The sequence below is a fragment of the Bacillus sp. TL12 genome (assembly GCF_022625245.1).
Lineage (GTDB): Bacteria > Bacillota > Bacilli > Bacillales > Bacillaceae_G > Bacillus_A.
Genome location: NZ_JAJJBY010000018.1, coordinates 1 through 98,632 on the forward strand (window position 1 = coordinate 1; position 98,632 = coordinate 98,632).

Annotated in this window: 87 protein-coding genes, 3 pseudogenes and 1 other annotated feature; of the genes and pseudogenes, 35 read left to right on the forward strand and 55 right to left on the reverse strand. The window is 36.9% G+C overall.

Going from position 1 to position 98,632, the window contains the following annotated elements:
* The first annotated feature begins 209 nt into the window (after positions 1-209).
* Positions 210-608 carry a globin domain-containing protein gene (locus tag LOK41_RS16840; RefSeq protein ID WP_241817516.1) on the forward strand — a complete coding sequence of 133 codons (399 nt, stop codon included), beginning with the start codon at positions 210-212 and terminating at the stop codon, positions 606-608.
* Positions 608-1,501, forward strand: a complete 894-nt coding sequence (locus LOK41_RS16845; RefSeq protein WP_241817517.1) for a ClpXP adapter SpxH family protein — start codon at positions 608-610, stop codon at positions 1,499-1,501. Before LOK41_RS16840 ends, LOK41_RS16845 begins: the two co-directional genes overlap by 1 nt.
* A 611-nt stretch (positions 1,502-2,112) precedes the next feature.
* Here the strand turns inward: LOK41_RS16845 and pepF are convergent.
* The 4 genes from pepF to mecA form a co-directional block, all read right to left on the reverse strand.
* A complete protein-coding gene (gene pepF, locus LOK41_RS16850) occupies positions 2,113-3,939 on the reverse strand; it encodes an oligoendopeptidase F (protein WP_241817518.1) in 1,827 nt (608 codons plus the stop codon).
* Positions 3,940-3,986: 47 nt separating this feature from the next.
* A complete protein-coding gene (locus tag LOK41_RS16855) occupies positions 3,987-5,228 on the reverse strand; it encodes a competence protein CoiA (protein ID WP_241817519.1) in 1,242 nt (413 codons plus the stop codon).
* Between the two features lie 94 nt (positions 5,229-5,322).
* Complete coding sequence (gene cls / locus LOK41_RS16860) at positions 5,323-6,867, reverse strand: cardiolipin synthase (protein WP_241817520.1); 1,545 nt, start codon at positions 6,865-6,867, stop codon at positions 5,323-5,325.
* 168 nt (positions 6,868-7,035) lie between these two features.
* Positions 7,036-7,719, reverse strand: coding sequence for an adaptor protein MecA (mecA, locus tag LOK41_RS16865; RefSeq protein WP_241817521.1), 684 nt, complete (start codon positions 7,717-7,719; stop codon positions 7,036-7,038).
* A 494-nt stretch (positions 7,720-8,213) separates the two neighbouring features.
* On the opposite strand from mecA, the gene LOK41_RS16870 reads away from it, so the two are divergent.
* Positions 8,214-8,885 (forward strand): TerC family protein, encoded by a 672-nt coding sequence (locus LOK41_RS16870; protein ID WP_241817522.1) that lies wholly within the window; start codon positions 8,214-8,216, stop codon positions 8,883-8,885.
* A gap of 116 nt (positions 8,886-9,001) precedes the next feature.
* Here LOK41_RS16870 and spx read toward each other — a convergent pair whose 3' ends face one another.
* The gene (gene spx, locus LOK41_RS16875) at positions 9,002-9,397 is read right to left on the reverse strand and encodes a transcriptional regulator Spx (protein ID WP_000258267.1); all 396 of its coding nucleotides are present in this window, start codon (positions 9,395-9,397) and stop codon (positions 9,002-9,004) included.
* A 605-nt stretch (positions 9,398-10,002) separates the two neighbouring features.
* Here spx and LOK41_RS16880 point away from each other — a divergent pair.
* Positions 10,003-10,206: a hypothetical protein gene (locus LOK41_RS16880; RefSeq protein ID WP_241817523.1), complete on the forward strand. Its 204-nt coding sequence runs from the start codon at positions 10,003-10,005 to the stop codon at positions 10,204-10,206.
* A gap of 37 nt (positions 10,207-10,243) precedes the next feature.
* Here the strand turns inward: LOK41_RS16880 and LOK41_RS16885 are convergent, their stop codons facing one another.
* A complete protein-coding gene (locus tag LOK41_RS16885; protein WP_241817524.1) occupies positions 10,244-11,881 on the reverse strand; it encodes a peptide ABC transporter substrate-binding protein in 1,638 nt (545 codons plus the stop codon).
* A 560-nt stretch (positions 11,882-12,441) separates the two neighbouring features.
* Here LOK41_RS16885 and LOK41_RS16890 point away from each other — a divergent pair.
* Complete coding sequence (locus LOK41_RS16890) at positions 12,442-13,821, forward strand: MATE family efflux transporter (RefSeq protein ID WP_241817525.1); 1,380 nt, start codon at positions 12,442-12,444, stop codon at positions 13,819-13,821.
* A 358-nt stretch (positions 13,822-14,179) separates the two neighbouring features.
* On the opposite strand, the gene LOK41_RS16895 is transcribed toward LOK41_RS16890, so the two are convergent.
* The 5 genes from LOK41_RS16895 to LOK41_RS16915 form a co-directional block, all read right to left on the reverse strand.
* Complete coding sequence (locus tag LOK41_RS16895) at positions 14,180-15,115, reverse strand: ABC transporter ATP-binding protein (protein WP_241817526.1); 936 nt, start codon at positions 15,113-15,115, stop codon at positions 14,180-14,182.
* Positions 15,108-16,151, reverse strand: a complete 1,044-nt coding sequence (locus LOK41_RS16900) for an ABC transporter ATP-binding protein (RefSeq protein ID WP_174099326.1) — start codon at positions 16,149-16,151, stop codon at positions 15,108-15,110. The genes LOK41_RS16895 and LOK41_RS16900 overlap by 8 nt, the downstream gene beginning before the upstream one ends.
* Before the next feature lie 20 nt (positions 16,152-16,171).
* Positions 16,172-17,188, reverse strand: coding sequence for an oligopeptide ABC transporter permease (gene opp3C / locus LOK41_RS16905; protein WP_174099325.1), 1,017 nt, complete (start codon positions 17,186-17,188; stop codon positions 16,172-16,174).
* Complete coding sequence (gene opp3b, locus LOK41_RS16910; RefSeq protein ID WP_174099324.1) at positions 17,185-18,114, reverse strand: oligopeptide ABC transporter permease; 930 nt, start codon at positions 18,112-18,114, stop codon at positions 17,185-17,187. The genes opp3C and opp3b overlap by 4 nt, the downstream gene beginning before the upstream one ends.
* Before the next feature lie 126 nt (positions 18,115-18,240).
* Complete coding sequence (locus tag LOK41_RS16915) at positions 18,241-19,875, reverse strand: peptide ABC transporter substrate-binding protein (protein ID WP_241817527.1); 1,635 nt, start codon at positions 19,873-19,875, stop codon at positions 18,241-18,243.
* Positions 19,876-20,239: 364 nt separating this feature from the next.
* Between LOK41_RS16915 and LOK41_RS16920 the strand changes: the two genes are divergently transcribed.
* The 3 genes from LOK41_RS16920 (at position 20,240) to LOK41_RS16930 (ending at position 22,517) form a co-directional block, all read left to right on the forward strand.
* Entirely contained in the window at positions 20,240-20,575 is a 336-nt protein-coding gene (locus LOK41_RS16920) for a DUF3899 domain-containing protein (protein ID WP_481748821.1), read from the forward strand.
* A 226-nt stretch (positions 20,576-20,801) separates the two neighbouring features.
* Positions 20,802-21,019 (forward strand) — a binding site (T-box leader).
* A gap of 232 nt (positions 21,020-21,251) precedes the next feature.
* On the forward strand, positions 21,252-22,241 hold the full coding sequence (trpS, locus tag LOK41_RS16925; RefSeq protein ID WP_241817576.1) for a tryptophan--tRNA ligase: 990 nt from the start codon (positions 21,252-21,254) through the stop codon (positions 22,239-22,241).
* Positions 22,242-22,316: 75 nt separating this feature from the next.
* Positions 22,317-22,517, forward strand: coding sequence for a hypothetical protein (locus tag LOK41_RS16930; RefSeq protein WP_241817529.1), 201 nt, complete (start codon positions 22,317-22,319; stop codon positions 22,515-22,517).
* A 70-nt stretch (positions 22,518-22,587) separates the two neighbouring features.
* On the opposite strand, the gene LOK41_RS16935 is transcribed toward LOK41_RS16930, so the two are convergent.
* The 7 genes from LOK41_RS16935 to LOK41_RS16965 form a co-directional block, all read right to left on the reverse strand.
* A complete protein-coding gene (locus tag LOK41_RS16935; RefSeq protein WP_174104076.1) occupies positions 22,588-23,334 on the reverse strand; it encodes a YjbA family protein in 747 nt (248 codons plus the stop codon).
* 343 nt (positions 23,335-23,677) lie between these two features.
* Complete coding sequence (locus LOK41_RS16940; protein WP_241817530.1) at positions 23,678-24,466, reverse strand: DUF2268 domain-containing putative Zn-dependent protease; 789 nt, start codon at positions 24,464-24,466, stop codon at positions 23,678-23,680.
* A 424-nt stretch (positions 24,467-24,890) separates the two neighbouring features.
* Positions 24,891-26,129 carry a beta-ketoacyl-ACP synthase II gene (fabF, locus tag LOK41_RS16945; RefSeq protein WP_174103613.1) on the reverse strand — a complete coding sequence of 413 codons (1,239 nt, stop codon included), beginning with the start codon at positions 26,127-26,129 and terminating at the stop codon, positions 24,891-24,893.
* A 30-nt stretch (positions 26,130-26,159) separates the two neighbouring features.
* Positions 26,160-27,092 (reverse strand): beta-ketoacyl-ACP synthase III, encoded by a 933-nt coding sequence (gene fabH, locus LOK41_RS16950; protein WP_174103612.1) that lies wholly within the window; start codon positions 27,090-27,092, stop codon positions 26,160-26,162.
* A 144-nt stretch (positions 27,093-27,236) separates the two neighbouring features.
* Positions 27,237-27,410, reverse strand: coding sequence for a ComZ family protein (locus tag LOK41_RS16955; protein ID WP_003195910.1), 174 nt, complete (start codon positions 27,408-27,410; stop codon positions 27,237-27,239).
* Positions 27,411-27,602: 192 nt separating this feature from the next.
* Positions 27,603-28,463 carry an NAD-dependent epimerase/dehydratase family protein gene (locus LOK41_RS16960; RefSeq protein WP_174103611.1) on the reverse strand — a complete coding sequence of 287 codons (861 nt, stop codon included), beginning with the start codon at positions 28,461-28,463 and terminating at the stop codon, positions 27,603-27,605.
* A 57-nt stretch (positions 28,464-28,520) separates the two neighbouring features.
* The gene (locus LOK41_RS16965) at positions 28,521-29,255 is read right to left on the reverse strand and encodes a lipase family protein (RefSeq protein WP_174103610.1); all 735 of its coding nucleotides are present in this window, start codon (positions 29,253-29,255) and stop codon (positions 28,521-28,523) included.
* Between the two features lie 157 nt (positions 29,256-29,412).
* On the opposite strand from LOK41_RS16965, the gene LOK41_RS16970 reads away from it, so the two are divergent.
* Positions 29,413-29,595 carry a YjzD family protein gene (locus LOK41_RS16970; RefSeq protein ID WP_001263983.1) on the forward strand — a complete coding sequence of 61 codons (183 nt, stop codon included), beginning with the start codon at positions 29,413-29,415 and terminating at the stop codon, positions 29,593-29,595.
* A 31-nt stretch (positions 29,596-29,626) separates the two neighbouring features.
* Here the strand turns inward: LOK41_RS16970 and clpB are convergent, their stop codons facing one another.
* Complete coding sequence (clpB, locus tag LOK41_RS16975; protein WP_241817531.1) at positions 29,627-32,227, reverse strand: ATP-dependent chaperone ClpB; 2,601 nt, start codon at positions 32,225-32,227, stop codon at positions 29,627-29,629.
* Positions 32,228-32,414: 187 nt separating this feature from the next.
* The gene (locus LOK41_RS16980; RefSeq protein WP_174103608.1) at positions 32,415-32,594 is read right to left on the reverse strand and encodes a YjzC family protein; all 180 of its coding nucleotides are present in this window, start codon (positions 32,592-32,594) and stop codon (positions 32,415-32,417) included.
* A gap of 494 nt (positions 32,595-33,088) precedes the next feature.
* On the opposite strand from LOK41_RS16980, the gene LOK41_RS16985 reads away from it, so the two are divergent.
* The 3 genes from LOK41_RS16985 (at position 33,089) to LOK41_RS16995 (ending at position 34,337) form a co-directional block, all read left to right on the forward strand.
* Positions 33,089-33,898 (forward strand): Cof-type HAD-IIB family hydrolase, encoded by an 810-nt coding sequence (locus tag LOK41_RS16985; protein ID WP_241817532.1) that lies wholly within the window; start codon positions 33,089-33,091, stop codon positions 33,896-33,898.
* 100 nt (positions 33,899-33,998) lie between these two features.
* On the forward strand, positions 33,999-34,139 hold the full coding sequence (locus LOK41_RS16990; RefSeq protein ID WP_174103606.1) for a competence protein: 141 nt from the start codon (positions 33,999-34,001) through the stop codon (positions 34,137-34,139).
* The gene (locus LOK41_RS16995) at positions 34,140-34,337 is read left to right on the forward strand and encodes a DUF3813 domain-containing protein (protein ID WP_174103605.1); all 198 of its coding nucleotides are present in this window, start codon (positions 34,140-34,142) and stop codon (positions 34,335-34,337) included.
* A 27-nt stretch (positions 34,338-34,364) separates the two neighbouring features.
* On the opposite strand, the gene LOK41_RS17000 is transcribed toward LOK41_RS16995, so the two are convergent.
* The gene (locus LOK41_RS17000; RefSeq protein WP_241817533.1) at positions 34,365-35,222 is read right to left on the reverse strand and encodes a YitT family protein; all 858 of its coding nucleotides are present in this window, start codon (positions 35,220-35,222) and stop codon (positions 34,365-34,367) included.
* Positions 35,223-35,329: 107 nt separating this feature from the next.
* On the opposite strand from LOK41_RS17000, the gene LOK41_RS17005 reads away from it, so the two are divergent.
* Together LOK41_RS17005 and prsA are read left to right on the forward strand one after the other, a co-directional pair.
* Entirely contained in the window at positions 35,330-35,461 is a 132-nt protein-coding gene (locus LOK41_RS17005; RefSeq protein ID WP_174103603.1) for a DUF3941 domain-containing protein, read from the forward strand.
* A gap of 507 nt (positions 35,462-35,968) precedes the next feature.
* Positions 35,969-36,820: a peptidylprolyl isomerase PrsA gene (gene prsA / locus LOK41_RS17010; RefSeq protein WP_241817534.1), complete on the forward strand. Its 852-nt coding sequence runs from the start codon at positions 35,969-35,971 to the stop codon at positions 36,818-36,820.
* Positions 36,821-36,982: 162 nt separating this feature from the next.
* On the opposite strand, the gene LOK41_RS17015 is transcribed toward prsA, so the two are convergent.
* Positions 36,983-37,849 carry a CvfB family protein gene (locus LOK41_RS17015; protein ID WP_241817535.1) on the reverse strand — a complete coding sequence of 289 codons (867 nt, stop codon included), beginning with the start codon at positions 37,847-37,849 and terminating at the stop codon, positions 36,983-36,985.
* A 269-nt stretch (positions 37,850-38,118) separates the two neighbouring features.
* On the opposite strand from LOK41_RS17015, the gene LOK41_RS17020 reads away from it, so the two are divergent.
* Positions 38,119-38,610 (forward strand): YajQ family cyclic di-GMP-binding protein, encoded by a 492-nt coding sequence (locus LOK41_RS17020; protein ID WP_001040142.1) that lies wholly within the window; start codon positions 38,119-38,121, stop codon positions 38,608-38,610.
* Between the two features lie 290 nt (positions 38,611-38,900).
* Here LOK41_RS17020 and LOK41_RS17025 read toward each other — a convergent pair whose 3' ends face one another.
* Positions 38,901-40,172, reverse strand: coding sequence for an alpha-amylase family glycosyl hydrolase (locus LOK41_RS17025; protein WP_241817577.1), 1,272 nt, complete (start codon positions 40,170-40,172; stop codon positions 38,901-38,903).
* 247 nt (positions 40,173-40,419) lie between these two features.
* Here LOK41_RS17025 and LOK41_RS17030 point away from each other — a divergent pair, with 247 nt between their 5' ends.
* Entirely contained in the window at positions 40,420-41,682 is a 1,263-nt protein-coding gene (locus tag LOK41_RS17030) for an ammonium transporter (protein ID WP_241817536.1), read from the forward strand.
* Between the two features lie 331 nt (positions 41,683-42,013).
* Positions 42,014-43,312, forward strand: a complete 1,299-nt coding sequence (locus tag LOK41_RS17035) for a cation:proton antiporter (RefSeq protein ID WP_241817537.1) — start codon at positions 42,014-42,016, stop codon at positions 43,310-43,312.
* Positions 43,313-43,916: 604 nt separating this feature from the next.
* Here LOK41_RS17035 and LOK41_RS17040 read toward each other — a convergent pair.
* From LOK41_RS17040 to LOK41_RS17060, 5 genes are all read right to left on the reverse strand, one after another.
* On the reverse strand, positions 43,917-44,309 hold the full coding sequence (locus LOK41_RS17040; protein ID WP_241817538.1) for a nucleoside hydrolase: 393 nt from the start codon (positions 44,307-44,309) through the stop codon (positions 43,917-43,919).
* Between the two features lie 75 nt (positions 44,310-44,384).
* Positions 44,385-45,845: a flavin monoamine oxidase family protein gene (locus tag LOK41_RS17045; protein ID WP_241817539.1), complete on the reverse strand. Its 1,461-nt coding sequence runs from the start codon at positions 45,843-45,845 to the stop codon at positions 44,385-44,387.
* A 390-nt stretch (positions 45,846-46,235) separates the two neighbouring features.
* Complete coding sequence (gene katB / locus LOK41_RS17050; RefSeq protein ID WP_241817540.1) at positions 46,236-47,702, reverse strand: catalase KatB; 1,467 nt, start codon at positions 47,700-47,702, stop codon at positions 46,236-46,238.
* A gap of 57 nt (positions 47,703-47,759) precedes the next feature.
* Positions 47,760-48,719 (reverse strand): ferrochelatase, encoded by a 960-nt coding sequence (hemH, locus tag LOK41_RS17055; RefSeq protein WP_241817541.1) that lies wholly within the window; start codon positions 48,717-48,719, stop codon positions 47,760-47,762.
* A gap of 323 nt (positions 48,720-49,042) precedes the next feature.
* Complete coding sequence (locus LOK41_RS17060; RefSeq protein WP_241817542.1) at positions 49,043-49,336, reverse strand: RNA polymerase alpha subunit C-terminal domain-containing protein; 294 nt, start codon at positions 49,334-49,336, stop codon at positions 49,043-49,045.
* A gap of 717 nt (positions 49,337-50,053) precedes the next feature.
* On the opposite strand from LOK41_RS17060, the gene LOK41_RS17065 reads away from it, so the two are divergent.
* Positions 50,054-50,851 carry a LysM peptidoglycan-binding domain-containing protein gene (locus LOK41_RS17065; protein WP_241817543.1) on the forward strand — a complete coding sequence of 266 codons (798 nt, stop codon included), beginning with the start codon at positions 50,054-50,056 and terminating at the stop codon, positions 50,849-50,851.
* Positions 50,852-50,987: 136 nt separating this feature from the next.
* Here the strand turns inward: LOK41_RS17065 and LOK41_RS17070 are convergent, their stop codons facing one another.
* Positions 50,988-51,998, reverse strand: a complete 1,011-nt coding sequence (locus LOK41_RS17070; protein ID WP_241817544.1) for a glucan-binding protein — start codon at positions 51,996-51,998, stop codon at positions 50,988-50,990.
* A gap of 574 nt (positions 51,999-52,572) precedes the next feature.
* Between LOK41_RS17070 and LOK41_RS17075 the strand changes: the two genes are divergently transcribed.
* Complete coding sequence (locus LOK41_RS17075; RefSeq protein WP_241817545.1) at positions 52,573-55,134, forward strand: Ig-like domain-containing protein; 2,562 nt, start codon at positions 52,573-52,575, stop codon at positions 55,132-55,134.
* Positions 55,135-55,304: 170 nt separating this feature from the next.
* Here the strand turns inward: LOK41_RS17075 and asnB are convergent, their stop codons facing one another.
* Positions 55,305-57,158, reverse strand: coding sequence for an asparagine synthase (glutamine-hydrolyzing) (gene asnB, locus LOK41_RS17080; RefSeq protein ID WP_241817546.1), 1,854 nt, complete (start codon positions 57,156-57,158; stop codon positions 55,305-55,307).
* A gap of 272 nt (positions 57,159-57,430) precedes the next feature.
* Here asnB and LOK41_RS17085 point away from each other — a divergent pair, with 272 nt between their 5' ends.
* Positions 57,431-57,985 carry a DUF2777 domain-containing protein gene (locus tag LOK41_RS17085; protein WP_241817547.1) on the forward strand — a complete coding sequence of 185 codons (555 nt, stop codon included), beginning with the start codon at positions 57,431-57,433 and terminating at the stop codon, positions 57,983-57,985.
* Between the two features lie 270 nt (positions 57,986-58,255).
* On the opposite strand, the gene LOK41_RS17090 is transcribed toward LOK41_RS17085, so the two are convergent.
* Positions 58,256-58,621, reverse strand: coding sequence for a YisL family protein (locus tag LOK41_RS17090; protein ID WP_174102852.1), 366 nt, complete (start codon positions 58,619-58,621; stop codon positions 58,256-58,258).
* A 149-nt stretch (positions 58,622-58,770) separates the two neighbouring features.
* Here LOK41_RS17090 and rocD point away from each other — a divergent pair, with 149 nt between their 5' ends.
* Entirely contained in the window at positions 58,771-59,961 is a 1,191-nt protein-coding gene (rocD, locus tag LOK41_RS17095) for an ornithine aminotransferase (RefSeq protein WP_241817548.1), read from the forward strand.
* A gap of 36 nt (positions 59,962-59,997) precedes the next feature.
* Here the strand turns inward: rocD and LOK41_RS17100 are convergent, their stop codons facing one another.
* Together LOK41_RS17100 and LOK41_RS17105 are read right to left on the reverse strand one after the other, a co-directional pair.
* Positions 59,998-60,501 carry an HXXEE domain-containing protein gene (locus LOK41_RS17100; protein WP_277818659.1) on the reverse strand — a complete coding sequence of 168 codons (504 nt, stop codon included), beginning with the start codon at positions 60,499-60,501 and terminating at the stop codon, positions 59,998-60,000.
* Positions 60,473-61,372: a fumarylacetoacetate hydrolase family protein gene (locus LOK41_RS17105; protein ID WP_241817550.1), complete on the reverse strand. Its 900-nt coding sequence runs from the start codon at positions 61,370-61,372 to the stop codon at positions 60,473-60,475. The genes LOK41_RS17100 and LOK41_RS17105 overlap by 29 nt, the downstream gene beginning before the upstream one ends.
* A 241-nt stretch (positions 61,373-61,613) precedes the next feature.
* Here LOK41_RS17105 and LOK41_RS17110 point away from each other — a divergent pair, with 241 nt between their 5' ends.
* The 7 genes from LOK41_RS17110 to gerPF all read left to right on the forward strand — a co-directional run bounded on the left by LOK41_RS17110 (position 61,614) and on the right by gerPF (position 63,900).
* Entirely contained in the window at positions 61,614-61,793 is a 180-nt protein-coding gene (locus LOK41_RS17110) for an aspartyl-phosphate phosphatase Spo0E family protein (protein ID WP_174102855.1), read from the forward strand.
* A gap of 121 nt (positions 61,794-61,914) precedes the next feature.
* The gene (locus tag LOK41_RS17115) at positions 61,915-62,136 is read left to right on the forward strand and encodes a spore germination protein (RefSeq protein ID WP_207996342.1); all 222 of its coding nucleotides are present in this window, start codon (positions 61,915-61,917) and stop codon (positions 62,134-62,136) included.
* 16 nt (positions 62,137-62,152) lie between these two features.
* Positions 62,153-62,344 (forward strand): spore germination protein GerPB, encoded by a 192-nt coding sequence (locus tag LOK41_RS17120; RefSeq protein ID WP_241817551.1) that lies wholly within the window; start codon positions 62,153-62,155, stop codon positions 62,342-62,344.
* An 80-nt stretch (positions 62,345-62,424) separates the two neighbouring features.
* Entirely contained in the window at positions 62,425-63,039 is a 615-nt protein-coding gene (gerPC, locus tag LOK41_RS17125; protein WP_241817552.1) for a spore germination protein GerPC, read from the forward strand.
* A 6-nt stretch (positions 63,040-63,045) separates the two neighbouring features.
* Positions 63,046-63,240, forward strand: a complete 195-nt coding sequence (locus tag LOK41_RS17130) for a spore gernimation protein GerPD (protein ID WP_174102859.1) — start codon at positions 63,046-63,048, stop codon at positions 63,238-63,240.
* Positions 63,241-63,252: 12 nt separating this feature from the next.
* Positions 63,253-63,639 (forward strand): spore germination protein GerPE, encoded by a 387-nt coding sequence (locus LOK41_RS17135; RefSeq protein WP_241817553.1) that lies wholly within the window; start codon positions 63,253-63,255, stop codon positions 63,637-63,639.
* A 45-nt stretch (positions 63,640-63,684) separates the two neighbouring features.
* A complete protein-coding gene (gene gerPF, locus LOK41_RS17140) occupies positions 63,685-63,900 on the forward strand; it encodes a spore germination protein GerPF (RefSeq protein ID WP_241817554.1) in 216 nt (71 codons plus the stop codon).
* Positions 63,901-63,963: 63 nt separating this feature from the next.
* On the opposite strand, the gene addA is transcribed toward gerPF, so the two are convergent.
* The 5 genes from addA to LOK41_RS17165 form a co-directional block, all read right to left on the reverse strand.
* On the reverse strand, positions 63,964-67,698 hold the full coding sequence (gene addA, locus LOK41_RS17145) for a helicase-exonuclease AddAB subunit AddA (RefSeq protein ID WP_241817555.1): 3,735 nt from the start codon (positions 67,696-67,698) through the stop codon (positions 63,964-63,966).
* Positions 67,695-71,207, reverse strand: coding sequence for a helicase-exonuclease AddAB subunit AddB (gene addB, locus LOK41_RS17150; protein ID WP_241817556.1), 3,513 nt, complete (start codon positions 71,205-71,207; stop codon positions 67,695-67,697). The genes addA and addB overlap by 4 nt, the downstream gene beginning before the upstream one ends.
* A 147-nt stretch (positions 71,208-71,354) precedes the next feature.
* A complete protein-coding gene (gene lepB / locus LOK41_RS17155) occupies positions 71,355-71,927 on the reverse strand; it encodes a signal peptidase I (protein ID WP_241817557.1) in 573 nt (190 codons plus the stop codon).
* Between the two features lie 57 nt (positions 71,928-71,984).
* The gene (locus tag LOK41_RS17160; RefSeq protein ID WP_241817558.1) at positions 71,985-72,578 is read right to left on the reverse strand and encodes a TVP38/TMEM64 family protein; all 594 of its coding nucleotides are present in this window, start codon (positions 72,576-72,578) and stop codon (positions 71,985-71,987) included.
* Between the two features lie 377 nt (positions 72,579-72,955).
* Positions 72,956-73,543: a competence protein ComK gene (locus LOK41_RS17165; protein WP_241817559.1), complete on the reverse strand. Its 588-nt coding sequence runs from the start codon at positions 73,541-73,543 to the stop codon at positions 72,956-72,958.
* A gap of 503 nt (positions 73,544-74,046) precedes the next feature.
* Between LOK41_RS17165 and LOK41_RS17170 the strand changes: the two genes are divergently transcribed.
* Together LOK41_RS17170 and LOK41_RS17175 are read left to right on the forward strand one after the other, a co-directional pair.
* Positions 74,047-75,180 carry an RNA-guided endonuclease InsQ/TnpB family protein gene (locus LOK41_RS17170; RefSeq protein ID WP_241817560.1) on the forward strand — a complete coding sequence of 378 codons (1,134 nt, stop codon included), beginning with the start codon at positions 74,047-74,049 and terminating at the stop codon, positions 75,178-75,180.
* A 226-nt stretch (positions 75,181-75,406) separates the two neighbouring features.
* A complete protein-coding gene (locus tag LOK41_RS17175) occupies positions 75,407-75,589 on the forward strand; it encodes a hypothetical protein (RefSeq protein ID WP_174102867.1) in 183 nt (60 codons plus the stop codon).
* 81 nt (positions 75,590-75,670) lie between these two features.
* On the opposite strand, the gene cspA is transcribed toward LOK41_RS17175, so the two are convergent.
* The 7 genes from cspA to LOK41_RS17210 all read right to left on the reverse strand — a co-directional run bounded on the left by cspA (position 75,671) and on the right by LOK41_RS17210 (position 83,896).
* The gene (gene cspA, locus LOK41_RS17180; protein ID WP_033673878.1) at positions 75,671-75,874 is read right to left on the reverse strand and encodes an RNA chaperone/antiterminator CspA; all 204 of its coding nucleotides are present in this window, start codon (positions 75,872-75,874) and stop codon (positions 75,671-75,673) included.
* A 297-nt stretch (positions 75,875-76,171) separates the two neighbouring features.
* Positions 76,172-77,449 (reverse strand): isocitrate lyase, encoded by a 1,278-nt coding sequence (gene aceA, locus LOK41_RS17185; RefSeq protein ID WP_174102868.1) that lies wholly within the window; start codon positions 77,447-77,449, stop codon positions 76,172-76,174.
* Between the two features lie 21 nt (positions 77,450-77,470).
* Positions 77,471-79,060 carry a malate synthase A gene (aceB, locus tag LOK41_RS17190; protein WP_241817561.1) on the reverse strand — a complete coding sequence of 530 codons (1,590 nt, stop codon included), beginning with the start codon at positions 79,058-79,060 and terminating at the stop codon, positions 77,471-77,473.
* A gap of 209 nt (positions 79,061-79,269) precedes the next feature.
* Positions 79,270-79,929, reverse strand: coding sequence for an S-layer homology domain-containing protein (locus LOK41_RS17195; protein WP_241817562.1), 660 nt, complete (start codon positions 79,927-79,929; stop codon positions 79,270-79,272).
* Between the two features lie 317 nt (positions 79,930-80,246).
* Positions 80,247-80,909, reverse strand: a complete 663-nt coding sequence (locus LOK41_RS17200; protein ID WP_241817563.1) for an S-layer homology domain-containing protein — start codon at positions 80,907-80,909, stop codon at positions 80,247-80,249.
* A gap of 206 nt (positions 80,910-81,115) precedes the next feature.
* Entirely contained in the window at positions 81,116-82,042 is a 927-nt protein-coding gene (locus tag LOK41_RS17205; protein ID WP_481748820.1) for a DMT family transporter, read from the reverse strand.
* 591 nt (positions 82,043-82,633) lie between these two features.
* The gene (locus LOK41_RS17210) at positions 82,634-83,896 is read right to left on the reverse strand and encodes a M48 family metallopeptidase (RefSeq protein WP_241817564.1); all 1,263 of its coding nucleotides are present in this window, start codon (positions 83,894-83,896) and stop codon (positions 82,634-82,636) included.
* Between the two features lie 155 nt (positions 83,897-84,051).
* Between LOK41_RS17210 and LOK41_RS17215 the strand changes: the two genes are divergently transcribed.
* Positions 84,052-84,636, forward strand: a complete 585-nt coding sequence (locus tag LOK41_RS17215) for an SCO family protein (protein ID WP_241817565.1) — start codon at positions 84,052-84,054, stop codon at positions 84,634-84,636.
* Between the two features lie 176 nt (positions 84,637-84,812).
* Here LOK41_RS17215 and LOK41_RS17220 read toward each other — a convergent pair whose 3' ends face one another.
* The 3 genes from LOK41_RS17220 to LOK41_RS17230 form a co-directional block, all read right to left on the reverse strand.
* Positions 84,813-84,998, reverse strand: coding sequence for a hypothetical protein (locus tag LOK41_RS17220; RefSeq protein WP_241817566.1), 186 nt, complete (start codon positions 84,996-84,998; stop codon positions 84,813-84,815).
* 13 nt (positions 84,999-85,011) lie between these two features.
* A complete protein-coding gene (locus LOK41_RS17225; RefSeq protein ID WP_174102875.1) occupies positions 85,012-85,311 on the reverse strand; it encodes a hypothetical protein in 300 nt (99 codons plus the stop codon).
* Between the two features lie 212 nt (positions 85,312-85,523).
* A complete protein-coding gene (locus tag LOK41_RS17230) occupies positions 85,524-86,351 on the reverse strand; it encodes a CPBP family intramembrane glutamic endopeptidase (RefSeq protein ID WP_241817567.1) in 828 nt (275 codons plus the stop codon).
* 141 nt (positions 86,352-86,492) lie between these two features.
* Here LOK41_RS17230 and LOK41_RS17235 point away from each other — a divergent pair, with 141 nt between their 5' ends.
* A complete protein-coding gene (locus LOK41_RS17235; RefSeq protein WP_241817568.1) occupies positions 86,493-87,194 on the forward strand; it encodes a response regulator transcription factor in 702 nt (233 codons plus the stop codon).
* A gap of 9 nt (positions 87,195-87,203) precedes the next feature.
* Positions 87,204-88,982, forward strand: coding sequence for a sensor histidine kinase (locus tag LOK41_RS17240; protein WP_241817569.1), 1,779 nt, complete (start codon positions 87,204-87,206; stop codon positions 88,980-88,982).
* A 71-nt stretch (positions 88,983-89,053) separates the two neighbouring features.
* On the opposite strand, the gene LOK41_RS17245 is transcribed toward LOK41_RS17240, so the two are convergent.
* The 5 genes and pseudogenes from LOK41_RS17245 to LOK41_RS17265 all read right to left on the reverse strand — a co-directional run bounded on the left by LOK41_RS17245 (position 89,054) and on the right by LOK41_RS17265 (position 94,708).
* Positions 89,054-90,154 (reverse strand): acyltransferase family protein, encoded by a 1,101-nt coding sequence (locus LOK41_RS17245; protein ID WP_241817570.1) that lies wholly within the window; start codon positions 90,152-90,154, stop codon positions 89,054-89,056.
* A 391-nt stretch (positions 90,155-90,545) separates the two neighbouring features.
* Positions 90,546-90,824: pseudogene (locus tag LOK41_RS17250) on the reverse strand (asparaginase); the annotation flags it as partial.
* 290 nt (positions 90,825-91,114) lie between these two features.
* On the reverse strand, positions 91,115-92,785 hold the full coding sequence (locus LOK41_RS17255; RefSeq protein ID WP_241817571.1) for an IS200/IS605 family accessory protein TnpB-related protein: 1,671 nt from the start codon (positions 92,783-92,785) through the stop codon (positions 91,115-91,117).
* A 98-nt stretch (positions 92,786-92,883) separates the two neighbouring features.
* Entirely contained in the window at positions 92,884-93,660 is a 777-nt protein-coding gene (locus LOK41_RS17260; protein WP_241817572.1) for an asparaginase, read from the reverse strand.
* Between the two features lie 139 nt (positions 93,661-93,799).
* Positions 93,800-94,708, reverse strand: a complete 909-nt coding sequence (locus LOK41_RS17265; RefSeq protein WP_241817573.1) for an AraC family transcriptional regulator — start codon at positions 94,706-94,708, stop codon at positions 93,800-93,802.
* Between the two features lie 278 nt (positions 94,709-94,986).
* On the opposite strand from LOK41_RS17265, the pseudogene LOK41_RS17270 reads away from it, so the two are divergent.
* Both LOK41_RS17270 and LOK41_RS17275 read left to right on the forward strand, forming a co-directional pair.
* Positions 94,987-95,298 (forward strand): annotated as a pseudogene (locus tag LOK41_RS17270) (RNA polymerase sigma factor); the annotation flags it as partial.
* Positions 95,288-95,383 (forward strand): annotated as a pseudogene (locus tag LOK41_RS17275) (anti sigma factor C-terminal domain-containing protein); the annotation flags it as partial. The pseudogenes LOK41_RS17270 and LOK41_RS17275, both read left to right, overlap by 11 nt.
* A 44-nt stretch (positions 95,384-95,427) precedes the next feature.
* Here the strand turns inward: LOK41_RS17275 and LOK41_RS17280 are convergent.
* Together LOK41_RS17280 and LOK41_RS17285 are read right to left on the reverse strand one after the other, a co-directional pair.
* Positions 95,428-96,534, reverse strand: coding sequence for a metallophosphoesterase (locus LOK41_RS17280; RefSeq protein ID WP_241817574.1), 1,107 nt, complete (start codon positions 96,532-96,534; stop codon positions 95,428-95,430).
* Positions 96,535-96,991: 457 nt separating this feature from the next.
* Entirely contained in the window at positions 96,992-98,323 is a 1,332-nt protein-coding gene (locus LOK41_RS17285; protein ID WP_241817575.1) for an erythromycin esterase family protein, read from the reverse strand.
* Positions 98,324-98,632 lie beyond the last annotated feature (309 nt).

A 98,632-nucleotide genomic window follows, 5' to 3' on the forward strand; every position in this document is an offset into this window, starting at 1 on the left:
AAACCAATCGGGCTCTTACAATCAGTACTTCCTTACTTCTCTGTTTTTCTTCTTTGAAAAGAAGGTTACTGATTGTTAGAGCGGGGTAAAGTGAAACTTCCGCTTTATTTTAACGAGCAAAAGGTTGTCCAAGAGCTGTTTAGTTGCTCTTCGTGACAATCCATTGCTACAATAGATATACATTTGATGGAAAAAGGAGTCTATACAGGATGAACAAGCAACCAATGACACCATTTGAAGCAATTGGCGGTGAACAAGTCATTGCAACATTAGTCGATACGTTTTATTCCTATGTCAGTGAACACCCTGACTTATCTCCCATCTTCCCAGACGATTTGACAGAAACAGCCAGGAAACAAAAGCAATTTCTTACGCAATATTTAGGTGGACCAAGTTTGTACACAGAAGAACACGGTCATCCGATGCTAAGAGCACGTCATCTCCCTTTTGAGATTACGCCAAAGCGAGCAAAAGCCTGGTTAGCATGTATGAAGCAAGCGATGGAAGATACGGGGGTACACGGACAGATTCGAGAATTTGTTTTTGAACGTTTAAGATTAACTGCACAGCATATGGTCAACACTCCAAACGAAACAGGTGAAGAGTAATGGATAAACAGGAAGCAAAGCATATGCGCATTCCTTCTCTTTCCAAGTGCGAACATAAGTCTGTAGAAGCCTATTTGTTTATTGATCCACTTTGCATGGATTGCTGGGAAATCGAACCCGTTATGATTAAATTATGGCTCGAATATGGAAAATATTTTTCGATTCGGCACATATTAACCGGCAAAGTGGAAGGGGCCATCGCCTCCCCACACAAATGGAATAAACCTGCTAATATTCGATTTGTGTGGGAAAAAACAACAAGTTTGCACGGTTTTTCATGCGATGGAAAAGTGCATATGCAAGATGCCTCATCTACACCGTATTTAGTTTCTATTGCAATTAAAGCAGCTGAGTTACAAGGCCGAAAAGCAGGTTCAAAATTTTTGCGGAAACTCCAAGAATACATTTTTCTTGAAAATGTATCAAAACCAGATTTGGAATTACTACTTGCGTGCGCAGAGCAAAGCGGTATTGATGTAGAAGAATTTAAAGAAGATTTGCATTCGACTAGTGCAAAAAAAGCATTCCAATGCGATTTAAAGTTCACAAATGAAATGCACATTACCGAAATTCCTTCCCTCGTATTCTTTCATGCCAATTCTGATGAGGAAGGTATTAAGATTGCGGGCATTTATTCGTATGATGTATACGTGCAACTCTTAAAAGAAATTGTAAAATGTGATATTGAGCCAGCACCTTTACCACCGCTAGAAGTATTACTAGAAACGATGCAATTTATGTCTTCTAAAGAAATTGCATTTATCTATGACTGCCCGCAGCAAGAAATAGAACGAGAACTTAAAAAATTATCATTAAAAAGAAAAGTACGAATGATTGAAGTAAAATGTGAGCGTTTTTGGAAATGGATTGCAAAGGAAAAAGACCTGGTATAAATACCAGGTCTTTTTCTTTACGGCTTATAAAAATATTAAAGGGGATGGGAGAAATTTTCACGTTCAAACAAAGGGGTATATGTTTGTATGTGAATTCGTTCACGCCTATTATATTACATGGTCCGACATCAGATGACAACCCTTTTTGTCGAATTTCACATTTTTGTCACATTCTAAACGTTTTCATTCATGAATAAGCTTTAAAAAGAAGCTTTTTAGGAGGGATTTTATGAAAAAAACGCATATCTTCTTTCTACTTTTTTGTATTTGTATTTCTTTTTTCCTGTACATTCTTTCCCTATTACAAGCATTTCCAAAGATTATTGCGTTTCCGCTTTTATTCGCAATCATTGTTATTAGCCTCTCTTATTTTAATCATAGAAAGCGATTCAAAGGTTTTTAGGGAACATTATAAAACAGGCTAGTAAGAGAAGAAAAAACAGATATTTTCGTAATAGAGGTTGTTTCTATAAAATGGTAAATGAAATTTTATCGGCGCAAATTCAAATATAGCGACCGTTTCTCAATATATATCGGCGATTCGACAAGAGATATCGATTTCACGACAAATAACAACAAAAAACAGGAGCTTGCTGGCTCCTGTTTCACTATTACTTACCCTCAAATAATAGCGCCTCTAATTCATTTAACTTCTCTTCAAATACTTGTAATGCCTCTTTAACAGGCTCCGGAGATGCCATATCTACTCCTGCCTTTTTCAGCACTTCAATTGGATAATCAGAACTTCCAGCTTTTAAGAATTCGTTAATGTAACGCTCTACTGCTGGTTGTCCTTCTTCTAAGATCTGTTTTGATAACGCTGTTGCCGCACTAAATCCTGTTGCGTATTGATATACATAATAGTTGTAATAGAAGTGCGGGATACGAGACCATTCTAAACCAATCTCTTTATCGATGACTAAAGCATCACCAAAGTATTTTTTATTTAAATCATAGTAGAGTTCAGTTAACATATCTGGCGTAACTGCATGGCCTTCTTGTACTTTTTTATGAATAATATGTTCAAATTCAGCGAACATCGTTTGACGGAATACAGTCCCGCGGAATCCTTCTAAATAATGATTTAATAAGTATAAACGTTCTTTCTTATCTTCTGTCGTTTTTAATAAATAATCATTTAAAATTGCTTCATTACAAGTTGATGCAACTTCCGCAACAAAGATCGAATAGTCACCATACACATGTGGTTGTGTTTTTCTTGTATAGTAGCTATGCACAGAATGCCCAAACTCATGTGCAAGGGTAAATAAATTATTTACATTATCATGCCAGTTCATTAAAATATACGGATTTGTTCCATATGCACCAGATGAATATGCTCCACTTCGTTTCCCTTTGTTTTCATACACGTCTACCCAGCGATTTTCATATGCTTCTTTCAAAATTTCAACATATTGATCACCAAGAACGTTTAATGATTTTAATAAAATTTCTTGAGCTTCTTCATATTTCACATTCATTTTCACTTCTGGTACAAGCGGTGTGTATAAGTCATACATATGCAGTTCATCAAGACCTAATGCACGCTTACGAATATCAATGTAACGATGCAATAAATGTAAATTATCATTTACTGTCTCAACAAGTTGATCATATACTGTTTCAGGAATGTTATTATTGCTTAACGCAGCTTGACGTGCAGAATCATATTTACGAACACGAGCGTTGAAATTATTACGTTTCACCGCACCACTAAGTGTGCTTGCAAATGTATTTTTATATTTCCCATACGTTTCATAAACCGCACGGAATGCATCCTCGCGCACACGACGATCATCACTTTCTAAAAATTGGATATAACGGCCATGTGTGACTTCTACTTCTTCCCCATTCTCATCTTTAATAGATGGGAATTTTAAGTCCGCATTATTCAGCATACCAAATGTATTACTTGATGCACTCAAGACCTCAGACGCTTCAGCTAACAATGCTTCTTCAGCTTCTGATAGTACGTGTGGACGCTGACGTGTAATTTCTTCTAATGCATGTTCATATACGCTTAATTCTTTATTTTCTTGTAAGAATGATTGTAATGTTTCTTCTGAAATTGTTAAAATTTCAGGAACGATATACGCCATGCCGCTAGAGGCTTGCGAATATAAGTTTGTTGCTCGATCATTTAGCGCTTGATAAACAGAATTTGTTGTATCCTGATCGTAACGCATATGAGCATATGTATATAATTTTCCCAGTCTCATTGAGACTTCATCTTCATATTGTAAAGCTTCTAATAATGAATCAGCAGAATCACCAAGTTTTCCTTTAAATTCAGCTAACTTCGGTAGTAACTCTTTCACTGCTTGAAATTCTTTTTCCCATTCTTCATCTGTTTGGAAAATGTCTTCTAATCTCCATGTGTTCATTTCTTCAATCTCACTGCGGTCTGGCAATGTTTTTGCTGTTTTTTGGTCAGCCATACTATAAAACCTCCTTCAAATTTCTATTTATTACAATTCGATTCTTCTTATTTAAATCCTTCCATGTACTCTTTTATTATATCCGCTTTTCCTTTTCCCATGTTGTACTTTGTTTCAAACAAAGATAGTGCATGCGACAAACAAATCGCATCATACTCTTTTATTTCTCCTTCTGTTTTCGGCATCGTAAATTGCCTCGTTTTTCGGTACTTATACATGTCTACTTTCTCAACCATCCCTACTTTACATAAAAATGTTACATATTCTACGATTGCAAATTGCCATACATATTGCGGAAAATACGGTAACGTACGCCGCTGAATACTCCGCCTGTTATTTACATATGAAAAAACAGCATGTAATGAAAAGTATTCTCCAGTTTTAAATTTCCCAATGAAATCTATACAAAGAAGAGCTTGCCATATAAAAGGATGTGTTTGAAATGCAAATGCAGACGGGAGAGGGACACCAATTTCAGATGGAAAACAAGAAGGTGAAAGATGATATCGGTATAAGAGGTGTAAAAGTGATTTATGACTATAATTCCAGATTGGAAGGACATTCGTTCGAAAGTAGGTCTTTTTATTTTGCCATTCCCGCTCTAATCGTTCTTTCGTAATTGGTGTTTGGCAAAAGAGTTCCTCAAAAGTAACAGTACGCAGCGGGAGATACATGCTATGAGAAAAATAAACATTTGTAGAGAACGGAGTAAGAAGTTCGCATTTTATAAATGACTTTTCATTTGGACAGAAAAAGAGAAGCGAAGGCTGAGGATAAGATTGTATGCAGAGAAAATGAAACGAGGATAATGAAATCCAATGAGCAGAGTGCCTTTTCAGTTGATTTCCACCTAATATCCAGATGACTTGTATCCCTTTCTTCCAATATGAAGAAGTTCGTTTTAATAATTGCTGGGTAGATAAAGAAGCACATTGATATTCAATTGCCATCTGTCTCCCATTCCTTTCAATAAAGAGATCAGGTCTTTGCCGAATCACCGGAAGATAATGTTCAATTTCTACATGGAACCCCTGTGATCTAAGCCATCTATATAATTGTTCCTTCCCGCGCATATGGTAAGCAGATTCTGGCTCAGATGAAATGAAGCACTCATTTACTTGTTTATGAGCAAAATGCCATTTCTTTTGCTTTCCTAACTTGAGTTGTACCTCTCGCTTGCAAACTGGACAAAAAAAGCGTTCCCTCTTTCGCATAGTTTGCAGCTTCTTTTCATCTTGGTTATGAAGAAGATGAACCTTTTCACCGTTCTCTCTCCTTGCGACAAACATCATACCACATCCTTTCTATACAGCTTTTTATTCTACAATTTGTTACAAATTCCTTTCTAAGCAAAAAGAAGATGCCCTCGTAAGAACATCTTCTTTATAGTAATGGTGATAATAAACGATATGCCGATTCCACAATTCGCTTATGAAGACGGCGCTTATGAAAGCGATCCACATGGATTTCACTTGATACTTGTAAATCCTCTTCAAAATCCTTAACAAGCTTTCGAATACTGTTTGTATCATATAAAAAGGCGTTCACTTCAAAATTCAAATGAAAACTTCTCATATCCATATTAGCTGTCCCAATTGAAGCTAAATCAGAATCAACAATGACAATCTTACTGTGCAAAAAACCTTTTTCATATTCGTATATCTTTGCCCCTGCATCTAATAACTCCGGAAAATAAGACCTTGATGCATAAAACACAGTTCGTTTATCCGGTTTACTCGGCATTAATAAACGGACATCAATACCAGCAAGAGCTGCCACTTTTAATGCAGATAAAATATCATCGTCTGGAATAAAATAAGGTGTAGCAATCCAAATGGACTTCCTTGCCGAAGCAATCATCGCAAAATAAAGATGCTTAATCGTCTCCCATTTATTATCTGGCCCACCTGCGATAAGTTGTACACCGCCCCAATGATCCCCATCTACTGCTTCCGCTTGTAAATACTCAGGTGCTAATACCGCTTCCCCTGTCATATAAAACCAATCTTGCAGGAATATGAGCTGCAGGCTTTGAACCGCCTCACCTCGTAAATATAAATGCGTATCTCTCCAAAACCCAAAATATTTATTTTTTCCTAAATACTCATCACCAATATTAAGTCCGCCTACAAATCCTTCATTCCCATCAATGACAACAATTTTTCGGTGATTTCGATAATTAATTTTATCGTTCAAAATTGGAAACCTTACTGGAAAGAACGGAATCATCTCGACGCCTGCATCGTTTAATTCATCAATATAAGCATTTGATAGCTTAAAGCTTCCAACCGCATCATATAAAAAACGGACAGTAACCCCTTCCCTAGCCTTCTCAATTAAAATCTCTTTAATTTGTATGCCAAGCTTATCATCACGTACAATGTAATATTCCATATGAATATGATGCTTCGCCTTTTGTAAACCTTGTAAAATGGCTTGGAACGTTTCATCACCATTCGTTAACACTTTCGTTTCTGTCTGAAATGAAATGTTTAAGGCGCCCAACCTATCTGCGAGACGAAATAGTAGTTCTTGATGTTTATGATTCTGTAAAATGCGTTCTTGGTAATCTTCATGCCCTTTGTACTGTAAGAAAGCTTGTTCATCCAAAAGAGCCTTCTTTTGAAACATTCGTTTTCTACGGAAATTTTGTCCAAACAATAAGTACGCAAAGAAGCCAAATACAGGAAAGATACCGAGTACGATTAACCATGTCAACGTTTTAGATGGATGCCTGTTTTCCAAGAAAATAACACAACCAATTAAAAAAGCAGAAACAGTAAATACAATACTTATAATTCCTAAAAATGAAATATCTTTTATGCCTATAACATCCGAATAAAATGCTACATCAATAAACATTCGTAACGAAACAAACACTGCGAATAGACCTAGAAAAAAGAAAAGTAACTTTAGCGTGTTTTTCATTCCTACCCCCCTCACTTACAAAGCTTTTCTACTATTAGAGGATGCTCAAAAAGTCCGATACTCATGTAGTTTCATCTACATCCCCCTACTTTCTTGATTCCCTTTATCTTTAGCACTATTAGCATACCCCATCATATAAAAAGCCGATTTCATAATATTGAAATCGGCCTACGTCTTAGAAGGAAAATGACTGCGAATCGTCTCAAGTGCATGTTCTTTAACAACTTGTTTGCCGTATTCACTCACGCGGTGAACCGTTAAAGTAGATTCTTCTCCATATTCTAAAATAATACTTAAAATACGGTCAATTTCTTCTTCATCGTGTAGCACTTCGTCAAATTCAACATATACATAATAGCGGTCTTCAAACGAATATAGTTCATCTTTTATATCTTCAAATACAAGACGATGACTTAACGAAATAACGTCTTCAAAATCGTCAAATTTAATTAAAAAGCCAAACGTTCCGTCTTCGTTAAAAGGTGTTCCCGCTTCTACCTCTTCCTCTAACTCTAACTCTTGTTGAAATAGCGATTCAATTCGCTCATCTAAAGGGATATCGATAATTTTATCTAGACCTATTGGTAATTCTAATTTTTGTCCATCTTTTGAAAGCTGCGCTTTCGTTACAAGCACTTCAATTCCTTTATCCATCGCTTGTACTTGAATCCATAATGGCCCATCAATAAAGAAATCATCGTAATCACGAGCTTCATCCATCATTTCCCAAAACAATTGTTCACTTCGTTCACGATTGTACCAAATTTCTTCTCGATTAAACCCTCTATCTTCTATATCAACGTACGTAATAAAAAATTTCATCGTATGATCGTTAATTCTTTCAATGTCCAAAATCCAACTCTCCCTTCCTATTTGGAATTGTTATGAAGGGATTCCCCACTCATATGACAAATCAATAGATTCTTGTACTTTCATTTTATGATAAGATTCTCCAGAATGGAAATAAAATTGTTTTATTTTACAAAAACAGTCATTCACCTAGATTATCCTGCACTAATCATTATAATTCCTTACCCTTATATATTCCATTATATACACTCATGATATAAAGTGAAACTTTAATCAGTGGGGGTTTTCTCCATCCCCCACTGATTATTAGTTGAACCAATCGGGCTTTTACGGGCAGTTTATCTCCCACCTAACTTCTTTGCTTTCGCCGAATTTTGAGGTGGGAGTATTATATCTTGCAAATAGCGGAATAAAAAATTGGACATACAATTACACCTAGCACCGTACAATTGTAATAGAGCTGGTCAAGCTTTTTCGTTTCATACATATATCCAAACTGTACTCTTTATTAAAACAGAATAAATGGAGGCAAAATGATGGAGTTAGATTTTTTGACATCTATACTAATGATTGTCGGTATCGATGTTGTATTAGGCGGTGATAATGCAATTGTAATCGCGCTTGCAAGCCGAAACTTACCTGAATCTAAACGGAATAAAGCTATTTTAATTGGTACGGTCCTAGCAATCGTACTGCGAATTCTCCTTACAATACTGGCCGTGTACTTACTAGACATTCCTTTCTTACAACTTATTGGCGGCATCTTACTTACACTAATTGCCGTAAATTTACTTACTGATAATAGCAATAATCTTTCTTCTATACAAGGAAAGACGACATTATTTCAAGCAATTCGTACAATTGTATTTGCCGATCTCGTTATGGGTTTTGATAATGTCCTTGCGATCGCTGGAGCGGCTCATGGAAATTTCACACTCGTCATCATCGGATTATTAATTTCCATTCCCATTATCATTTGGGGAAGCAAACTCATCTTACTATTTATGGAGCGGTTTCCTTTTCTTATTTATTGCGGGGGAGCAATTCTTGCTTACACAGCCGGAAGAATGGTCACCCATGAAGTGAGGCTTGCAAACTTCTTCCAACACAACCCGACCTTTGCAACAAGCATGCCCTTCCTCTTTATTTTCACAGTATTAGCTATTGGGTTTATTGTTCAGCATATCAAATTAGGGAATGTAAATTGACCACTCCCACGGCTGAAGCGCGTCGGCTTTCCTGCTCACAAACCCTGTAATGAATATATATATGCGAAAACCTTCTACTGTAAGGTAGAAGGTTTTCATATACATAACTTGTATTGTTAATTTACTAGACGCTGTGCTTCACGTAATTGAAAGGTTCTTACTGTACGTGGTAAGAAGCGACGAATTTCATCTTCGTTATAACCTACTTGCAGGCGTTTTTCGTCAATCATAATCGGGCGACGTAAAATGCCTGGGTAGTCACGAATCATCTTATATAAATCTTGAAGTGGTAAAGATTCTAAGTTAACATTCAACTCTTGGAAAACTTTTGAACGAGTTGAAATAATCTCATCCGTTCCGCTTTCTGTCATGCGTAAAATTTCTTTAATTTCCTCAATCGTTAATGGATCGGAGAAAATATTACGTTCTGTATAAGGAATATGATTTTCCTCTAGCCATAATTTCGCCTTTCTACAAGACGTACAACTTGGAGAACTATATAGTGTTACCATACAAGACTCACTCTCCTTAAAGAGTACAAATTCTGTACTAATTACAGTTTAAATTTCTATTTTCCAGCAATTCTTCACTATGACTTGTCTTACAGCAAAATGAAAAATCGCCTTACATGTAAACAACAACTTTTAAGCAAGTAACTCTTATTAAACAACAATTACTTTAAATAAGTAACTTCTATAATCATTATACAATAGATTCTGAAAGAAATATACAGTAAATTTCCTTTCCAATAGGAAAACTCATCTTTCATTAAGCTGAAATTTTCATGGACTTTCCATGGAACAAATCCTTCTGTTTTATTAACATATATACCTTTCCTGCTACTTCTTAACATGTTCATAGAAGCTGTCCATCCAATCAACCAGTTGCTAAAGATAACGTTTTCTTACCCTTTTCATCACAAAACCGCAGTAAAATGTAAGACATATCCATTGATACATTACCTCAAAAAAGAACGTTTGTTCTCATTTCATTTTATCAAATCTCCCAGTTACTGTCTATACCATTTTCAAGTAAAATATTTATTTTCTAACTTTTCTTTCTTTTTAACTTTTTTTCTCATACAATAAAAATATAGACAGGCAAAGGGGGATTCCATATGGTTGCTTTTTTTATTGATTTTGCCATTGTCGCTACCCTCGTCATTGGAATCACAGCATTGATTGGCGTCATTACAAATGGTGTTGGTGAAAAATTATTTGGCCGGAAAGAAAAAATGAAATTTGTTAATAAAAGTGCAGAAGTGCAATCTGGTTGGAAGCAAGTTGGCGGAAAAGGGATTTATAAAAAACGTACGTATTAAAAAGAAGCAGGAACATACCTGCTTCTTTTTTTGATAATTATTCAACTGATGCCCATTTGAAGCTTAAGTCTCCGCCGTAATTATGCTTATAAATATCTTTAACCGTTCCTCTTTGTAAGTAAGCCACACTACGTTGGTATATAGGCGCAATTGCCGCATCATCCATCAGCAGTTTTTCTGCTTCCAGTAAACTATTCCAGCGCGCTTTTACATCGCTACCATCTGTCTTCGCCTTCATAATAATTTCATCGTATTTCGGATTAGAATATTTCATTTTATTTTGCGCACCATCTGTGACAAACATATCAAGGTACGTTACTGGATCTGGGAAATCTGGGCTCCATCCAGCAAATGTCATGTCATAGTCTCCGTTTTCCTCAAGTTTAAGCTTTTGTGCAAATGGCTGTTGCTTAATTTTCAGCGTGAAACCTGGTAAGTTCTTTTCTAGTTCTCCTTTTAAATATTCTCCTGTTTTCTTAGATAAATCTACATCTTCATTTAATAACTCAATTTCAATTTTGTCTTTCCCTAATTCTTTTTTACCTGCTTCCCAATATTTCTTGGCTTCTTTTGCATTTGCTTTTACTAACTCGCCATTTTCAGCTCGGAAGTCCTTTTTATTTGGTCCTGTAATAAATTTACTTGGAATTAATCCTGTCGCTTCAGTAGAGCCGTTATTTAAAATCGTTTCAACAAGCGGTTTACGATCAAAAGCAAGAGAGATTGCTTTACGTATGTTTTTATTTGCTAAAGCTTCGTTTTTCTGATTGAAACGAAGGAAGAATACAGAAGCTTCCTGTGCAGTTTTAAAATCTTTGTCCCCTTTATATTTATCAACAAACTCAGATCTCAAAGTAACACGATCGATTGCTTTTGTGTCATATAGATTGATCGCTGTTGCTAAGTCTTTAACAATATTAAAATTCACTTCTTCTACCTTCACTGTTTTATTGTCCCAATATGAAGGGTTTTTCTTAATTTGGAAACTTGTCTCATGCTTCCACTCACTTAATACGAACGGTCCATTATATAATGTTGTATTTGCTTCTAAACCAAACTTGTCTCCCTGTTCTTTCGCATACTTTTCATTTACAGGATAAAACAGAGGATAAATCATTAAGTTTTCAAAATAAGGAACTGGATGCTCAAGTTCTACTTCTAATGTATAATCATCAATGGCTTTTATACCTAGTTGATCTGGCGTCATTTCTTTTTTATTAATTTTTTGCGCGTTCTTTACATCAAACATAATATATGCTGATACCGCTGCTTTATCAGGATTAATCGCTCGTTGCCATCCATATACAAAGTCTTTCGCTGTTAAAGGGTCTCCGTTAGACCACTTCGCATCTTCGCGTAATTTAAACGTATACTTTTTACCATCTGCTGATTTTTCGCTTGATTTCGCTACACCTGGAATGAGCTTATCTCCTTTTTCAAGACGGTATAGCCCTTCCATTGTATTATTCATCACGCGTGATGATACCGCATCAGCTGATAACGCTGGATCCATCGTTGGAATTTCTTGTGTTTCCGTCATATTGATGACTTGTTTTCCTGTATTTTTCTCCCCTTTTGCTTTCGCCCCTGGCTCATCTTTTTGATAACTACATGCCCCTAACATCATGCTCATTGCCAATGTCGATGCTACAAAAACTGGTACTTTTTTCTTCATTCTGCTACCCCTCCCAAAAATGTTAGCCCTTTCATTTTCAAACAAAAAGAAATATATGTATGTTCTAATAATTCATATTATACATATAAATATATTCTTTGTATATTTATATTTCTATCTTATTAAAATTTTCTGTTAACATTTCATTTTCTGTAAACGTTTTATATTGCGTATTTTAGTGCTTAAAATACTAAATTTATAATTTTTCGTAATTATCAAAATTATAAAAGTATAATTAATTTTATATCACATAATATCTTTTGTATAATTATTCTCTTTTAAAATAAAATCAATCTGTAGCGACTCTATCGTTTTCTCCTTTTGTTTTCATACTGCATGGTTCTAAAAAAGGATCTAACCGCTTCTATGTTTGGATGGATCCTCTCTCCCACCTAAAAGAAAGAGGGTCTCTGTCAAGGTTTTAATTCATACTTATATATTTAAAAAATACAACTCTAATAAATAGTTGTTAACCGCGTTACAAAATAAATGCAAGTGTTGCTAAAGTGTGTTAAGATACATTTTGTTTCAAAATGGATATCGGAAAAGTGAGGGATGATATGACAGAGATCACGTCCAAAAAAGAACAAGAACAAAAGTTAAATTTATTCTTCTTAACATGGCCCATTTTTTTAGAAGTTTTTCTTTTTATGTTAATGGGGATTGCTGATACTTTTATGCTAAGTGCATTATCAGATGACGCAGTATCAGGTGTTGGAGCTGCGAATCAATACCTTCATATCGCAATATTAGTACTAGAAGTAATCGGAAACGGTGCCGCGATTGTTGTTTCTCAATATCTTGGTTCCAAACGATATATGGAAGCTTCAAAAATATCAGTACTAGCAGTGACCTTAAATTTAGGAGTCGGGCTTATCATAAGTGCCATTTTTCTATTATTCTCAAAAAATATGATGATGGCGATGAATTTACAAGGTGACGTATTAACTTACGCACAAAATTACTTATCAATTGTTGGGGGAGCAATCTTTCTTCAAGCGATTATCAATTCACTCGCTGCTATTATTCGCGTTCACGGATTTACAAAACAAGCAATGTTTATTTCACTTGGAATGAATATTATTCATATCGCTGGTAACTATGTCCTTATTTTCGGTAAGTTCGGCATGCCTGAATTAGGTGTTGAAGGAGCAGCAATTTCCTCTGCTTTCAGTCGACTTATCGCACTTGTTGTCTTCTTCTGGCTACTATACCGCGTCATGGAATACCGTGTTAAATTGAACTACTATATTACATTATCAAAAGAATATATTAGCAAGATCTTAAAAATTGGTATCCCATCAGCTTTTGAACAAGTTATGTACCAAGCATGTCAAATTGTCTTCCTATATTACGCAACATACTTAGGAGCAGAATCATTAGCTGCAAGACAATACGCAACAAACATTTCCATGTTTACTTTCCTATTCGCTATCGCGATTGGAATGGGGACTGCGATCATTGTCGGTCGTTTAGTTGGCGGCAATGAGAAGGACGAAGCATATGTACGCGTGTGGAAAAGTGTAAAGTGGGCCATCAGTGTTACGTTATGTATGGTTATTCTTGTCATGACATTCCGCACCCAGTTAATGGGGTTATTTACAGATAATCCTCACGTTATCACTTTAGGATCAACTGTTCTTTTATTAAGCATTCTGTTAGAGACTGGCCGGACGATGAATATTGTCATCATTAATTCACTGCGTGCAGCTGGTGATGCGAAATACCCTGTTTTAATTGGAGCATTCTCAATGGTTTTAATGAGCTTACCACTCGGCTATTTTTTTGTTTTTCATTTAGATATGGGACTTCCAGGTATATGGTTAGCGATTGCTATTGATGAATGGACGCGTGCCATCATCATGTTCTTCCGCTGGAAAAGCAGAGCCTGGGAAAATTATGCGCTTGTTAAACCGGAGACTTCTGAAGAGTCAGCTTAAGCTTAATGTTAATGAAAACGGATTGGAGAAAGCCTTCTCCAATCCGTTTTTTGTGTCGTTCTTTGTCGGAACGTCGATATCCCTTGTCAAATCGTCGATATATTTCAATTTGCGCCGATATATTATGAGAAACAGTCGATATATTTGAGTTTGCGTCGATAAAATTTCATTTACTCTTTGAAACCAATAGTAGCTTCCACTTATTCTCTCCTTTTGTTTTCACTCGGCATGGGCGCTAAAAAAGGCACTGACCGCTTCTATGCTTGAGCGGATCCTCTCCCTCCCAAAAAGAAAGGTTTTTCTATCAATAAATAGAAAAAAATAGAAAAGAAGCGACCTCTCTGGCCGCTTCTTTCTATTATTGATAGATTTCTTTATATTTCTTGTATTCTGCTTCGGAACAAAGAACGAAATGTCCTGGGCGAATTTCTCGCATCTTTGGCTCTTCATTTCCGTATTGATGCTGAGATGGATCATATACGATACGCTTACGATTGCGCTCGTAATCTGGATCTGGAAGCGGAATTGCTGATAATAGTGATTTTGTATACGGATGAATTGGATTCTCGTATAACTCATCACTACTTGTTAATTCAACAATTTGACCGCGGTACATAACACCGATGCGATCACTGATGTATTTTACCATGGATAAATCATGGGCGATGAATAAATATGTTAAACCTTTTTCTCTTTGCAGTTGTTTCAATAAGTTTACAACTTGCGCTTGAATCGATACGTCAAGTGCTGAAATCGGTTCATCCGCAATAATGAATTCTGGTTCTACTGCAAGTGCGCGAGCAATTCCGATACGTTGACGTTGTCCACCAGAGAACTCATGTGGGAAACGGTTCGCATGCTCTTTATTTAAACCAACTGTGTTTAATAATTCATGCACACGATCCATACGTTCTTTTTTGCTTTTTGCTAAACCGTGAATATCAATGCCTTCTGCAATAATATCTCCAACTGTCATACGAGGGTTTAATGAAGCGTACGGATCTTGGAAAATCATTTGCATTTTACGATTAAATTTCTTTAATTCTGCACGTGATTTCTTACCATGTACATCTTCACCATCGAACAACACTTCTCCAGCAGTTGCATCGTATAACCTGATAATTGTTCTTCCAGTTGTTGATTTTCCGCAACCCGATTCTCCTACAAGTCCAAATGTTTCACCGCGGAAAATATCAAATGAAATATCGTTAACCGCTTTTACAACACCACCACTAACGTTAAAGTGTTGCTTTACATTTTTTACTTCAATTAACTTCTCACGTTGCTTAGTCATGTTGTTCACCTGCTTTCATTTGAAGAATTCGTTTCTTAACGACTTCTGGCGGATCCACTTCTGGAGCTTGCTCGTGAAGTAACCATGTTGCCGCATAATGTGTGTCACTTACTTTAAAGAATGGTGGTTCCATTTCAAAGTCAATTTTCAGTGCCTGTGGGTTACGTGGTGCAAATGCATCCCCTTTCGGCGGTTTTAATAAATCTGGAGGTGTTCCAGGAATTGCGTACAACTCTGCTTCTGAACCATCTAAACTTGGCATAGATGCGATTAATCCCCATGTATATGGATGTTTCGGGTTGTAGAAAATCTCATCAACTGTACCAATCTCAACAACTTTACCAGCATACATAACCGCAACTCTATCAGCAACGTTTGCCACTACGCCTAAATCATGCGTAATGAAAATAATCGCTGCTTCTGTTTTCTGTTGAATATCCTTCATAAGCTCTAAAATTTGTGCTTGAATTGTAACGTCAAGTGCTGTTGTCGGCTCATCCGCAATCAATAATTTCGGATTACAAGCTAGCGCCATCGCAATAACAACACGCTGCCTCATACCACCAGAGAATTGGTGCGGGTATTGTTTTAAACGTGCTTCTGGATTTGGAATTCCAACAAGATCAAGAAGCTCTAAAGCAACTTTACGAGCATCCGCTTTGCTCATGCCTTGGTGTTTAATAAGACCTTCCATAATTTGATTCCCAATTGTCATCGTTGGGTTCAATGATGTCATCGGATCTTGGAAAATCATTGCAATTTCTTTCCCACGCACAGCCTGCATTTCTTTTTCCGTTAATTTTGTTAAATCACGACCATCAAATACAATTTCTCCATTTTTAATACGTCCTGGAGGGTTAGGGATTAATCCCATTAGCGCTTTCGAAGTAACTGATTTCCCAGAACCAGATTCTCCTACAATCGCTAATGTTTCTCCCTTTTTCAAATCAAATGTAACTCCGCGAACAGCTTGTACTTCACCAGCATGTGTATCAAAGGAGACTTGTAAATCTTTTACCTCTAACAATGTTTTCATTTTTACTTCTCCTTTCTCGTTTACTTACGCATTTTTGGATCTAACGCATCGCGTAATCCATCTGCCATTAAGTTAAATGCTAAAATTAACATACTGATAACAACCGCAGGGATGAACATCATATGTGGATACGTTTGAATTGACTTATATCCATCATTTACAAGAGACCCAAGTGATGCAGTTGGTGGCTGAATACCTAGCCCGATGAAACTTAAGAACGCTTCACCAAACACCGCTGTAGGAATTGTAAACATTGTCATAACGATAATTGGTCCCATTACGTTCGGAATTAAGTGTTTCACAATTAATTGTGTATTTGTTGCACCTAATGTACGAGATGCTAATACATATTCTTGAGTTTTTAATTTTAATACTTGTCCACGTACAATCCGCGACATTCCAATCCAACCTGTAATTGCCATCGCGAATGTGATTGATAAAATACCCGGATCCATAATGATTACCATTAAAATAACGATGATTAAATATGGAATACCATTGATAATCTCCATAATACGCTGCATAATGTTATCTACTCGTCCGCCATAGAACGCTGAAATACCACCGTATGCAACCCCAATTACTAGGTCAATTGCTGCTGCTAAAAGAGCGATATATAATGATACGCGTGTACCTTCCCATGTTCTTGTCCAAAGATCACGACCAAGATCATCTGTACCGAACCAGAAATACTCTTTAATATCACGTTTCTCATATTGATCAACACCATATTGATCTGTACCATCAAATGGTAACCAATGAATGTTTTCTAATACTGGAATTTTAGGCGGCATCTTTGCACGGCCTAAATCTTGATCTTTATAAGAATACTTACTCATCATTGGTCCAAAAATTGCCATAAGCGCAATCAAAACCAATAGGATTAGACCAAACATTGCTCCTTTATGTTGAAACAAGCGTCTTCTTACATCTTGCCAAAACGTTAAGCTTGGACGGGCAATGACTTCATTATCAACATTACTTTGATTGGCTGGTTGAAATAAATCTGGAGATAATTTTTGTAAATCTTTCATCATTTTTTCCCTCCCGCTAAACGAATACGAGGATCAATAATTCCATATAAAATATCCACGATAAAGATAACTAAAATAAAGATTGCACTATAGAAAATTGTTGTCCCCATAATAACTGTATAGTCATTTAATTGGATCGATTTAACGAATTGTTCCCCAAGTCCAGGTACAGCATAGATCTGCTCAATAACTAGTGTTCCTGTAATTAATCCTGCAACCATTGGTCCTAAAATTGTAACAACTGGAATCAATGCGTTACGAAGTGCGTGTTTTATAATAATAACACCTTGACTAATTCCCTTTGCTTTTGCGGTTAAAATGTAATCAGCTTGCATAACTTCGATTAACTCTGCACGAGCAAAACGCGCGATTGTTGCAGTAACAGCCATTGACAAAGCAACTGTAGGCATGACTGTAAATTCAGGTCCTTTCCAGAATGCTACTGGGAACCATCCAAGTTTTACCCCTACAAAGTATTGTAGTAATGCTGCGAATACGAATGATGGTACCGACATTCCGAGTACAGAAATAATGGTTGCCCCATAATCGACCCATGTATTATTACGAAGTGCTGCAATAATCCCTAAGATTAAACCGATAAATGTTCCTAACATGATTGCCTGTAAACCAAGCTGTGCTGATGGTCCGATACGATCGACAATCATATCCGTTACAGGACGGTTATCGTACTGGAATGATACTCCTAAATCACCTTTTGCTAAGTTTCCTAAGTAGCGTGCATATTGCACTGGTACTGGATCATTCAAACCATATTTCTCCAAGATGATTTCTTTTTGCGCCGGAGATAATTTCTCTTGGTTCTTAAGTGGAGAACCCGGCAGTAATTTCATTAAAAAGAATGTCAGCGTAGTAATTAAAAATAATGTCAAAGCCATATACACGAAACGTTTTAATGCATAACGTCCCATAGTCAAGCACCTCCCCATTTTCTCAAAAGCAATAAGATAGTTTCAAATATTCTAACTTTTATTTTTTTAAAATAAGAGTATCTGCCCATCATAGGCATATACCCTTATTCATGATGGAAACCATTTTTATTTTTTGACTTCAACCCATTTGTAGCTAAATTCGCCACCATATTTATGTTCTAACAGCCCTGTAATCGAGCTGCGTTGTAAATATGCTTTTCCTGGTTGATATACTGGAGCAATTGCTGCATCTTCAAGCAGTTGTTTTTCTGCTTTTAGCAATGTATCCCAACGAGCTTGTACATCTGTCTCCACTTTTGCTTTCTTAATTAATTCATCATAAGCTGGATTTGCATAGTTGACTTTGTTTTGTGCATTTCCTGTTGTATACATATCTAGGAATGACATTGGATCCATATAATCTGGACTCCATCCTGCATATGACATTGCATAATCTCCACTTGCTTCAAGTTTTAGTTTTTGTGCAAATGGCTGCATTTTCATTGAAATTGTTAAGCCTGGTAAATTCTTTTCAAATTGCCCTTTTAAATACTCGCCAATTTTCTTAGCATCATCTGTATCAAAGTTAAGCAACTCTAAATCTACTTTATCAACACCAAGTTCTTTTTTACCAGCTTCCCAATATTTTTGAGCCTCTTTTATATCTTCTTTTATAAGCTTACCATTTTCTTCACGGAAGTCTTTTCCACTTGGTCCTTTCGCTAAACCGTTCGGAACAAAACCGTATATCCCCTGTGAACCATCATTTAAAATAAATTTTCCGATGTTTTCACGTTCAAAGGCCATCGATATTGCTTTACGGATATTCTTATTTGCTAAGAACTTGTTCTTTTCATTTAAACGAATAAACTGCGTGGAAGGTTTCTTAATTGTCTTAAAATCAGAATCTTTTTTGTATTTATCTACAAATTCTGATGTCAATACGACACGATCAATTGCTTTTGTCTCATATAAGTTTATTGCAGTTGAACGATCCTTTACAATATTGAAGTTTACTTCTTCAAGCTTCACTACTTTATTGTCCCAGTATGTCTCATTTTTCTTAAGCTGGAAACTTTGTTCATGTTTCCACTCATTTAAAACAAATGGACCGTTATAGAGCGTCGTATTAGATTCTAATCCAAATTTATCTCCTTGTTCTTTTACGAACTTTTCATTTAATGGATAGAATGTTGGATATACTGTTAAGCTAACAAAGTAAGGAACAGGGTTGTCTAATTCCACTTCTAGTGTGTGATCATCGATCGCTTTTACGCCAAGTTCTTCAACTGGCAACTCTTTTTTATTAATTTTTTCGGCATTCTTTACATCGAATAATATGTAAGCAAATTTCGCACCTGTATTTGAATCAACAGCTCGTCTCCAAGAATAGACGAAATCTTTAGCTGTTACAGGTTCCCCATTAGACCACTTCGCATCATCGCGTAATTTAAATACATATTTCTTGCCATCTTCCGTTTTCTCGTAAGACTTTGCCACACCTGGAACGAGTTTATCGTCTTTCCCAAGGCGATATAATCCTTCCATTGTGTTGTTCATTATGTTGGAAGACGCCGCATCCGTTGATAATGTCGTATCCATTGTCGGAATTTCAGCAGTTTCAGTTAAATTTAGTACTTGTTTACCTGAAGTACTGCCTCCTTTTGCATTCGCTTTCGTATCCTCTTGCTGATAACTACAAGCGCCAAGCATACTGACCGTCAATGTCGATGCAAGTAATAGCGGTATCTTTTTCTTCATGTTGTACTACCTCCCCTATTTGCACTTCCTGTACCCTCACTTGTTAAAAGATAGAATTGAAAGAATAATCTCCAAGTTTCTACAATTTTCATTATACATATAATACGAAGATTGTGAATATAGTTTTTTGTTTTTTTGTTAAAATTTTTAATAAATTATTTATTTTTTTTATTTTTTGTAAAGGGACAACTTAACATTGCTCCCATCATATTGAAATAAAATACATAATTGCGTATAATTTTCAAAAAATTATTTCTAGTACTTATTATAACTTTTATAGTATAATAATTCTAGTAATATTTTGACGGAGGTGAACATTTTGAATAGAATTTATTTTCGAACCAGCATATTACTATTATTGGCAATAATCGCTTCTATCATCGGAGCATTCCTGGCTTCAACGCATTATTTGTTGAATTTTGTCAATATTATGTTTTATATTGCGTTATTTTTTATTATTTTAGGCGGTTTTTTATTTCTATTTCAAAGGGGATTTTTCAATATAACGATGTACGCTTTCCAAAGAGTGTTTGGAACAAATAAAAAAGTAGAGTCTTTAATTGAAGGAGAAGAACCAGCAGTAGATAAAAAAGAACGCATCTATAAAACGTATTCTTTCGCCTGGACATACCCGATCTGCATGACAGGTGTCCTTTTAGCCCTCGCCTCTACAATCATTAGCTTCACTATTTTGATGTAGTTTGCAAACGATTTTTCATATGATATAATTACTTGCAAAACATTTTGTTATAAACAAGCGCAAGTGGCTCGCTCAGAATGCGAGGGGGATGGAGCTCCTAACATAGAGGCGCTTTTTGCCTCGCAGAAAGGCGCGAAGCCACCGAGTATTCTTGCCACTGGAGCTGGATTACATAAAAAGCGCAGGTAGCTCGTTCAAAATACGAACTAGCTTACAATAAATTCATATGTATGCGATGAAAAAGAAGAGTACATATTGCAACAATTTCAGAGAGCTTGTGGTCGGTGCGAACAAGTAATTGTACAGTATGGAATGGGCTTTAGAGCACCAAACCGAACCGAAAGAAGTAGGCTTTGGCGTTACATCCAGACGTTATAATGGATAAAAGAGATTTCACGATTTGTGAAATAATTAGGGTGGTACCGCGGTCCATTCGTCCCTAGATACATTGGGGATGAATGGGCTTTTTTGTATTAAAAAAGCGGAAGCGGCTCGTTCAGAATGTGAGGGGGATGGAGCTCCTGACATAGAGGCGCTCTTTGCCTCGCAGGAAGGTGCGAAGCCACCGATCATTCTTGCCGCTGAAGCTGGATTATATATAAAGCGGAAGCGGCTCATATTGATCCACTTCTCTCACCCTTCACCAATACATACAAATTTCAAGGAGGAATTACCGATGTCAGTTATTTTTTCTGGTATTCAGCCGAGCGGAACAATTACGCTTGGAAACTATTTAGGAGCAATGAAACAATTTACAGAATTACAAAACGAACATGATTGTTATTTCTGTATCGTAAACCAACATGCCATTACAGTAGCTCAAGATCCTGTACAACTTCGTAAAAATATTCGTAGCCTAGCTGCACTGTATGTAGCTTGCGGTATTGATCCTGAAAAGGCAACTTTATTTGTACAATCAGAGGTGCCTGCACACGCTCAGCTTGGATGGATTATGCAATCTATCGCATATGTTGGAGAATTAGAGCGCATGACGCAATATAAAGATAAATCATCTGGCAGAGAATCCGTTCCAGCTGGATTACTTACGTATCCACCATTAATGGCAGCTGATATCTTGCTTTACAATACTGAGATTGTGCCAGTTGGTGACGATCAAAAACAACATATGGAATTAACACGCGATTTAGCAGAGCGTTTTAACAAACGTTTCCGCGAAGTATTTACAATTCCAGAAATCCGTATTCCAAAAGTAGGCGCACGTGTTATGTCATTAACAGAGCCTACGAAAAAAATGAGTAAATCTGATCCAAATCCAAAATCAATGATTAGCATGCTTGACGATCCAAAAACAATCGAAAAGAAAATTAAAAGTGCCGTAACTGATTCTGACGGCATTGTAAAATACGATAAAGAAAACAAACCTGGCATTTCCAACTTATTAACAATCTACTCTTCCTTCTCAGGCAAAACAATTGAAGAAATAGTAGCTGCATATGAAGGAAAAGGATACGGCGACTTTAAAGGCGACTTAGCTCAAGTAGTCGTAGAAGCAATTCGTCCAATTCAAGACAAATATAACGAACTCATCAATTCTCCTGAATTAGATGAAATCCTTGACAAAGGTGCCGAAAAAGCAAACCGCGTTGCCTTCAAACAATTACGCAAAGTAGAAAATGCAATGGGACTAAGCAGAAAACGTAGGTAATAAAAAAGCGGAAGTGGCTCGTTCAGCTCTGACTGGCTAAGGTTCTTTCGCATAGAAGGCGCTCTTTGCCTTCTTATGCGGAAGGTTCTTAGACACGAAGGGCTAGGAGCCGGAGCTGGATTACTACAAAAAGCGAAAGCGGCTCATTTAGAATGTGAGGGGGATGGAGCTCCTGACGTAGAGGCGGGTTTTGCCTCGCAGGAAAGCGCGAAGCCACCGAACAACATTCTTGCCACTGAAGCTGGATTATACCAAAAAGCGGAGGCGACTGCTTAGCCCTGGGTGGCTAAGCAGTCGCCTCCTCAAGCTAGACAAAATTAAAAAACCGCCAAATTTGGCGGCTTTTTTAATTTACCTTTTGTTCATTTTCCATTTCCCATAACTTTTCAAAGAATGGTTGCCCTTTTACAAGGCGTTCACATAACTGTTCGTGTTTCTCTGACCAGCCATATTGCGCTTCTTCATAAAGGCGCTCCCAAACATCTTCAAATTTCATATGTTGAACAGTTCCATATGCTGCTGGATCCCATTCTGTATACCAATAACGGATTTCAGCTGGATTTTTCGTTGTATGTAGTTGATCTAGCGCCATAAAAAGCAATTGTTTTAATTGTCGTTCTTTACGAGTTAAGCCATTCATAATATATGGCGATGGCGATAAAATATGATGTTCCTTTTTTGATTCTTCCATTTGAAACTCATACTTTTCTGCTTGGACATTTTCCACCATCTCATATACCATCTGCTCTTGACGTGGAATAAGCCTGCTTTTTCGAATCGGTACATTGTACCCAATTGAATCTACTGCAATAATTCCTTTTCCATCTGTGACAACAAAACAATACTCTTGCTGCAAACGCTCGTGATTTTTACGAATATACGCCTTATGATGTACGTCTTCCAATAGTTTTTGCGGAAGTTCCAATAATTCGTTCTCGATGTAATGATATAATGTGGAATCTACTTTTAATAATGGCACTTGATCTAATAATTCGATCGTATCATCCTTCCGCCATTCGTAAAAATGACAAACGTTATACCCATTTTCTTCACCTTCAAACCAATTTACCCATACATCATGCAGATATAACATTTTCTACCCCTCACTTCACTACTGTTTGTACAACTCATTATGTTCATTTTTTGTAATTTTTATTCCATGAAAGGAAATATATTCTATGTATATATTCATTTTTATTTTCCGACACATAAGTAGTGGCTATTCTAACAAAATAAACTAGCGAACAAGAAGCTAAATAAAATTTTATCAGCGATTTTTCAAATATATCGACCGTTTCTCACCATATATCGACGCAAATTCAAATATATCGGCGATTCGACAAAGGATATCGACTAAACGACAAAAAAACGATACAAAAACTTTCTATACAACCTCAAAAAAACTTGGCAGCGCCAAGTTTTTGATTGATCACCTATTAAGAAGTAAAAGCATTCGCTTTATTTAATATACGCATGGCATCTAAGGACAATAAAGAAAGCGTATTATCTTTCTCAACTTCCACACAATCTTTGACAATATGAAATCCGACGCCATACCCAAGCATCTTTGGATATATTTGCATTCCATTTAGTAAACAATCGTGCTCCCTTGTGCCTCTCTTTATATCTATTCTTTCTTTTACAATCTTCTCCCAATAATGAACCGCTTCCTCTTTTGAAAAGTATGACGTCCACGGTGCATAATCCATTTCTGTATGTCTTTCATACACAGCTTGCTCTGCCAGCCCCTCCATAATGATTGTATCAAGCAATGTATAGTCTCTTTCTTTCTTTCCAATTTGATGTAACCGACATATATGATGATATTCATGCGTAAGTAAGGCTTTTAGCTCCTTCACTGAATTTCGGCCACTTACAAACAAAAAAATAACATGCCGCATGGTTAAACCAGCTTTTCCGTTATATTCCACTTGCACAGTCCGGTTATATGAATCTGATAATAAAATAAAGACAGGGACATCTGGACCTTGCAACCAGTTCTTTAGTTCTGCATACTCCTTAGCAAGCTCTTTCCAAATCTGTTTTTCTTCTAGCTGCTCGATTTCTTTTTGTCCTTCCATCACCGGACGGTACATTCCTTTAGAAATTAAAAATTGATATAACCTTTCCTTTGGCAATGGAATGTATTTCGTAAACTTCTCACAAAGCTTTTCGGGACGTCCATAATAAAGGTGCAACCAATCTGCCGTTTGAATAACCCCCATCTTCACCCCTCCCTTTTCTTCTATATATATGCAAGAAAAGGAGCGAACGCGAAGTGATAAAGTAAAACTTTTGATTGGCTTTACTTTGTTCCTGGCTTCGCAACTACATCTTTCCCACATGGCATAGAGTGAAAAAAGTACTGACCGCTTCTATCCAAGATCGGACGCTCTCTTCCCCCAAAAAGAAAGAGTATTTTAAGAAACAACCTCTTTGCTACCTCCCAAAATACCATCTTACTACTTACGCTTTAAATACTACTACTGCGTTACGGCTATGAACACAAAAACTGACCCACTCTCACTTTCTCCTTCTGGTTTCACACGGCATGGGGCGAAAAAAGATCTGACCGCTTCTACGCATGTATGGACGCTCTCTTCCAACTAAAAAAGAGAGGGTTTTAACCCCCTCTCTCACTACAATATACTATTGATATTTTTTAAATACTAACACTGCGTTATGACCACCGAACCCTAATGAGTTACTTAAAACAGTATTTACTTCTTGATGTCTCGCTTTATTTGGTACGTAATCTAAATCACACTCTGGATCTGGTGTTTCATAGTTAATTGTTGGCGGAATTACTCCATCTGTAATCGATTTTACTGAGAAAATCGCCTCAACAGCACCAGCTGCGCCTAATAAGTGTCCAGTCATTGATTTTGTAGAGCTAATCGCTACTTTATATGCATGCTCACCAAATGTTTCTTTGATTGCCATCGTTTCATATTTCTCATTCGCATCTGTACTTGTACCATGCGCATTAATATAATCGATATCGTCAGGCTGAAGTCCTGCATCTGCTAATGCTTGGCGCATCGCACGAACGCCGCCCTCACCGCCAGGAGCAGGCATTGTAATATGGAACGCATCACCTGTTGCACCATATCCAACAAGTTCAGCATAAATACGCGCACCACGTGCTAATGCATGTTCTAGTTCTTCAAGGATAAGAATACCTGCGCCCTCTCCCATTACAAATCCACTACGATTTTTATCAAATGGACGACAAGCAGTTGCTGGGTCGTCATTAAACGTTAATGCTTTTGCTGAACTGAATCCTGCAAACGCCATACTTGTTAACGGCGCTTCTGCTCCACCTGTAATCATCGCATCTGCATCACCACGCTGAATCACTTTAAAAGCATCGCCGATTGAATTTGCACCTGATGCACAAGCTGTTACAGAGCAAGTATTAATTCCTTTTGCACCTGTAGCAATCGATACTTGGCCAGCAGCCATATCAGGAATCATCATTGGTACGAAAAATGGACTAACGCGGCGTGGTCCTTTTTCTGTAAAGATTTTAAATTGTTCTTCGTATGTTTCCATACCACCAATACCAGACCCTACCCATACACCAATGCGCGGGCCGTTTTCTTCTGTAATTTCTAACTTCGCATCTTCAACTGCCATTTTTGCTGCTGCTACAGCATATTGCGTAAAGCGGTCCATACGGCGCGCTTCTTTTTTATCCATATATTTCTCGACTTCAAAGTCGTTAATTTCTGCTGCTACTTTTGCAGGAAATAATTCTGGATCTATGCGTGTAATACGTCCGATTCCAGATACACCATTTTTAATGTTATTCCAAGCCGTTTCAACATCCGTTCCAATGGGTGTAACAGCTCCTAATCCTGTAATTACGACACGCTTCTTTCCCATACAAAATACACTCCTTTTTTCTCTCAGTCCTTATTTACCCCAACGAAGAGCAACTGCTCCCCAAGTTAATCCGCCACCAAAACCAACTAAGACAATTAAATCGCCATCTTGAATACGCCCATTTTGTAATTCCTCTACGATAGCAAGTGGAATTGAAGAAGCTGACGTATTCCCAAACTTTTCAATTGTTGTACTCATTTTTTCTGGCGGCAAATTTAATCGTTCCCTTGCCGATTCCATAATACGAATATTCGCCTGATGAGGCACTAAAAAGTCCACATCTTCTTTCGTAAAACCGGCTTTTTCAACAACTCGAAGACAGGATTCACCCAGTTGGCGAACAGCAAATTTAAAGACTTCTCTGCCATTCATCATAACATATTCATCTTGATAAAGGTGCTTGCCACCACTTCCATCCGCTCCTAATTCAAATGAAAGAATACCTTTCCCTTCTGAAACAGCTCCCATTACAACAGCACCCGCTCCGTCTCCAAATAATACTGCTGTATTGCGGTCATTCCAGTCTACAATTTTAGATAATTTATCACAACCAACTACTAATATGTTTTTATAAGTTCCAGTTTGAATAAATTGCTGCGCTGTAATCATTCCGTACATAAACCCTGCACATGCCGCACTTAAATCCATCGCCGCTGCATGTTTTGCACCAATTTGTTCTTGAATCACGCAAGCAACCGCTGGGAAAGGTCGATCTGGCGTTACCGTCGCTACTAAAATAAGATCAATTTGCTCTCCGCTAATCCCTGCATCTTCAAGTGCTTTCTTGGCAGCTTCTACCGCCATATATGAAGTATTTATTGTATCATCGGCAATGCGTCTCTCTGCAATTCCCGTTCTTGTACGAATCCATTCATCGGATGTATCCATAATTTTCTCTAAATCGTGATTAGTGACTACTTTTTCTGGCACATATCTACCGATCCCTAAAATGCCTACGTTCACATCGCAGCCCTCCGTTTTATATCAATTATTATGACTTGGTACTAATTCTAAAACATAAATGTTTATTTGTCTAGAATATATTTCTAATTGACCAATCCCACTCACAAATTCTGTAAAAAAAATAAGACCGACATATTGTCGACCTTATTTTCCCGCTTTTCCAAGCTCATATGCTTCATTCATTACTTTCATTAATAACTCTAGTACTGGCTGCGCTTTTTCCATATCAAGCGCAATCCCGTTATCATCTAAAATAGCTTTTGCTTCCGGCAAATGTTTCATAGCGATTTGTAAAAACTGCATATTTTTTTCGTTCATCGTTCTTCATCCTTTCTATCAAAGGAGAACTGTTCTCCTTACTTCTACACTATATCAATTCCTTTGGATTTTTCAACATATAAGTCGGTGCTACAAAAACAAAAGGTGACCGCTTCTATGCATGGGCGGATTCTCTCTTCCACTTAAAAGAGAAAGGTTTTATATCGTTTTTTCAATTTGTATTTACATAGTTTAACATGTGTTTTGGCCTTCGTATAACTCTTTATATCGTTTTAAATGTGTAAGTTGCTTATTTAAACCAAATTCTAACGGTGTGTTTTTCATAATACAAATACTCTTTATCTCTTCTTTTTTTACTTCTTTAACAATTTCTCCTACTTTATTCTCAGCATTCAAAAGGGTAATTCCTTTTTCCCATAGATTTTTTTTACCACTAATCATATTATATACACCTAAATTTTCTATACTTTTACCTTTTTCCCATAAATATTCACACACATCTTCTACGTAAAGGAGATCCGCTCTATTTTCATTTTGAACAAGCTGATATTCCTTTTCCATAATTTCAGAAAGGATGAGCCTGTGGTACGTCATAAAGGAAGGTTGCCATGGCCCATATAAAGTTGGAACACGAAGTATACTATAGCAAATCTGTGCTTTCTCAACCTCTTCCTCTATTTTCATAAATAATCGTTTATTTTCAGATTGATCTTCTACATTCGCTACTTCAATAGAAGAAAGTACATTTAGCTTTACTTGTTTTTTTTCACACATATGAATAACTCGCTTTAAATATTGTAAAATGATTCGTTCGTTCCGAAATCCAGTTTGCCTATTCGGTTCACATAAACAAAAGTAAGCTACATCAAACTGCTCCGTTTCTACTGGTTTCCACCCGTTCTCGTCTCTTATAGACGAATACGCAAACAAACTATTCCTACCAATTAAAAATAACTTTTCTTCACTTATTTTTGACATACTTTCTAGATCATCAAAATCAAGACCATATACTTCCACTTCTTCTTCAATCATTTTATTTACAAGGTGATAGCCTACAAATGAAAGTGCCCCTATAATAAGTACACGCTTCATGTCACCAACCCTTTCTTCCTCTAAACAAATAGCTCCTCATCTATGTATATTGGAGCTTCATAAATCTTCTTCATATTTTTTAAAGAAACAACATGTATGCTGAACCACTTTATATTTTACATGTTGTAAATGAAACGATAGTGACGTCTCACAACTTTCATTGATTCGTTTTTTTTCATATTCACGTAACAACTGCTTACGCGCTTTTTGTTCTTGTGTAGATACAAATATTTTCACAGGCACACAAGAATGTAAATAAGAAAAGGATTTCTTGGCAATTTCCGCTTCTAACTGCGCTTCCTTCACATCATACGCAAGCAATAGCTCTTTCACTAGCCTTTTATAGAAAAATTTATGCTCTTTTTCAAGTTCTACATGTGCAGGTAAATCTAGGCATGGATTCAGCATCACTACAGACCTGATACATTCTGGGTACCGATTCATCATTTCAAGAGCCACGAGCGCCCCCATGCCATCTGCAACGATATGGATTCGTTCGTTTAATGTTTCTTTTTTCATCACAACATGATACAAGCGCTTTGCTAAACGAACTGCTTGATCATTTCCCCAATGTCGCCCGTATAGATTAGATGAAAAAACTGTATATCCATTTTCTATCATCCCATTTAAAAAATGAGCTCGCCCTGCATGCTGCATCCATAAACTTGTACCATTCTCAATAAAATAATTGTAATCACCAAGAAGCATAACACCGAATCCATTCGGCTTCTCTGGCAAATAAATTACACATGGTTCTTGTTCTAAGTAAAAAAAACGTTCCGTAACACTCATTATTCTCCCGCCTTATTTTCTAAACATTAAAACTACTCCTTTTATAATGTATGAGCAGAATCCAAATTTGCGTTGAAAAATCCACAAATATTTTTCTATATTCTTTTTTCAATTGTGTTACAATATAGACAGATTGTACGAATAGGGGTGTGAAAAGATGCGTGTAATTTGGGCCTTTATTTGGTCGTTTATGCTTGTACATATGATGAGCTACGTAATTAGCTCTATGACTGGCGGTGTATACGATTTCCAACAAGCGTCTATTTTCTCAGTTGTTCTTGCTGTACTTGTAATGGCAATTGCAGCAGCAATTCCAAACGAACCAGTAGAACAACACTAAAAAAGAGTCCGGTTTCATTCCGGACTCTTTTTTATTTTACATGAACAACTAGTTCATTATTTTGTACATCAACAACGACATGACTATTATCAGTGATTGTCCCTGCGATTAATTCTCTCGCTAATTTCGTTTCAATTTGACGCTGTACATATCTTTTTAGTGGACGTGCCCCGTACATCGGATCGAATCCAGATTCTACAACAAATTCTTTTACTGATTCTGTCAATTCCACTGATATATGGCGATCCGCTAAACGACCTTGTAATTCTTTGACAATTTTATCAACGATGCCTTTAATTTCATTTGTTGTAAGTGGTTTAAATAAAATAATTTCATCCACACGGTTTAAAAACTCTGGACGGAAATGTCCTCGTAGTTGCCCCATCACAAGTTCTCTTGATTCTTCTTTAATTGTACCGTCTTCTTGTAAACCTTCTAATAAATACCCTGAACCAATATTAGATGTCATAATAATAACTGTATTTTTGAAATCTACTGTTCGTCCTTGTGAATCTGTAATACGTCCATCATCTAACATTTGCAGTAAAATGTTGAATACTTCTGGATGTGCCTTTTCAATTTCATCTAATAAGATAACGGAATACGGTTTACGACGCACCGCCTCTGTTAATTGTCCACCTTCTTCATACCCTACATATCCAGGAGGAGCTCCAATTAAACGAGAAACGGCATGTTTCTCCATATACTCAGACATATCAATGCGGATGATTTGTTCTTCACTATCAAATAAAGATTGCGCTAATGTTTTAGCGAGCTCCGTTTTACCAACACCTGTAGGTCCTAAGAAAATGAACGAACCAATTGGACGATTTGGATCTTTAATACCTGCGCGAGCCCGAAGAACCGCATCTGATACAAGACTCACTGCTTCATCTTGCCCAATTACGCGTTCTGATAAAATTCGCTCTAAACGTAGTAGTTTTTCACGTTCACCCTCTACAAGTTTGGCCACTGGAATACCAGTCCAACGTGAAACAATATTTGCAATTTCTTCTTCACTTACTTCTTCACGAAGTAAACGGTTCTCTTGTCCGTTATGTGCCCCTGTTTCTTCCGCTTCTCTTAACTCTTTTTCCACTGCTGGAATTTTGCCATGACGAAGCTCAGCTGCTTTATTTAAATCGTAATTTCCTTCTGCTTCTTCTAATTCACGACGTAAACGTTCAAGGTGTTCCCGTAAATCACGAACTTTATGGATTTCTTCTTTTTCTTTTTGCCACTGTGCTCGCATTCCACTTGCAACTTCTTTTAAATCAGATAATTCACGTTGCAATGTTTTGAGTCGCTCTTGACTACCACGGTCTGTTTCTTTTCCTAAAGCAGCGTCTTCAATTTCAAGTTGCATAATGCGGCGTGTTACTTCATCTAATTCCGTTGGCATGGAATCAATCTCTGTTCGAATCGTCGCGCACGCTTCATCGACAAGGTCAATCGCTTTATCTGGTAAAAAACGATCAGATATATATCGATCAGACAATACAGACGCTGCTACAATCGCGCGGTCATGAATATTTACACCGTGATAAATTTCAAAACGCTCTTTTAAACCACGTAAAATTGAAATTGTATCTTCTACTGTTGGCTCTTCTGCTAATACTTGTTGGAAACGACGTTCTAATGCCGGGTCTTTCTCAATATATTTTCGATATTCATCTAAAGTAGTTGCGCCAATACAATGCAATTCACCACGTGCAAGCATTGGTTTTAACATATTCCCAGCATCCATCGCTCCTTCTGTTTTACCAGCACCAACAATCGTATGAAGCTCATCGATGAATAAAAGAATACGGCCTTCACTTTTTTTAATCTCATTTAAAACAGCTTGCAAACGTTCTTCAAACTCACCACGGAACTTTGCACCTGCGACAAGCGCACTCATGTCTAAAGCAAAAATTGTTCGATCTTTTAAACCTTCTGGTACATCTTTTCGCACGATTCGTTGTGCTAACCCTTCAACAATCGCTGTTTTACCAACCCCAGGTTCACCAATTAACACAGGGTTATTTTTCGTCTTACGAGAAAGAATGCGGATGACGCGGCGAATCTCACTGTCACGCCCAATTACCGGATCAATTTTCCCTTGTTTTACTTCTGCCACTAAATCACGGCCATACTTTTCTAACGCTTCATATGTTACTTCTGGATTTTGACTAGTCACTCTTTGATTCCCCCTAACTTCCATTAACGATTGTAAAAGCTCGTTCTTTGTTATATGGAACGTTGTAAATAAACGTTTTATATCACTGTTCTCTTCACAAAAGACAAGTAGTATATGTTCTACTGAAATATATTCATCTTTCAATTTTTTCGCTTCAGCTTCTGCCTTAACAAGCAATTGCTGCAAAGCATTTGTTACATACACTTTGCCAGCTTCTGCACCACTTCCAGTAACAGATGGCTTTTTTTGAACAAGTCTTTCTACTTCCTTCGTTAATTGTTCTATATTCACATTCATTTTTTGAAAAATACGTATTGCTAATCCATCTTGTTGCTCTAATAATGCAAGCAATAGATGAACAGTATCAATTTCTTGATGATGATGAGATACCACTAAAGACTGTGCACTCATAATCGCTTCTTGTGTTTTTGTCGTCATTTGATTTAAGTCCATATCCATAAACCTCCAAACATTTCAACTTTCTTGATGTTTGACCTTTTTTGATTTTTTGACTTTCTTTGACCTTTTACCTCATTATACTCCTGTTCCCTTTTTTATACAATCCATTTCATTCAATATTTTAGGATTATTTTTTTAAAAAATGCACATAAAAACCGCAGCTAAATCACTGCGGTTCTCTTTACGGTTTTCTTTTATACGTCCACTGACGATTTTGATTTGTATTTTCAGGAAATCTTTCGCCAGCAGTTAATTTTACCATTTGCGGATCTTTCACCATGCTCCCTGTTTCACCAATTTCTACATATATTCCATCATTCGGTGCTTTTTGTCCAGAACGAAACCTATGATTTTGTCCCATCTTCATTCTCCTTCCATGACATCTTTACACCGTTAGTATGTCCATTTTTGAAAAAAGCCTTTCTGTTATGTTTAGGAAACCTGTCATATTTTTGATTACTGTTCATATGTATAAATTTACATAATAAAGCAGGAGAAAAAACATCATTCGTTGAAAAAAAAGAAACCGACCTATTCCAGGCCAGCTTCAAAGGAGAGTCAAACATATACGAGAAGATTACGTTTTTATTATACGTCTTGTTAGACGGGCAATGTAATCCTTTTCACAATTTGTACAAAATGAAAGAAACATTATTTGAACTTTCGAAAAAATCATTGACTTTTCTGATTTTTAGCAGGAAATAGTGGACACTAATACGTTTCTCGACGTAAGATGAATATATAACGAAACTTCCATTTATGGTCGTTTCACTATATACTTTCCAACCTCTTATTTCTGCATAGCAAAACGGAAATACAGATAGAACCAAAAAATTTTTCATAAGAGGTGAAAACATGAAAAAGCAACATTTAATCGCATTAGATTTAGATGGCACTTTACTTACAGACAATAAAATCATTTCCACACGAACAAAGAAAACAATCGAAAAAGCAAAAGAGCAAGGACATGTTGTTGTTATTTCAACAGGACGTCCATTTCGCGCTAGTCACGCTTATTATAAAGAACTTGGTTTGAATACACCTATCGTTAACTTTAACGGCGCTTATGTTCATCACCCTCTTGATGCAAATTGGGGAACGCATCATTCTCCCCTTGAACTTTCCACTGCACAAGAAATCGTTCGCGCTTGCTTTGATTTTGGCGTAAAAAACATTTATGCCGAAGTAATGGATGATGTATATGTTCGCGAAATTGATGAGGATAAAAAGCATATTTTCGAATTCGGCTCTCCGAAGATTTTTACAGGAGACTTATTAAATATTTTAAACGACCATCCAACTTGCTTATTAATTGACGCACATAATGAACATTCTGCTGCCATTCGCAAGCATTTAACAGATATGCATGCTGAAGTAATTGACCATAGAAAATGGGGTGCTCCTTGGCCTATTATTGAAATTGTAAAAAGCGGATTAAATAAAGCTGTCGGATTACAAAGAATTTCAAGTCATTACAACATTCCGAAAGAGCGAATCATCGCCTTCGGTGACGAAGATAATGACTTTGAAATGATTGAATATGCAGGCCACGGCATCGCAATGGGAAATGCGATTCCTGAATTAAAGTCACTCGCAAATCATACAACATTAACAAATGAAGAAGACGGAATCGCTCTTTATTTAGAAGAGGTTCTTGGGTTGTAATCTAAAAATTCCCTACTTATAGTTTAACGCAAAACGCTCATACTATAATCAGGCGCAGCGATGCGTCAGTTATTTTCTGCTAAATAAGGGGGAATTCAAATTGGGTAAAAAGAACAAATCAAAACGTTTCGTCCAACAAGGTGCCGATGCTGTTATGCAGCATGCTGCAAGATTCCCGTACCGTGGTACATTAGCTGATGCAGAAAAAGAACGAAATAACTCTTCTCTCGGAGGGGTTTAAATGGGTAACTTATTATTTCAACAAGCGCGAGACGCTGTTTCTAATGCCGTTTCTTGTTCAAGCGGCACCGAGCAACAGGAACTCGTTTATCGAGCAAAAAATGCTTTGCAATCCGCTTACGCCAATTCATCAACTGCAGAAAAGGTACAACTGCGTGAGATGCAACAGCAACTACAAAACATTACACACACACATTAAAACAAGAGGACCGATTCCCGGTCCTCTTTAATCTTTCCGAAACAATCCAAATACACCGACTGTTTGAACTATATTTGTAAAAGCACCAGGGTCTACCTGTTTAATAATTCTCTCTAGTTCATATAATTCATAACGCGTAATCACCATCATTAACATTTCTTTATTTTCATTTGTATATGCGCCCGTTGCTGGTACAGTTGTAATCCCCCTTACTAAACGAGATTGTATCGCCTTTCTTACATCAACACCATTTTTCGTAACGATAAACGCGGTAATTTTCACATAGCGTGTATGAATTGCATCGATAATCCGTGTTGACACATACAACGTCACTAACGTATATAACGCTTTTTCCCAGCCATACATATAACCAGCTGCAACAATGATAATTGCATTGAAGAAAAAGAAATACGTTCCCACTGGCTTATCTTTCACTTTTGATAAAATCATTGCAATGATATCTAAGCCACCTGTGGATGCGCCCCATTTCAAAGCAATTCCGACTCCTATCGCTGAAATAATCCCTCCAAAAATGGCGTTTAATATAATATCATTTGAAACTGCCTTCACTGGCACAATTTCTAAAAATAGTGTCATGAATACGACGCATAAAAAACTAAATAACGTAAACGCTTTTCCTACCTTTTTCCACGCTAAAATAACAACCGGAATATTAAATAGGGCAAAAAGTGCCCCTGTTGATATATGAATCGACGCAAAATCATTTAATACTTGTGAAAGCAATTGAGATAATCCCGCAAAACCGCTCGCATATACTTTTGCTGGTGTTAAAAATAAGTTCATTCCAATTGCATTTAACAAACCTGCAATGATAACAACAATGAGCTTCTTTATTAATTCAGCATAATTTAATTTCAAATCCATATTTCATCCACCTTTATAAATCATGAGTTCACCACTATCCGTATACATAGTCTTTACGAAAACGGAAATGATAAACGTACAACCGTTTAGAAATGGAGTTGATATGTATGCCACATACGAGCGATAATGACAAAAAAGCACGCGATAATAACGCAAAGCGTGCACTTAAAAATGAACAAGAACAAAAAAATATTCAGCAAGGAGAACGTACCTATTCTAAAAAAACAGATCATCTTTAATGATTAAGAAACCGACAGAAAACCTTCCTTTTTAGGTGGGAGAGAGCATCCGATCTTGCATAGACACGGTGAGGGCCTATTTTTGTCCCATGCCACGCTAAAACAAAAAGAGATTATGAGTGCAAGTCTGCTTTTGGTTTCACAGCCGCAAATAGACTTTGCTGGTTATAACTGTTTGTAAATAAGAGGGGGTGTTGGGAAGTAGCAAAAAGATTACTTCTTAACATACCCTCTTTTTAGGCAGGAGAGAGCGTCTAGCTATGCATAGAAGCGGTCAGATCCCTTTTCTGCCTCATGCCATGTTAAAACAAAAAGAGAAAGCAAGTAGCGATCACCTGTTGTTCTTCATAACAGCGGATTATATGTTGGAAAATCAAAATGGATTTATAACGTACATCAACAATCTTGTTGATGTACTTTTTCATTTCACAAAAAACATCTCAATTTCACTTCATGTTCACTTCACTATTTTACAATAACAACAACAGAATTAGATGAGGTGTTAAAATGAAAGGAAAACAATTATGGATGGCCATGGCCGCGCTCGGAACGTTAATGCTATCTGCTTGCGGCTCAACAGATAGCTCAGAAACAATCGCAACATCAAAAGTTTCAACTATTACAAAAGGTGATTTTGACAAACAACTAAAAGAACGGTACGGAAAAGATATGTTATATGAAATGATGGCACAAGATATCATAACAAAAAAATATAAAGTATCGGACGATGAAGTTGATAAAGAGTTCAAAAAGGCAAAAGAACAATTTGGTGATCAGTTCAAAACAGTATTAGAAAGCAATCGTTTAAAAGATGAAGACGACTTTAAAAATCAAATTAGATTCAAATTAGCAATGGACAAAGCAATTAAGGAAAGCATTACAGAGAAAGATGTAAAAGCAAACTATAAACCTGAAATTAAAGCGAGTCACATTTTAGTAAATGATGAAAAAACAGCAAATGACATGAAGAAACAACTAGATGAAGGTGCTTCATTTGAAGAATTAGCAAAACAGCACTCCCAGGATCCAGGTTCAAAAGAAAACGGCGGAGACCTTGGATACTTCGGCCCAGGTAAAATGGTGTCTGAATTTGAAGAAGCTGCTTATAAATTAAAGGTCGGTGAAATTAGCGCACCTGTCAAATCATCAAACGGCTATCACATTATTAAACTGACTGATAAAAAAGAATTGAAACCATATGATGAAGTAAAAGATTCTATTCGTAAGGATCTGGAAGAACAACGCTTAGCAGATCAAACGACCGGTCAAAAAATATTATTAGATGAATTCAAGAAAGCTGATATTAAAGTAAAAGATAGCGATTTGAAAGATACATTTTCTCGTCTTTCAGGAGAATAGTATTAAAACTAGGTAAATGAAATTTTATCGGCGATTTCCCCAATATATCGACCGTTTCTCTTCATATATCGGCGCAAATTGAAATATATCGGCGATTCGACAAAGGATATCGACCAACCGACACATAACGACAAAAAAATAGGAGCCAGTCGGCTCCTATTTTTATTTCTTAAAGTACGTCCAGCCTTCTTCTTGATACACTTTTTCTTCTTTCATTAACTTACCAAGTGCACGTTTAAATGCTGCTTTACTCATATTAAAACGTTCTTTAATATCTTCTGGGTAACTCTTATCCCAAAACGGCATTGCACCTCCGCGCGTCTCCATATACTCATAGATTACCGCAGCATCATCTTCCATTCCCTCTTCTTTACGCGGAAGAAGTGAAATATTAATCGTACCATCATCTTTCACATCAATAATACGACCTGTTACACGCTCACCAATACGAACTTGTTCTTTTCTTTCTGTATGGTGCAGGAAAGCACGGAAATGTTCATCTGTTAATACAAATGAACCAACTTGAAGCGAGCGATACACGCGTCCGTTTACATTTTTATTGCGCATAGATGGCGTTGCATCTACAATGATTTCCTGCATATCTGAATCTCTTGCTGGAAGAGCGATTAGACGGCCGCGATTTGTTAATTTTAATGTACAATATAATTCATCGCCCTCTTCTGGCCAAACCGGTGTATAAATCGGAAACTCATCAGCTGGGATTAAGATATCCTTAGAAACACCAATATCAACGAATACACCTAGATCAGGTTTTACTTCTACAACTTTCACCCAGTTCCAGTCATGCACTGTAATGATCGGCGTCTTCATCGTGGCAGAAATTCGTTCTTTATGATCAAGGTATAAAAATACATCAATCTCATCACCTTCTTCAATTTCCCCTGCTACTTCGTTTTTATGTAGAAATACTTCTTCATAACCCTCTTCATCGTCAAATCCGACCATATACCCAATTTCCGTTTCACGTAAAACAGTTACCTGTTCAATCGATCCTGGTTGTAAATACATATATTTTTAATTCCCTTCTATATATAAAGTTATATGTTTATCATTCCAAAGAAAGCTTCATTATAACACGAATTTTCCTTTATTTGTCCAACTCGCCAAAATTCACTATAATAAAGTAAGACTTTAATTAAATGGGATTTCTTTCCCCTCTGCTTATGAGTCATAACAGATAAGTTTTACTACTCTATCTAACTCATGTATTTTCCGCTATACTGTAATGTGGATAGTACATACCCTGTAAGATAGAATTTAATTTGGAGGTGCTTACTATGGCAAAAGATAGTTCTTTTGACATCGTTTCAAAAGTAGAATTACCAGAAGTAACAAATGCTATTAACATCGCATTAAAAGAAATTCAAAATCGATATGACTTTAAAGGAAGCAAAAGTGATATTAAATTAGAAAAAGAAGTACTTATTTTAACTTCCGATGATGAGTTTAAACTAGAGCAAGTGAAAGATGTTCTTATCTCTAAACTCGTTAAACGCGAAGTACCAATTAAAAATTTAGACTACGGAAAAGTAGAGAGCGCTACTGGTAATACAGTACGTCAACGTGCAACATTGCAACAAGGCATCGATAAAGATAACGCGAAAAAAATCAATAACATCATTAAAGAACTAAAACTAAAAGTAAAAACACAAGTACAAGATGACCAAGTACGTGTAACAGCGAAAAGCCGCGATGACTTACAAGCAGTAATCGCAGCAGTTCGTAGCGCAGATTTACCAATTGATGTTCAATTCATTAACTATCGCTAAAAGAAAAACCTTTCTTTTTTAGGCGGGAGAGAGCATCCGACCTTGCATAGACGCGGTCAGGGCCTTTTCCTGCCCCATGCCACGTGAAAACAAAGGGAGAAAGTAAGATCGGGTCTGCTTTTGTTTTCATAGCTGCAAATAGACTTTGCTGGTTATAACTGTATGTAAATAAGAGGGTGTGTTGGGAAGTAGCAAAAAGATTACTTCTTAACACACCCTCTTTTTAGGCGGGAGAGAGCATCCGATTTTGCATAGATGCGGTCAGGACCTTTTTTCGCCCCATGCCGCGCTTATGATTTCTTCCGTTTCTTTACCGCAATTAAAAACGCAATAAACAGTACATTTACACCAACTAATAAAGAGATAAAGAGCCAATTCACTCCTGTTTTTTCTCTCACTTGATATACATTTGCCTCTTCTCGCTTCAACACGAGATAATAATTCCCATCTTCTTCCCTAATGATTTCATCTTTCAACAATCCCTTTAATTCCTGATCTTTTCCTACTTCGTTAGCAGAAAACGAAACTTTCTGCGTCTCTTTTGTGTTGTTAATCGCAATCAGTGTTTCTTCATCTTTATACTTTCTTTTGAGCACACTCATTCCAGCTTTATCATATAGCAACTCAAATGTACCGCGGCGGAGAGATGGGAACTTCTGACGAATCTCTCCTAATTTCGTTACATACTGCAAAAATTTTTCATCCGTTTTAAAATCCATTAACCGGCGATTATCCGGCACATCCCCACCATCAAGCGCAATTTCCGTTCCGTAGTAAACAATCGGCATCCCTGGTGATGTGTATAAATACGCAAGCGCTAATTTCAAACGCGATGGCGGGTAATATGCGTTCTCTTTTGCAATTCTAACAAACCGCTTCGTATCTTGACTATCCACAAAAGTACTGACCACTTTTTCATTTTCTACCAAACTTGCATCATAAAGCGGTTTAATAGACATATCTGATTTCGTAAAAACATCTGTTATATGTTTATAATATTTATTATGTATCCCTTCTTCCCCATCATTCATAACGAGGAAATCCTTTTTCACTTCTTGAACACTTTGTTTTATTTCATTTAAAAAGGGAAGGGGTATTTCTTTACTATGTATAAGATAACTTCCATCTATATTCGTTTCTTTTATCCACCACTTAATCGAATCAATAAGTGTTTCTTCTTGTCCACTAACAAACTGCAACATGATTTTCATATCTCGTTTATGTGCTTCTTGTACGAGCTGTTTCACATCTTGCAGTGACCCAAAATGTTCATTCACCTTTTGAAAATCAACTGAATCATTCCCATCATACGTGTCACTTTTAAAAATTGGCGAAAGCATAATAGCGGAAAACCCCATGTCCTTTATATAATCTATTCTCTTTATAATCCCTTGTATATCGCCCCCTTGGTATCCTTCTAAATTCCCAACATCAAGTTGTCTATCATTTTTTGCATCTCCATTATTAAAACGGTCCACCATAATAGAATAGATCACTTCATCTTTCCATTCTCTTTTCTCTTCTGCCAATGTATGCATAGGCACCAAAAAAGCAAATATCATGCAAAAACAAATCAAAACTCCTCTTCTCCACATTTTCCTCACAGAACATCCCCCAAATCCTTTCCAATTGTAAGAATAGTATATCAATTTTCCTGACAAACCGCACTGACACAAATCATATGTCAGATCTCCTTACATATAATTTAAAATTTTCAGAAAAATGTGTTGATTTTTTATTAATTATTGAATATGATATGAAACATAACATTAAATGTAATATTTTATAACATTACAGGAGGGGAAAAGAATGAATATGGGAGATACTGTGTTTTTATTTTTAGCGACGGTAATGGTTATGATTATGACACCAGGTTTGGCCCTTTTTTATGGCGGGATGGTTCGTAGTAAAAATGTACTGAGTACAACAATGCATAGCTATAGCGCGATGGCGATTGTTTCTATTCAATGGGTGTTTATCGGCTATTCTTTATCATTTGGACCAGATTGGAACGGCATCATTGGTACATTAGATTGGTTCAGCTTACAAAATGTAACTTTCACACCAAACCCAGACTACTCCGCTACTATTCCACACAATTTATTTATGATGTTTCAACTTATGTTTGCAATCTTAACTCCAGCATTAATTTCAGGAGCTTTCGCTGAACGAATGCGATTTTCCGCTTTTCTTATTTTCATTCTTCTATGGACGACAATTGTTTATAACCCAGTTGCTCACTGGGTATGGGGCGTTGGCGGATGGCTTCGCGAACTTGGAGCATTAGATTTCGCCGGTGGCAACGTTGTTCATATCACATCTGGCGTTGCCGGGCTTGTGCTAGCGATTTTTCTCGGTAAACGAAAAGACGTAAACGGCTCTTCCCCTCACCATCTACCCTTTACACTTCTAGGCGCCGGCTTATTATGGTTCGGATGGTTCGGATTTAACGTCGGTAGCGCTCTTACACTAAACGACGTAGCAATGACTGCATTCATTAATACGAATACCGCAGCGGCAGCTTCTGCTTTAACATGGATCTTAGCAGAGTGGTTCTTCCAATCAAAACCGACTGTAATGGGAGCAGCTTGCGGTGCAGTATCAGGTCTCGTCGCGATTACACCAGCTTGCGGGTTTGTCACTCCTTTCTCCGCTCTGTTAATCGGGGCAATCGGAGGCGTTCTTTGCTTCGGAGCTGTCTTCTTTTTAAAACACAAACTCGGATACGATGACGCACTTGACGCGTTCGGTTGTCACGGCATCGGCGGAACATGGGGCGGCATTGCAACCGGACTGTTTGCAACAACTTCGGTAAATAGCGGCGGCGCTGACGGATTATTTTACGGAAATGCCGCACTCCTTTGGAAGCAACTTGTCGCAATTGGAGCGACATACGCTTTTACAATCGTAATGACGTACGCCATTATTAAAGCTATCAACTTCTTCCTTCCTGTTCGCGCGCACGAGCATGAGGAAGAAATGGGGCTTGATATTTCGATGCATGGGGAGAAGGCTTATGAGTATAGCGAGAAATCGTTGGGCGAAGTGGTAATGCAGAAAGAGGCTAAGTGATATATTTTATAAGTATACAGCTTGTATTATAGAAAAAGGTTTATCTCTCTTTTTTGACGAGATAAACCTTTTTACTTGCTGTTTAAAATGATACGTTATGTAAACATGACAGGAATACGAGATACCTATCCCTAACTCAGAAAAGGGCGTTCTTTTAGCTACAGTTAGATTAGCAATTGATACTATGACAGACAAGGTTTGGTTGATTGGTACAGTAGGATGAAAAGCAAGTAATGGACTTTATATTATTTTATCAAATTGTGCTCATACCTTTACACACTTCAACCTATTTACATAATATATATATATATTCATAGAAAGGAGGATATCTTTGTTTAGTATACAGAGTGTAGATGTCGCTCATTTTTTATTTGCCATGGGCTGCCTATTAGCTTTAGCTCACCTATTGGGTTTTTTAGCAGAACGTTTGATGATCCCTCGAGTTATCGGTGAAATATTGGCAGGTCTTGTTCTTGGACCAACGTTGTTAGGCTATTTTTTCCCTGACACTTTCCAATGGATGTTTTTAGGTTTCGATGGAGAAGGTAAGTTATTCGGAATTCTTTATCAAATTGGCTTACTTATGCTCATGTTTAGTTCAGGGTTAAAATTCCAGGCAAAATTTAATAAAGAAGATTTAAAAATTACTTCTGCATTAGTTGTAGGGGCAACCATTCCAGCATTTATTGTAGGTTGGTTTGCTGCTGATCTATTAAATGTTACTTCCTATATAGGAAGCGCAAACAGCCCGCTGGCAATCAAGATCGTTATAGCTATATCTATCGCGGTCACATCCATACCCGTTATATCAAAAATATTTAACGACTTAGGAATCATGCGCACTAGATTTGCCAAAATAGTGCTTGCATGTGCTGGTATACACGATATTATTCTATGGGTGGCTTTAGGATATGCAACAGCAATAGCAAGCCAAGAAGGTATTATTACATTTAGTTTGGGACTCAAAACGACATTAATAAACCTTAGCTTTATTGGCGGAGTACTTTTAACTGCACACTTTTTATTTAATCGCTTAACATTTTTTAAAAAGAATTTCCTTTTTAAAGCATCACATCTTGGATATTTCCTATTCACCATGTTCATGTTAGCATCCCTTGCAGGGTACCTACATGTAGAGAGCATTTTTGGAGCTCTTCTCGCTGGAATTATGATTAAACTGTCCATACCAACAGATGAAGTGGATAAAGTTGAATATATTGTTTCAAAAGTCGGCTTTTCTTGGTTTATTCCACTATATTTCGCGATTGTTGGGCTACAATTAGATCTTATTAAACACTTTAATCCATTTTATTTCCTCGGTTTTCTGTTATTTGCTTGTTTCGTACAAACTCTATCTGTTTATCTAACATCAAGGATGATCAAGCAGGATCCTTTAACTAGTCTCAATCTTGCAATAGCCATCAATGACCGTGGAGGTCCAGGAATTGTCCTCGCTTCTATTGCATATTCAACAGGGATTATTAATCAGGAGTTTTTTGCCGTACTCGTTATGTTAGCATTAATGACCTCATTCTTGCCTGGTGTTTGGTTCCGTATCGTTCTAAAAAAGAAATGGAGACTAATGCCAGGAGATGAGAATGTAGTTCCAGATCGAAATAAAGATGATTAATAATAAAGTGAAACTTTAATCAGTGGGGGTTTTCTTCATCCCCCACTGATTATTAGTTGAACCAATCGGGCTTTTACGGGCAGTTGATCCCCACCTACCTTCCTCGTTTCTCTCTGAATCTTGAGGTGGGGGTCTTACTGCCCGTTAATGCGGGATAAATCCTTTTAGAATAATTGCTAAAATTGTGAAAGGACCTTGATTTCCGAAATTTATCAACTAATATAGGGGTGTTATAACAACGAGTGGTTCTATAATTAATCGGATTGATGATCCAGAAAAGTAGATAACCTGAGGAGGAAGGTAACTTCTGGACTTAATTCTACTTTTCTTGATAATAATCACGTTATTTAGTTACATCGATTGTAAGATATACAACAATGATGTAGAGCTACATGGCTATCGATACGCTCGGTTCCGGGGGCTGAAGTCTGTCCAAATGTAGGCTTATCTCACTGCAGCCTGCCAAAACATGAAAACTTCAATTCTTTCATATGAAAGAATTGTTTTTGTTTTCATACGGTAAAACTGTATTAGCAATATAAAAATAGCTACCTTGCACCACATCCGTATTATGTTTAGTTTTTATTTTAAAATTGTTCTTTTGTCATTTCATTATAGTCATAAATTCTTTAAAAAACTTATTATAGTCAAAATTTAAAACAACACGCTGCCTTGGACGGCCACCTAAATTTTCAGTAGTAAAGAAGTTTCGAAAATCTCCGATACTTTGCCCACGGGCTGTACCATTTTCAGCGATTAAAATTTCGGGTTCATAATAGGCAAACATATCATCATACATAATTCCCATTAATGGCAGAATGTCATGAACTGGACTTCCTTGAATATTTGGCACCCGTTTCTTGTAAAAATCATAATAATAGTCTAGCAAAGGGTTCACTAAATCTGTTTTTCCAATTTCGTCGGCTAAATATGTAAATATAAGTGCTACAGCATCATCAATTCCTATGTCACCAAAGAATAGAACCTTCTTCCCCATTTATTCACCTCTTTAGGTTTTTGCACTTATTTCTTTACCACTTACAAAAACTTTTTCAACTACCGATGATCCAAGTTATGGTACGTTCGGCAAGTTATTTACTTCATACGCAACCCGTATTCCTGATTCAATTGCTCCTTGCATCCACCCATGGGTAAGCGTCGTATGTTCACCAGCAAAATGCACTTTTCCTTCAGATGTAGGGATATACGGGTATAATTCTAATTCCTGTCCCGGTTCGAAAGCCGTGAAAGCTCCACAAGAATAAGGGTTTTTCCCCCAACTAAAGGAAGCACCTGATACGAATTCAAAGTAAACTTGATTTCCGTAAATTTCTGCTAAATCCATCAAGGCGTATCGAATTCGCTCTTTTTCAGATAAGCTGTCCCACGTTAAAGCTTCATCTGCCCATGTATAACTTGCCAAAATCACCGCATTCCCTCTTGTACCAATCCCATAGCTTGGATAGTAGGTAAACCGAATCGGTAGTTCCGTTATAGATTTACCACCATATTGACCTTTCCTTTCCCAAAACCTGCTTTTAAACTCGATTGCGATTTTTGTTGAGGCCATATAGTTGACTTCGCGAATTGCTTTTCGCTTATTATAAGAAAAAGAATCATACGGTTCGACTTTCACAAATCGCAAAGCTGAAAAAGGGATCGTTATTATGGCAAGATCACCAGTTATTGCGGAATACTCTGAGGTTTGTTGATGAATAGAATGGATGGTTACACTGTTTTTTTCCTGAACGATTTTTGTCATTTTTTGATGGAATAGTATATTTTCTTTTAATTGCGGTAGAAATGCCCGAGGTAATTGATCCATGCCGCCCGTTATCTCATAAAAATGAGTTGTTGATGTGAAAAATATGGCTTCCCTTAAAACTTCAATAAAGGACATCCCCATGTATGCTTCCATATCAAGAAGTACACCAATCATGTCAATTGCACCATCTGAAAAATAGGAGTTTAAGATAAAACCTAACGAATATTTTCTATATCGCTTTTCCAGAAGAGGCCAATTTTTCTCCGGGTCTTGTTTAATAAAATCGAGAATAGGTTGTATGACAAAAAGCAACAGTTCCTCAGCTGTTTTCCCTCTTTCATTAGGAAAAACTGGATATTTCAAAATACTTGGATTACGTTCAAACATGTTGAGACGTGTTTGAACACCATTTGCGTAAATAATATCCAGTGGAGTTCGATTAATAAATAAATTTATCGGCAACCTGAACTTTTTAATATACTCTAAGGTTAAAGAATGTGTATTAGGAATTCGCATCGGTCCTGCGTTGAAGTATAAACCATTACTAAAGGGAGAGCGCAAAGTATGAACACGTCCCCCTATCCTATCATTCGCTTCAAGAATTGTGACTGTATGCCCCGTTCCTTTTAATAAGGAGGCCGCAACAAGTCCAGCCATTCCCGCACCAACAACAATAATATGTTTAGGAGATTGCGAGTTTCCAAGACCATTTCTAATCATACTAATCATTTGCTCAGTGGTTAATTGATTGTTCCTATTCTCAGGCATCTCTTCTCTCCTCTGCAAAAGTATTCCTTGCATTATATTCCTTCGCAGGGATGCCTATGTGTTTTTTACATTAATGTATATAATTACCTTTCCAATCAATATTCCAATTAAAATCAAGAAAGTAAAAAGTATAAAAAAGAAATAAAGCTCTTATAGATATTTTAAAATACAAAGCGCCTGAAAATCAGTTGTCGTTTTTATTCATTATATTCGTAGACATACCTATATGAATCACCGCTACAAGATGAGCTACTCTCGTTTTCTCACTTTATTTTAACTTGGCATAGAACAGAAAAAGAATCTGACCGCTTCTATGCCCGTCAGATCCTCTCTCCCGCCTAAAAAGTATGTTTTATATTTTTTTGTTCCACTTGAGAATGAAGAATGTTATTACTTCGCAGGTTTTCCTACATACGCCGAAATATCAACATTTAATGCTTTCGCTAAACGCATACCGTACTCCTGATCCGCACGGAAGAAGTTGCAAATTGCAAGTAATTTTGTTTGCTCATGCACATCTTTTAAGTCGTTTGTTAAGTTTGCGATTAAGTTGTCTTGTTCTTCTTTAGAGAATGAACGGTAACGCTCACCCGCTTGCTTGAAGTCGTTTGGTTTATCGATTTTTTCACGAGATACATAGCCTTCAAGCTTCATAGTTGAATCACGGTATGCTGGATCTTCAACTGGGTTTTCCGCATGACGACTTGGTTCGTAGTTAATCGTTGATGGTTGTTGATTCATTTGCATTGCACCATCGCGTTGTTGATTGCGAACAGCTGCATACGGGCAGTTTACTGGAATTTGTAAATAATTCGCCCCAAGACGGTAACGCTGTGTATCTGGGTAAGAGAATAAGCGTCCTTGTAATAATTTATCTTCAGACGGTTCAATGCCAGGTACAGTTGCACTCGGAGTAAACGCCACTTGTTCTACTTCTGCAAAGAAGTTTTGCGGATTACGATTCAGTGTCATTGTTCCGACTTCCATTAATGGGAAGTGATCTTCTGACCATACTTTCGTTGGATCTAATGGATCGAAGTCTAAAGAATCCATTTCATCCAGTTGCATCACTTGTACGTGAAGATCCCATTTTGGATAATTCCCTTTTTCAATCGCATCAAATAAATCACGAGTTGCATGGTTGAAGTCTTTTCCTTGTACTTGTTCTACTTCTTTTGCACTTAAGTTACGAACACCTTGTTGTGGTTTCCAATGATATTTAATATAAACAATTTTTCCTTCTGCATTAATCCATTTAAATGAATGCACTCCGAAACCTTCCATTTGGCGGTAGTTTGCTGGAGTTCCATAATCAGAGAATACCCACGTCATCATATGTGTAGACTCTGGAGACAATGTCATGAAGTCCCAGTAACGATCTGGCGTTTGAATATTTGTATCTGGTGCTGGTTTTAAAGAATGCACCATGTCGGGGAATTTAATTGCATCACGAATGAAGAAAACAGGTAAATGGTTACCAACAATATCATAGTTTCCTTCTTCTGTATAAAACTTCACAGCGAATCCGCGTGGATCACGAGCTGTTTCTGGAGAGCCTTGCCCATGAATAACCGTTGAGAAACGAACGAATACAGGTGTTTCTGTTCCCGCGTTTTGTAAAAATGCTGCTTTTGTATATTGCTTCATACTATTTTTCGTTACGAAAACACCGTGAGCACCCGCACCACGCGCATGTACGACACGCTCAGGAATACGTTCACGATCAAAATGAGCAAGCTTTTCTACTAAATGATAATCCTCTAATAATACCGGCCCACGGCGACCAGCTGTACGAGAATTTTGGTTGTCCCCTACTGGAGCACCTTGGTTTGTTGTTAAGCGATTATTTGGATTCATCAGGGGGAACCTCCTATTATTTTATAATAATAATTACTTGTTTAAAATTATTATAAATTAATTATTATTTAAAATTACTTTTTTGTCAATTATTTCATTCGCTTTTTTGGAAACAATTTCTACTAAGCAATCAATAAATGAATCTTGCGCATTTGGCATAGCTGGTCTGAAATAGGATGCACCTAATTCATCTGTTACCACTTTACATTCATAATCATTGTCATATAACACTTCTAAATGTTCCGCCACAAAACCGACTGGACAATACACAAAGGATTCATAACCATGCTTTTCATATAAATCTTTCGTTATATCTTGCACATCTGGCTCAATCCATGGCTCTGGTGTATTACCTGCACTTTGCCAGCCAATTGTATAATGCTGGGTACCTGCTGCTTCAGCAATTAAATCTGCTGTATGCTGCAGTTGCTTCACATATGGGTCTCCCGCCACAATAATTTTTTCTGGTAAACTATGCGCTGAAAAAATGACAACAGCTTTCTCCCTATCTGAAATTCTAGTAAATGTTTCTTTCACTTCGTTTGCCCAATAAGCAATAAATTTCGGTTCGTCGTACCACTGTTCAATTGGTTCTATAGCTGGACCATTTATACTTTCAGAAATTTTCCGAGCGCGCTCGTTGTACGCTTTAATACTAAACGTTGAATAATGCGGTGCTAACACAATACTAATTGCTTCCTCAATACCGTCTTGTTTCATTTCTTCTACTGCATCTTCAATAAAAGGTGCAACATGCTTCAAACCTAAATAACTAACAAATTCATATTCTGAAAAACGTCTATTCAGTTCAACCGTTAATTTGTTGGCTTGCTCCTTTGTAATCTTCGCTAGCGGTGAAATACCACCAATCGCTTTATAGCGCCTCACCAAATCATCAAGCGCTTCTTGAGATGGCTTTCGCCCGTGACGTATATGCGTATAATATGCTTCCACATCTTCTAATGACTCCGGGGTCCCATACGCCATCACAAGTAAACCTATTTTCTTCTTATTCATCTATATTCACCTCAATATCGGAAATGAGAATCTTTTTCAAAAACATTTGTTTCCAGTATAACAATTGATAATGAGTACGTCAAAATAATAATTATAAATAAGTATTGTTTATAATATGATTTTGAATTTCATTTGATAATTTATTTAATATCTTTCGTCATATTCTGGTTTACTTCGATCTATATAAAACGAATATGATATAGGAGTGCTATCGGTGCATACTACTCATACAAAAACGCCTGGATTTAACTAAATCCAGGCGTTTTACTCATATGTCTTATTTCACTATCATACATTTCCGTAAGTATAATCGTTCTTGATATTTAATTTTTGAATGATAACCCACTCTCCTGCAAAGCAGTTCTCAGTTTAGGTAAAGATGCTGGTCCCATACCATGAAATTGCAAAATCTCCTTCTCACTATATGTTGATAGTTGTTGCAAAGAAGTGATTCCATTGTGTTCCAACGCTCGTCTTTCCGGTGCTGATAGTAAGGAAAGAAATCCATGATCAGGTTTGCGTTCTTGCTCACAAGTCGGACAAATTGGACAATCGCTACTTTTATAATATTTGTGTCCTTTATCGCAAACCCTTAAATTTTTTTCTGAAATTGCCATGTTAAAATGCCTCCTTTCTTCCGAAAAATTTTTTTACCTTTCAACATCCTACTAACTATCAAGAATTGATTTATTCAACTTTTCCAAGTTTGCTATTTATACTTTGATGTGCGTTTCACTATCCCCTTATCGCACCATTTCTATTTGATTTTAACATAAAGTGAAACTTTAATCAGTGGGGGTTTTCCTCCCCCTTCACTAATTATTAACCCTCACCAATCGAGCTTTTACGGACAGTTGATCCCACCTCTACATAATCTTGAGGTGAAGGATTCTACTATTTATGATCTAATAAAAACAGTTCCTCTCGTTCAACAAAAGAATACAACAATATAAAAGTCCGGTAGCGCCCTTATACAAGACGACCAATCGTCAAAGCAGCGGATTGATGAATAGAGACACCAAGTTTCCGCATATATCGCATCTTCCCTTAGGCGCAGATACGATATCTCATGGTGTAAGACTTACTAAGTTTAATATTATAAAATCAAAATAAAATGAATGGAAGATGTATAAAGATAATTAGTGGTATATAATTCCATTGCAATATTCGACTTCAAGTATATCGTTTAAATATTGATATACAATTAATGACGATACTCTTTCAATTTGTTAGTATATAAATGACTTAACCATAAATTAGAAATAATTATACTAATTTATGAATTTATATTCAAAACGAATATATCTCAACGATTTTCAGGAGGTTTTTTTCAAATGAAGTTACATAAGATGAAACATTTGCTGCCTATATCCGCTGCAACAATTACACTCGTATCTAATCAAGGAGTGGCCGATGCCGCAACGATTCATACTGTTAAAAAGAATGACACTCTCTGGGATCTCAGCATCCACTATGGAGTTTCAGTTCAGGCAATGAAACAAACGAATCATAAGGCGAATAATCGAATTTATATTGGAGAACAGCTAACCATTCCAGTCTCGCCTTCATCAAGCGAATCTACACCGCAAAAAGATGTAGCAGCTTCCAATCATTCAGCTCAAGCTGTTTATCAAGTTCAACGGGGAGATACATTAGGAGCTATCGCAAAACGATACAATGTATCCATACAAGCAATTAAACAAGCCAACCATACAAACGGTGACCGAATTTATGTAGGTCAACACTTAATTATTACAACAGGCATTTCAGAACAAGAAATGGACTTAATGGCTCGTTTGGTTACTGCCGAGGCTGGAGGAGAGCCTTACGCTGGGAAAGTTGCAGTGGCAAAAGTTATATTAAATCGCGTTAATTCAACAGAATTTCCAAATACAATTACCGATGTAATTTATGAACCTATTAAATATGGCTATGCCTTTACTCCAGTTACAGATGGAAGGATTAATCAACCGGCAACCCATGAAGCAAGAATGGCAGTAGAGGAAGCAATCTCTACGAAAGGAAGTAATTCTGATTGGCTTTATTTCTATAACCCAAAAACTTCTACTGACAAATGGATTACAACGCGCCAAACTATGGCAGTAATCGGGAATCATGTGTTTGCTAAATGAGGGCTTGGTTCATTAACTCTATTTATCCTCAGGCAAGTTTCTTTTCTATAAAAAAATTTATGATTTTATTCCTATAGATTCATAGAAAAAAGAAGACACTCTAACAAGTGTCTTCTTTCATATTAAAAAACTTTCATTACATCATAGCGCCACTATTATTAAATGTATACCATTTTCCTTCAATGAAATGTTTACCTTTTGCCATTGCACCGCTAGATTGTAAATAATACCATTTTCTATCTTTTTGTAACCAACCTGTTTTCATCGTTCCGTCTTCATTCATGTAATACCATGTACCCTCATCTTGCACCCAACCTGTTTGCATCACATCAGAAAAGTAATACCACTTTCCATTATGACTAAACCAACCTTGCTCATTTGCACCAGTTTCATCATCAAAGTAATACCATTCACCGTCTAGTTGTTTCCATCCTGTTACCATGGATCCATCTTCATTAAAGTACCAAATAGTACCACCTTCAGCTAATTTCCCTGTCCGCATAGCACCACTGTCATCAAAGAAGTATTGCTTTCCTCCTTCATCTAACCACCCTTCGTTCCACCCATTTACTGAGCTTTTCATTGTGCCATTCGCATTTAAGTAATACCATGCTCCATTTACTTTCGCCCAACCTATCGCCATAGAGCCATCTTCATTGTAGTAATACCATTCTCCTGTATAAGGACCTCTTTTAATTTCTAACCACCCTGTAATCATAGCTCCATCTTCATTAAAAGCGTACGTTTTTCCTCCTATAGTTTTGCGACTGTCGGCCATGGCACCATTTTCTTCAAAGTAATACCAAGAGCCATTGATTTTTTTCCAGCCCTTAGCCATAGCTCCATCTTCGTTAAAGTAATACCATTTTCCGCCAAAGGAACCTTGAAGTTTCTTCCATCCTATCTGCATAGCGCCATCTTCATTAAAGTAATATGTATTCCCTTGGATATTTTTCATATATTTAGCCATAGTTCCATCTTCATTATAGTAATACCAATCCCCTTTATCTCGAACCCAACCACTCTTTTCTTGAGCTTGCTCAACTTTATACGTATTATTTTGAGAAACTACATTTTCTTCTGCATGAGATACTGCAGGAACTACAAACATTGCAGACATTAAAACTGGCAAAATAGTTTTCTTCATTTTCCATATCCCCCAAATAATGAATAATTTTAGTTTTTATTTCCACAAACAGAATTATATTACGATGTTTTAATATAATCAACATATTTCTGTAACATTAATGTAATATTTTTTAATCAAAGGAAACAAAAAATACTTTCGTGTTACATTATTCGTTATAAAAGATAGACACAGAGCCAACATTCTTGCAATCTACCATTTCACAAATTGTTCAAATAAAGTGAAACTTCAATCAGTGGGGGTTTTCTCCATCCCCCACTGATTGTTAGTTGAACCAATCGGGCTTTTACGGGCTGTTTATCTCCCACCTAAACTTCTTCGCATTTTCTTAAGTTTTGAGGTGGGAGTATTACAGCCCGTTAATGCGGGATAAATCAATAATTTAATCATTGAAGGTTGTTCTCCGCAAATAGCAGGTCAATTTTATATTCTCAATAACTGTGGAACTTCACATCCTCTTAAAAAACTCTCAATATTCTAGTTATGATTCCTCAAAATTTGCACTTTACTATGTAACTTAGAAAAGCAAACGGATAACCGTTGAATTCTAACAAGCATATGAGGAGGAATTATAATGAAACAGCCTTTTATTAAAAAAGCAGCACTGATTTCTACCCTTACAATGAGTACAATCCTATCCACTACAATTCCATTTAACGTTTTAGCAGAAGCACCTAATCAAGCAATGCAAGCGCAGCAAGAACACCTTTCTGAGGAAATTCTGAAACTATCATTCGAAGGAAATCTAAATGATAGTTCTGCTTCCAATCATAGTATTTCATATAAAAATGGAAGCCCTTCTTTTACAGATGGACGTGTAAATAAAGCTCTCAATTTCAAATCAACGTCACAGAAAAATGCTTCATATATCGACTTAGGGGATACACCACAATTAAAGTTTGGAGAAAACACAAATTTCACAGTATCCTTTTGGGTGAAATCTTCAGGCGTAAACGCTGATCCTGCTATTATTTCAAATAAAGATTGGCAAAGCGGTGGGAATTTAGGCTGGTTTATCGGTTTAAAAGATAAAGCTCTCCTTTGGAATTTCAAAACATCCGGTAGCTCCCGTCTTGATGCCTCTATTCCAAATGTTGCTAACAACGCTTGGCATCATATCGTAATTTCTCATGACCGTAATGGATATGCAGTGATTTATAAAGATGGAAAGTTAGAAAAACAAATTGATATTAGTAAAATGAAAGGCACAATCGATACGAATTACACAACAAAAATCGGTGTAGATGGCAAAGGAACTTTATTTGGCAACAATTTTAACGCGGCATTAGATGAAGTATCGATTCTAAAAAAAGCAGTAACGGCTGAAGATGTTCAAAAGATGTACCAATCTGCTCCTCCTATCTCTGTTACTGATATTGCAATTGACCAACCAACTGTGCATTTAAACGTTGATGGTTTCACATATGTAAAAGCCGACATCAAACCGTCAGATGCTACAAATAAAAATGTAACTTGGACAAGCAGTAATAAAGACATCGCAGACGTTGAAACGATAGATGGAAAAGTAAAAGTAATGGGGAAAAACATAGGAAAAACAACCATTCAAGCTATTTCTAAAGATGGAGAAAAAGTCGCGAACGCAGAACTAACTGTTACAAATTCTTTAGATGTAACGCGGGATGGTTTGCTCGAACAAAGTGATGTAAACTTTGTAAAACAATACATCGGATCTGATGAAAATAGTGAAAACTGGAATGAAGTCAAGCACGCTGATTTAAATGGAGACGGAAAAATTGACGAGAATGACATACTTTCTCTTGAGGAACGACTAAAACAATCTACAAATTATCCGTACAAACATGTCTTTATTATCGGATTAGATGGAGCTGGTATTGCTGTCAAAGATGCAAATGCTCCTAACATTAAAAATTTTATCGAAAGCGGCGCAAGTACTTATAACGCTAAAGCTCTTTCGCCAACAATTAGCGCTCAAAACTGGGGCGGAATCTTACATGGTGTAACACCTGATAAAACAAATATCAATAATACAACCGCAGGGTCCCAAGCGTATCCTGAAAACTCACCTTATCCATCATTTATGAAAGTACTAAAACAAGAACGACCATATGCAAAAACAGCTTCATTCTCTGCATGGAGTCCAATTAATATAGGGATTATCGAACAATCCGTAGGTGCTCACTTGGAGTCTGTTCGAGATGATCAGTTAGCACCAAAAATCGCAAATTATATTAAAACGGACGGAAAAGATACGGAAGTCACATTCATTCACTTTGATGATATTGATGGTGCTGGTCATTCTCAAGGTTACAGCAGCCCAGCATATATGAAACAAATTGAAAAAACAGATAAAAATGTAGGTATTGTATTGGATGCAATTCGTGACGCTGCTTTACTAGAAGATAGCCTTATTATTATGACAACCGATCACGGCGGGAAAGGTTATGGTCACGGAGGAGAATCTCCTGAAGAAAAGACAATTTTCTGGGCGGCTAACGGTCCTGGCATTCCAGCAAAAACAACCATTACTGCTCCAATGACAAATATGGATACAGCAGCGATTGTAACGCAAGCACTACGCTCAAACAAACCAGCAACCTGGGATGCAAAAACACCTAAGAACGTATTAGAAACATTCCCGACTAGCCTAAAGCTTAGCAAGTCCGAACATTCCTTAAAAGAGGGAGAATCGTTTGAAATCACTGCAAAGATTAATCCTAATGTTACAAATAAAAAATTAACTTGGAAAAGTGATGATCCAACTACCGCAACAATAAAAGCAACGGATGACAAGGCAATTATCACTGCTGAAAAGGCTGGTATGACAACAATCACTGTAACAACTGCTACTGGTGAATATGTAGCAACATGTAAAGTAACTGTTACACCAAATCATGTGCCTGTTACAGGAATCACAGTGGCCGAACGATCTTTCCAACTTAAACAAGGAGATTCCAAACCTGTATCTGCTTCCGTTCTTCCTGAAAATGCATCAAATAGAAACATAACATGGAAAAGTAGTGACTCTAGTATCGTTGCACTTGAAAATCAAAATGGTGCAACTTATGTAAAAGCATTGAAACCAGGGCGTGTTGTTTTAACTGCAACGACGGAAGATGGGAAATATAATAAATATGTTTATATTCAAGTAAAATAGCAAAATCGGCTTACAGTCTCTGTAAGCCGATTTTCTAGGGTGTTAGTGTAAATTGGTGAATGAAATTTTATCAGCGTTTTTTAAAGATATCAACCAACCGACTAATAGCGACAAAGATGGAACTCTGTATAATCGCAAAAAGCGGCTCACAAATTGTAAGCCGCTTTTCCCTATTCTTTAATATTCACTCCATACTCCTTAAACCAAACGTGAATTTGAGCTAAATGTGCCAATAGTTGTGGTCCCGTCATTAACTGGCCAAACCATGGCGTTTGAAATGCACTTCCTCCTGATTGTATCAATCCTTGTAATTGCTGTTTATCAAATAACTCATGCAAAATGGAGTTTTTATCCGTTAGTAAATCCTTCAACCACACAGTTACCGCTTTTGTATAATGCGGATTATGTGTTTTCGGATACGGGCTTTTCTTTCGATATAATATATCGTTTGGCAAAACCCCTTCTAACGCCTTACGCAATAGACCTTTTTCGCGATTTTTATACATTTTCATTTCCCAAGGAATATTCCACGCATATTCGACAAGGCGATGATCTGCAAATGGAACACGGACTTCTAGACTCGCCCCCATACTCATCCGATCTTTTCTGTCTAATAATGTTGTCATAAACCAAACCATATTCAAATAAAACAGTTGCCGCCTTTTTGCTTCAATTGCACTTTCTCCTTCTAAAATTGGTACTTCCTGTATCGATTCTTCGTAGCGCTGCTGTACATATTCCCTTAAGTTTAATTTATTACGCCATTCTTTCTTCAAAAGTTGCTCGCGCGCCTCTGTAGAACGCATCCATGGAAATGCGCTTGATTGTAAATCATCTTCCCTGTAAAACCACGGATAACCGCCAAAGATTTCATCGGCACATTCGCCCGACAAACCAACAACAAAATCCTGTTTAATTTCTCGGCAAAACCATAATAATGAAGAATCGATATCTGCCATACCAGGTAAATCACGCACGAGTACCGCTTCTGTTAAATACGCTGCTAACTGTTCATTGGAAATCACACAGCGGTGATGAATCGTACCAAATGTTTCTGTCATTAAATCAATAAACGGCGCATCTGAATTTGGCTGAAATGCATTCGCTTTAAAATATTTTTCATTATCTTCATAATCAATCGAATACGTATGCAGCTTTCCTTTCCCTTCTCTTTCATATGCCTTTGCTGCAAATGCAGTAATGGCACTTGAATCTACCCCGCCTGACAAAAATGTACATAGCGGCACATCTGAAACCAATTGTCTTGTAATCGCATCCTTGAGTAGAAACTGCACTTGTTCTACTGTTTCTTCAAATGAATGTTCATGTTTTTTACTTTCAACATTCCAATATCTCCATATACATAATCCATCTTTTGAAAATGTAAGAGCGTGCCCCGGACGAAGTTCTTGCATTCCCCCATAAATACCATGCCCAGGCGTTCGAGACGGCCCTAATCCAAATACTTCTGATAGTCCTTCTGTCGTAACTTCTGTCTTGACATCCGGATGAGCTAAAATTGCTTTTAATTCTGAGGCAAACAATAATCTTCCATTATCATATTTGTAAAATAATGGTTTAACACCTAATCGATCCCGTGCAATAAACACTTGTTCTTTTTTCTCATCCCAAACTGCAAAAGCATATATCCCATTTAAATGGTCGACACATTCTTCTTTCCACTCTATATAAGATGCTAATAACACTTCTGTATCAGAATGCCCTTTAAACGTATAACCTCTTCTCAGCAATTCTTTACGAATATCTTCTGTATTGTAAAGCTCCCCATTATAGCAAATTGTGTAATTCTCTTCTTCTTTCATACACCTACATGTCATCGGCTGTTTTCCGCCCTCAGGGTCAACTACAATTAACCGTTTATGCCCGAAAGCAACATGCCTTTTTACCCAGACATTCGTATCATCTGGTCCCCTCTTCGCAAGTGTTTCCGCCATCTTCGTAACCGTCCCTCTTTCACCTTCTAACGACCGCTTATAATCAATCCAACCTGTAATCCCGCACATATAAATCATCCTTCCTATCCTATATCCGTATAACTTTACTCCGTTCAAAACCCAAATAGAACCAAAAAGGCCGAGATGAAACAACTACACGTAAATGCCTAATTGGTGAGGGCTAAAGATTCAGACGAAATTTCTCCGCCTGAATAAAAAATTCACTGTATGAAGCATGTTCTTATTCTATGCCCAACTTTCTTTATGGGTTCCATAGTTATAAAGAACGACTGAACTGTCCATAACAAGAATAAGTACTTTGATAAAAGGAGAAATCACGAATGAAACAACGCAAACATATTTTGTATAATCAACCACGTGCTCATACAATTGGGAATGTGGAATATATAAACAATGAGTGGATATTCTTTGATGATGAAAATGATGAAGCATTTTTGCTTGATGATATTATTGAAGATGGATTTGAAGTTTTATATAACAACAATTGGCTACCAGCAAGATTCTACGAACAAGATATATTACAAATTGCAGATGAACATCATCCGCTGCAAAATGGCGAATTGATACGAATTCGCAAAAAATTACTGCTTAGTTATCATGAATGGTTAGAAGAACTACCTGATTCTACATTTTCATTATTTGCAGAAACATTACAGTCATTCAATTATTCTTTATATGACTGTATCTATTGTCATAATTTCTTATCGTTTCAACCGAAAGATCAGCCTTGTGAAGGGGTAAATCTTCTATTATTTGATAACGAGGAAATGGTGTGCTCGTTGCAACATCATTATGTTCGTTTTTCTACTTGTAATAAAAATGTATTTCAGTTTATAAAAACAAATGGCGAAGAGCTACATATAGAATCGATATAAATATATTGAACTACCCCCACCTTCACTTCGGTTAGAGGAGAGGATCTTCTCGATTAAAATGATAAAAACCACCTTATAATCTCAAATACTTGAGGGTATAAGGTGGTTTCATTTTTTTATCCCGCATTAACGGGCAGTAATACTCCCACCTCAAAACTCGGCGAAAGCAAAGAAGGTAGGTGGGAGATAAACTGCCCGTAAAAGCCCGATTGGTTCAACTAATAATCAGTGGGGGATGAAAAAAAAACCACTGATTAAAGTTTCACTTTATTAAAATACTTTCCAGCCAATCGGTAATTTCAGTCCAAGGTAAAATACCGCTACAAGCGCGATAATAAATAGTCCCCAAACTGCCCCTGTTTTCTTGCTTTTGCTCATTTTCACAAGAATCATTTCCATTCCACCGATAACTAAAATGCCAGCTACCATTTTTAAGCCATACCACATGTGCATGCTACCTGTCGCTGTCTTCATAATACCTTGATACAACATGAAACCTGTCACAATAATGATAATATACATTAGGCGAAGCCCCATATGTACACCTTTACCTTTTCTTCCTGCTGAATAAAGAGAATACGCCACGAAGAATAAAATTAATCCTAACGCCCATGCTGTAATATGCATATGTACCATTGTATCCCAACCTCCTCTTTCCACACTTTTTCACTTTATATGATACCACGACCATTTCTTTTCAGGAAATGTTTCGCTTTTTCCAATTTAAATGATATAATATTTAGAGTATTTACAAACTTCTTGTAATAACAAAAGGGGGAACAATCATGATTCAAACAAAAGATATTATCGAACTAACAGATACATACGGTGCAAATAACTATCATCCACTTCCAATCGTTATTTCTAAAGCGGAAGGTGTTTGGGTAGAAGATCCTGAAGGAAATCGCTATATGGACTTACTTAGTGCATACTCTGCGGTAAATCAAGGGCATCGCCATCCAAAAATTATTAATGCGTTAATCGAACAAGCTAATCGTGTTACGTTAACTTCCCGTGCTTTCCATAGTGATCAATTAGGTCCTTGGTACGAAAAAGTAGCGAAACTAACACATAAAGATATGGTACTTCCAATGAATACAGGTGCGGAAGCTGTTGAAACCGCAATCAAAACAGCACGCCGCTGGGCATATGATGTGAAAAAGGTTGAAGCAAACAGAGCTGAAATTATCGTTTGTGAAGATAACTTCCACGGTCGTACCATGGGTGCTGTTTCTATGTCCTCTAATGAAGAATACAAGCGCGGCTTTGGCCCAATGCTTCCTGGCATTGTTGTAATTCCTTACGGTGATTTAGAAGCGTTAAAAGCTGCAATTACGCCTAATACAGCTGCATTTATTTTAGAGCCAATTCAAGGTGAAGCTGGCATTAACATTCCACCAGCTGGGTTCTTAAAACAAGCATATGATATCTGTAAAGAAGAAAATGTATTATTTGTAGCTGATGAAATCCAAACTGGTTTAGGCCGTACTGGTAAATTATTTGCATGTGATTGGGATAACGTAATTCCTGACATGTACATACTTGGTAAAGCACTTGGCGGCGGTGTATTCCCAATCTCTTGCGTTGCTGCAAACAGCGACATTTTAGGCGTATTCGAGCCAGGTTCTCACGGTTCTACATTCGGTGGTAATCCACTTGCATGTGCTGTTTCGATCGCAGCTCTTGATGTATTACTAGACGAGAAATTAACAGAGCGTTCTCTTCAATTAGGAGAAAAATTAGTAGGACAATTAAAAGAAATTGATAATCCGATGATTACAGAAATCCGCGGCAGAGGATTATTTATCGGAATCGAATTGAACGAGCCTGCTCGTCCATACTGTGAAAAATTAAAAGAATCAGGTTTATTATGTAAAGAAACACATGAGAATGTAATCCGCATTGCTCCACCTCTTGTAATCTCTGAAGAAGATTTAGAGTGGGCGTTCCAAAAGATTAAAGCGGTATTATCTTAATGTAAACAAGCTGCCTTTTACGAGGCAGCTTGTTTGTTATGAAACAATCATTTTTGTAAAGAGCAATATACCGGCAATAACCGGAAATAGAAGCAATACACCTACTACGCAGGAAGCAATCACATGTTTCAATTTCCACCAATCACTTCTTATCCCTTCCCGAAACCAAAATAATGAAAAAGGTATAATCAGTACCAATGCTGTTACCAATCCTGGAACGTATCTTTCTGTTACAATCGCCCCGCCTACATGAAACCACCCATTCATAAAAATCATCGCCTGTGTAACAAGTAATATATACAGTGTGACTTTCTTTTTTAATATAATATGAATACATACAAGTAGAAAAACAATAGTTGTCAATATACATAACGCAATGAAAAAATATTGTTTTTGTCCCGCATTCTCTTCCATAGGAATCGGTTGTAAATATTTCATTTCAGGAAAGAAATAATATTCCTCAGCATTATGAAATGCAAATAATATAGGGATGAGCCAAATGGAGAAACTACTATTTAACTTCGCTTTGAAGTGTTCCAATACGTTGTACCGTAATTATTACCTCATCACCAGCATGTAAAAACTTTGGCGGAGTAAATCCTTTTCCAACTCCAGCTGGTGTTCCAGTCGCAATTATGTCCCCAGGCTCTAACGTCATCCCTTTACTTACGATCGAAATAATATCTTCTATTGTAAATATCATATTTGCAGTATTTGAATTTTGACGAACTTCCCCATTCACTTTTGTTTCAATGTTTAATTCGTTGGGATTTTCAATTCCCGCCTTATGAACTAAATATGGACCCATTGGACAAAATGTATCAAAACTTTTTCCTAAGAAAAATTGTTTATGTTTTCTTTGAATATCTCGAGCCGTTACGTCATTTACAATTGTATAGCCGAAAACATATTCAAGCGCCTTCTCTTTCGTAATTTGTTTTCCACGTTTTCCAATTACAATTGCGAGTTCGCCTTCATAATCTAGTTCATTCGTTGCATGCGGATGACTGTGAATTTTCTCCCCATTTCCAATAACCGTCGTTGGAGCCTTTGTAAAAATCATGATATCTTTCGGAACGGATTCCTCCCCGCCCATCTCTATCGCATGGTCACGATAGTTTTTTCCGACGCAAAGAATATTCTTTCTTGGCCTTGGAATAGGTGCTAATATTTTAATGTCTTGTAGAGGATAATATGCTGTTGTTTCATTCTCTTTTGCCCAGTTTACAATTTCTTTTGCCTTTTCAATAAAGGCACTTCCTTGCTCGATACACTCTAACATTGTAATAGGAACGGTAATCTTTTCGCCTTTTTGCCTTTGTGCCTCTCTCAAATGCAGCACCTTTTCTTCGTGCTCATCCACAATACCAACAAATACTTTCTCTTCCTTCTTCACCGTCACAAATCGCACGTTTTCCACTCTCCATCCTAAAACTCATACACTGTAATTGTATTCGTATTCCATCAAAAAAAACCTGCCAATCCATTTTAATTTTTACAAAATTCTTTATTTTTTACAACACAAAATACTATTTTGGAATAAAATGTAGAATTTTTACTTTTTTTATCGAATGCATTTCTTTTTTATGGAATTTTTGTATAATATGTACTACATATATACTTAAAAATTTTAAAGAGATGGAGCCGATTCTATGTTTGAGCAAGCGATTGAAAAAAAACGTGAAAAAATGATGTATTTTGCTGAACGCTATGGAATAACTTCTCAAAAAACAGTGAATTGTAGCCAAGAACTGGACAGGCTCTTGAATGTTGTTTGGCTTTTGCAAGGAGATTTCGTCCAAACTTATACAATAGATGAACACACACAATGAAGTGTGTGTCTTTTATTTTAAAAAATACACATTTTAGTAAAAACGCCCATACAATAATAGAAAAGAATATTTATCGTTCCTTTAACAGCATTAAAAATTTCATTTATGAAAGGTGTTTGCTATGCCAGCAATGGTTGGACATATTCATATCGTTAATATTGGATCAAGTGGGGTTTTTCATATTGGAGATGTATTTGCAATTAGGCCGATTAGTTACTCTCGTGCTTTTGCAGGAGCTGGTTCTTTTAATGTAGGTGAAAACGTTTCGGTATACAATTATCAAAATACGACGACAGTCAATGATACTGACGTCATCGATCAAGCTATCATTGGATCAACTTAAAGGAGGGGAATGATGAGTGAACTTTTATGTACAGCAAAGTATTATCATTAACAATATCAAAATTGACAGTATTACAACATCTTCCGTTTTTCAAATTGGGACTGCCGGTAGCATTAAATCCTTATCTAAATTTTCCAATACCGGTGGATTTACAGAACCACTTCGCCCCTTAACAGCCAAAGGACAAATTATTTCTATTAAACCATAATAAGTTCTTCTTAAGCCACTTTTATCATAAATATATAGAGCAAGTATACACCCTCCCTATTGAAAAGGAGGTTTCACATAGTGAATCAAGATATATACATTTATCTACAACAATTTCAACAAGTTCTTCAAAAGCAGCAAGAAGCAATCTGTGCATTAGAGGCGCAAGTACGGACATTAACAGAAGAGCTTGATGAACTAAAAAGCCGTCCCTCCTCTTCTATAGGAAAAGTAGAATATAAATTCGATCAACTAAAAGTGGAAAACTTAAATGGCACATTAAATATCGGCTTAAACCCATTCGCTACGACAGATCAACAAATTGAAGACTTTCAAGTAGATACCGAAACATTAAAAGTAAATCCAGAAACACAAACAAACCCCGATTTTTATCAAGATATTATTCAAGAAATGCATCGCTATTTGGATGAAGAAGCCTATAGCAGAATTCTTCATTTTGAACATGAAGAGCGAACACCACTTGATGATATGTACCGACAAATGATGATTGGCGATATAAAAAAACAAATGGAACATCGCCTTCCTTATTACTTATCACAAGTACAGCCATATGAGGACATTACATCAAATCCAGAGTATATGAAGAGTGTAATTATTCAAGCTATGAAACGAGATATCGATAAAGCATTCCTTTCTTTTATTCAACACATTCCTAGCAATTTCCGAAAGGAGTAAATACGCATGAACTTTACTGTTGTCAATTGTGAACTAAAGGTTGGGCAGATCAAAATGAACGGAGTTTCTTCATCTGCCCTTTTTTTAATTGGTGATGCGAACCTTTTAATTCTCTCTTCTATTCTCGATACACCTTTCGAATCCCTTACTGAAGGTCCATTTGTACCTCTCGTAACGGATGTGCCTACTACTCCAAGTTAAGGAGGTCTCTTCATGTTTCAACACATTTCAGTTGTTCATCGGACAAATATTATCTCTTTAGGGAATTCTGGAACTTTTCAAATTGGCGATGCAAATCAGATGGAATTAAAAAGCCGAGCTCTTGTTGTACAACGTGAATTTCCTTACTATTTAAAAGATGAAGGAAAATTAGAAGCTTTTAAAATCTTTACAGACGATGAAATCACAATCCCTACCCGGTCAACGGATGTCAAAATGAATATTATAAATGAATGTCCCTTTATTGAAGTAGGTGATGTTACAGTTCGTACCTTATTAAATTCCGCATGCTTTCAAATTGGATCAGTTGACTACGGATTTAACAATTCACGCATTCATCAAATCCGCCAATATATTACAGATGAACCTTTCAACGAATAAATCATATAGTAAAGTTAAAGAAAAGTGCTTAGGTAGGTGAATAACATGCCCTCTGTCGTCGGGAACCTCGTTGTTCAAAATAGTAATGGCTCTTTTAACTTAGGTGACTTCTATAATGTCTCTCCTAAAGAAAATACAAAGGCGTATAACGGTTCAGGAGCATCAAATGTTGGTTTTGTTGTTAACACGTTTAACGGTGTCAGTGCAACGAATACATTCGATTCAGATGTTGCGGATCAAAATCAAATGGGGACAGCATAAAAAAGTAGGAGGAAATCCCTCCTACTTTTTTCATTCCGCTTTCAAATCTATAGTATTCCACGCTCACTTTTCATCTTCTACACGCAGTATGTGATTTCCGTCAAAGAAGTATAGATACTTTTCTTTTATCGGACAATGCAAACTCTTCTCTAAAGCTTTTGCATACAATGAAAGCTGCACTTTATACCGATCTTCTAAAATAGGTCTTGCTTGATCATATCCACCTGGGAAACGTCCTTCAATTGTATCTGTTTTAAAGTCAATTAATACAATGCCGTCTTCCTCTTCTATCATACAATCAATAACCCCTTGGACAAGTACAGATTCTTTGCTCTGCCCTTGCCAATCTTGATACGCTTCTTGTGCTGAAAGCATCATCGTAAATGGTACTTCACGTTCTACGTTCTTCGCAGCTAGCACACGCTTACCAAGATCTGTATCAAAAAAGGCTACAATGCAATCAATCGGAATTTCTTCTGCTTGCTCAAATGTTAGTAATTCTTTATTTACCATTTCTGCAATTTGTTCTTTAATGATTTCTGGTGTAATCGATTTTTGTAAATTAATATGCTGCATAACGGCGTGGACAGCTGTTCCTCGTTCGGCATAGGTTAATCCCTTTTTCTCCATAAAACGCGGACGTGTTTTGATAGGAGCACGAAGTTTTTTTATAAAGGTATGATCACTTCCATCTTCCGATTGATAATTCCGCTTTATCTCCGTAACAGACTGCTTCGCCCGATGTGCTGTTGCACCTTCATGCGCATACCCCCATGTTAAACGAGCATACACTTCTTCTTTTCGTTCGCTTTCTAGCGGAACCGCTCTTTTCTCACGAAGTGCCTCTAACAATTCTTGTTTTTCTTCTTGTACTGGCTCAGGGGCAAGTAAAGTGTTACCGTCAACGACTTCTACTTTCCAGCTCGCATCGTACTCATAAATTTCATTTGGTATATTTCCTTGTCCAAGTTCAAGGAGCATTTCACTATCACGATGTCTATATAGTGACGGCGTGATCCAATCTAAGTAACAAGATGCTCCCGCACGAACATAATCCGGCAGTAACCAATCGGTATGTTCCCTTGCATCAAGCCACTTTTCCATTTCTTTTTCTTTATCTTTCACCGTACCAATTAAAATCAATTTTTCTTTCGCACGCGTTAAAGCAACATATAGTACACGCATCTCTTCCGCAATCAGTTCCATCTTCATTTTACGTTTAATCGCTAATTGTGATAACGTCGTATATTTAATTCGTTTACGAGGATCAATAAATTGTGATCCAAAACCGAAATCTTTGTGTAGTAAGAATCGTTTCATTAAATCTTGTGTATTAAAACGGCGCCCAAGCCCCGCTACAAATACTACTGGGAACTCGAGTCCCTTACTTTTATGAATCGTCATAATTCGAACAACATCTTCTTGTTCACCGAGTGCTCTCGCTGTTCCCATATCATCCCCGCGCTCTAAAATACGCTCAATAAAACGAAGGAAACGGAATAAACCACGGAAAGATGTTGCTTCATACTGCCTTGCTCTGTCGTATAATACACGTAAGTTAGCTTGGCGTTGTTTTCCCGCCGGAAGACCACCAACAAAATCATAATAGCCTGTCTCACGATATACTTTCCAAATTAAATCAGAAAGTGACTGCTGACGCGCAAATTCACGCCATCCTTGTAAGAGGTTATAGAACCATTGTAGTTTCCCGTGTAATTCTACCTCTCCCTCAAGCGGTGCTCCTCGTAAGAAGGAACGCAACACTTCATAAAACGAACCTTTCTTTTCATGAGCACGGAGCATCGCAAGTTCCTCATCGTTTAATCCAACAATTGGGGAACGAAGTACAGCCGCAAGCGGAATATCTTGCATCGGATTATCAATTACGCGAAATACATTCATCATGACAGTCACTTCAGTTGCTTCAAAATAACCTGTCGCAAGCTCAGCGTAAACAGGAATACCTTGCAATTTTAACTCTTCCATAATTTGAGGAGCCCACGGCATCGAGCGCAGTAAAATGACAAAATCACGATATTTCACCGGGCGCATACTATCTGTTTTACGATCGTATACTTCATAACCTGAATCCACCATCGCTTTAATTCTTTGTGCCATTAAACGTGCTTCCAGCTGTGCTTTTTCTACTTCGACACCGTCTTCTCCCTCTGCCGATTCTTCGCCCTCAGACTGATGAATACATAACAGCTCAGCTGCTACATCTTCTCCTTCTGGATAACTCGCACCAAGCTTTAGTTCCGCATCGGCATCGTAATCAATTTCTCCGACCGTTTCGCCCATAATTTGTTTAAAAATAAAGTTCGTACCTGCTAGCACTTCATGACGACTACGGAAGTTTTTCGCTAGATCAATTTTCATCCCGCCGTCTATTCCTTCAGGCGTAAATCGTTTATACTTCCCTAAAAACAAGCCAGGTTCTGCTAATCGGAAGCGATATATTGACTGTTTCACATCACCAACCATAAACAGATTACCTTCTTGCTCAGAGTCTTTCGTTACAAACTTAATAATCGACTCCTGTACAAAGTTTGTATCTTGATATTCATCGACAAGTACTTCGGCAAATTTATTGCGATATTGCATTGCAACTGGTGATGGACGCAGTTCGCCATCTTCCGTACGTTCACTTAAAATTTGTAAGCAAAAATGCTCTAAATCTGTGAAATCAACCATTCCTTTATCACGCTTGATCGTTTGGAATCGCTCCGTAAATACTTTTACAATTTGAACAAGCTTTTCTAGTACAGGATGCATTTCCTTAAAATCACGTAAAAAGCTTTCTGGTTTCCGGCTAAATAACTCTTCTTGTAGTTTCTTCACTTCATCTTTTGCTTTATTTCGAAGTGAATCTACTTGTTTGACAATCTCTTCATTGTAGTCACTCTTCTTAATGCGCTTTAACGTTTGCCACGAAACATTTTGCATCTCTTCATATACACTTGTCCAAGACTGATGAGCTGCACTAGATAGCGTTCCAAGTAAAACAAGATCTGCCTGTAACGTTTCAACACGTGGTGCTGGCCCATCTGGAAGCATCGCAAGTTCAATTGCTTTTTGAACATGCTTTTCAGCAGTTTCCAGCTGAAACTTCACATCTTCTAGTAAGTAAGACGCATATGTTAAATCCTCAATTGATTTTCCTTCCACAACATACGCTTCAACAAGTTTATCCAGCCACTTCTCTGGGTCTGGATGCGCTCTTGATTCTGTATGAAGCGCTAAAATCATGCGCTGCAAATCATCATCACTTCGGTCACTCGTATAGCGATCAACGAGTTCAAAGAATATATCATTTCCCTCGGTGCCATATTCCTCTTCTAGTATGTCATCTAATACTTCTTCTTTTAATAATTCATTTTCTGTCTGGTTGGCAATGCGAAAACGCGGATCAACGTCGAGCATATAATAATACGTTCGAATGACTTGTAAACAGAACGAGTGAATCGTTGAAATCGACGCTTTATTTAATAAACTAAGCTGCTTACGAATATGCTCTGACCCAGGCTCATCGATTAATACTTTTTCTAACGCTTCGCCAATTCTGTTCTTCATCTCTTGCGCTGCTGCATTTGTAAACGTTACGACAAGCAGACGGTCTACATCTACTGGATTCTCGGCATTAATAATTTTGCGAATAATTCTTTCTACAAGTACAGCTGTCTTTCCCGATCCTGCTGCTGCCGCGACTAAAATATCACGGCCATCTCTGACAACTGCTTTCCATTGATCATCCGTCCATTGACTACCTTCAGGCTTTTGTGGCCAGTTCTCTATCATTCGCCAACCTCCTCTCTTATTTTCTCCATCGCTTCACTATCTTTCATATCTTTTAACGTGCGGAACTGGTTATCTTCAAGTGATTCATCAAACTGACAAACAGAGCGGAAATTACAGAATGTACAAGCTGCTTTGTTCCCCATTTTATAAGGTGCGATATCAATGACACCTTCTGTAATGTCTTTCCCAATGTTTTCAAATGTATGATGCACATATTGCTGTAAGGTTGTAAATTCTTGTTCACTTGCAATACTAGAACGCGCACTAAAACTACCATCTTTTTTCAAACCGGCAGAAATAATATCTGAACTTCCCGTACTTAACTTATTGTCCATTAAACGAACAACATCCGCATCTCCTAGCACAAGACCTTTCATTTTAAATTTCTTTAAAATTTCTTTTTCAATCTCTTCTTCTGAAGCGTCGCCTTTCATTTCCACAATCGGGTTATGAATATGGAAATATAAAACGCCAGCAGGCAGTGCCGCCTGATCCTTTTTCATCCACGTATTTGCATTTGAAATGACAACGTCTAAATACGTTAACATTTGAAGCGCTAAGCCATAATATACTTCCGTTAAATCTAAAGCTTTTGTACTCGATTTATAATCAATAATACGAAGGAACGTACCATTTTCATCTTCTGCTTTATCTACACGGTCAATGCGGCCAACAACTTCCATTTTCACACCATTTGCGAGTGTAAACTCCATTGGCGGAAGAGACCCAGTGCCGCCCATACCGAATGGAACCTCTAAATCAACTGGCACAAATCCACTTGACTTCGCATGCTCACGCAGGATAAGTGACGTACGGAAAATGATTTGCTGCAGTTTTTGTTTTAAATAATGATTTCGATTTGAACTTAATAAAATTTGTCTTTGCAGAAGCGGTGCAATTTCTTCAATGACTACGGCAGAAAGATGCTCACATTCTTTTATCGATAAATCAGCCCAAGTACGATTTTCCCTCAGTAACTTATCTGCAATTCTCTTTAATGCCGCATGGAATAATTCGCCGATATCTGGTGCATCTAATTTGAACACATCACGTTCTCGTAGTGATAATCCGTGCTGTGCAAAATGAGCATATGCGCAGCGATTAAATAGTTCCATACGAGAGACGCTTCCTTTAATTTTATCTCCGTATAAATCTCTACTTACAACTGGACTAAGTTTCTGCGCACGATTTCGATAAAATAAACTAGACAACACACGACTACTTTTTTGCTTCCACTGGGGTGAAGTCACATAGAAGTTATATACATCCCACCAAAAATCAAGATTCCCTTCAAAACCGTATCGTTTCCAGTTTTGAAGTTGCTGCGTTACGTACGACAACGTAACTTCTGGCGTTGCTACATACGAAATTTGATCCTGACGAGATAAATCATTCACATCATTCGTTATGAAGACTTCTTTGATAGAAGGGAACATTCTTTTTACTTTCTTAATAAAACTAGATGACAGTAACGTCTTTCCTTCTTCATCCGCAAGCGGACAAGAAATATATAATTTCTCAGATGCACGGGTTACTGTTTGATAAATAACAAATTGCTCTTCTAATAAAGTCTGCCTTGTTGTTGGTGCTAATTCTACACCAGCTGTAGCGAGAGATTCTCTTTCTTCATCTGATAACATCCCTTCATCTGAAGGGGCTGCTGGAATGATTCCTTCATTTGCACCAATTACAAAAGCAGCGCGAACATTCGATAACCTTGTTCGATCAATATTTGCAATCAGCACTTGATCTAAAGACGGCGGGATATTTGCAAATTGAAGCGCCTCAAGTCCAGTTGTCATTACATCGATAAACATTACACGAGACATCTTTTCCTCGCCTAGCATTTCTACAAATGTATCGAGAAGATTCATTACCTCTTCCCAAACTTGATCATGGTCACTTGCAAACAGGAAATTCCCTTCTTCTTCAGCACGCATACGCAAATCTTCTAGTTTTTTAGGAACATCTAATTCTTCTAAAAATAAATACACTGCTTCACACATTTGCATGACTGAACTTGCACGTTTGAAACGCTTCTGCAAACGAATAATCGGTGTCCTTACTACATCACGGAGACGGTTGATTTTCTCTTCCATTTCACGTTCACTATCTGTTTGTGTTCCTACGGCTCCATCTAACGAGCGATAACGACGATATGTCCACGGTTCATCTGCCGTCCATCTCTTTCCTTGTACGCCGTATGCTAAACAGTAATTTTCAAACTCATCCATTTCTTCGCGCATTGATTCTTTTCTTACATCTAACGGATATAATAGTTCCGTTTTTATGCAGCGGAATACTGCATCATAACGCCAATTTCCACTAATGACTTCTAGCGCAGAACGAATGCATTCAATAAGTGGATGATGTGACATCGGACGCTTTTCATCGATAAAGTGCGGAATATCGTAATCTGTAAACAATGTTTTCATTACATCATAATAGCTTTCTCCATTACGAAGAAGAACCGCAATATCTCTGTAGCGATACTCCTCTTCTGCAACAAGTCTGCGAATTTCCCGAGCTACACCTTCAACTTCCGCTCGTAAGTTTGCCGCTGTATATAATGTAATATCTGGTTCACTTTGAAACTTCTTAGAAGGACGAGATTCGAATTCAGCTTCTAAATGCGCTAGCGCCGGTGAATGAAAACGTGGTTGTTCTCTCATCAAAACCGTACTTTCCACGGCGACTTTCTCTTCACGTGCTAACTGTTTCACTTTTTCATACGTAAGGACTGTTTGATAAAACAAATCTAATTCACTTACTGGCTGTGATAACGTTTTTTCGTCTACTGTTAACGTAACTGTAATTCTTGCTCCGCAAGTCATGAGCTTTCTAATGATTTCTAATTCCCCAGGTGAAAAGGAATGAAATCCATCTATATAAATTTCTGCACCTTTTACATAGTCAGATTCTGGAAGCTTTTCTACAAGTAACTGCAGGTAATCTTCTGAATCTAAATATTTACCAATTAAAGCCCGTTCAAAATCATCATATAAAAGCTGAAGATCGTACATTTTATTTGCTAATAATTTTTGCTCATCACCATTTGAATGAGCATCTAACTGTTGCCACATCTCATATACATTCGATGGTGTGACATTGTAGCGTTTAAACTCAGCAATCATGCTTCCTAAATGTTCAAAAAAGCCATTTTGTTCTGCTGCTTTTTGAAACACATACAATCCTTCCTTACGGGATTCTACAATTTTACGCAGCAACATATGCACGCCTGCCTCATCAATATGAAGACGACTCGCGCCACCAACTTCTTGCAGAACCTTCCACGCTAACCTTGAAAAACTAAATACTTGCGCCCGAATAGAGCCGCTAACTTCTTCATTTCCTATTAATGCTTGCTGCGTTTGGAACGTCATTTGTTCCGGTACAAGATATAAAATTGTTTCGCCTCTTGGACGCTGCCGTAATTCTTCTTGTACTTCATGTAAACAAAACGTACTTTTTCCACTTCCAGCCCGTCCAATCACAAATCGAAGCGACATGTAATTCCCACCTTTCACTGACATAACGAACGTTAGTTTGATATCATCCTTGTATTATAACACAAAAAAACAGGAGCTAGCAGGCTCCTGCTTTTGGTCGTTATTTGCCGAATAGTCGATATCCTTTGTTGAATCTCCGATAAAATTTCATTTATGATTCCCCTTTGAAAAGTTCGTCTGCACTTCATTAATTGGCCAATAACGTAAATCCACTTTCCCGACAACAGTATCTGCTTTCACAAAGCCAAAGTGCCTGCTATCCCAACTGCCGAGACGATTATCACCAATTACAAAAATAGACCCCTTTGGAACAGTCTTTTCTCTCGTTAATTCTTCTAACGTAAAGTCTCCTGTCAACTGCCGTCCTTCCGCTTGCCTCTTATAGGTCTCCAAATAAGGCTCGTCCACAAATTGGCCGTTTATATACAACTTATCGTGCTTATATTCAATATGATCACCAGGTAAACCGATAATCCTCTTTACGTAATCCTCTTTCTTATTTGCATGAAACACGACAACATCAAATCGGTTCAACTCCCCAACTTGATAGCTAACCTTATTTACCACAAGCATATTTCCATCTTGAAGTGTCGGCATCATTGACTTCCCCTCTACAACATACGTTGAGAAGAAAAACGTTCGAAAGAAAACAGCTAATAGCACGCCTATAAGGATTGTCCTCATCCATTCTAGGCCTTCTTTTTTCAAAGCTCGCTTCATCTGCCTCTCCCCTCACCCTTTTCTATAATGGAGCCTTACTTACAGTGCAGACTAGTCTTAATGTAGTTCTAGCTTTACTTCAATCTTCTTACCGACATACCATAAAATAAAAATAACACCTATCACAATAATTGTTTTCACCGGCTTATAGATAAAAGAAGTTAAATCATGTCCAACATAACTTAAAATAAAAATCATGACTAACTTTCCAAGCGCTAGTGCTAACACAAATTGTCTTCTGCTAATACGTGATAAGCCAGCCACAACATTAATAAGTGCAGACGGCGTAAAAGGAAAACAAAATAAGATAAAAATAGGTGCGAACCCTTTCCGTTCAATCCATCCCATCGCTTTGCGCACTTTCGGATGCTTATTCACAAACGAGAAGAACCGGCTGCGTCCAAAACGGCGAATAACCGAAAATACAATTAATGCACCAAGCACTGACCCAAGCCATGAATACAAAAAACCAAACCATAACCCGAAGGCAACTGCATTCGCCATCACAAACACAATAAGTGGTAATGCAGGGATAATTGCCTCCACCATCGGCAGGCCAATACCAAGGAGCGGCCCAAATGCCCGATAACTTTCTACAAGTTGATTCATATTTTCCGCTGAAAAATACTCTTTGATTGTTTGAAAATCCATTCTACAATTTGCCCCTTTATCCCGCATTAACGAGCAGTAATACTCCACCTCAAAATTCGGTGAAAGCAAAGAAGGTAGGCGGGAGGTAAACTGCCCGTAAAAGCCCGATTGGTTCAACTAATAATCATTTGGGGGATAAAGCTCCCCCAATGATTAAAGTTTCACTTTATAATATCCTATCCCTATACTTTATCATTGCTTGTTAGAAAGAGGAAATGGTAGATACGACATATGGAGATGTATTTATTTATTTTCCATACTTTTATGTAGAAATCCTTTATTATTATTGTATGATAATCTATCAATATTTGACACGATTTTACATGTTGAGAAATATAAAAAAGGATGGTTGTCCCATCCTTTCTGCCTATCAGTCATTATTCCTTTATGTCCTCTTCTTTCACAAGATATGCTTTTTCATAAGCAGGCTTTAGTGTAGATTCATCTTCTTTATCGACCTGCTTAAACTGAAGTTTTCCTTGTTTATTTTTGCGATCCTCATACTCTGTTCGTAGTTTTGCGGTTCGGTTTTGCTGATTCTCAAAACTGCTTTTTGATATTTCTAATTTCACTGCGAGACCATTAATGAATCGAATAATTAAATTACCATCTGCTAGTTCTTTATTGTTTGCAATATGGAAGTGCGACAACCATGCACATTCCTTTCTAGAATAAGAATACGTAGGAAAAAAGTAAAGCTGATCTGTCGGGCTAATTGCAATGGGTGCCTTATGTGTAATACGTGTCAACTCTTTTGTACCGTCTTTTCTACCTAAGAAACTAGATCCGTGTTTGCGACAACTTCGTTCCACAATCTCAAGAGGCTTTTGAAACATGAAAAAACTGTCTTCTACTTCAACTACTCGCGTTACAATGCGTTTTTCCCCTAAAATAACTGGAAGTAAGGCCATAGTTCTCTTGTTTACGACATAATTTTCGACATAGCGTTCTGCTTGTTCACCCATCCTACACTCTCTCCTTCATTATTTTTCTTACCATTCATAACAGCAGCTGCATGGATAATTGTACCACTCTAAAAATAAAATTGTTCTTTTTTTCAAATATTTTATATTTTCTTATAAAACTTTAAAATTTCATTATATTTCTTCATATAAATATCTGCATAAAATCCACTTATTCTCTTAACTTAAAAAGATGAACTTCTCTAGAAAAATACAATCTTCCCTTTTTGAAATATTTGTAACATATTATTATAAGTGATAACAAAAACAGCTACTAAAAAACTATGATTTATAAAGTGAAACTTTAACGGTACTCCAACAGAAGTCCTCTTCCTCAAGCACGTGCAGGACATAGTCCAGTGGTAGGGAGAGGATGAATGTTGGTCGTGCACAGCACGAAGTTTCTATTTCCTTTTTATGTAACTTCATGTATACTAGTAATAGAAACGAGAACGTACATTCTGATTTTGGAAATCTGAACACTATAACGAAAAAGGAGGAGGGTGATGACAATGTTGCTAAGCCAAAAATATGAAATTTTTCCAACGAAAGAACAAAGAGAAACGTTAGACCGTTGGCTACAATATTGTCGTCAAACCTATAATTCTGCTCTTTTAGATAAACAAAGAAAATATAAGGAAAACAAAGAATTGTATACACGTTCTGACATGCAAAAGCAACAAACGATAGACAAGAAGAAGTATCCTTTTCTCAAAGAAGTGCCATCACAGCCCTTGCAAGAAGTATTTTTACGACTCAAAAAGGCCTATGATGGCTTTTTTCGTGGAGATGCTAACTATCCAAAATTGAAAAAGTATAAAGACTATAATAGTCTCACTTTCCCTCAGTTTGGATTCAAACCGAATAGGAAACATCGTTTAGCGATGTCGTTTGCAGAGAACGGAAAATTATATAACAAGGGATTAGGAGAAATAAAGATTCATCTTCATCGACCAATAGAAGGAACGATCAAACAATTGATTCTGAAACGCCAAGCTAAGAGATGGTACGCTATTTTTAGTGTCGAAAGACAAGCTGTATCTCCTTCTATCGATAGAGAAAATGCAGTTGGTATAGATGTAGGACTCCATGCATACGCTGTTCTTTCTAATGAAACGGTATTTGAAAATCCAAGATTTCTTTTGCAAAAAGAAAAACAATTGAAAAAAGCACAACGTAACCTTTCTAAGAAAAATAAAGGCTCTGCTAACTATAGAAAACAAGTAGAAAGGATCCGGAATCTTCACGAAAAGGTGGCGAATCAAAGAAAAGATTTTTTACACAAATTAAGTTATCATCTCACGCAAATGTATTCGGTGATTTGTATAGAAAATCTTGATATCCGAAATATGGTTCGGAACCGAAACGTGTCAAAGTCAATTTCCGATGCGGGGTGGGGGATTTTTCGTAAGCTGTTGATGTATAAGTGTGAAAAATTTGGAGGCTTACTTGTGAAAGTAGACCCAGCATATACATCACAAGATTGTTCGAGCTGTGGGCATCGTGTGAAGAAATCACTATCGATTCGGACACATATTTGCACAAAGTGTGGAACGGTATTAGACAGGGATCATAATGCGAGCCGAAACATTTTGCAAAAAGGGTTAGAGCAATTATTTGTAAGAACGACTGAGGATTGAAACTGTAGGGCAAGGTTGTGTCCAAACAGTATAAAAGACGCCTGTGGAGAGTATGTAAGACTACTTGGATTCCCAAATAGCAACGCTCTAGGAAACAGGAAGCCCCTTCTTCAAACAACTCGTAAGAGTGTTAAGGAGGGGTCATTCACTAAATGAATGTTTTCTTCATTCCCAACCTCACTTCTTTGCTATAATTAAGGAGAAATTCGATAGACGGAGGTCCATTATGGAAGAAAAACATGATCAGCCAATGATTAAGATGGAAAATAGCAGTATCGTTATCGTAAAAAATTCGGCTAGTATTATTATCGGTTTATTTTGTCTTTTATTATTCTTTGCGAAGCCATTTCGTAAAACGAAATGTCCTAAGTGTAGTAAGAAGGGGAAAAAGAGCAGGGTGAAAGAATAGTTCATCTATGTTTATATAGTTTATAAATTAATAATAAAAAAGGATGGCATAAGCCATCCTTTTTCATCACGTACTATAAGATTATAGTTTGATAACGTTTTTAGCTTGAGGTCCACGGTTGCCATCTTCGATTTCGAAGCTAACTTTTTGGCCTTCTTCTAGAGATTTGAAACCTTCAGTTTCGATTGCAGAGAAGTGTACGAATACATCGTTTCCGCCTGGAACTTCGATGAAACCAAAGCCTTTTTCGTTGTTAAACCATTTTACTTGTCCTGTTACTGCCATGATTATTTCCTCCTAAGAAAATACATATTTTTTAGTCTTCATACATAAAAAAAGAATCCACACATTACCAAATACGAAAAATAAAACAGGTCTCACATACTTTTTCTCGTTCGTTTTCAGCACTTGATAATATATGGATTGCTTGATTTAGTTATTCAACTGAGATAATCATAGCATACTTAAAATAGAATGTACAATATTTTTTGAAAATATTTATTTCTAAATTTTTATAAAACTATCAATTGATTTCTTATATAAAAAACAACAGGTGCCCTTAAAGGACACCTGCTCCCTCACTTATTTCCTAAACTGTGCCTCTTCCGTAGACCCTTTCAATGCCGTTGTAGAAGATGTTCCGCCTGTAATCACTTGTGCTACTTCATCAAAGTAACCCGTTCCAACTTCGCGTTGATGGCGCGTTGCAGAATAGCCATACTCTTCTGCTGCAAATTCTGCTTGTTGCAGTTCAGAATATGCTGCCATTCCGCGCTCTTTATAGCCACGTGCAAGTTCAAACATGCCGTAGTTTAAGGAATGGAATCCTGCTAGTGTTACGAACTGGAATTTATATCCGTATGAAGCAATTTCTTTTTGGAAGGTTGCAATTGTTTTTTCATCTAGTTTTTGTTTCCAGTTAAAAGATGGTGAACAGTTATACGCTAATAATTTACCTGGATATTTCTCATGAATTGCTTCCGCGAAACGCTTCGCATCTTCTAAATTCGGTTCAGATGTTTCACACCAAACAAGGTCTGCATATGGCGCATATGCTAAACCGCGCGCAATCGCTTGATCAAGCCCTGCATTTGTCCGATAAAAACCTTCTGGCGTTCTCTCTCCTGTAATAAATTCTTGATCAACCGGATCAATATCACTCGTAATTAAATCAGCTGCATCCGCATCTGTTCTCGCTACAATAATTGTTGGAGTCCCCATTACATCCGCAGCTAAGCGCGCAGAAATTAAATTACGTACCGCTGTTTGCGTTGGTAGCAATACTTTTCCGCCTAAATGTCCGCATTTTTTCTCTGAAGATAATTGATCTTCAAAGTGCACGCCTGATGCACCTGCTTCAATCATCCCTTTCATTAATTCAAATACATTTAGCTGACCGCCAAATCCAGCTTCAGCATCCGCAACAATTGGTACGAAATAATCTGTATCATCGCTGCCTTCCATATGCTGAATTTGATCCGCACGTTGCAGCGTTTGGTTAATACGTTTTACAACAGCTGGTACACTGTTCGCTGGATATAAACTTTGGTCTGGATACATGTGCCCGGATAGATTGGCATCCGCTGCCACTTGCCAACCACTTAAATAAATTGCTTTTAATCCTGCCTTTACTTGCTGCATTGCTTGGTTTCCTGTTAACGCGCCAAGCGCATTAATATAGTCTTCTGTATGAAGTGATTGCCAAAGTTTTTCTGCTCCCTTACGTGCTAATGTATGCTCAATATCAATCGATCCACGAAGACGAATGACATCCTCAGCAGAATAAGGACGCGTTACCCCTTTCCAACGCTCATCTAGCTCCCAGTTTTCTTGTAACTTTTGTATTCTTTCGTTTGTCATCTCTTCCATCCCCTTTTCACTTTATAAAATTTCGTAACCCGGTAATGTTAAAAATGTTTCAAATTCATCATTCTGTACTAAATTAGTAAAGAGCTTTGTTGCTTCTACAAATCTACCTTTCTCAAACGCTTCCTTACCAATCTCCTGTTCTATTTTCGCCAGCTCTTCCGCCTTAAACTCTTCTACTAAAGCAAAGGTAATGTTACGGCCGTCATGTAGTTTGCCGCCCTCATGCCGAATCCATTGCCACACTTGCGCCCGTGAAATTTCTGCCGTTGCTGCATCTTCCATCAAATTGTAAATCGGTGCTGCCCCGCGGCCGCTTAACCACGATGCAATATATTGAATGCCAACGCTAATATTCATACGAAGTCCTTCTTCTGTAATCGTTCCCATCGGTACTTCTAACAAGTCCTTTTCTGTTACATAAATCTCTTCACGTTTTCTAAAAATTTGATTCGGTGTTTTCATAATGTGATCGAACACTTCCATCGCAACCGGTACAAGTCCCGGATGGGCAACCCAAGTCCCATCATGCCCGTCTAAAGCCTCACGTTCTTTATCCATACGAACTTTTTCAAAAGCAGCCTCATTTGCTTCCGGATTATTTTTAATCGGGATTTGCGCTGCCATTCCGCCAATTGCTGGTGCATTCCGGCGATGGCACGTTTGAATTACTTTTAAAGAATATGAGCGCATAAACGGAGCCGTCATCGTAACTTGCGCCCGGTCTGGAAGCAAAAATTCATTATGATTACGAAAACTTTTTAAGAAACTAAAAATATAATCCCAGCGTCCACAATTCAGTCCGGCTGAGTGATCACGGAGTTCATATAAAATTTCATCCATTTCAAAAGAAGCGTGGATGGTTTCTAATAATGCAGTTGCTTTAATCGTCCCGTTCGGAATCCCAATGTATTTCTGTGCAAAAACAAAAACATCATTCCACAATCTTGCTTCTAAATAGCTCTCCATTTTCGGTAAGTAAAAATATGGTCCGCTTCCTTTTTCTAATAATGTTTTTGCATTATGGAAAAAGTACAAACCAAAGTCAACGAGACTCCCTGACATCTTTTCTCCATCGACTAGCATATGTTTTTCTTCTAAATGCCAGCCGCGCGGACGCACAATAAGTACAGCAGTTTTCTCACCTAAACGATACTCCTTGCCGCTTGGATTCTTATATGAAATCGTTCCCTTCACCGCATCTCTTAAGTTAATCTGGCCATCTATTGCATTGTGCCACGTCGGTGAGTTCGAATCTTCAAAGTCTGCCATAAAAAGATGTGCACCTGAATTTAAAGCATTAATCACCATCTTTCGATCTACTGGCCCTGTAATCTCCACCCGGCGATCTTCTAAATCTTTTGGAAGCGGGGCAATCGTCCAATCTCCAGCACGTATATGTGCTGTTTCTGGTAAAAAGCTTGGAAACTCCCCTGCATCAATTCTTTTTTGCTTTTCCACACGTTTTTGCAATAAGCTTTTACGGCGTGTATTAAAATTCTCATGCAGCTCTTTTAAAAAAGTGAGCGCTTCCGGTGTCAAAATTTCTCCATACGCCGGTAATACTTCTAAGGCGAGTGTAACCCGTGAAGTTTGCGTCGACATATTAGCATCTCCTTCTTAAACTGTTTTATAACAGATTTGATTTTATGTTTATATTATATAACAAATTTTCGGAAAAGGAAGGAGTTTTTCGAAAATTTAACTTATTTTTTATGAAACATCGGTTTCATCTACTGATTCATTCACCTTTTTATACAACAAAAAGGCAGGTGTTATATAACACCTGCCCTATTTTATACATTCACTTTTTCTTATTCTGCAGAAGGATCATTTATGATTGCATTGTATAAAAACTGCGCATATTGTTCACGCGTTACTTTCATACTTGGGGCAAAATTCCTTTCTCCAACCCCTTGTGCAATGTAATTTGATTGTACTGCGCTAATTGCATCATTCGCCCAATGGCCCGCTGGAACATCAGTAAAGTTATGTGGAGCTTTCACTTCTAATTCAAAAGCTTGCATAATAACTTGCGCCATCTCTGCACGTGTTAATGTAGCTTTCGGTCTAAAGTTACCATTTTCATCCCCTTGGAAAATTCCTAGCTCTGTTAAAGCTAAAATTTCTTCTGGAAACATTGTTGAATTTTCATCGATGTCTTCATATGGATTTTCATATTCATCTTGTGGTTCTATCCCAAAAGTACGATAAATTAATGCAGCCACCTGTTCACGCGTTACATTATCTCCCATACCAAACATTCCATTTCCATATCCTGCAATAATCCCTTCATTTGCTAAATCATAAATCGCATCATATGCCCAGTGTCCTCCTGGAACATCCTTAAATACGATGTGATTTGATTTTTGGACTACCTTCTCTTCAGCCTTTGCAATAGCGCTATCTGTACTTAACAAAACGCCACCCATAATTGTTAATGATGTTACGACTTTTAAAAACTTCTTGTTCACAAAATTGCCCCCTATGCATATGTATTTCCACTTTACTATAAATAATTAACAAAACAGACACAATATAGTTTTTTATATTAGTAGTGACAACTTTGTGAATCATATTACACCCTATGTTTTGTTTAGTAGATTGATAATAAATTTAATGTAAAATGATTATTTTGATGAAAAACCAACAAAACAGGCAGTTTTCAACAAAATATCCGTTATAAATATAAAATACAACTTAAAATCCTGTTATTCTTTTAAAAAACCAAAAAGCACAACGATTCTATCATTGTGCTTTTTTATAGTAACGAAGAGAATTCTCTTCTACTCTATTTTTCACTTTGTTCTTCTTTCAAATGATAATTAATAATTCCGTTGTATAAAAACTGTGCGTATTGTTCACGTGTTACAGTCATTCCTGGTTCAAACTTCCCATTCCCCGCTCCGACTACAACGTTGTTTGATTGCAAGGCACTAATCGCATCTGCCCCCCAGAAATTTTTCGGTACATCACGAAACGTATGCTTTTGTTTTATCTCAAATTCAAATGCTCTCGTAAGAACTTGCGCCATTTCTGCACGAGTTAATGATGCTTTTGGCCTGAAGTTACCACTTCCATCCCCTTTAAGGATTCCACGCTCTGTTAATGCCAAAATTTCTTCTAAAAACATTGTTGAATTTGCATGAAGGTCTCTATATGGATTATTCAATGCACCTTGCTTTTCTATTTTCAGTGTACGATACATTACGGCCGCTACTTGTTCGCGTGTCACCGGATCCCCCACACCAAACCTTTTGTTTCCATATCCTTCAATAATTTTGTGATAGGATAAATCGTAAATCGCATCAAATGCCCAGTGACCTTGCGGAACATCTTCAAATACCTTCATCTCTGGATACTCTTCTGCCTTTACAGAAATTCCATTTGTACTTACAAATATACTACTCACAATCCCTACTACAGCCATCGCACGAAATATTTTCTTCTTCATGGCTCTCTCTCCTTCAATTCTATTTTAATTAAAAATAGAAAAATAATAGATTGAATCTGATTATCTATATTACATATGATGCACTTCCAAACCACATGAATAAAACGAACAATCTGTGACATCTATTATTGTGAGCTTCACGATTAAAGGAGAGCAGGTGCGCTCTCTATCTATGTTAGAAATTCGAATTGTATGTAAGTCTCTTACTAGGAAGCTTCTCTCTTTGCTCCTTTTTTTCCTGCTTTCGGTTTCCGAAAAGTAAATGCCATACCAACAAAAATAAGGATAATCCCTACTATCTGCATTGTAGTTGGACGAAACCCTGTAAATACTGTATCAAGTAAAATAGCCACTCCAGGATCTAAGAAGACTAATATGGAAATTAAACGTGTTGGTAAATCTCGTAAACTATCAAAAAATAAATAATAAACAAAACCAGTATGAATCAGTCCTGTCGCTGTGATTGCAATCCAATTACTTTGCGTCAAACCATGAAATTCTCCAAAGTCTACAAATGGTAGTAATAGAAATATCCCTAGAAAAGTTTGTAAAAATGTCATGGCATAGGCGCTTGTATGCTTAATTCCTTTTCCCAAAAGCGTCGTAAATGCGTAAAATAACGCTGCAAGAAGTGCCCAAACCATTCCAGAAGACATCAGTTTCTCTATAGAGACACTCCCATCCACACCTGCGACTAACACAGTGCCACCAAAGCAAATCAGAATCGAAATAATAGATAACATTGTTAATCTTTCTTTAAACACGACACTCCCAATCATTAATACGATAATAGGTGCGAGATGATATACAGAAATCGCAATCGTCACTGACATAACTTCGAAAGCTTTAAATAAAAACACCCAGTTAAAAACAAGAAAAACGCCGCAAGCTAGTATTTGTAGTACTTCTTTTCTGTTCCACTTCTCTTCTTTAAACTGCCCTGTCGCAAGCCAGCATAACGCTAAAAATATAGTCGCGCAAATACAGCGAACAAATACCAATTCAAATGATGGTAAATTTGTTTTCACTGAAAAAAATCCGATGGAGCCAAAAATAGACATCGATACAATCATTTTTATAGCTGGCAATGATTTTGCTTGGAATAACATACTTGTAGTACTTTTTTGTAACAAAATAAACGACCCCCATTAATCTGAAACGAACATTCACACGTTAATTTCCTCAATATTCTTAACTTTAATTCTACACGAAGTGAAATAAAATGTGAAAAACAAACTAACACCACGACACATATTGCGTTGTGGTGTTATTTTAGTATTATTTATACGCATGGATGAATCCTCTCTCCCACCCCAAAAAGAAAGGTTTTATTTCCCCAACTTATATTTCTATCAATCCATCTCAATTCTCCAGCACCTAAATAACGGCTATTTTAACAAAAACTATCCACACTCATTTTCTCTTTCTGTTTTCACACGGCATGGGGAGAAAATAGGCCCTGACCGCTTCTACGCATGGACGGACGCTCTCTCTAACCCCTAAAAGAAAGGGGCTTATTTCTTTCCATTTCGCATTCACATAAAGTGAAACTTTAATCAGTGGGGGTTTTCTTCATCCCCCACTGATTCTCAGCCCTCACCAATCGGGCTTTTACGGGCAGTTGATCCCCCACCTACCTTCCTCATTTCTCTCTGAATCTTGAGATGGGGGTCTTACTGCCCGTTACTGCGGGATAAATAAAGAAGCAGCTCACTCGCTGCTCCTTATTTCTTCTGCTTCTCATACTCCTCAAACGCATGAATTCTCTCAAAAATCGGCGGGTGTGTATATAAGAAAAACTTCACTAACGCCGGCGGGTTCACTTGACTTAATCCTGTTTTTGATAAATATTGAAATGTTTTCACACCAGACTTTCCATCCTTCGTCATATCTAACGCATATTGATCAGCTGCTCGCTCTTCTATACGAGATACATAGTTAGATAGCGGGCTCACCGCAAAAGATAATACGGAGGAAACCAAGAAAAACAATGGTAGAATGGAGAAACATGCTACTTTCGAAATTTGTAATGTGTCTCCCCATTTCCGTACACACATGTTTATAATACGACTAATCAAATACATCCCTACAAACGTTAATACAATATAGCTTGCCACGCCCCAATATATATGTTTCATCACGTAATGTCCCATTTCATGAGCCATAATAAATAAAATCTCTTTATCTTTCAATTGCTGGAGCGTTGTATTCCATAATACAATTCGAGAATTCGATCCAATACCTGTTACATATGCATTTAGCGCATTCGTTTTCTCAGACATATTCACTTCATATACATGTTCAGCTGGAATATGTGCCCTGTCAGCAATTGCTAAAATTTTCTCCTCCAGTTCTTTATTTTGCAATGTAGAAAAGTCATTGTATAACGGATCAATTAAAACAGGCTGTACAAACGTTAAAAAAATTGTAAATGGCACAGATAAAGCCCAGCCCGCTAACCACCACCGCTTCGGAAATTTATGAATCAACCATAAAAGGACAGAGACGATGAGTAACATTGTAATATAATTTACCCAAAAACTGATCACATGATCTTTGATCCAGCTCGCTGTTGATTGTGTTGAAATGCCGTAATCAATTGAGATTTGATGACTCAGCCATTGTAGTGGCAGCGCAAGCGCAGTCGTCAGCAATGATAAATAAAAAAGATAAATAGCAACTTGAATGATCCGTACCTTTGCTGTTTCCTTTGACCATTTTTCAAAGCGTTTGGATACGCCTAAAACAAGCACAAATAATAGAATAATCCACTCTAAAGGTGTCGTTAAAAAAAAGAGTAAATTTTTCACACGTGAGTAATCCTGACTTAATGTAAGTTCCTTCGCATTCATAAACGTTTGTGGATCAGCACTTGTTCCTTTATACGCATATGGAATAATTTCATGATTCCATCCAAATAAATACCAATATATAAATAACGCAAAACCAACGTACAAAAAAAGTGACCATTTCACAACCTTTTTCACGGTATCTCCTCCTCTATGCTGCCTGTCTCTTATTATTGTAAGTTCGTTCTTTCAAAAATAGAACAAGCTAACAATCAGAATTGTCATTCAATTTTCAATCCCTCTTAAAAAATCCTCGGATTTTTCTTATAAAATGAAACTGGGAGGGATAGAACTTGAAAAAAATTTATATTACTTTTACATTAGGTTTAATCATTGTAATCGGAATTGGAATTTACTATTTTACAGATTATCGTAAAGCTTCTGCTGAAATACCACGCGGGATTGTTATGGAGGATGTAAATGGTACAACGCTATCTTTTGATCAACTACCGAAGAAACTTAAACTCGTAGAATTTATATACACAAAATGCCCTGATATTTGCCCTGTTACGACCTATAAAATGAAACATTTACGAGACGAATTAGAGAAGGAAAAACTGTTTGGAACAAAGGTTGAGTTCATTACAATTACCATTGACCCAAAATTCGATACAAAGGAAATCTTAACTACATATGCGGACACATTTGAAATGAAAAAAACAAAAGGATGGCACTTACTTCGCGGTGATGTAGATGAAACGAAACAACTAGCAAATACATTTAACTTTCAGTACCGCGACCCTGGAAGCGGGCTTTATATTCATACTTCAAACTCCTATTTACTCGATGAAAATGATCATTTAATTGAAGTTTTTGGTATGGGAGAACGCGGGTTTAACAGTAAAAAAGTACTTGAGAAAATTAAAGATGCGTTATGAAAAAGGTAAGTGAAATTTTATAGGCGATTCAACAAAGGATATCGACCATTCGGCAAATAACGACAAAGCAAGTGTCTACTGGATCTTGTTCCCCACCACGCTGCAAAACCTCTTCTGTAATGAGAAGAGGTTCTTTCTATTTATTATGCTACGAATTTAAAATCCTATCCATTCTATTATTTCTCTATATGTTTCCTCGGCTCGTATGTTGGAATCAGAAACGCGCTCATGATCCAACAAACAAGGCCGAAACCACTTATATATTTCCCATATTCATAATTGTTTACATACACTTTGCCTACAATAATTAGGATAAATCCAAGTAAAACAACTATATATCCAACTTGTTTTTTCGCCATCACAACTCAGCATCCTTTATTGAAAAATGTTAACAAAAAAATTAAGATCTTGAAAAGAAATGGAGCTATACTTCATAATTCCTTGTACAGTTAGAAGTAGTATAAGACCAAGTACACATATATAATTAATTCCATCTTCACTTCTTTTCTCAACTACAATTCCGCCCGCAATACATAGCAGCCCTAGAATATGAAGTGCTAAATAAACAAAAAAGTATGCTTCATTCCAGCGAATCCCTACATTCACTGTCGTAATAACAATTAAACTCACCATAATCAAATAAAACAGTTTATTTGACCGCATCGTTTCATTCATAGAATCAGATACATTCCTTTCTATATAAATCTTATTAGATTTTCAAACATATAAATCGCTGCTATGAGAACAAAAGGTGATCTGCACTCGTTTTCTCCCTTTGTTTTCACACGGCATGGGGTAAAGCTTCTATCCATAGACGGATTCTCTCTCCCATCTAAAAAGAAAGGGTTTATATTTTTCGTTATTCAATACATTCTATGTTATCTAAACTATAATTCTCTCACTTTATTTGTGTATACTACTGGCACCTCTTTACTCATATAACGACGATTCATATACAAAAAGATGAGTACCAAATTTAATCCAATGATAAAAATAACAAGTCCTGTAAAAAATGGCGTATAAGTAGAAAAATCTGCAAAGCTTATCATTTCTTCCTTACTCAAAATGAGAGATGTAATAAGTACAATCGTATTATTTAACATATGAATACTAATTGGCATCAATAAACTTTTCGTCCGCATGTATACAATCGATAGGACGATACTAAACATGACGGCACCGAGAAAATCAATATGCAAACATCCGAAAAGAAGCGCTACAATCACCATCGCTTTTCCAGCTCCCCACTTTGCCGCAAAACGCTGAAATAAAAAACCTCTAAATAAAAATTCGCATGTAATAGGAGCGATCAAAACGATGATAATAAATTGATATACGTATCCACCCGCATTACTTATAATGGGTTCGTTTAATATATTCATCATAAAACTTGGTGTAATCCATGCAAAGCTATACATATACAATACAAGATATCCATAACTAAAAAGAATCAGCATTCCTGTAATCATCAAAACTTGTAAAATATTAAATGATTCTTTTCTATTCATAAATACAGTAAACGGCACACGATGACGCTTACATTGATAGAATAACCAAACGGATGGAAATACGTATAGTACAAGTATGCTTGTAAAAGAAGAAAGTGATATATGAAATGTATTCTCTAGTACTTGTTTACCAATATGTTCAACCAAAACAAGTAGTATAAATACAATTAAAAAATATCTGGCTCGCATTGAATAAAACGGATTCATCCCCATCTCCTCCCCTATGTTACATTTATCATATCATTCCAATCTTATTTTTAAGCTAAGAAAACCTTAAATTTTCCTTAAAAATCCCATAACTTACAAGAAAATGTTATGATAATCGATGAAAATAGGGGGCGATTCAGATTGTATCATGCAAATATTTTAATTGTCGATGACGAAACAGCAATTCTACAACTATTAACTACGATTCTACAAAAAGAAGGTTTTTCCCATATGACAACGGCTACTTCCGCTGAAGAAGCTTTGCTCTTAGTGGAGAAAAATCATTATGATTTAATGATTTTAGACGTCATGCTTCCAGGACAATCTGGTTTTGATATTTGTCCAATCATCCGTCAAAAAACGGACTGTCCAATTTTCTTTCTAACAGCTAAATCATCTGATTTAGATAAAGTATCTGGTTTCTTATACGGGGCAGACGACTATATTACAAAACCATTCAATCCACTTGAAGTTGTCGCTCGTATGAAAGCACAACTTCGAAGACATATGAAACAAGCGCTACAACCAATAAAAGAACATACCCTTTCATTTGGGAGATTCCAAGTAGATAAACATGCTGCTGAATTAAAAGTAGATGGAGAAATTGTGGAATGCTCAGCTCAGCTCTTTCAACTATTACTCTTTTTCTGTGAGCATCCAAATTACGTATTTTCAAAAGAAGAGATATACGAAAAAGTATGGGGTGCCCCTGCTTATAATGGTGATGACAATACCGTTATGGTCCATATTCGAAAGCTCCGTGAAAAAATTGAACTTGATCCAAGTAACCCGAAGTATATAAAAACAGTGCGCGGGCTTGGATATAAGTTCATTACAAATTAGGTGATGACTATGAATTTAAGGAGAAGACTCATTATCCAATTTATTATCCAACATATTTTTGTCTTGTTTACTTTACTCATTGCAGTTATCATTGCTTTCGTCTACTTAGGTCATCTTTTGAATACGACCCTTTATGAACCAAACGTTCCTGAGTTTGATGACTTTACGATTTCCCAATCCGTTTCTTCAGAAAATAAACGGATTACGTTAAGTTCTGAAATAGAAAAAATGGTTGAGGAGAAAAATGATTGGCTTCAAATCGTTGACGAAAATGGAAAAGTACTTTATGACTTCAACACCCCTGAAGATGTTCCTGGTTCTTATACGAAAACATTATTAGTTGCCTATTTACAGCACCAAATACAAAACCCTTACAAATTGACGTATTGGAACATTGAAGTAGATGAAAAAAAAGTAATTGTGATTTATGGCGGAAATATAAAAAGCAATGTGTTACTGCAACAATTAAGACAAGAACACAGTTCACTGTTAGCAGCTTCCTTCGCTTTAACAGAAAAGGAACAGAAACAGCTTACGAAAGAAGGGGCTACGCTACAAATATTTAACGCAAAAGGAGAAGAGATTTTTGCTTATCCAAAATTAAAAAGAAAATCCTTTTCAGCCATTCAAGCTGCGCTTTCGGAAAAAGAGCCTTGGAATGTGAAAGAAACAATTTCTAGTTTTTACAACCCAGAAGATGAAACCTTATTTACGATAACAGTAAAAAATGATTACTATTCTCCATCCGATATGAATGATGATATATTAATGAAAAAAATATCCATAGGGTTTGGTGTTTCAATTTTAATTGCTTTCGTCTACTTAGTTATTCTTTCTATTTGGTATGGAAGAAAATTTGGCAAACCATTATTACATACAATGCGCTGGCTCAAAAATATTGCTGGCGGAACATATGAGGAACCGCTCAATAAAAAAGGAAAGACCGTTCGTTTCAGGCGCTCTGGTAAAGAAAAATGGTCATTTAGGCTATTTAAAGATGTAACAAATGCGCTGGAACACCTTACAGTTGTTCTCAAAAAAAATGAGTCTATCCGAAAAGTGATTGAGCAAACACGAGAAGAATGGATCGCTGGACTAACACATGATTTAAAAACACCGCTTAGTTCCATTTACGGTTACTCTCTTTTATTAGAGCCAAATCAATATAACTGGACAGATAAAGACATTCAAGAATTCGGCCGCGTGATACGAGACAAATCTCAATATATGACCACACTCATTGATGATTTAAGCTTAACGTACCAATTAAAAAATAATGCGATTCCTTCGCAGCACTCGCAAGTTGAGATTAATCAATTTGTTCAAAAAGTCTTATTACAATTTATTAACAACCCAACACTTCAAAATCAAAACATAGAATTTGTTCCTAGCTCCAGTAGCATTCATTATTCTATTGAAGAAAAATGGTTCCAGCGCATCATCGAGAACTTATTGGCAAACGCAGTAAAACATAATAACGAAACAACAAATGTGACTGTAAAACTTGGACAGAATAAACACTCTTTCACACTTTCTATTTCTGACAATGGAAAAGGGATGGATGAACAAACGAAAGAACTTTTATTTGATCGATACTATCGTGGGACAAATACAGAAGAAAATAATGCCGGAACAGGACTTGGCTTAGCGATTACAAAACAACTTGTTTTGGCGCATAACGGTACAATTTCTATTGAAAGTGAACTTGGGGAAGGGACATCTATTACAATGGTATTTCCCTTCACACCTAACTGCCAAAAACCATCTTCATATAAAGAGCAACTTTAATCAAGCTTTCGCTGATTAAAGTTGCTCTTTCTTGTTAATGTTTTAATCTGTTTCATGCTATCGTATCCATATTACATATCGTAAGCCTTTGTACGGTACACTTCTTGATTTTGTAACTTTGGTTTTGTATTCACTCTTACTTTCCCTATCATATATGGACCTATTTTTGTCTTATTTAAAAGATATACCACAGGAATTGGACATAATATACCAACCAATATATCAATACTTATGGATCCAAAAAGAGTACTAAACTGTGGAAACTTTTCTAATATCATATTAGATATCGTCCGATGAAAAAATGGATGTAGCAAATAAATTCCAAATGAATACTTATTGATTAATATTAAAGCTTTAGGTACATGCTTTATTTGGGATGCAATCTGGAAAAGCACTAGTATTGTACATATTGTAAATAAAAGAACATCCACTCTTTTAGAACTCGTCATAGTTAAAATCTCAAAGTATTGGAAAAGGATTACTGTGGTTCCTGTTACGATCCATGAAGAAATAATCCATTTCTGATTTTTATTTAACCATGTCTTAAACTCCTCATAACGAGTACCTGCATAATATCCAATAAAAAAGTAAATGATCCAACCTGGAAATGGCATCCACGAGTAGTAATACCAAATATCATTTGCATATGGAATATCAAAAGGTGGAACAAAATTAAAGAAGCCTAAATAGATTACATTGATAAGTAGCGCAGCAACAAGAACAAATTTAGGAGAAAGAAACTTCTCTACTTTATTAAAAATCATGTGGAGGAAATAGAATTGAAATATAATCAAAACAAAATAACCATGAAACTCCCCTAATACAATATGTCTTATAGATTGTACTACAATTGCATCGAGTCCATTCATATAATTTGACTGAATCGCATAAAAAATACCCATACATATATAAGGCAATAAAATAAATTTTACTCTTTTGAAAATGAATTGATTCGGTATTTTATCTCTATAGTTATAAACGATGACAAATTCAGATATAAACACAAACATAGGTGTACCGTACATAAGTAGTAATTGAAGATATGATACCAATACATCTATTGTATTTTCAGATTCAAAATTCGCAGGACTTCGTGTTATAGCATGTATGAGAACTACACTTAAACATGCTAAACTTCTTAATATTGTAATTTCCGAAACTTTGCTTTTCATAAACTCCACCTTCAACATAAATTACATACCCATAACCATTGCATCGTCATTACATTTATACATATCCTGAAATATTTTCAATTAGTGAAATACAATAGAATTTATAGAATAGGCATGCAAAGCATATACTACGCGCCATTTCTTAAAAAACGCTTAAAATGCTGTTGAGAATTTTAATCCAATCAAAATTCTCAACACACATGTCCATTTTTTAGTTAATGATACCGTAACATATTTTGTTTTCAGATTTAAGAAAGTGACTTTAGTTTATTAGTGCTTAATACATTTGTTCAAAAAAACGCCATATTTTCTGCATATTTCTACAAAAAGAATGACGTTTTTCTAATTATTCAGATATAAAATCATCTAACGCTACAATTCTTGACCGGCACTAAATAGTGAACACTTCACGAACAGCCCCTACTTCAATGCCCCCATCATTTTTCATAATCGTTGGACGAAGTACCCGAAGCCGAGCTATCGTTTCTTTATTCGTATACTGAATTTGTTCCAAAATAGAGGCAACAATGTTAGGCCATACATCTTCCGAACCATCTAGCACTTTTAATGCAACGCCAAGCTTCTCCTCTCTCAAACCAAAGCAATAAACACCTTTCGCTCCGCCTTTTGCTACAATGTTTGGGTCTTCCAACAAAGTAGAACAATTGAACTACCCCCACCTACCTCTACAAGAGCTTGAGGTGGAGGGTTCTCCTGTCTCTGTCCTCACAAAAACAGTTCCTCTCGTTCAACAAAGAGGATACAACGATATAGAGTTCGGTAGTGTCTGTATGGAATGTAAGACGACCTATTCTATCTTCCGACGAAAGGCAAACACAATAGGTACAGCTACTTTTTCTTATATCGAGGCTAGAACACTTTGTCATGCATCCAGTTCCTAGACTTATTATCTGCTCTGGTAATAAGCGTAAAAATCTGGGACAAGGTGTTCTTTTTTTATCATGCAAATCGTTTTGCTAGTTTTTTCTTTTCATTTTCAAATAAGTTTAATCGCTCGATTTGTAAAACTTCTTTCGGCTGATCTACGTCGTATAACTGATAGAAATGATGCGTGCGAATATCCAATTGATTGTTTAATTGATGCCAATGGCTCCAGTGATGTGCTTCTTTATTTGGAATATAAGACTGCAATACCTTGGGCACTTTTTCTTTATACCCTAACCCACGGCGTCCAATCGTAAAAGCTGCGGATTGATGAATAGAGATGCCGAATTTCCGCATATATTTCATCTTTCCGGAGATTGAAGTGTACGCGGGATTCACTTGAAAGACAGCCACGCCCTTTTTATTTGCACGATTCAGAATTGCACTGGTCATCTTCTCATACGCGAACATACTCTTCATCCGATTCGCTCGCTTATTCCCATATCGATTCCCTGTTTTCGATTGGGTCGTATCTAGTTTCTCTAGTACAATTGGTTTGTTATACCGCTCCGCTAAGTCCACTAAGCGAATCGCTTCCGCTTCGATGATCTTTGTGATTTGTCCTGTGGATTTACCCATGATAGAAAAACGAAGGGAACCACTTCCTTTATAATTTCCATCCTTCGTTACATTTGCCCAAGCAAAATGCTCAAGATTACAATCTACACCGATCACACCATCTGATGTGCTGTAATTCGTGTGTGGATTTTCCGGTACATCGACTACACATTTCACAATATAATAGGAACCATAGTCTTCCACAGACCATGCGATCGGTTTGCCATACTTTTTCTTATTCTTGCACTGTAGTTGGGTTGTGATTACTTCTTCAATGGCTTCTTGTCCATATGGGAACGTAACAGCTGGAAACATAAGTGTTTTCCCGAAACTTGTCGTCATCCACAATTCTTTTGTCTCGGGCACATACTGAAATACAAAATTGCCATGTTTGGCATCTTTCCGTCCAGATAGGATCAGTTGTTTATTTCGAGCACGAGAAAATAATGTTTTCCATTTGTCATGGTTACGTACAAACTCGCGGATGGTAAATTGCGAGCGAAACAGTTTTTTGCTTCCAAATACTGCGCTTGGAATATTCGTTTGATCGGATGAAAGTTTTTGCGTTAAACGGGATTGTCTGTGAGTGAGATGACCGATTTTCGCCTGAATTCTTTTCATTTGAACATCTAAGTATTGGTGTTCAAACAGATATTCACTTAGCCAAATTAAGGTGTCTTTTTTACGAGATAAGGAGATGAGGTTGTTGTGTTTTGCGAAGCGAGTGTTTTTCGGAAACGTCAGCGTTCCTTTCACACAACTTTGTTTGATTTTGCGAAGATTTGTTAGTTTTGTCCGTTCTTGTTTCAACTTTTTCTTGAGCTTCTTAAGCTTCTCTTGCGTTTGCTTCTCATATTGTTTTTGTAACGCCATTAAACCTGGAAACAACGCCTTTGCTTCTTGCGCCGCACTGTTTGCATAATAATCATTCAATTGATAGTTCCGCTTGAGAACGAGATGAAGACTGTCTGTATACAACTTACGGTTCCAACGTTTTTCACGAACAATCGTTTGAAACGCAAAGCGTTTTGCCTGATTAAATGTTTCGATTGTCTCTGCCAATGCATCTACCATTTCATGCGGTACATCTATCTTGTAGATCCGTTTCGAAAAATACGCTTTCTTCACCTGTTCTCACCTCCATTTATTTGATAAGATTATTATACACCCAATCGAACGTTAATTCCGAAAAGGAGAGATGTTTTCTTTAAAAAGAAAAAACCGATTCATCCCCCACCTTCACTTCGTTTAGAGGAGGGGGTCTTCTCGGTTAAAATGATAAAGTTTGCAGAAGCGACCATCTTATATTCTTGATTCATAACACTCGTCATTCTCTCCACCGCATTTCTTAAAGCAACGTCACCAATTAAATGCGGACACGCTAACTTTAAATACGTAATTGCCATATTGCGTAAAGGAATAGCAAACACAGGAACACCACACCCATCTACACCAATATGTATATCAGAAAGTGAACACTCAGATAAATACGATAGAATATCTAGTATTTTAAGTTGAAGTGGATGTTCTCTTTCCCAGTACCCTTCTACCGGATATCCTAACTCGTGACATACAGCGATAAATCCCATATGCTTACCAAAACAATTATGATATAGCTTTCTTTTCTCTACATTTTGCCATAGCATATCTTCTTTTGGCTTCGCATTCAATGGATAAGATGCCGGGCAAAACAATTCATTTTCATTGATTGATAACTTTGTTTTCATCGTCTCCAGCGCTTCAATATGGTAACTCTCTCCGCGATGAGAAGCTGTAAGTAACGCTGCCTCTCCCTTCGTAAGTTCATACTTTTTATCAATTCCCGTAAGAAAAGCTGGCAAAGCCTGAATCGGTTTCGCTGCAGAGCGGAAATATGTCTTATGTTCCGCATTGCCTACCTGATATTTCACTTCTTTCTTCTCATTCACGCCGCATATTACACCTGCATGCATATTTTCTAGTAAATTAGCCCTTGTTTCTTCTACTAAAATTTCGTAATTCATTCCCCCCACCCCTCTCTCGTGCTCGTGCAATTTCTACAACAACATCGCTATCGTAACAATGAAAAATAAATATCGTCAATATTCAGAAAGAAATAACAAAAAAGAGTTTCCTACATGATTAGGAAACTCTTTTCTCTTCTTATTGTTGTTTCTTCTGCACCGGCAACCAAATCTCAACTTGCGCAAATTCACTCTTATCCGCATGACAGCGTTCATCGTATAATTCAAACTCTGTCACTCCCGCATGCTCATACCCTGAGTGAGGGAACCATTCTGTGAAAATTGCATTCCACGTTTGTTGAATAGAGGACACCATATCTTCATGCGGTACTTTAGGCGTTGTAAATACAGCGTAAGTTGCTTCTGGGAACGTGCGATGCGCTAGTTCAGTTGGTACGCCATCAAAACTTGTTACTTCCATTCCAATCACATATGTGAACTCTCCTGTTTCTAACTGAAAATCTGTGCACATCCCAAGCTCTACATATTGCTCTGTATGTTTACGATTTGGAATGTTACTCGCAAGATTATTCTTCAAATAACAATCCCAAAATGACGGAATATCTGTAAGGTTTTTTCCTTCTTTACTAGTTGTTTTCATCTCATATCCCGCTACATAAAACGCTGGCTTCTTTTCAATACGAAATTCCATTTGTATTCCCCCTAAATATGGATTGAACTTTCGTTGCTTCACATTTGCTTTATGATACATTGGCGTCTGAATTCCTTGCTTTCGGTAGCTACTTGGCGTCATATGAAACAACTTTTTAAAGGCTCGAATGAACGTTTCATGAGATTGAAAGCCGTGTTCTAATGCGATATCAAGAATTTTTTCTTCCGTATGAGAAAGCTGATAAGCTGCCCGGGCTAGCCTCCTCTTCCGAACATACTCCATGACAGTGTCGCCTACTAACGCTTGGAATACACGATGAAAATGATACTCTGAAAAACCTGCAATACGGGCCAAATCACTTAATGTTTGTTTCTCCATTACATCTTCTTCAATATAATCAATTGCTTTTTGAATTTGTGTTTCATAGCTTTCCATCTCTGTTCACCCGCCTTATATGTATTATGATAGAAGAAAAGACAATTGTTTTCTTGACGTTTTTTGCTTTTATCCCGCATTAACGGGCAGTAAGACCCCCATTCAGCAAAAGCAAAGAAGCTAGAGGGAATCAACTACCCGTAAAAGCCCGATTCGTGAGGGCTAATAATCAGTGGGGGGGATGAAGCTCCCCACTGATTAAAGTTTCACTTTATTTTACAGAAATTTGTAACTTTTATAAATGAAATTCGTTGTTATAAGTGAAGGGAAGGAGATAAGTGAAAAACAAGCACACACTTGAAGAAATTTATAAACAACATATGCATGACCTCTTTCGCTATCTTCTCTCCCTAACCGGAGACTTCCACTCAGCAGAAGACTTAATGCAAGAAACCTTTTATCGCATGCTCGTCCACATTGACTATTACAAAGGTGAAGAAGTTCGGCCTTGGTTATTTACAATCGCCTACCATGCTTTCATTGATTGGAAGCGAAAAGAAACAAAATATAAAACAACAACACTAAAAGATTTTCACTTACCCGATGTTTCAAGTACAGAAAACGCCTATCTTGCAAAATATGAAATTGCAAAACTCCCCTCATGTACGTGACGCTACACTTGGAGATATTGAATTTTGGAATTGGTTTGACCGTCCACATGGCTCTCGTCACTAAAAATAAAAACAACCATTCGAAATGGAATGGTTGTTTTTATTACATTAATTAAAAGTAACATCAATCTGAATAACCTCCGACCGGCTACCAAGCCGTAGCGGTGGTCCCCAAAAGCCGAATCCAGAAGAAACAATTGCATGAAATGTTTCCCTTTGCAAGTATCCCCAGTCTAGTTCATACATTCTTCTCGTAATCAAATGATTCGGCGCCATTTGCCCGCGATGTGTATGGCCTGATAATAGTAAATCAACGCCAGATTCTGCTGCTTGTTTTAGTTCAAACGGCTGATGATCCATCGCAATAACGGGAAGCTCTTTATCTACTATACTCATAAGTTCTTCAAAGCTTTTCCGATCTCGCTCTGTTTTATCTCTTCTTCCAACAAGATAAAAACTATCTTCCACTTTGATGACTTCATCTAACATGATATGGATATCTATCTTATCCATCTCTTGCAGAAATGTTGGGATTGCTCTCCCGTAATATTCATGATTTCCGAGTACCCCATACACACCAAGAGGCGCCTGCATCTGTTTCATCACTTGTCCCATGTTTTTCTTAATAAATTCACCTGGATGATCATCAATAATATCTCCCGGAAACACGATAATATCTGGCTTCATCTCATTTACGTGATGCACTAACCTTTTCAAATGAGAAATGCCTGATAGTTTACCAAAATGCATATCAGAAGCCATCGCAATGCGAAGTGTTTTACGACCTTTCGCTTCTTTCGGTATATGAATTTCATATTTTCGAACAACCGGACTATACGCGTTAAATGTCCCGTAACCGAATATGAAAATGAACATACTAAGAGTCACAATCCCTGTCCACATAATCACCGTATCTATCGGTGTGAATAGTTGTAAAAGAAATACCGCTATATCAGCGAGTGGTAACAATATAAGGGCATATTGTATCACCGCAAACCAATAGGAACCAATTGTCCTTAAAAAAGGTAGAAACTTGAATACCTGAACAATTAAATACGCATATGAAAATAATCCAACTACCACGGCGTAATACCCCCACGATTCCCAGCCGAAAGTCGCTTGAAGCCAAACCCATCCGTTCCATCCGATGTAAAACATCAGTAATGTATATAAAACGAAAATAGTAACTATATTGAAATATCGACGAAGTTTCACAATATGCCTCCTTTTCTATTTCTTTTATTATAACCTGTAATCTTTTCATACTGTAAATCATATGTACTGCCAAAGATTACACAAATAAAAAACACTAAACAATTTGTCTAGTGTTTCTTATTTCCCTATATTTAAAAATACAATTGTACTTTTCTTGTTTTGGGATACCGCCACACGTCCATTAACTTAAGAATTTGCTTTACCCCCAAGTGTAAAAAAAACGTTATCCTTTCCTATAAGTCTACAGAAAGAAAGCGTATTTTTTCATTTTAGGGGGTATTTTATTTTGTTAGCTTGATAGTGATGTGGTTCTACCCCACATCCCCTTTAATTTGAAAACACTTACTCCATCTAATGACCCTTTAATGGAATAACATGACTGACATTTTTAAACAACTCTATTGACACTTAACACTACCATCAATACTACACTTCGTTGAGCCACATTATTACAAATTTATTGATGTAGTTGAGATGGACTCACTTTTTGAATTTGAACAAGTATATCAAACGATTTACCTAATGATATATCAACAGTTTTTGGTATATCAGGGCCTTCGGTAGTTATTCCAGCGAAAATTGGATGTTGTTCGTTTAACCAAGTTTTTGTCACTCCGTTCGCCTTACGTAAATCAATAAAAAATTGATCTTTTTTGACTTGTCCAAAGATGTAGTTATAACTGTTTGGATCATCTGATTTTAATGTTCCATATGGGCCAAATTCACGGTCACTATTATATACATTATATCGTCCTTCGTAAACTGATGTTCCAATAGATACATACCGTTTTCCATAATATTCCGCTAAATGCTGCCCAGCTACTTTAGGGTATATAAAAGGAATCATATTTGTTTTCGAAACGTGTCCATTATGTCCCCATACAATAGTTTTTCCTAAATGTTCTTCAGTCCACTTCGCATTTTCATACATTGCAATATCATGTTTCAAAAAAAGGTCCGATGGTTTATCAGGAGGTGATGCTAACATTGTAGTAAACTGTTCAATAATACGGGCATTTTGTTTTATCCATGCGAATTCTTTGGATTTTCCATTTAGATAACTTTTATTTTGTTCTAATAAAGCACTGATTTGTTTAGCATCTGAAATATACTTTTCTTTTTCTTCTTTCGTAAGGCTTCCAAAGGTATTCATATCCTTTGTTACAGGAATAAGACCTTTTATCTTCTCTTCTACTCTAGGCACAAGATCTGAATTATTTATTTTTATATATTCTATTATATTATTATAAACATTTTCGTTTACTGATTGAATATCCATCCCAATTACTCGCACTTTAGATTTATGTTTTGGATTAGCATTATATTGCTGAATCCATTCAAGTAGATTTAATATTTCTTTCGTGTTAAATGCAGGTGATAGATGTTGGCTTGGGTTTCCCTTACCAGTAAGAACATATCGATCAAGTTCCAAGGCTCTGTCCCATCCCTCCTCTAAAACTAAGTTGATAAAGCCCTTTTCAGATACTAAATAATTTACAATGCGGTGTTTCATTGTAAAAATTTCATGAGCCCCGTGCGTAGCTTCACCTAAACCTACAATTGAAGCTGACCCTACCATATTCTTAAGTGGTTTTAAATCATTAAGAGATGCAGTTGGATTAGTTGTTTTTAAAGGCTTTGCATGCGCTTCTAACCATTCCGCTATTTGATTTGTATTGTAGGGAGCTGTAACAGAAACTTCTGTTTTCGAATCTGCATAAGTATTTCCTACAAAATTAGTCAGTATTATAGCAGAAGCACCAAGTGCAATAATCATTTTCTTTTTCATAAAAACCTCCTGAAATACTTACTTATTAGTTTTTTGACATGCTCTAAGGACTTCCGTTTAAACCATTAATTCACTTATTACTGTTAAGATAAATTTATTCTAGTTCCTAAAACTCACTTATTTCTTAATAGGTTCTTAAGAAATCCTTAATTCACTCATATCAATATAAAACCAAATAACCTTCCATCAAAAAATAAAGGAAGCAGGTTATTTGGTTATTCATTTTGTAAGCTTAATGCTCAAGTTAGTCATTTTTCACACGGTTAAACTTTACTAAAAAAAACGTTATCCTTTCTAAATAGGCTAGAT

Excerpts from the sequence above, each read along its gene's own strand:
- LOK41_RS16840 (WP_241817516.1), top strand. The coding sequence starts at position 210 with ATGAACAAGCAACCAATGACACCATTTGAAGCAATTGGCGGTGAACAA.
- LOK41_RS16845 (WP_241817517.1), top strand. The coding sequence starts at position 608 with ATGGATAAACAGGAAGCAAAGCATATGCGCATTCCTTCTCTTTCCAAG.
- pepF (WP_241817518.1), bottom strand. The coding sequence starts at position 3,939 with ATGGCTGACCAAAAAACAGCAAAAACATTGCCAGACCGCAGTGAGATT.
- LOK41_RS16855 (WP_241817519.1), bottom strand. The coding sequence starts at position 5,228 with ATGTTTGTCGCAAGGAGAGAGAACGGTGAAAAGGTTCATCTTCTTCAT.
- cls (WP_241817520.1), bottom strand. The coding sequence starts at position 6,867 with ATGAAAAACACGCTAAAGTTACTTTTCTTTTTTCTAGGTCTATTCGCA.
- LOK41_RS16870 (WP_241817522.1), top strand. The coding sequence starts at position 8,214 with ATGGAGTTAGATTTTTTGACATCTATACTAATGATTGTCGGTATCGAT.
- spx (WP_000258267.1), bottom strand. The coding sequence starts at position 9,397 with ATGGTAACACTATATAGTTCTCCAAGTTGTACGTCTTGTAGAAAGGCG.
- LOK41_RS16880 (WP_241817523.1), top strand. The coding sequence starts at position 10,003 with ATGGTTGCTTTTTTTATTGATTTTGCCATTGTCGCTACCCTCGTCATT.
- LOK41_RS16885 (WP_241817524.1), bottom strand. The coding sequence starts at position 11,881 with ATGAAGAAAAAAGTACCAGTTTTTGTAGCATCGACATTGGCAATGAGC.
- LOK41_RS16890 (WP_241817525.1), top strand. The coding sequence starts at position 12,442 with ATGACAGAGATCACGTCCAAAAAAGAACAAGAACAAAAGTTAAATTTA.
- LOK41_RS16895 (WP_241817526.1), bottom strand. The coding sequence starts at position 15,115 with ATGACTAAGCAACGTGAGAAGTTAATTGAAGTAAAAAATGTAAAGCAA.
- LOK41_RS16900 (WP_174099326.1), bottom strand. The coding sequence starts at position 16,151 with ATGAAAACATTGTTAGAGGTAAAAGATTTACAAGTCTCCTTTGATACA.
- opp3C (WP_174099325.1), bottom strand. The coding sequence starts at position 17,188 with ATGATGAAAGATTTACAAAAATTATCTCCAGATTTATTTCAACCAGCC.
- opp3b (WP_174099324.1), bottom strand. The coding sequence starts at position 18,114 with ATGGGACGTTATGCATTAAAACGTTTCGTGTATATGGCTTTGACATTA.
- LOK41_RS16915 (WP_241817527.1), bottom strand. The coding sequence starts at position 19,875 with ATGAAGAAAAAGATACCGCTATTACTTGCATCGACATTGACGGTCAGT.
- trpS (WP_241817576.1), top strand. The coding sequence starts at position 21,252 with ATGTCAGTTATTTTTTCTGGTATTCAGCCGAGCGGAACAATTACGCTT.
- LOK41_RS16930 (WP_241817529.1), top strand. The coding sequence starts at position 22,317 with ATGCGGAAGGTTCTTAGACACGAAGGGCTAGGAGCCGGAGCTGGATTA.
- LOK41_RS16935 (WP_174104076.1), bottom strand. The coding sequence starts at position 23,334 with ATGTTATATCTGCATGATGTATGGGTAAATTGGTTTGAAGGTGAAGAA.
- LOK41_RS16940 (WP_241817530.1), bottom strand. The coding sequence starts at position 24,466 with ATGGGGGTTATTCAAACGGCAGATTGGTTGCACCTTTATTATGGACGT.
- fabF (WP_174103613.1), bottom strand. The coding sequence starts at position 26,129 with ATGGGAAAGAAGCGTGTCGTAATTACAGGATTAGGAGCTGTTACACCC.
- LOK41_RS16955 (WP_003195910.1), bottom strand. The coding sequence starts at position 27,410 with ATGAACGAAAAAAATATGCAGTTTTTACAAATCGCTATGAAACATTTG.
- LOK41_RS16960 (WP_174103611.1), bottom strand. The coding sequence starts at position 28,463 with ATGAAGCGTGTACTTATTATAGGGGCACTTTCATTTGTAGGCTATCAC.
- LOK41_RS16965 (WP_174103610.1), bottom strand. The coding sequence starts at position 29,255 with ATGAGTGTTACGGAACGTTTTTTTTACTTAGAACAAGAACCATGTGTA.
- LOK41_RS16970 (WP_001263983.1), top strand. The coding sequence starts at position 29,413 with ATGCGTGTAATTTGGGCCTTTATTTGGTCGTTTATGCTTGTACATATG.
- clpB (WP_241817531.1), bottom strand. The coding sequence starts at position 32,227 with ATGGACTTAAATCAAATGACGACAAAAACACAAGAAGCGATTATGAGT.
- LOK41_RS16980 (WP_174103608.1), bottom strand. The coding sequence starts at position 32,594 with ATGGGACAAAATCATAGGTTTCGTTCTGGACAAAAAGCACCGAATGAT.
- LOK41_RS16985 (WP_241817532.1), top strand. The coding sequence starts at position 33,089 with ATGAAAAAGCAACATTTAATCGCATTAGATTTAGATGGCACTTTACTT.
- LOK41_RS16995 (WP_174103605.1), top strand. The coding sequence starts at position 34,140 with ATGGGTAACTTATTATTTCAACAAGCGCGAGACGCTGTTTCTAATGCC.
- LOK41_RS17000 (WP_241817533.1), bottom strand. The coding sequence starts at position 35,222 with ATGGATTTGAAATTAAATTATGCTGAATTAATAAAGAAGCTCATTGTT.
- LOK41_RS17005 (WP_174103603.1), top strand. The coding sequence starts at position 35,330 with ATGCCACATACGAGCGATAATGACAAAAAAGCACGCGATAATAACGCA.
- prsA (WP_241817534.1), top strand. The coding sequence starts at position 35,969 with ATGAAAGGAAAACAATTATGGATGGCCATGGCCGCGCTCGGAACGTTA.
- LOK41_RS17015 (WP_241817535.1), bottom strand. The coding sequence starts at position 37,849 with ATGTATTTACAACCAGGATCGATTGAACAGGTAACTGTTTTACGTGAA.
- LOK41_RS17020 (WP_001040142.1), top strand. The coding sequence starts at position 38,119 with ATGGCAAAAGATAGTTCTTTTGACATCGTTTCAAAAGTAGAATTACCA.
- LOK41_RS17025 (WP_241817577.1), bottom strand. The coding sequence starts at position 40,172 with ATGATATTTGCTTTTTTGGTGCCTATGCATACATTGGCAGAAGAGAAA.
- LOK41_RS17030 (WP_241817536.1), top strand. The coding sequence starts at position 40,420 with ATGAATATGGGAGATACTGTGTTTTTATTTTTAGCGACGGTAATGGTT.
- LOK41_RS17040 (WP_241817538.1), bottom strand. The coding sequence starts at position 44,309 with ATGGGGAAGAAGGTTCTATTCTTTGGTGACATAGGAATTGATGATGCT.
- LOK41_RS17045 (WP_241817539.1), bottom strand. The coding sequence starts at position 45,845 with ATGCCTGAGAATAGGAACAATCAATTAACCACTGAGCAAATGATTAGT.
- katB (WP_241817540.1), bottom strand. The coding sequence starts at position 47,702 with ATGAATCCAAATAATCGCTTAACAACAAACCAAGGTGCTCCAGTAGGG.
- hemH (WP_241817541.1), bottom strand. The coding sequence starts at position 48,719 with ATGAATAAGAAGAAAATAGGTTTACTTGTGATGGCGTATGGGACCCCG.
- LOK41_RS17060 (WP_241817542.1), bottom strand. The coding sequence starts at position 49,336 with ATGGCAATTTCAGAAAAAAATTTAAGGGTTTGCGATAAAGGACACAAA.
- LOK41_RS17065 (WP_241817543.1), top strand. The coding sequence starts at position 50,054 with ATGAAGTTACATAAGATGAAACATTTGCTGCCTATATCCGCTGCAACA.
- LOK41_RS17070 (WP_241817544.1), bottom strand. The coding sequence starts at position 51,998 with ATGAAGAAAACTATTTTGCCAGTTTTAATGTCTGCAATGTTTGTAGTT.
- LOK41_RS17075 (WP_241817545.1), top strand. The coding sequence starts at position 52,573 with ATGAAACAGCCTTTTATTAAAAAAGCAGCACTGATTTCTACCCTTACA.
- asnB (WP_241817546.1), bottom strand. The coding sequence starts at position 57,158 with ATGTGCGGGATTACAGGTTGGATTGATTATAAGCGGTCGTTAGAAGGT.
- LOK41_RS17085 (WP_241817547.1), top strand. The coding sequence starts at position 57,431 with ATGAAACAACGCAAACATATTTTGTATAATCAACCACGTGCTCATACA.
- LOK41_RS17090 (WP_174102852.1), bottom strand. The coding sequence starts at position 58,621 with ATGGTACATATGCATATTACAGCATGGGCGTTAGGATTAATTTTATTC.
- rocD (WP_241817548.1), top strand. The coding sequence starts at position 58,771 with ATGATTCAAACAAAAGATATTATCGAACTAACAGATACATACGGTGCA.
- LOK41_RS17110 (WP_174102855.1), top strand. The coding sequence starts at position 61,614 with ATGTTTGAGCAAGCGATTGAAAAAAAACGTGAAAAAATGATGTATTTT.
- LOK41_RS17115 (WP_207996342.1), top strand. The coding sequence starts at position 61,915 with ATGCCAGCAATGGTTGGACATATTCATATCGTTAATATTGGATCAAGT.
- LOK41_RS17130 (WP_174102859.1), top strand. The coding sequence starts at position 63,046 with ATGAACTTTACTGTTGTCAATTGTGAACTAAAGGTTGGGCAGATCAAA.
- LOK41_RS17135 (WP_241817553.1), top strand. The coding sequence starts at position 63,253 with ATGTTTCAACACATTTCAGTTGTTCATCGGACAAATATTATCTCTTTA.
- gerPF (WP_241817554.1), top strand. The coding sequence starts at position 63,685 with ATGCCCTCTGTCGTCGGGAACCTCGTTGTTCAAAATAGTAATGGCTCT.
- addA (WP_241817555.1), bottom strand. The coding sequence starts at position 67,698 with ATGATAGAGAACTGGCCACAAAAGCCTGAAGGTAGTCAATGGACGGAT.
- addB (WP_241817556.1), bottom strand. The coding sequence starts at position 71,207 with ATGTCGCTTCGATTTGTGATTGGACGGGCTGGAAGTGGAAAAAGTACG.
- lepB (WP_241817557.1), bottom strand. The coding sequence starts at position 71,927 with ATGAAGCGAGCTTTGAAAAAAGAAGGCCTAGAATGGATGAGGACAATC.
- LOK41_RS17160 (WP_241817558.1), bottom strand. The coding sequence starts at position 72,578 with ATGGATTTTCAAACAATCAAAGAGTATTTTTCAGCGGAAAATATGAAT.
- LOK41_RS17165 (WP_241817559.1), bottom strand. The coding sequence starts at position 73,543 with ATGGGTGAACAAGCAGAACGCTATGTCGAAAATTATGTCGTAAACAAG.
- LOK41_RS17170 (WP_241817560.1), top strand. The coding sequence starts at position 74,047 with ATGACAATGTTGCTAAGCCAAAAATATGAAATTTTTCCAACGAAAGAA.
- LOK41_RS17175 (WP_174102867.1), top strand. The coding sequence starts at position 75,407 with ATGGAAGAAAAACATGATCAGCCAATGATTAAGATGGAAAATAGCAGT.
- cspA (WP_033673878.1), bottom strand. The coding sequence starts at position 75,874 with ATGGCAGTAACAGGACAAGTAAAATGGTTTAACAACGAAAAAGGCTTT.
- aceA (WP_174102868.1), bottom strand. The coding sequence starts at position 77,449 with ATGACAAACGAAAGAATACAAAAGTTACAAGAAAACTGGGAGCTAGAT.
- aceB (WP_241817561.1), bottom strand. The coding sequence starts at position 79,060 with ATGTCGACGCAAACTTCACGGGTTACACTCGCCTTAGAAGTATTACCG.
- LOK41_RS17200 (WP_241817563.1), bottom strand. The coding sequence starts at position 80,909 with ATGAAGAAGAAAATATTTCGTGCGATGGCTGTAGTAGGGATTGTGAGT.
- LOK41_RS17225 (WP_174102875.1), bottom strand. The coding sequence starts at position 85,311 with ATGAATGAAACGATGCGGTCAAATAAACTGTTTTATTTGATTATGGTG.
- LOK41_RS17230 (WP_241817567.1), bottom strand. The coding sequence starts at position 86,351 with ATGAATCCGTTTTATTCAATGCGAGCCAGATATTTTTTAATTGTATTT.
- LOK41_RS17240 (WP_241817569.1), top strand. The coding sequence starts at position 87,204 with ATGAATTTAAGGAGAAGACTCATTATCCAATTTATTATCCAACATATT.
- LOK41_RS17245 (WP_241817570.1), bottom strand. The coding sequence starts at position 90,154 with ATGAAAAGCAAAGTTTCGGAAATTACAATATTAAGAAGTTTAGCATGT.
- LOK41_RS17260 (WP_241817572.1), bottom strand. The coding sequence starts at position 93,660 with ATGAATTACGAAATTTTAGTAGAAGAAACAAGGGCTAATTTACTAGAA.
- LOK41_RS17265 (WP_241817573.1), bottom strand. The coding sequence starts at position 94,708 with ATGGAAAGCTATGAAACACAAATTCAAAAAGCAATTGATTATATTGAA.
- LOK41_RS17285 (WP_241817575.1), bottom strand. The coding sequence starts at position 98,323 with ATGAAAAAGAAAATGATTATTGCACTTGGTGCTTCTGCTATAATACTG.